The sequence below is a fragment of the Ruegeria sp. CDSA241 genome (genome assembly GCF_059611265.1).
The window spans coordinates 1-112,136 of the sequence record NZ_JBXWPF010000013.1 but is presented as its reverse complement, the minus strand read 5'-3'; the positions used below and the strand labels follow the sequence as shown (position 1 = coordinate 112,136).

Sequence of the window (112,136 nt, the reverse complement as noted above, 5' to 3'; positions counted from 1 at the left end):
TTTGCTCGGGCGCAACTCCAGATCGCTCCATCGCCGCTTCAGTCACAACGGTCGCCAGATCAATCGGCGCAGTTGAAGCCAAAGCGCCACCAAATGTGCCAATCGCGGTGCGCGCACCATCAAGAATGACGATATCTTTCATGTCTCTTCTCCTCGTGGATTTGCGGGCACTATGCATCCAGCCATTGGAACTGTCCCATAGGACGTACCGTCACAAGCGGAATTGACATGAGGCCACCAAACGCGCATGAGATTCCGTCATGACGGAAAATTCAGACGATATCCTGACGCGCCTGCCCGCCCGCCTGAAAGAGGCCCGCCGCGCCAAAGGCCTGTCGCTGGAAGCTGTGGCCAATCTCAGCGGCGTGTCCCGATCCATGGTCAGCCAGATCGAACGCGGTGAAAGCAGCCCGACGATCTCGACCCTGTGGAACCTGACCCGCGCCCTGCAGGTGGACTTCGCTGGCCTGCTGGAAGAGGCCAATAACGCCGATCAGATCGAAACCCTGCGCAGCGACGAAGTGCCCAGCATCGACAATATGGGCCAGAATTGCCGCATCCGTATCCTCTCCCCGCCCGAAGAGGCCGGTGGCCACGAGGTCTACGATATCCGCTTTGACAGTGATGGCGCGCTGAACAGCCAACCACACGCCCGCGGCGCGCATGAACAGTTGACTGTACTTGAAGGTGCGGTGCGCGTCACCTCGGGCAGTGCCATCAGCGAGCTGAACCAGGGCGACACCGCGCGATACGCGGCGGACGTTCTGCACTCAATTACTGCCAAGAAGCCAGCAAGGGTGTTCCTGATCGTCAAAAATGCCTGACACCGGCGCATTTCCGCCTTTGCGGAAATTTTTCCTTCATACTGTAATTCCCCTATTTGGGAATTTCATCCGTTATGTTAGACATGCGACTCAGTTGAACGGAGATCGCCATGTCAGATGCATTCCTGTCCCATGTCACCGACACCCTCGTGCAGATCGAAGCGGAGGGTCTGTACAAGCGTGAACGAATGATCACCTCGCCCCAGGGCGGCGAGATTACTGTGGGCGACAGGCAGGTCATCAATCTGTGCGCCAACAATTATCTGGGTCTGGCCGATCATCCGGCACTGATCGCCGCCGCCAAAGACGCGATGGAACCCAAAGGGTTCGGCATGGCCTCGGTCCGGTTTATTTGTGGCACACAGGACATTCACCGTGAGCTGGAACAGAAGCTGGCACAATTCCTGAATAAGGACGATGCGATCCTGTTTGCAGCCTGTTTTGATGCCAATGGAGGGCTGTTTGAGCCCTTGTTAGGGCCTGAAGATGCCATAATCTCGGACGGTCTGAACCATGCCTCAATCATCGACGGGGTACGGTTGTGCAAGGCCAAACGTTATCGTTATCTGAACAACGACATGAACGATCTGGAGGCCTGGCTGAAGCAGGCACGCGAGGACGGCGCGCGTCACATCATGATCGCGACAGACGGTGTGTTTTCGATGGATGGCTATCTGGCTAACTTGCCGAAAATCCGCGAACTGGCGGACAAATATGACGCCATTGTCATGGTCGATGACTGCCATGCCACCGGATTCATGGGTCCGAACGGGGCCGGTACACCGGATCATTTCGGTGTCGCTGTTGATATTCTGACGGGAACCTTGGGCAAGGCACTTGGGGGGGCAATCGGCGGTTATATCGCCGGGCCGCAGCCGGTGATCGACCTGCTGCGGCAGCGGGCGCGGCCCTATCTGTTCTCAAATTCGCTGCCGCCTTCAATCGTTGCTGCCGGGATCGAAGCCATCCGTCTGGTCGAAGAGGGCGACATGCTGCGCGCGCAACTGTTCAGCAACGCCAAATATTGGCGCGCGGGGTTGGAAAAGTTGGGTTTTGACCTTCTACCCGGCGAACACCCGATCATCCCGGTTATGCTGGGCGAAGCACAACTGGCGCAGGACGTGGCCGCAAAGCTGTTTGACGAAGGCGTTTATGTTTCGGGCTTTTTCTTCCCCGTCGTCCCGCGCGGTAAGGCACGGATCAGAACGCAGATGAATGCGGCGCTGACAAAGGATGAGCTGGACCGTGCGCTGGCTGCCTTTAGCAAGGTCGGCAAAGAGCTGGGGATCATCTGATGCGACCCAATACGATGAAAGCGCTGGAAAAATCCAAGCCCGAGGAGGGCTTGTGGATGGTGCAGGCCCCGGTGCCCGAGATCGGCCCTGATGAAGTGCTGATCCGCATCAACAAGACCGGCATCTGCGGCACCGATATCCACATCTGGAACTGGGACGACTGGGCCGCCGCAACTGTGCCCACCCCAATGATCACCGGCCATGAATTTGCCGGTGAAATCGTTGAGATCGGGCGCAACGTGACCGGGCTTGAGATCGGCCAGCGCTGCTCCGGCGAGGGGCACCTGATCACAACCGACAGCCGCCAAAGCCGTGCTGGCAAGTTCCATCTGGATCCCGGCACGCGCGGAATCGGCGTCAATGAACAGGGTGCCTTTGCGCAATACCTGAAACTACCTGCCTTCAACGTGGTGCCCCTGCCCGATGACATTCCCGACGAAATCGGAGCCATTCTCGACCCGTTGGGGAATGCTGTGCACACCGCACTCAGTTTTGATCTGCTGGGTGAGGATGTGCTGATCACCGGTGCAGGCCCCATCGGCATCATGGCCGCCGCCGTGGCCCGCCATGCAGGCGCGCGGCATGTGGTGATCACCGATATCAATCCGGACCGCTTGACGCTGGCTGCGCATGTTGTGCCAACATTGCGCCCTGTCGATGTGACCAAGGAAGATTTGCAGGACGTGATCGCCGAACTGGGCATGCAGCAGGGTTTTGACGTCGGGCTAGAGATGTCAGGTTCACAAATTGCACTGGACCAGATGGTCGAGGCACTGGTGATGGGCGGCAAGATCGCTCTGCTGGGCATCCCACCTGGAAAATCCCCCGTGGACTGGTCCCGCATCGTATTCAAGGCCATCACCATCAAAGGTGTCTATGGGCGCGAGATGTTCGAGACCTGGTATAAGATGATTGCCATGTTACAGAACGGTTTGGATGTCAGCCGAGTGATCACGACCCGTTTCAAGGTTGATGAATTTGCCAAGGGCTTTGGCGAGATGAAATCAGGTCGATCCGGCAAGGTTGTTCTGGATTGGACCTAACCCTCTGGCGTTAAACGGCTTCACCCCCTAAACAGGAGGGAACTCAGGTGTTTGGAGGCGCAGATGAGCGACAAGGACAACCGGTATCTTGAACGCGGGATCGAGGACACTCTGGTCACGGATTTCGCCGAAACCCACCGCAAGAGCTATGGCGACTTCCTGCAGCTCAAAACCCTACTGAATCTGCAAAAGACGTTTCAGGATCCCGCGCAACCAGATGAGATGCTGTTCATCATCATCCATCAGGTCAGCGAGCTGTGGCTGAAGCTGATGCATCACCAGCTGGTCGAAGTGCGCCGCTTTCTGCAAGAGGACGAATTTGGCCCGGCAATGAAGAATCTCGACCGGGTCAAAGCAATCCAGCGGCAGTTGATTTCCGCGTGGGAAACGCTTCTGACCATGACCCCCGCCGATTACATGACCTTTCGGCAAGCACTTGGCAGCTCCTCGGGATTTCAAAGCTATGGCTATCGTCAGATTGAATTCATTCTGGGCAACAAGGATGCCTCGACCCTGAAGGTTCACCAGCATGATCCCGAAGTCATGGAATTATTGGATGCCGCACTGACCAAGCCTTCGCTTTACGACGAAGTGCTGCACATGCTGGCCCGGCAAGGGTTTGACGTGCCTGATGACCTGCTGAACCGTGACTTTGCACAACCCTATTCCGGCGACCCGCGCGTGGTGAAAATCTGGGCTCAGGTGTTTCACAATACCGATCAGTATTGGGACCTCTATGCGCTGGCCGAAAAGCTGATGGACGTTGAATCCCTGTTCCAGCGCTGGCGGTTTGACCATGTCACCGCGGTCGAGCGAGTTATTGGCAACCAGCCAGGTACAGGCGGGTCTAGCGGTGTGTCGTTCCTGCGCAAAGCGCTGGACTTGCGATTCTTTCACGATCTCTACGATGTGCGCACCGAATTGATGTATAGCGGGCAGGAGTAGGCGATGCTGTATCGTGGTTTCACTCAGACAGAGCTGGAGCAGGAGTATTCTCCCAGTTCGATGGTTGGCGGCGATCTGACACCCTATCTTGAAAGCTACGCCGCGCTGAGTGCGCAGAACCGCGCCCGGATGGAATGCCGGGAAAACCTGCCCTTCGGCGAAACATCTGAACAGGTGCTCGACTTCTTTCCTGCGTCGACGGCCAACGCTCCGCTGCATGTCTTTATTCACGGAGGTTACTGGCAGGCGCTCAGTCAGCGTGAGTCCGCGATGATGGCCCCTACACTGGTGGAAAACGGGCAAGCCTTTGCAACGCTGAACTATACGCTCGCACCTGAGGCCCGACTGGATCAGATGATCAAAGAGTGCCGCGATGCCCTGCTTTGGCTGGGATCACAGGCGACGGCCCTTGGGTTCGATCCGGCGCAGATCACCTTGTCGGGGCACAGCGCCGGGGCACATCTGGCGGCCATGATGATGGCGACTTCAGCCGATGCGCTAGCCCGCGCCGGCTTGCGGGTACGAGAGGTGATTCTGATCAGCGGCGTCTATGATCTTGAACCGATCAGCCTGACGCCGGTGAATGACCCGCTGCAACTGACCCCGGTCGAAATACACGATCTCTCACCCATTCTGCACCTGCCCGCCCCCGGTCCGCGTTACCATATAACCGTCGCCGAGCGTGACACACCCGAATTCATTCGTCAAAGCCGGGACTATGCGGAATTGCTGCGTAAGGGCGGGCATTCTGTCAGTTTTGATCTGCAGAAAGGGATGCAGCATTTCGACATCATCATGCACGCAAGCACGTTCCTGCCGGCTCCTCGGTAGTCATAGGTGTTGGGCGAAAGAATATTCTGACCTTTGCGTCATGCACTGAGCAAGTCGCCATATCCCTGCATTTGTGGCGGTACCGCAAGTGTCCGGTTTGAGCCCAGAGTGACAGATGCTGCGCTAGCTAGGAATGGCAGCGGTGCGCCAATGTCGACTCTGCAAAGTTGAACGAACGGAGTACACGGAACTTTTATCGCGCTCTCATCCATTCTGGTGCAGAATTCTCCAAACCGATCGATGATCGAATTCGCAGTTGGTGAAAAAAATCACGCTTTGACTGTCATCTGAAGCATTAGTCACTGGCTCAAAAGAGCCGAAAGCTGCTTTGCTCCCTTCTGAAGTATGCCCAGAAACGACATCAGACTGTTGACGTCATGACGTTGTGTCGGCGCGTGAACCGAAAGTGTGCCTACCAATCGGCCTTGTCCATCCTGAACGGGTACTGCTAGGGCAGTCATTCCGGTCATGAATTCCTCGTCATCGGTGGAATAACTATTCTCAGAGATACGTCGGATCTCCGATCGCAATGCCTTGGGGTCGGTCAGCGAGCGTTCGGTTTGTGGTTGTAGATGTCCTGCCGAAAGAAACCCATCCAGCTTTCTTTGCCGTAGTGTGGACAGGTACATCTTGCCGCTGGCCGTGCAATGGAAGGGCACCTGTGTCCCGACCGGCAGTTGAATTCGCAGGGGCCACTTCGTTTCCACCCGGTCGAGATAGATCATGCCCTCGCGGTCTGGAATGGCGAGATTACATGTCTCGCCAACAGTTTCAGCCACACTGCGCAAGATCGCCAGTCGCGCAGTGCGCAAATGCTCGGACGACATAGTGTTGACCGATAGCAGTCGCAGCCGGTGTCCCGGGCCATATGATCTGCCATCGAGATCCCGCTGCAGAAACCCTTCGGCTTCTGCGGTTTGCAGCAGACGGTGAATTGTTGGCTTGGCCAGACCTAATGCCTCAATCAGATCCGATGGTTTTACGGAAACGCCACGCCGCGCCACCTCCTCGAGGATCAGCAGGAGGCGGAGGTTGGTCGGTATTTGAGTTTCTTTTTCTTGTGTTTCCGTCTCGGCCATCCTGCAACAGTCTAGCTATTTGGAAGCAGTATCAAGGCCAGATCGGGCACAAGCGACACTAAAATCCAAACCGAAAGAAGCGCCACCAGATAGGGTACCGTATACCGAAGCAACCGGAAATAAGGTACTCCTGTTACTCCTGAAGCCACATAGAGGTTCAGCCCATAAGGTGGTGTGATGAATCCAATGGACGCCCCCACAAGGAAGATCACCGAGAAATGGATTGGATCAATCCCAACCGAGGCCGCGATTGGCGCAAGAATTGGGGCGAGAATTATGGTTACAGGTAGGCTTTCCAAAACCATTCCAGAAAAGAAAACGATCACCATCGATGTGAACAATACCGCGTAGTACCCGCCCATCGAGGTTACGAAATCTCCAATGGTTTGCTGCGCGCCAAGCAATGACAGGATCTGTTGCATCACCACTGATATCGCGATCAGAGGCGCGAGGATGCCGGTGATCTGGGCCGAGCGGATGACGATCGAGGGGATCTCGGGGATCGTAAAGCCTTCGACCACGAACATTTCGGCGTAACTCTTCTCGGTTGGCGACATGTCGTTTCTGGCCCCCATAATCCGGTTGATCGGATAGCTGACCAAACCAGCGATCACACAGAAGCCAACTGTCACGCCCGCGGCTTCTGTCGGGGAAAACTTGCCTGTGTAGATGCCCCACAGCACCAGCCCAATGGCGAAAAATCCAAGCCAGGCGCCAAATGCCGTTTTCAGTATCCGGTTGAGCTGCAAAGGGATCAGATGGCCCCACCCGTTCATGCGGCAAATGATCCAGCACGCGAATTGCATACCAAAGACCATGAGCGCGCCCGGAAGAATGCCCGCCACGAACAACTCGGAAATAGGAAGGTTCATCAAGAAGCCATAGACGATGAAGATAATGGAAGGCGGGATAATGATCCCTACAGTACCCCCTGCCGCAGCGGTCGCCGCGCTGAACCGTTCGTCATAGCCACCTTTGACCATCTCGGGGTGCAGCATCGAACCAATTGTGGCTGTCGTCGCCGAGTTTGATCCCGAAATCGCCGCGAATAACCCGCAGGCACCAAGCGATGCCATCGCCAACCCACCACGTATCCAGCCCAGACAGGCATAGGCGAAATCGCTGAGCCTTCGGGCAATACCAGACTTGTTGATCAGGTCTCCGGTCAGGATAAAGAGCGGCATCGCGAGCAGGGCAAAGCCTTTGTTGAACACGTTCAACAGTTCGGCACCCATATTGTCCAACGTCAAGCCAAGGACGAATGAGCAGCCGATCACCCAATAGCCGATGACCAAAAACACCGGCACGCCCAGCATGAACAGAAAGGTAACCCCAAGTGAGATCAGTGTAACCAAAGTTCCGTCTGTCATCAGTCTGCTCCGATCACGGCCTGCTTGATCAGCGGCTCACCTGTTTTCCAGTTTTGCAGATCGTCGGCGAGGTTCTGAAACACACGCCCGATCATCAAAAAGAACGAAAGAGGCGCGGCCAGCAAAAACCACCACTGCATGATATTGTCCGTGCCGAGAACGATCTGAAAATTTGACGCCGATAACGCAACCAGTCGCGTGGTCGTCACGATGACGATCACCGCAAAGATGAACCACAGCACCGCATCAAGGATCAAACAGGCCAACTGCCCGCCTCGGGGCATTGCGGTGCGGAACTCATTGAAACTCAGATGCGTCCGCAGGCGAACATTGTACGTGGCCCCGAACCACGCCATCACCATAAACAACAAGGGAGGGATAGTGGTGGACCACGGTTCTTGATCGTTGAACACGAATCGGTCGATCACGCCCCAGAAAATGATCAACGCAATGGCGAGGTAAGAATATACCATCACCGACCGCTCCAGATGGCGCTCGATAAACGGCACTGTCCGATAGATCAGCATGATCACGAATCCGCCCATGGCTGAAACAACCGCGCCCAACACCCATGCGGCGTCCGATTCCAGCGCTGATTGAATCTCGAACGAATCCTGGCTGAGAAAGGCACTGAAGATCGCGCCTGTGTCTGCCCAAAACGACATGTACCCCGTCCTCCCAGTCGGTGTGTATTAGAACCGGCCCGCTTGGGGCCGGTTCGTCTTTTGTATCAGGCTTCGCCTTTCCACCAACGGCGCGGTTCTACGTTTTCCGGCAGGGTGTCTGCCGGAATCTCACGCGCGATGTCGTAGATTTCCTGATAGGTATCGATGCCACCGGCCCATTTGTTCAAACGCTCACGCCACTGCGCCCAGGGTTCGGGGTTGTAGTTCGGGGCGCACATCTCTTCGGCCAGTTTGATCTGATCATCTGGCAGGAATGCCGGACGTACTCCATTTTCGGCGAAGATAGTATCAGGCAGCTGCGGTTCCGAGAAACCCACAGTGTTCAGCAAAGCCGCTTCATTGGCACCTTGAATCAAAGCCTGCGTAAAGTAGGAAGACTCCATCACAGCATCCTGCAGCTCCCCGCCCAGACTGTCGAACACTTTGGCCGACATTGAGGTATGTTCAGTGCCGCAGAAGAATTTCAGGTTGACTGACTGCGACACCACTGGAGCCATGTTGGCATATGCGACGGCCGATGCCCACGTTTCAGCCCCGTCGATCAGACCAGTCTTCAACGCATCCAGAGTTTCTTCCCATGCAACCGGTACCGGATTCAGGTTCAACAGCTGCATCGCAATGCGTCCCAGCTGTGTACCCGTCACACGGTTCTTTGTGCCGAACAGCTCTTCCAGTTTGGTGACGGTCGGCTTGTCGGCAAAGGTCGAACCCATTTGCAGGCCGCGCAATTCACAGTGGGTAAACAGGAACTTCAGGCCGTGCCGTTTCTCAAGCGGATCACGCAGAATGCGCTGGCTCGCCGGGCTGTAGAAGAAGTGATACTGCGCTGCCCGGCTGGGGAACATGTAAGCATAGTCCAGCACGTTGAGATACGGCGCGCCTCCAGCCGAGTTCTGGGTCGAGGCCGCGTAAATATCAACAATGCCCTGCTGAGTTTTTTCAACACAGCTCAGCTGCCCGCAGATCTGGTTGTCGCCAATGAACTCGATCCGAATTTCACCGTCCGTGCGCTCTTCCAGATCGCGTGCAAACTCGATCGCGCCGGCGCGTTCGATCAGCAGATTGCGGGTGTTAAAGCCCGATGCGCCAAATTTAAGCGTGTGCTTTGGCTCTTTCGAGAAGCGCTTTTCATAGGTTGATTCGGCTGCCTGCGCCAGATTCGCCAGGCTCATCGCGCCACCGAACCCACCTGCCGCCAGCAGTGTCGAACTCATGCCATACCGCCCGGCCACACGAAAAAAATCTCGCCGGGAAATGCCACTTAGTTTCTTACCGATCTCCATTGCCTACCTCCCTGATCGCAATTAATGAGACGTTTTGTATCAAAAAAGGCTAGTATATTTCTCGCATCTTGCATAGAGTTTTTTTCAGTCGCGTCGGGAGGAGACAGTTATGGAAGTCGATTATGCGGTAGTCGGAGCAGGATCTTCAGGCTGTGTCATTGCCAACCGTTTGAGTGCTGATCCCAATACGACCGTCGCATTGCTGGAGGCTGGCGGTCGCGACACCAACCCGTGGATTCACATTCCGGTCGGTTATTTCAAAACAATGCACAACCCGTCGGTTGACTGGTGCTATCGCACTGAACCCGATCCGGGGCTTAATGGACGATCCATAGACTGGCCACGAGGCAAGGTGCTGGGCGGCTCATCCTCGCTGAACGGGCTGCTTTATGTCCGCGGCCAGAAAGAAGACTACGATCGCTGGCGGCAAATGGGCAATGAGGGATGGGGGTGGGACGATGTCTTGCCCCTGTTTAAACGTTGCGAAGATCAAGAACGCGGTGAAGATGAGTTTCACGGCATTGGCGGGCCTTTGTCTGTTTCGAACATGCGCATTCAACGCCCCATCTGCGACGCCTGGGTTGCCGCAGCACAGGTTGCAGGCTACGCGTTCAATCCCGACTACAATGGCGCCGAACAAGAAGGCGTAGGTTATTTCCAATTGACCACACGCAACGGTCGTCGCTGCAGCGCGGCTGTGGCTTATCTCAAACCCATTCGAAGTCGTCAGAATCTTAACATCATCACCAACGCATTTGTGACGCGCGTGGTTTTGGACGGGAAAAAGGCGACCGGGCTGGTTTACCGTGACAGGTCAGGGGTCGAGCAAACTCTGAAGGTTCGACGCGAGATTATCCTGTCTGGTGGCGCGATCAATTCGCCCCAGATCCTGATGTTGTCGGGGATTGGAGACCCGGACCACCTCAAAGAAAACGGAATCGAACCGCTTCACGCCCTGTCTGGCGTTGGTAAGGGCTTGCAGGATCATTTACAGGCGCGCCTGGTGTTCAAATGCAATGAACCAACACTGAATGATGAAGTCCGCAGCCTCTTCAATCAGGCGCGCATCGCTCTGAAATATGCACTGTTCCGTGCCGGGCCTATGACAATGGCGGCCAGCCTTGCCACCGGCTTTATGAAAACGCGCCCGGATGTAGAGACACCCGATATACAGTTTCATGTCCAACCCTGGTCCGCTGACAGCCCGGGCGAGGGCGTACACCCGTTCTCGGCCTTTACAATGTCGGTCTGCCAGCTGCGCCCGGAAAGCAGGGGGGAGTTGCGCCTGAACGGCCCCGATCCGTCCAAACATGTCAAGATCATACCGAACTACTTGTCCACAGAAACAGATTGCAGGACCATAGTCGATGGCGTGAATATCGCGCGGCGAATTGCCAAGAAAAACCCTTTGGCCTCGAAGATTTCGGAAGAGTTTCGACCAACAGAAGATCTGAATTGCAATGACTATGACGCTACGCTGGATTGGGCCAGGTCGAATTCGACCTCAATCTACCACCCAACCGGCACCTGTGCGATGGGAAGCTCTGAGGCATCTGTTGTCGATCCTAAACTAAGGGTTCACGGACTAGAAAATCTGCGCGTGGCCGATTGTTCGATCATGCCCGAGATCGTCAGTGGCAACACCAACGCACCGGCAATCATGATCGGGGAAAAGGCGAGCGATTTGATAATCGCGGATGCCTGACAGGCCCTCCATCTTGCCTGTGTGCGATGCAGAATGCCCAAAACACCCGCAACCGATGGATCGGTGTGCCAGTCGCGCAAGCTCAAGCTGTTCTGTTGATTATGTCTGATCGCAACTCGCACTTTGCCAACTCTTGTCTCATGACTGACCGTGATCTGGGAGGGCGACTCTTGGTCAACGATCTGTGCAGCATCCAGCTCAGATTTTGACGTCAAACCAATCTCGCGAAACATGCATAAGCGGTCGCGGACACTACTTGCTTTTCCAATAGTTCAAATCGGAACCTCCACTTTCCTATTTTTGGCGTACAAGTACTTCACTTGCAGAGAGATATACACAGCACGTGGTCGCGAGCCTGAGCCTGGCTACGGGCACTGCGTCGGTGAACCCTATTGGCCGCTAAGTCCGCATAGCCGACAGCAACCTAGATTTACTTTGCCTCTTGAACCAAGGCTACCCGGTGCGACTTGATGATTAACCTCAGAAAAACTCGCGCGAAAAGTCAAAGGCTCACGTCAGCTCTCCAAAAGAAAAACAGCGGCCCGTTGGAGCCGCTGTTTTCCGAATTTCAGTTCTGTCCGGATCAATCCAGTGTCCGGGTGACCTCTTCGCGCTCGAAGATTTCGATAACGTCGCCGGCGCGGATATCGTCGTAGTTCTCGAATGCCATACCGCATTCCTGACCCGACTGAACCTCGGCCACTTCGTCCTTGAAGCGCTTCAGCGTTTTCAGCGTGCCTTCGTGGATCACGACGTTGTCGCGCAGCAGGCGGACACCTGCGGAACGACGCGCCACGCCTTCTGTAACCAGACAGCCAGCAACCTTGCCAACGCCCGTAACCTTGAAGACTTCGCGGATCTCGGCATAACCGATGAACTTTTCGCGGATCTCGGCGCTCAACAGGCCTGATGCGGCGGCTTTCACGTCGTCGACCAGATCGTAGATCACCGAGTAGTAGCGGATTTCCACGCCCTTTTGGTTCGCGGTGTTCCGGGCTGAAGCATTGGCACGCACGTTGAAGCCCAAGATTGGGGCTCCGGACGCTTCCGCCAAGCCGACATCCGTTTCGGTGATCGCGCCGACGCCTGAATGCAGCACCCGCACGCGTACTTCGTCGTTGCCGATCTTCTCCATCGCCTGAACGATGGCTTCGGCAGAACCCTGCACGTCCGCTTTCATCAGAATTGGCAGCTCGGTGACGTTTTCGTCTTCCTTGGCCTTCTGCATCAGCTGTTCAAGGGTGGTTGCGGCACCGGCGGCGGCGCGTTTGTCCTTGGCGGCCTGTTCACGGTAGGCGGCGATTTCACGCGCCTGCGCTTCAGTCTCGGTCACGTTCAGAACGTCCCCGGCCTCGGGCGTGCCATTCAGACCCAGAACCTCAACCGGAACCGAGGGTCCTGCCTCTTTGACGCGTTCGCCCTTGTCGTTGATCAGCGCACGGACTTTACCGTATTGCTCACCCACAACAAAGATATCGCCCTGACGCAATGTACCGGTTTGAACCAGAACGGTAGCAACAGGTCCACGGCCCACATCCAGCTGCGCCTCGATCACGGCACCCTGGGCGGCGCGATTCGGGTTGGCTTTCAGCTCAAGAATTTCGGATTGCAACGCGATGGCTTCCAGCAGCTCGTCCAGACCCTGACCGGTGATGGCGGACACTTCGACGTCCTGAACCTCACCCGACATTTTCTCAACGATGACTTCGTGCTGCAGCAGATCGGTGCGCACCTTGTCCGGGTTTGCGTCCGGCTTGTCGACCTTGTTGATCGCAACGATCATCGGGACACCCGCCGCTTTGGCGTGGTTGATCGCCTCGATCGTCTGCGGCATCACCGCGTCATCCGCAGCAACAACCAGAACCACGATATCCGTGACCTGTGCCCCGCGCGAACGCATCGAGGTAAAGGCCGCGTGGCCCGGTGTATCCAGGAAAGACAGCGTTGTGCCGCCATCGGTTTTCACCTGATAAGCGCCAATATGCTGGGTAATACCCCCGGCCTCACCCGCCACAACGCGAGCGTCGCGGATCGCGTCCAGCAACGAGGTCTTACCGTGGTCAACGTGACCCATGATGGTAATGACCGGCGGACGCGACTGCAGATCGCCTTCGCTGTCTTCGATCTCTTTGATGACGTCCTCGACGTCAGAGGCCGAGACGCGCGTGACCTTGTGGCCAAATTCTTCGATGATCAGTTCCGCAGTATCAGCGTCAATGGTCTGGTTCTGCGTGACCATCATGCCCATGTTCATCAGCGATTTGACAACGTCCGCGACACGCTCGGCCATACGGTTGGCCAGCTCGGACACGACAATCGCCTCGGGCAGCTGTACGTCGCGGATAACCTTTTCCCGCTCGACCGCGCCGCCCATGGCTTTCTGACGCGCGCGCTCTTGCTTACGCTTCATGGCTGCCATCGAACGCTGACGATTACCTTCACCACCGGTCGCCTGACCCAGAGTCAGCTTGCCTGAACGGCGGTTATCGTCACGGCCCTTGGTGCGCGCGCCGCGCTGTTCACGCTCGCGATCCTGCTTGCGTGGCGTTGCTGCAGGCGCAGGCTTGCTGGCCGGGCTGCGGGCGGCTTTTGGCTCTTCTGGAGTCGGGGTCGCCGCGACACGCTTAGCGGCATCTTCAGCCTCTTTGCGCTTGCGTTCTTCCTCTTCGGCCTTGGCGCGCGCGCGTTCTTCGGCCTCGCGCTGTTCGCGCTCTTTGGCCTCTAGTTCCGCACGGCGACGGGCACGCTCTTCCTCGCGCGCTTTTTCAGCGGCCTGACGCTCGGCGGCCTCTTCGACCTCACGCGCCTTGGCAGCCTGCAGCGCCTTCATCCGGCGCGCCATTTCCACGTCGGAAATCCCGGCTGGACGACGCGACGGATCACCTGATGGCGTAGCTCCACCACCGGTTTTGGCCGCACCCGGCTTGGGGACCACCACGCGCTTGCGTTTGGTTTCCACCACGACATTCTTGGTACGTCCGTGGCTGAAACTTTGTTTCACATTTCCGGGGCGCGCCCCGCCACGAAGACCCAATGTCTTTTTGCCGTCACTATCGCTCATAAAGCTTCTTACCCTTCCGCGCGGCCCTTGCCGCCGTCATCCGTTTCGCGCAAGCCATGCAGGCGCTGCGCTTCCTCTACAACACGTTTGGCGAGTCCGCCAGAGGCCAAGGCCGCATGAATCACGGTTTGGCGCCCAAATGCCGCCCCAAGTTCGTCTGCGGTCAACCAGCCGATGTATTTCCCAAAGTGCGGCGTGCTGAGTTTCGACTTGCCGCGCCCCGATCCATCGGACGCCTGAAGCAATATCTGGGCCTCTTCCCGGTCCAGCATTGCCTTGACCTTTTCATAGCCAGCAACCGCATCACCGGACTTGCGCGCGAGGCTCAAAAGCTCGATCACGCGCCGCGCAATCTGCTTTTCAACCTCATCGGCCAGATCCTTTGACACAGTGACCTGCGCCTTGAACCCCCGCGCGAACAATTTCTTGCCAATGGCTTTGTCCAACGCGCTGCGGTCAGCCGAGACATAAACACCGCGCCCCGGCAGTTTTGCCGCGACATCAGGAAAGACCTGACCGTCTGGCCCGACCACAAAGCGGATCAGCCCATATCTAGGCTGAACCTCGCCAGTGGCAATGCACTTGCGTTCGGGTCCGTCAGACCGATCCTTATGGACGCCACCGCGACCCATGTGCGCCACCCGAAGCCTGCGATCAGGCCTCGGCTTCCTCGTCGGCCGCTACGCCGTCTTCTTCAGCCTGCTCCAGTTCGGCAGGATCAACCCAGCCCAGCATGATGCGTGCGGTCATGACCAGATCCTGCGCCTCTTCCAGCGTTATGCCAAAAGGCTCCAGAACGCCGTCATCCTTGATACGCTCACCATCAACTGTGGTCCAACCACCAGCCAGTTCCCAGTCAGCGCAGGTGGCAAAATCTTCCAACGTTTTCACGTCGTCCTTGGCCAGCGCTTCTACCATCTGGGGTGTCAGACCTTCGAATTCAATAAGGCTGTCCTCGACACCCAGCTCACGCGCTGCATCCAGCGCCGCTTTGGCCTGTGCTTCCAGGTGTTCACGCGCACGGGTCTGCAGTTCCTGCGCGGTGCCATCGTCGACGCCGTCAATGACCAACAGCTCGTCGAGCTCGACATAAGCGACTTCTTCCAGGTTGGTAAACCCTTCCGAGACCAGCAGTTGCGCAAAGAACTCGTCCAGATCCAGGCTTTCCATGAACAGGCTGGTGCGGGCTTCGAATTCTTTCTGACGGCGCGCCGATTCTTCGGCCTCGGTCATGATATCAATGTCCAGATTGGTCAGCTGGCTGGCCAGGCGCACATTCTGACCGCGACGGCCAATGGCAAGGCTCAGCTGTTCTTCGGGAACCACAACTTCGATCTTGCCCGCTTCTTCATCCAGAACAACCTTGGACACCTCGGCAGGCTGCAGCGCGTTCACCAGGAAGGTGGGCTGATCTTCATTCCATGGAATGATGTCGATCTTTTCGCCCTGCAGCTCATTCACGACGGCCTGCACACGGCTGCCGCGCATACCAACGCAGGCACCGACAGGGTCGATCGAGCCGTCATAGGAAATGACAGCGATCTTGGCGCGCGATCCGGGATCGCGAGCAACAGCTTTGACCTCGATGATGCCGTCATAGATTTCCGGCACTTCCATCTTGAACAGTTCAGCCATGAATTCAGGCGCGGTGCGCGACAGGAAGATCTGGTGGCCACGAACCTCGCGGCGAACTTCCTTGATATAGGCGCGCACACGGTCATTGGGGCGATAGCTTTCGCGGCCAATCTTGTCGTTGCGGCGCAGAACAGCCTCGGCACCGCCCAGATCGACGATGACATTGCCAAACTCTTCGCGCTTGACCGCACCGTTGATGATGGTACCTGCGCGATCCTTGAAGTCTTCGTACTGGCGATCGCGCTCGGCTTCGCGGACCTTCTGCAGAATCACCTGCTTGGCGGATTGCGCCGCGATCCGGCCCATTTCGACCGGAGGCACTTCTTCGACATAGACGCTACCGACTTCTGGCGCTTCCATGTATTGCTTGGCCTGCTCGACGGTCATCTCGGCCTGATAGTTCTCAAGCTCCTCATCTTCAACCACGGTGCGGACACGGGTAAAGGTCGCCTTGCCGGTCTTGCGGTCGATGCTGACGCGGATATCCATCTCGGCGCCGTAGCGGCTTTTGGCGGCACGGGCGAGCGATTCTTCCATCGCTTCGACAACCAGACCGGGGTCGATCATCTTTTCGCGGGCCACGGCCTCGGCGGTCTGCAGCAGCTCCAGCTGGTTGGCTGAGGTGATTGCCATCAGTTCGTCTCCTCTTCGGACCCTTCGGTCTCAATCTCGTCGAAAGCGTTTTCGTTCAGGGCACCGGCGTCCTTGCGCTGGCGCAGCATCTCTTTGATCAGATCATCGGTCAGGACCAGCTTGGCATCGCTTAGCCAGTCAAACTGCAAGCCGATGGTGATTGTCTCATCTCCCTCGGAGATATTGATCAAAACCTCATCGCCTTCGATCCCGGCCAGCTCACCTTTGAAGCGGCGACGGCCGTCGATCAGTTCGGCGGTTTCAATCTTTGCCTCATAGCCCTCGAACATCTCAAAATCCTTGAGACGTGTCAGAGGCCGGTCGATGCCGGGGCTGGACACTTCCAGCGCATAGGCGTCAAGGATCGGATCTTCGACATCCAGTGTGGCACTGACTGCGTTCGATATCTCGGCGCAATCATCCACTTCGATGCCACCATCGGGCTTGTCGGCCATGATCTGCAAGGTGGTCTGCTTGCCGCTCATCAGGCGGATACGGACCAGCTCATACCCCAGATCTTCGATCACTGGGGTGATGATCTCGGCCAGTCTCCGATCGATGGCAGCTTTGGCTATCAGTTCGTTTGTCATCAGCTACTCTACCCTGTCAGTCGGGCACAAAAAAACGGGCGCGCGGCCCGTCGAAATTCCCGGTGGAGCCCCAGACCAGAAGTCTGACACGCCGCTGTTGCAACTGCATATACGCAGGGATTCCCGAGTCTGCAACCCCCGGCAGGAACCCTGACCGGAATTTACGCCAACCACCACCGTTCAGCGATGCGTCCGTCGTCCAGCGCGCGCGCGCCGCCGATCTGCTGGGGCATACCAACATGAGCAGCGGCAGCCAGCGCAATATCCGATTCGCTGGGGTGAAGGCGCAGACCGCGCAGTCCATTCAAGCCTTCGGATGATGGCAGGGCAGCAATATCCACATAGCCATCCCGCAATGCTTCGGCCCGGACGCGGGCATCAGGAATGACGATAATCTCAAAAGCATCCGCCCAGCCGGCCTGAGTGCTCTTATAATGGTCAACAACTTTGCGGCCCAGAAAGTGGCGATCATCCTCAGCCCGTTCGACACGGTAGCATCCGGTGCCATTGGCGATCTGCAGCGGTTTGACGCTCTGACCAGCCCGCGGGATGACAAATTGACTTTCGGCCAGCAGGAAAGGCAGGCCGGGATTAGGTTTAGCCAGTTCAAGGTGCAGCCGGTTAGGGGCCAGCGCTTCGGCGCGCCCGACTTCGGCCAAAACCGCCATCACATCAGCGATATCCAATGCTACGCCGTCGTGGAACACCGCATCATCGCGCAGATCAAACGTCCAGATCCGGGCATCCGTATCGGTCTGCCATCCTGTTGCCAGCTCACCTCGCAAGGTACCGTCAGGTGCGATTTCGGTCAGCGTGTCAAACACCGCCCCCCGTGCAACCTGTTCAAGACTGTCGTCACGCGGCACCGCAAGCCGCAGGGTTCCGCCCGGCTTGGGCGTATTCGCCAGTGAGGCGCCTGTTGCGGCCAACAGCGCCGCAGCGGCACCTGATGCAAACAACGCGCGGCGGTCAATGCGGGTCATGCTACCCCCTCGGCCACGCGGTTCATAATGCGGACCAGTTCGGCACTGATGCCGGGTTCAGACAGGGCATGGCCTGCCTGACGGACCATCTTCAATTCGACATTCGGCCAACGCTCGGCCAGGTTCCAGGCAGAATGCGGTGGGCAGATCATGTCATAGCGGCCCTGAACGATATGGCCGGGAATATGAGCGATCCGATCCATCTGCTCCAGAATCTGTCCGTCCTGATCAAGGAAAGCCCGATTGATGAAATAGTGATTCTCAAGCCGGGCAAAGGCGCGCGCATACTCACCCGGGCTTTCTCCGGTGGATCCGTTCGAATGGATTGACGCCAGCGCATTTTCCCAAGCGGACCAGGCCCGTCCGTACAGAACCTCAGTCGCCCGATCCCCTGAGAACAGACGTTTGTTATAGGCCCCAATCGTGTCGGAAAGCTCAGTCTCGGAGAGCAGAGCGGTGAACTTGGACCATTGCTCGGGCCAGAACTTGCCCGCGCCACCACCATAGAACCAGTCCAGCTCGGCCTGCGTTGCCAGAAACACGCCGCGCAATATCAGCCTATTCACCCGGTCGGGATGCGCCTGCGCATAGATCAACGCCAGGGTTGCGCCCCAGCTTCCACCGAAAACGGCCCAGTCACTGATGTTCAACAGGGTGCGCAGCCGTTCGATATCGGCCACCAGATGCCAGGTTGTGTTGTCTGTGACCGACGCGTGCGGGCGCGAGCGTCCACAGCCTCTCTGATCAAACAGAATCACCCGAAAGACGTCCGGATCGAAATAGCGCCGCATTGCGGGGCTGCATCCGCCACCTGGGCCTCCGTGCAACACGACCACCGGCAGGCCATCCGGATTGCCGCATTGTTCCATATAGATAAGGTGACCATCGCCCACATCGACCATGCGCTGATCGAACGGGTCGATCGGCGGGTAAAGATATTGCACTGCGCGCTTTTGGTCCGGGTACTTGTCCATTATGGCCCTATATAGTCCTTAAACGTAAAAGAGCATACGGAGACAGGAATGCAAGCGCATCCGAACACGGTAGACCCGTCCGAGATCGCAAAATTCGAGGCGATGGCCGCCGAATGGTGGGACCCGCATGGGAAATTCAAGCCCCTGCATATGCTGAACCCCTGTCGTCTGGATTATATCACACAGCAAATCGCAGGCGAATTTGACCGTGATCTGAAGGCCCCGCGCCCGTTCGAGGGCCTGCGCCTGCTGGATATCGGATGTGGAGGAGGCTTGCTGAGTGAACCCATGGCTCGCCTTGGCGCCGAGGTCGTGGGCGCCGATGCCGCCGAGGGCAACCTGCCCGTCGCCCGCATCCATGCCGAGCAATCAGGGCTTGGGATCGACTATCGCCACACCACTGCCGAGGCGATGGCCGCCGCAGGTGAGCAGTTTGATGTGATTCTGAACATGGAGGTGGTCGAACATGTGGCCGACCCGCTCAGCTTTCTGACAGCCACGCGGGATTTGCTGAAACCAGGCGGGCTTGAGATTTGTTCGACCATCAACCGCAACCCGAAATCCTATGCGATGGCCATCTTTGGTGCCGAGGTGATCATGCGTTGGCTGCCGCGCGGCACGCATGAGTGGAACAAGTTCATCACCCCTGACGAGTTGTTCGACCTGTTGCGTCAAGCCGGGTTGGACCCGGTGGACCACAAGGGTTTCGTGTTCAACCCGATACTATGGAGCTGGTCGATCTCGGACCGGGATTTGAGCGTGAATTATGTGACGGCGAGCGTGAAGCCGGGGTGAACCTACTCCCCCTCCAACTGCAATCGCAAATCCCGCAGCACGGGCAGCGTGCTGCGGACCCGCTCCAGCCCCAGCTCTCCGACCACGCGATTGATCAGCGGCGCAATGGAGGAGATCGCCTGATCCCGAGCACTCCGCCCAGCGGGGCTGATGGCGACCATCTTGCGGCGGGCGTCGTCCCAGTCGGGGCGGATGTGGATATATCCGGCCCATTCCAGCTTGGCCAAGGTATTGGTCATGGCACCTCGGGTCACGTGAAACGTATCGGCTAGCTGTGCCGGGCTGCGTTCGTTGCCGACAAAGACAAGATGGTTCAAAACCGAGAAATGCGAAATTTCCATGCCCCTGGGCAGCACCCGGCTGAGCCGGTTACGCAATAACTGGTCTGCGGTCAGGATCTCGCTGAACAGCGTGACCGCGAGGGCATTGGTATCGTTTGTCATAGTCCAGATTCTGGATCAGGGGCCGTCAAAGGGACGGACATGTGTCAGCGAAGGCACGCGGCTTCGTGCTTCTGTAACAGAACTATCATCCAAATTGAAAAAGTGAATGCCCTGATCGGTCCCTGCGTCGATGACGACCTCTCCCCATGGGGCAACGACCATGCTGTGACCGTAGGTTTTGCGGGTCTTTCCCCTGGTTTTAGGGTGTTCACCGGTCTGCGCCGGGGCCAACACCCAGCATCCGTTTTCAATCGCCCGCGCCCGCAACAGCGACTTCCAATGGGCCTCACCCGTGACCGGTGAAAAAGCGGCTGGAACCGTCAGAATGCGCGCTCCAGCCTGCGCCAGAGATTCGTACAGTTGGGGGAAGCGGATATCATAACATATACTCAGACCCACCTTGCCGAAATCTGTCTCGGCTATGACCGCTCGTGTGCCGGGACGGTAGTTTTTGGACTCGCGAAACGTCTCGGCCTCGGACACCTGCACGTCGAACATATGGATCTTGTCATACCACGCCACGATCTGCCCCTGAGGATCAATCATGAAAGACCGATTGGCAAACCGACCATCCGCATCATGTGTTTTGATCGCCAACGAGCCGATCAATAACCAGATCCCCAGGCTCGCGGCCTGCTCGCGCAGCCCCGCTAGTGTCAGGTCATCTTCTTCGTATTGCAGGATTTCCCGCTGCCGTGTGGACGAGGTGGACACGCAATTCGTCACCTCGGGCGTCAGAACGAACCGCGCACCCTGCCCTGCCGCTTCGGACATCAGGGCGCGCACCATTTTCAGGTTTTCAGCCGGATCATCCGACGAGGTGATCTGAAGCAGGGCGCTCTTCATCAGGCCGCCAGCAAACCGTCCAGCTTGCCCTGACGTTCCAGCTCATACAGGTCGTCGCATCCACCCACATGCTGCGATCCGATAAAGATCTGGGGTACGGTGCGCTTGCCACCGGCGCGCTGGATCATTTCAGGTTTGCGTTTTGGGTTCCTCAGGACATCGACTTCCTGAAACTCGACGCCCTTCTGATTCAACAGCCGTTTTGCAGCGTGACAGAAGCCACAGAGCGGCGAGGTATATATTTCTACCGATTTCATATTCCGTACCTTTGGGTTTCGCACAATCCTGGGCGAGTTAGGTATCCTTGGCAACGCGCGCTAGGGTCAACACAAAAATATGATTTGCCCCGGATGCACGACAGACACGTGCACATGAGGTCAATGTTGCGCCTGATGTCATGACATCATCGACCAGCAGAATATCGCGCCCCTGCATCTGCCGAAGCCGCCTGGGATGCGCTGCAATCGCATTCTCCAGCGTTTCCATGCGCTGTGCGGCTGTTTTTCCATCCAAAACCGGCGTTCTTGTCCGTCGGACCAAAAGGTCCGGACAGGCCTCCAATCCGGTTTGCCGCCCCAGATGCTGCGCCAACAGGGCGGATTGGTTGTACCTGCGTTTCAGCAACCGGGACCAATGCAGCGGTACCGGCGCGATCAGCATGTTCTCGCGAAACAAATCCCGACCCGCCAGGGCCATCCAGCGCGCCGCAGGGCGTGCAAGCTCGGGCCGGTCCCCGTGTTTCAGAGCCAGAATCAGGGATCGCGCCTTGCCATCATACAAAAGCGCAGACCGCCCATCGCGCCAGGGGCGCGGCGTTTTCATACAGTCATCACATTCGATTCGGTGGCCATCGGCCTCACCCGGCAAGGGCACGCCGCAGCTTTCACATACAGCGCCACCGATAAAGGGCGTTTCACGCCAACAGGAGCCACAGAGGCCGAAATCCGACTCGGTCAAATCACCGCATCCCAGACAGCGCGGGGGATAGATCATCTGGACAGCGGTTTGAATCCGCTGCCACATGCGATAGTTGCGCCCTATGAAACTGCCTGATTCCAACGCACCCTCACTGTTCGACCGCGCAATCCTTGCACGGCGTCGGTCCCGCGCACGGGAAGATGCCTTGTTCTTGCACCGCGCCGCAGTTGACGAGGTTCAGGATCGGCTCGCCTTGGTTAATAAAAGCTTTACGGACCCGGCGATCGTGACCCCTTTTGCGCAAGTCTGGCAGGATGTGTTGCCAATGGCGCGGATCATCCCGGATAACGAGGTGCTGGACTTGACCCCCGGTGCCCATGATCTGGTGATCCATGCCATGGCTCTGCACTGGGCTAATGATCCGGTTGGGCAGTTGATCCAGTGTCACCGCGCGCTGCAACCTGATGGGCTGTTGCTGGTGATCTGTCTGGGCGGTGAAACCCTGCGGGAACTGCGCGCCGCACTTGGGCAGGCCGAGGTTGAGGTCACGGGCGGCCTCAGCCCCCGCATCGCGCCTATGGCCGAGCTGCGCGATCTGGGCGGGTTGCTGCAACGCGCCGGACTGGCCCTGCCGGTTGCTGATACCGCGCGGCTGACGGCGGAATATCGCGATCTGACCCACCTGATGCATGACCTGCGGGCAATGGGTGAAACCAACAGCCTGCAAAACCGCATGAAACACCCCACAAACCGGCAGGTCTTTGCCCGGGCGCAAGACATCTATGCCAATCATTTCAGCACTGATCAGAAACGCCTCAAGGCAACATTCGAGCTGGTCTGCCTAACTGGCTGGTCGCCCGATGAAAGCCAGCCAAAACCGCTGCGTCCGGGCTCGGCCCAGATGCGGCTTGCGGATGCTCTGGGCGCAAGCGAAGGCAAACTGTCCGATTGACGAATGCGGAATTCCGGTTATCTCAGCCCGAAGCAAAGACATCTCAGGAAGTGAAACATGTTTGACGCCACACGCCCCGATCATGCCCCGGCGGATCACCCCAAAGTCAAAACGGGCCGCGTCGGCATCCTGCTGGCCAATCTCGGCACCCCAGACGATTACAGCTATTGGCCCATGCGCCGTTATTTGAACGAGTTTCTGTCGGACCAGCGCGTGATCGACTATCCCAAGTGGAAATGGCAACCAATCCTGCAGGGGATCATCCTGACCAAACGGCCCTTCAGCTCGGGTGAGGCGTACAAGTCGATCTGGAACCACGACAAGGGCGAAAGCCCGCTGATGACGATCACCAAAGAGCAGACCGCCAAGATGCGGGACGCGATGACGGAACGCTATGGCGACAGGGTCATGGTCGAGTTCTGCATGCGCTATGGTAACCCATCGACCAAATCAAAGGTCCGGGAAATGGTCGCAGCGGGCTGCGACCGGATTCTGTTCTTTCCGCTTTACCCGCAATACGCAGGCGCCACGACGGCCACGGCCAATGATCAGTTTTTCCGCGCCCTGATGGATGAAACGTGGCAACCCGCCAGCCGTACCGTGCCCGCCTATTTTGACGAACCCGCCTATATCGACGCATTGGCGGGCTCGGTTGAAAAGGCCTATGCCGCGATGGTGGACAAACCGGACATACTGGTCTGTTCCTACCACGGCATGCCGGAACGCTACTTGCAACAAGGCGACCCCTATCACTGCCAATGCGCAAAAACGACTCGGTTGCTGAAAGAAAGGTTGGGCTGGTCTGACGACCAGCTTGTATCGACCTTCCAGTCACGATTCGGCCCGGAAGAATGGCTCAAGCCATATACGGTCGACCATGTGGCCGAGTTGGCAAAACAGGGTAAGAAGAAGATCGCCGTTATCGCACCAGCGTTTTCCTCCGATTGCATCGAAACGCTGGAAGAGATCAACGAAGAGATCAAAGAGAGTTTTGAGGACGCGGGCGGCGAAAGCTTTACCTATATCCCATGCCTGAACGATGACGAATCGCACATAGCGGCCCTGGGCAAGGTGATCGAGGATAATTTGAAGGGTTGGCTGGACTAAGCCACCCAGTCGACTAGGCACAAAAAAAAGGCGGTGGAAAGCTCCACCGCCTTTTCTTTAGATATCGCTTGTCGAATTAGCTTGCTGCAACAGCTGCGGCAACAACAACCAACAGGATCAGCGGCAGGATGATGCCGTTTGACGAACCCTGAGTTTCTTCAACAACAACAGGTGCTTCAACAACCGGCTCTTCCAGGTTGCCTGCATAAGCGGTCGAAGCAGCAGCAGTCAGTGCAGCGGCGAGAACGAGTTTCTTCATATTAACCTCCAGGATACGCACGGTTCCGTATAGTGAAACCATGCACTCAAGACTTACCTCGTGTTTTTTTCTAATCAGCTATCCAACTGGAATGCAAATGGAAGTTGCGCCACAAGCGGGTACCTGCGCGGAAATGTCGTCAAATTAGCAACACTTGCGTGCCAACCCTGGCCATTGAGAACAGTTCGGCAATATCGTTGTTGAAAAGACCGATGCACCCATTCGAAGATCGGCGCCCAATTTTGCGCGTATCATGGGTTCCGTGAATTCGGTAATATTTCCAGCTTAGATATAAAGCATGTGTTCCCAGAGGGTTATCCGGACCCGGCGGGATATAGTCTGGCCATTCCGGATTTCTTTTCTTCATCGAAGGTGTTGGCGACCAGCTTGGGCCCTCGACCTTGCGGATCACACTGGTCCGGCCGCGGCGCGTCAGCTCTTCGGTCAGGGGAACCGACGACGGGTATAGTTTGTACACCGATTGATCGTCAGACCAGTAATGCAGCGCCCGCGACACTGTATCGACAAGGATAGCGCCGTTTTTCGTGTTGGAAAAATAGGGCTGCCAGTCCAGCGCCCTGAAGCCAGAGATGTTACGGCGCACCGCGGGTTCGTCCTCGGGTGCGGGGCGCAGCGGGTCTCCGGGGGTGTATTGGGCAATCGCAGGCGAGGCGACCAGAGCCGAGACACCCGCGACGAATCCGCGTCGGGTTGTATGAGTAATGCTTTTCTTGACCATGATCGCAGGTCCTTTTCACAGAAAATCTAAAAATCCTGTGCATTTTATTGCCAGAATGCTTCAGTCGCAATTGAAACCGGCAGAATCACGCAGAACAAAGCCATTGTGCGTTTGCCCACAGCCTTCTGTCACGCTATGCCGTATGGCAACACAATAATCAGGTCGATCATGACGCGTATCATTTCATTACTGTTTGCTAGCTTTATTGCACTGGCCGCCTGTACGCCGGGTGGATCCCCAACCTATGGGGCAGATGGGCGCCCCCTGCCAACGGTGTACAAGATCCGTGGCAATCCAGAAAAGCTGCAATTCCGGATGTTGGATTCGGTTAACGCCCTCCGCCAGGCATCGGGCCTTCAGCCGGTACAACTGAATGCTCAGCTCAATGCCGCGGCCGCCACCCATTCCAAGGATATGGCGCGACAGAATCGGCCCTGGCACTTTGGCTCGGACGGATCTTCGCCGTTGGATCGGGCGACGCGCGTCGGCTATTACGGCACCTTCCTCGGCGAGGCGATCTCGGAAACCTATGAGACCGAGACCGAAACGCTGGCCGCCTGGATGCAGGAACCCGGACCGCGAAATGTCATCATGGATGCCAAAGCCACTCAGATGGGCTTTGCCTGGCACCAGGAGAACGGCGGGAAAATCTGGTGGACCCTGGAAATGGGAACCGGCGGTTAAAACGCAAAAGCCCCCGAAAACCGGGGGCTTTTTTATTGCCTTTGGGGCAGTTAAGCCGCCTGGACCGACTGCGCCTCGGTCAAAATTGCATAGAGCTTGACCGGATCAGGATTGGCGCGCAGCTTTGCGCAAACCGACGTATTGCGCAGCGTTCTGGACACCAGTGCAAGCGCCTTTAGGTGGTCCACACCTGCCTCTTCCGGGGCAAACAACGCAAAAGCGACATCAACCGGCTGGCGGTCTACCGCACCGAAATCAATCGGCTTTTCCAGCATTACGAAAACGCCAGCCACTTCGGCCAGATCACCCAGCCGCGCATGTGGCAGGGCGACTCCATGACCAACGCCTGTTGGGCCAAGGCTCTCCCGCTCGAGCAGGCCATCCACAACAACCTGCGCTTCAAGACCAAGGGCCCCCTCGGCAACATCGCCGATTTCCTGAAACAACCGCTTCTTGCTGGAAGCGGCGGACAATACACGTACCGCCTCGGGCTTCAGTATGCTCGAAAGCTCCATGATCACGCTCCATGGCCTTGCCCCTGCTTGCGCAGGGGCTTGCCTTGCTATTCTTGCCTGTTACGGATCAATCCAGCCGATGTTGCCGTCCTCACGGCGATACACGACATTCAATCCGTCCTTGTTTTCATTCCGGAACACCAGCACCGGGGCGCCGGCTAGTTCCATCTGCATTACGGCTTCACCAACACTCAACGATGGGATCTTGGTTTCCATCTCAGCCACGATCATCGGCTGCAGCGATTCAGGTTCATCAGCCGACTCTGATTCGTCAGAGGCGAGGATATAAGAGGAAGCACCAAAGAGTTCAACCGGCTCGGATCGGTCCTTGTGATGGTCCTTGAGGCGGCGCTTATACCGGCGCAACTGCGTTTCCATCTTGTCACAGCAGGCCTCGAATGCTGCGTAGATTTCGATAGCGTGGGCCTTGGCCTGCGCAGTCAGGCCGGTCGAAAGATGCACGGTGGCTTCGCAAACATACTCATGCGCAGAACGGGAAAAGACGACATTGGCGTCGGTCGGGCGCTGGGCATATTTTCCAACAACCTCCCCTAGCTCGGTCTGCACATGGGTCTGCAGTGCCTCGCCGATGTCGATCTGTTTTCCGCTAATTTGGTAACGCATGTGATCTCCTTCACAATTCACACCCATTTTGACGCTGCGTTACGCAGCGCACGTGTTTTTATCGGGTGGGGGATATCGGCATATTCCGCAGTTGCTGAGAAACGTACCCCTTAGCAAAGGTGTACCGCGATCCCGACTGGAACTGAAGAAATGCCATAACCCAATTGAGGCAAGAGACGGCGGCAGAGTCAATCAAAACAGGCGTGTATATACGTGATTTCGGCCATGCGCTGGGCGCAATTCCGCGCAAGCCTATGAAATACGGAAGTTTTCGCCCAAATAAACCCGGCGGACATTTTCGTTCTCGACGACTTCATCCGGCGTGCCCGACATCAGCACCTGACCATCATGCAGGATATAGGCCCGGTCCACGATTTCCAGTGTTTCGCGCACGTTATGGTCAGTGATCAGCACGCCGATGCCGCGCTTTTTCAGGTCCGCTACCAGATGGCGGATATCGCCGACGCTGATCGGGTCCACGCCTGCAAACGGCTCGTCCAGCAACAGATATTTCGGATCAGCCGCAAGACAACGGGCAATTTCGACACGGCGACGCTCGCCACCCGACAATGCCAATGCCGGGGCGCGGCGCAGATGTTCGATCGAAAAATCGGACAACAGCTCTTCCAGCCGCTCTTTCCTGCGATGGCTGTGCTTCACGGTGATGTCCAGAACGGCGGCAATGTTGTCTTCGACACTCATCCCGCGGAAAATCGACATTTCTTGCGGCAGATATCCGATCCCAAGCCGCGCGCGCCTATACATCGGCAGGGTCGTCACGTTTTGGCCGTCAATGGTCACAGTGCCAGCTTCGGGAAAGACAAGCCCGGCGACCGAATAGAACGTTGTGGTCTTGCCTGATCCGTTCGGACCCAACAAGGCAACCACCTCGGACCGGCCCAACGTCATCGAGACTTCGCGTATCACGGTCTTCTTACGGTATGATTTCCGCAGTTTCTCGATCCTGAGGCCGGAACCGCCTTCGGCCACAGACAAATTCGGACGCTCCATCAGTTGCTATCCGGATTCAGAATGGTTTTGACGCGGCCAGTCATCTTTGCCGTTCCGGTCGTCAGATTGGCATTCATCTGATCGCCGCTGATAACGCTGGGGCCTTGCGTCAAAAGCACATTTCCGCGCATCACGATTTCGCCCGAGTCGATTGTGTATTCGGCCCAGTCGCCTTCGGCTGCATCAGGCGGGCTGACAAGAACCACATCATTTGTCGCCTCCATCCGCTCGATTCCGGACCTGTCGGCGTTGTAGATGACCAAGACCCGCTCGGCGGTCAGGCGCATCTCACCCTGCACGATCAGGACGTTACCGATAAACTCGGCCGTGCCGTCTTCTTGATTGACGTTTAGGGATTCCGAGGTGACCTCGACCGGCTGGCTTGGATCCGCCTTGGCTGACCCGAAGGCGACCTGCGTTTCCTGTGCCGACGCCGAAAAGGCACCGACCATCAGCGCAAAACTAACAACAGCAAATCGCAAATCAATCACGGCTTATCTTTCTGTTTTTTCAGGCTCGTATACCAGCTTAACACCATCTGTAAAAAGAATATGGACCGGCCCATCCTTTTTTTCGGTTCCAAATGTCATGCGTCCCGCGGAAAAATCTCCGATGATGCCGGTGCCATCGACCTGACCCGGAGTGTCGCCGCGGATTTCATCCAGAGAGGTATTCAGAAGATCAGTTCTGACCTGAATTCCGTCTGTCGTCGTTATCAGGACGTCCCCAACAAACGTTGCGGAATTCTTGTCCGGGCGGATCATACCGGAATTTGAATCCATCGTTATGACGCCGCCATTCAACAATCCCAACCGCCCTCTAAATTCGGCAGTCGTGGGCAATGACCCTTCGCGCCCCTGGGTCGCTTGGGCCGCCTGAATTTGAACTTCCTCGCCTTTTCTGGTTGTTCCAAGATAATGGGGTTGGGTCACCACTTGGTCGGCCAGACGTTCATCTATGTCTTTTTGGGTAAACGGAACGGACACGCTGGTTTCGATGCTGCGTGACAGCAGGAAAACCGTCGACAGCAGCACAATGGCTGCCAAAGGCAGCAACACCTTCAGAAATTGCACCATCCGGGAATGTCCGTCCATCGAACGCCCCTCTACCCCAAACCAACGCGCAGGCAATCGTGGATATGTAGCACGCCCAGGGCCTGGCGATCACTGCCCTCTTCGACCACAAACAAAGAGGTGATCTTGCGGTCATTCATGATGGCCACCGCCTCTTCGGCCAACGCGCCGGGCGGGATGGTTGTTGGGTTCTGCGTCATCACCTGCTCGGCCGTTTTGCCCAGCAAGCCCTCCATATGACGCCGCAGGTCGCCATCGGTGATGATGCCCACCACCTGACCATGCGGATCGATAACCCCGGCAACGCCAAAGCCCTTGCGGCTGATCTCGATCAGCGCATCGCTCATGGGTGTTCCGACCGAAACCAGCGGCAACGCATCGCCCTTGTGCATCAGATCCTGCACCGTGCTCAGCTGTGCACCTAGTTTTCCACCGGGATGAAAGGCGCGGAAATCTTCGGGTTTGAAGTTGCGATACTTCATCAACGCTATCGCTAGCGCGTCGCCCATGGCCAAAGTCAACGTCGTGGAAATCGAAGGCACCATGCCATAGCCGCAGGCCTCGCCCAATGACGGGATCAAAAGATGCACGTCTGCCTGTTTCATCAGAGTGCTTTCCGGCTTGCTGGACAGGCCAATCAGTGGAATGCCAAAGCGGCGGGTAAAAGCCAGCAGGTTGGCAAGCTCTGGCGCTTCGCCCGAATTCGAGATGGCCAGAACCACATCGCCTTTTGAAACCATGCCCAGATCGCCATGACTGGCCTCGGCCGGGTGCACGAAATAGGCCGGTGTACCGGTGCTGGCCAGCGTGGCCGCGATCTTGTGCCCGATATGACCCGACTTGCCGATGCCGCTTATGATGATGCGGCCCGAGGCCTGCAAAATCAGCTGAACCGCTTGGGCAAAATGTTCATCCAGACCGTCGGCCAGTACCTCCAGCGCGCGGGCCTCGTCTGTCACCACCTGACGGGCGGTTCTCAGAAATGCTTCGGTATCAGTCATGAGTGCGCAAAAATATCCGTTTCTGGCCAACCGGCGAGATCGAGTTTCGCACGCATCGGCAAGAAGTCAAAACAGGCCTGCGCCATCTCGGTCCGGCTCTCTCGCGCCAGGCGCTTGTTCAACTCCTCCCGCAGGCGGTGCAGATACAGAACATCCGAGGCGGCATAGTCCAGCTGCGCCTCGCTCAACGTTTCGGCGCCCCAATCGCTCATCTGCTGCTGTTTCGAGATATCGACGCCGATCAACTCGTTGCACAGGTTTTTCAGCCCGTGCCGGTCGGTATAGGTGCGCACCAGACGGCTGGCGATCTTGGTGCAATAGACTGGCGCGGCTAACGCACCAAAGGCGTGATACATCGCGGCAATGTCGAAACGGCCAAAATGGAACAGTTTCAGCACATCCGGGTTTTCCAGCATGGCACACAAGTTCGGTGCCTCGGTCTGGCCCTTTTCGACCTGAACGATATGCGAATTGCCATCGCCGCCCGACATCTGGATCACGCAGAGGCGGTCGCGATGCGGGTTTAGACCCATGGTTTCACAGTCAATGGCCACCACCGGCCCCATATCCAACCCGTCCGGCAGGTCGTTTTTGTACAAATAGTTAGCCACCCGAGTATTCCTTTGCGCGGTATCGCCACCGAGATAGGCGCTTTATTCCCTAAACTCAACGCCATCCCTGTACGCCAGCCGGTTGCCGCTGTCGCAGTTGGTCAAGACCTAAATGAAGGTTTGGGGTGACAGAGCCTTTAGACTGCGGCAGATATCAATCAATGTTAAGCGTTCTAAGAAACCGGACCTATCGCCACCTGTTGGCCGCGCAGATCGTTGCCCTGACGGGCACTGGGCTGGCCACGGTCGCGCTGGGTCTGTTGGCCTTTGAACTGGCAGGGGATGCGGCCGGGCTGGTGTTGGGCACCGCGATGACCATCAAAATGGTGGCCTATGTCACGGTTGCGCCATTGGCGGCCGCGTTTGCCGAGCGGCTGGACCGGCGCAAGATGCTGGTGGTGCTTGACCTGATCCGTGCGGCTGTCGCGCTGTGTCTGCCTTTTGTGACCGAGGTCTGGCAGGTCTATGTCCTGATTTTCGTGCTGCAATCCGCCTCGGCCGGATTTACCCCTGCATTTCAGGCTACAATCCCCGATGTACTGACAGATGAGCGCGAATACACCCGCGCCCTGTCCCTATCGCGGATGGCATATGATCTGGAGAGCCTGCTAAGCCCCGTATTCGCCGCAGCCCTGTTATTGTTGGTCAGCTTCAACAGCCTTTTCTGGGGCACCGCCCTGGGATTTGTCGCTTCGGCGCTGCTGGTGGTGTCGGTGGCTTTGCCATCACCCAAACCAAGCAAACCGCGTGGGATATACGAACGGACAACACGTGGCATACGCATCTATTCGAACACACCCCGGCTGCGGGGCCTTCTTGCCCTGAGTTGGAGCGCGGCGGCACTCAGCTCAATGGTGATCGTCAACACTGTGGTCATCGTGCGATCAGATCTGGGGCTGTCCGAAAGCGCCGTTGCCGCTGCGCTGGCCGGTTTTGGTGGCGGCTCTATGCTTGCCGCTTTTATCCTGCCCCGGATGCTGGACCGGATCGAGGATCGAAAGGTCATGTTGGCCGGCGCCCTTCTGTGCTGCACCACCATGGCCGGGGCCGCCGCGATATTTGCGACAACCCCGCTGTCTTTGGGTCTGTTGATCGTTTTGTGGGCCCTAGCTGGCTTTGGCTATTCCACCACGCTGACTCCGTCTGGCCGCCTGCTGACCCGCTCGGCCCATCCCGAAGACCGCCCCGCCGTCTTTGCGGCCCAATTCACGCTGTCTCATTGCTGTTGGCTGGTGCTGTATCCTCTGGCAGGCGGGCTGATGACCCTGTTTGGAGCCCCAACCGCCCTGAGCTTTATGGCGGCGATGTCCTTTCTGGGTATTATCGGTGCGGTCACCCTTTGGCCGCGTTCTGATCTGCATTCGGTGATCCACGACCATCCTAACCTGCCGCGTGATCACCCGCACATGGCCGGCCCGCCACCGCATGCTCACCCCGTCATAATAGACGACCTGCACCCCCGTATCCCGCGTGAGCCTTGAGCCCTGCTGTCGTTTTGCCCTAAACCGGAAAAACCAGACCCGCACCGGAGCGCCAATGGATCAGCTTGACCGCCGCATCATCTCAGTCCTGCAACATAATGCCCGCGAGTCGACCACAAAAATCGCGGCAAAACTGGGCGTTGCCCGGACAACCGTGCATGAACGCATCAGCCGGATGGAAGAACGCGGCATCATTGCCGGCTATTCCGTGATCCTGAACAGCCCCGAAGATGCCCCCCGCGTCCAGGTTGTCGTTCTGCTCGAGGTTCAACAGAAGGAAACCACCCGTATCATCAAGCGGCTCGAGGCCTATCCCGAGGTTAAACTCTGTCTTTCGATCAACGGTGACTTTGACCTGCTGTTGACCGCTGACGCGCCAAGGATCGAGGATCTGGATATTCTCGTTGATGATCTGGCACGAATCCCCGGTGTTCTGCGCACCAATACGAGCGTTGTTTTTGGCCGGCGGATTGATCGAATCTGATTGACTGATAACCCTCTGTAAACCAAGGCAAGGCTAGCGTGGCCCGGATAGATCAGAATCCCGGACCGGCAGAATGCCAAATCGCCTATTCATTGTCATAGCATGTGTTGCGTTGCTTCTGGCAGCGCGTCAGAGCTTTGCGGGCGCGGAGGCCCGGATGTCTCAGACATGTGATCAGGCCGCCCGCCGCGCGGCCCTCGCCCAAGACATACCGCTTGATGTTTTGCGCGCCATAACGCGGGTTGAAACTGGCCGCGCGATCAAAGGCCGACTTGAGCCTTGGCCATGGGCAATCAATGTCGAAGGGCGCGGCCATTGGTTCCGATCTGAGCAGGAGGCTAAAGCTTATGTCGCGGATATTTTCCAAGCCGGAAAGCGCAGCTTTGATATCGGGTGCTTTCAAATCAACTATCGCTGGCACGGGCAGGCCTTTCAGTCGATCGATGCCATGTTCGACCCCGAGACTAACGCCAGCTACGCGGCCCGGTTTCTGAAACAGCTATATTCCGAACTTGGGTCGTGGCCGGCAGCGGCGGGGGCCTATCACTCGCGAACCCCGGCTTTGGCCAAGACCTATTCCAGCCGCTACCAGATTGTTCATGCTCAGCTTGACCCGGGCACGGCGGTGCAAACTGCCCGCATGTCGCGTGATCCCTTCACACAACCCGCCGCACCGCTGTTCCCGGTGCAAATCACCCAGTTTCCGACGGGTGCGATGGGCTCTTTGATGCCAGCCGCGGACACCCAAACAGCCTTCATCGCCTTCAACTAGGAGAATTACGTGCCCAGACTTGACGTCCGCTCCCTGTTTTCTCCGACTGTTTTGCTGGCGCTTGCGTTGATGACCGTCATCGTGATGATGATCCTGCCCATGCCGTCCTGGGTTCTGGATGTCGGACTGGCCACGTCCTTCGCCCTGGCGATCCTGATTTTCACGCTGACCCTGTTCATCGAACGGCCGCTGGATTTCTCTTCCTTCCCGACCATCCTTCTGGGGTCTTTGATGCTCCGGCTGTCGTTGAACGTCTCATCGACCAAGCTGATTATCGGTCAGGGGCATACCGGCCCCAATGCCGCCGGCGATGTGATCGAGGGATTCGCAAGCTTCGTCATGGGCGGCAGCATATTCCTGGGCCTTGTCGTGTTCGGCGTCCTGTTGATCGTGAACTTTATGGTCATCAACAAAGGCGCGGCCCGCATGGCCGAAGTTGGTGCGCGATTTGCCCTGGATGGGATGCCCGGGAAACAGCTGGCCATCGACAGTGATATGTCCGCTGGCGCCATCGACCATCAAGAGGCCAAGGAGCGGCGCGAACGGGAACAACAGGAAACCACCTTTTTCGGCTCGCTCGACGGGGCGTCGAAATTCGTCAAAGGCGACGCAGTTGCCGGGCTTTTGATCACCCTGCTGAATCTGGTCATGGGGCTTGTCATGGGCGTGATCGTGCACGGGATGCCGGTGTCATCGGCGTTCGAAACCTACGCTATCCTGACGGTGGGCGATGGTCTGGTCTCGCAAATACCGGCCGTGATCATCTCGATCGCCTCCGCTTTGCTTTTGGCACGTGGCGGCACGCAGGGCGCAACTGACACCGCCATCCTCTCGCAACTGGGGCGCCACCCGGCCGCCCTTGGCACTGTTGCCGGTCTGATGGTGCTGTTCGCCCTGGTTCCGGGCTTGCCGTTTCTGCCCTTTATTCTGGGGGCCTGCGTTTTGGGCTACGCCGCCTATGCGGTGCACCGAAAACAGCACCAGCGAGAAACTCAGGCACAAACCGCGTCGACCGAGGCAGACGAAGCGGTATCACAAGCGATTGGCGATATTCTCGACCTCGATGATGTTCACCTGGAATTCGCACCGGATCTGGTCAGCATGGTCCTGAACCAGGGCACCGGACTGGATGCACGCATTGCGAATATGCGGACCTATGTCGCCTCGACCTTTGGATTGATCCTGCCCGATATCCGTCTGACCGACCGGGCCGAGCTGCCGATGGGAACATATGTCATCAAGGTACATGGGGTGGAACAGGCCCGTGGTGCCCTGAACCCCGATCTGATTCTGGCGCTGGTTCAGGACGGGCACGATCTTTTACCCGAGGGCAGGGATGTCACCGAACCCGTCTATGGTGCGCCTGCACGTTGGATCCTGCCCAAGGATCAAGAGGCCGCAGCCATGAGCGGCGCTACGATTGTCTCGCCCCCGGAAATACTGGCCACGCATCTGCTGGAAATCATCAAACAGAACTTCTCGCGTCTGTTGACGCTGAAGGCGCTACGCAAGCTGCTGTCCGAGATGACCCGGCTCAGCGACCCGGTTCGCGCCGAGGCAAACCGGAAAATGCTGGACGAGCTGATCCCCGACAAAGTTCCAATCGACACACTTCACGCCGTCCTGCGCCTGTTGCTGGACGAACGGGTTTCGATCCGCAATCTGGCGCTTATCCTCGAAAGCATCGCCGAGGCGCGCCTGACCACCACGCAACCCGAGGGGATTTGCGAACTGGTGCGGCAGCGACTTGGGTTCCAGCTTGTGGCTGACATGAAACGCGAAGACGGGTCGATCCCGCTGATCCAGCTTGCACCGGAATGGGAAGACACATTTGCCACCTATCAGGTCGATGCACCCAATGCAGGGCTGGATGTCGCCCTGCCACCGAACCTGTTCAACAAGCTTGCAGATGGCGTGGTGAACAGTGTCTCACATTCTGCTGACCATGGCATCTTTCCCGCCGTCGTGACCTCGACCCGGCGCCGCAGGCTGCTGCGTACGATCATGCATGCGCGCGGCGTGTCCAATCCGGTCCTGTCATTTGAGGAAATCGGGCTCGAGGCGCGGCCCGCACTTGTAGGCACGGTACCCGCATGATCGCCCTCCCACCCGAACTCTTGCCGCACCTGGGCTCTGGGACCTGGCATTTCTTTGGTGTTTTCCTGCGCGTTTCGGCAATGGTATCCTTGATGCCTGCATTCGGAGAACGCAGCATCCCCACCCGTGTCAAACTTGGCACTGCCGTTGCCTTTACGTTGATCGTGGCGCCAGCAGTGCCGACAAAGGAATTCGATCCCGAATTCCTGTCCATGGTCCAGCTGATCGGAACCGAAGTTTTTGTCGGAATGGCGTTGGGGATGGCGCTGCGCATCTTTGTTCTGACCCTGCAAACGGCAGGATCCATTGCGGCACAGGCGACGTCACTCTCGCAAATTCTGGGTGGGGCCGCCGCCGATCCAGTTCCGGCCATGGGTTATCTGCTGACGCTGGCCGGGTTGGCCCTTGCTGTACTACTTGGCCTTCACATCCGTTTGGCAGAGTTCTTGATCCACAGCTACGATCTGTTTCCCACCGGAACCACACCTGCGGCGCCGGATTTGTCGCAATGGGGCGTGGAACGGGTCTCGTACAGTTTCAGCCTGGCATTCGCACTGGCGATGCCGTTTGTGATTGCCTCGCTGATCTACAACCTTGCGCTTGGTGTCATCAACCGCGCCATGCCACAGCTGATGGTGGCATTTGTCGGCGCCCCGGCCATCACATTTGCGGGGCTGTTCCTACTTTTCGCCGGCGCGCCTCTGATCCTGTCGGTCTGGTCCGATGCCCTGTTTGATTTCATGCAGAACCCGCTGAAAGATCCGAGATGAGCGGACAGGACGACGACAGCGACAAGTCATATGACCCGACGCCGCAAAAGCTTCTGAAGGCACGGGAAAAGGGTGAGGTCGCCAGGTCAAACGACCTGTCAGTTGTCGCGGCATATGTCGGGCTGCTGATCGGTTTGCTTTTCGCAGGCCAGATGGGCGTTCTGCATCTGGGCACCTTGTTTGTCGTCCTGATCGACCAATCCGATAAGATCAGCACCATGTTGACGGCTGGCCCGGCCGACGGCCTGGTGGGTGGGATGCTGGGCAAGGCCGCAATCTCAATGGCAACGATATTTGTTCTTCCCGCCACTGCGGTTTTGCTAAGCCTGATCGCCCAAAAGGCCCTGGTTTTTGCCCCCAGCAAGCCGCATCCCAAGCTGTCTCGAATTTCGATCCTCTCCAACGCCAAGAACAAATTCGGGCGCGGCGGTCTGTTCGAATTTGCCAAAAGCTTTGCGAAGCTGCTGATTTATTGCGTCTGCCTGTTGATGTTTCTGCGCGTCAACCTGCCCGAGATTTTGACTGCCAGCGCCGCGCCGCCGCAATCGTCGATCGTCTTGATGATGAACCTTTTATTCCGGTTCCTATTCATCGTTGTCACCATCGCACTGGCCATCGGAGTCGTGGACTACCTGTGGCAATATTCCGAACATATGCGCAAGAACCGGATGTCCCGCAAAGAAATTCAGGACGAGACCAAAGACGCCGAAGGCGACCCGCATGTCAAACAACAGCGCCGCCAGCGCGCGCAGGAAATTGCGGCAAATCAGATGATGGCGGATGTCCCAACTGCGGATGTAGTCATCGTGAACCCGACCCATTATGCGGTGGCTCTCAAATGGCAGCGGACGGCCGGCTCCGCACCGACATGCGTGGCGAAAGGTGTCGACCAGATTGCGGCCGCCATCCGCGCCTCTGCGGCCGAGGCCGGGGTTCCGATACACTCGGATCCCCCCACCGCACGGGCTCTCCATGCGACCGTCGAAATCGGGCATGAGATCGCCCCGGAACACTATCGCCCTGTCGCAGCCGCCATCCGCTTTGCCGAAGCCATGCGCAAACGCGCGAAGGACAGAATTTGATGCGGTTTACCGGACTTGCCGATCTGAAGCGTTTATCCGACGCGGCCTTCCAAAAAGAGCAACAGACCTTGCGCCCATATATCGAAGCCGAGGCCGAGATTTTGCAAAAACTGAGCCGATTGGACGCACAGCTTCAGCAGACCCGTCAAAACAGCGGCCAAGCTGATGGATATCAGGTCACCGGCACTGATGTTCTGTGGCGTGGATGGGAAGAGGCAACCCGACGAAAACTCAATACAGACCTTGCGCGCGTCCGAGCGCAAAAGCTAACCAAGATGCAAGCCTTGCGGAAAGCGTTCGGACGCAAACAGGCCCTAGGACAGCTGCTTGAAGAACAACAAAAGGCCCGCCGAGACATGCTTATGAAAAAGCGATCGCGGCAATAAGCGGGCCGAAACAGGCTTCAAGTATCCTGACGGTTAACACTCATGATCAGGACTTGCAGCACGTCATCACCCAAATCCTTCTTGGCGACCTGCAGCAAAGCCTTTCGGACCAAATCCAGATTATCGGATTCCGTAAAGTTGCCGTTGAAACCACCGGTATTTGCGTGATCGAAAAGAACCTGCAGAAACCCATCTCTCAACTTTGGCTCAAACTCATAAATCGTTTCAGCAACGCCGGGTTTGGTTTCCAGGCTCAGCGACATTGTGACCAACGCGGCAATCCGGTCGGACTTCACGACCGGGATCACAAACTGTTTCGTCATCTTCAGATATTCATACTTGCTGGACGTATCCTTTTTGTCCGACTTGGTCTTAGTGGCCTTCTCCTTGGCTTTCTTGGGTTCGGCGGCAGCGGATTTATCCATGTCACCATCTTTGGTTTTTCCAGAAGGAGACATGGCAATTCCCGCACCAATTCCACCGCCTAGGCCAACAAGCAGAAACAATATAGGAAGTAGCTTTTTCATTGTTATACGACCTCAGAACGGCAAAAGTGTATCGAGGACCTGCTGGCCGTAACGAGGCTGCTGCACATCCGTGATCTGGCCTCGGCCACCATAAGACACGCGCGCCGAGGCGATCTTGTCATAGGTGATTTCATTCTTCCGCGAGATGTCCTGTGGCCTCACATATCCCGTGACCAAAAGCTCTCGCAGCTCGAAATTAACGCGCAGCTCTTGCGAGCCGGATATGGCCAGCACGCCATTCGGTAAGGCGTCGATGACGGTCGCCGCAACCCGCAGGGTCAGCTTTTCCTTACGCTTGACCGAGCCCTTGCCTTTACTGACCGAGGATGAGTCGATCCCGACAGCTTCGTCCAGCGTCGCCCCATCGGGCAGCCGTTCCAATGCGCGCTGCGGCAGGCCGAACAGCTCTGGAACCTCAAGGCTTTCGGACCCGCTGCGCGAGCGGTTCGTATCGTTGGAAATCTCGGCTTTCTCGTCCAGCTCGATCACAACTGTCAGGATATCGCCCTTTTTGATCGCGCGCTGATCACCCAAAAGCGATTGCTGCCCCCCGCTCCACAGCGATGACCGATCCACATTGCGTTGCGGCTGCGTGTGCAACGGTAAACCCGGCCACAGCATGGCGACATGTTCAGCAGATTCGTCCGCGGGTGTGAAACTTGGCGGTTTTCCCAAATGATCCAGTCGACCACAGGCGGTCAGAGCCAGACATGCCATCATCAACAGTTTTAGTTTTCCGAACATCATTTTACCTCGATTTGACCGTTAGGCCGGATAAAGCCAACAACAGTTGTACGTGACGACAGATTCATGACCCGAATTCGGTCGCCGACAGCCCCGCGCCCCAGGGCACGGCCTTCGGCCTTGATCGAAAGGGGACGACGGTCAAAGACCAGAACCACCAGATCATTGCGGTCCACCAGCGCGGGCGGCCCGACATCTGCTGCGCGAACCGGGCGTCCGGGGTAAAGCGCGACGCGTGCTTCCTGACCGATCAAATCATCAGGGTTTGTAACCGCTCCGAGGACAACCTGATCTTTGATCTCAAGATCGGCGGCCGAGATCACCTCTTTGGCGCGTATGGTCCGGATCGGCACCACGATCTCAGCCAAGGCACAAAGCGGGCTGATCGTCACCAGTGCTATGAATAGGGCGCGCATCACCGCACCTGCGTTGTTGCGCCCATCATCTGATCGACGGCCGAGATGACCTTGGCGTTCATCTCATACCCTCGCTGGGCTTCGATCAGTTCGGTGACTTCGCGCACGGCATCTACCGAGCTGTCCTCGAGATATCCCTGACGCAATGTGCCCATCCCACCCTCGCCCGGAGTGCCGATAACAGGCGCGCCCGAGGCTTCGGTTTCTTTGAACAGGTTGCTGCCGATCGCCTCCAGCCCCTTGGCATTGGAAAAACTGGCCAGGGTGAATTCACCGAGCAACTGTCCTTCGGCGGTATCATCGAAATAGGCGTAGACCTCACCCGATGCATTGATCGAGATCGACCTTGCATCGTCTGGGATTGTGATCTCTGGCGCGACAGCGAAGCCATCTGAAGTGACGATCAACCCTTCTGCCGAGCGTTTCAGGCTGCCGTCACGGGTAAAGCCAGACTGACCGCTGGGCAACGTCACCTCAAGATAGCCGCGCCCTTCGATTGCGACATCCAAATCGCTGCCAGTGGCCGCCAACGCACCCTGTGCCAGCTGCACGGTGACCGCAGCCGGGCGCACCCCCAGACCCAGTTGTATACCTGTGGGCAAGACGGTGCCGTCATTGGCATTCACCGTCCCCGCGCGCGCCATTTGTTGATAGTGCAGGTCTGCAAACTCGGCGCGGCGCGCATTGTAGCCTGTGGTATTCATATTCGCCAGATTGTTCGAGATCGTCTCAACCCGCATCTGCTGCGCGGTCATGCCTGTCGCTGCGATTTTCAGTGCACGCATATCAATTCCTCCGTTATCAAATCAGCGCATCAGCACCTTAAGCGCCCCACGCACACGTTCGTCTTCGGTTTCAAGAAAACTCTGCCCCAACTCATAGGCGCGCTGGATTTCGATCATCCGGGTGACCTGTTCGATCGCGTTCACGTTCGATCCTTCGAGGAATCGGTGCACAATGACCGGCTCCTCCACGGGTTCAATCGCTGCATCTGACCGAAATTGCGTGCTGCCTTCGCGCACCAGGCTCGTGGGATCAGCAACGCGGTAGACGCCGATCTGTCCCAGAACCTGCCCTTCAATACTGAGCGTACCGTCGCTGCCGACATCAATCGACGCGGCATCCGGCGGAATGAAAACAGGAGCGCCATTGCTGTCCAGAACCCGGTACCCATCCATATTAACCAGATCACCCTCGGCACTGGGTGAAAACGCACCCGCCCGTGTCAGCCGGTTGCCGCTGGGGGTTTCGATCATGAAAAACCCGTCGCCTTCGATGGCGAAATCAAATTGCCCGCCGGTTTCGGTCAGAACGCCTTGTTGCAACGAGGTATTGCGCGCCTCTGCCCGCGCCATGGACAAGGACGGATTGCCCGGCGAGGCTTTCACGAACTCGGAAAACACCAAGCCCTGCTGGCGGTACCCCGTGGTATTGGCGTTGGCGATATTGTTCGCCACCAGCCGCATTTCATTCATCAGCCCCGATTGGCGGGACAAGGTGGTATATGAGGTATCCATCAGCGGCCTCCGGCGATCAGTGGGATGAGGGTTGAGGTGAAGAACGTCACCAGCGTCTGGGTCATGAACCCCATCGAAATCCAGAACACGATCACGATGGCGATTAGCTTTGGCACGAAGGTCAGCGTCATTTCCTGCACCGAGGTCAGCGCCTGGAACAGACCCACAACCAGACCCGAGACCAGTGCCACCGCCAGGATCGGGACGGATGTGATCACCGCAACCCACAATGCCTGGCGGACGATGTCATAATAGAGACCTTCGCTGAGCATCTATCAGACCGGCATCCGCAGGATTTCCTGATAGGCCTCGACCACTTTGTTACGCACGATCACGGCGGTTTCCACGGCCAGTTCGGTCTGCGCCAACGCCTGAACCAGCGCGTGCGGGTCGGCCTGGCCGGTCATCGCCGCGCCAGACATTTGCTCGGACTGTTTCAGTGTCGCGGCAAAGTCCTGAAAAGTTGACCGCAACCCCTGTGCCATTCCGGCAAGATCGGGATCGGGCTGGGTTGCAGGCCGCGCTACGGCATAATTCTGCGCGGCGGTCAGGGATCGGATATCCATTCTGGTGTCCTTTATTTTCTGAGAAGTTCCATAAGGCTCGACGACATTTGTCGTGTCTGGTCGAACATTTTGAGATTGGCCTCATAGCTGCGCTGCGCTTCGCGCGCGTCAGCGATTTCGATCATCAAATCAACATTGGACCCGCGGTAATGGCCGGTCTCATCGGCCAAGGCATGGCCGGGGTCATAAATGCGAGACAGGTCGCGGCGATCAAGCTTAACGCGCCCGGTCTCGACCATTTGCGCGCCATCTTTGCTGACCGCTTCGAACGGCACAGTTTTGCGCCGATATCCCGGCGTGTCCGCGTTCGAGATGTTTTCGGAAACGTGCCGCAAACGGGCAGCCTGCGCGCGCAGGGCGCTGGCCGAGGCGGAAAGGGAATGAGAAAAATCGCTCATCGCTCAGCCCTCCTCACCCGCGACCAAGGCTGGTACGCAGGATGCCAATCGAGGATTTATAGATCGCCAACGCGCGGTCATGTTGACGCTTGACCTCAACCGATTTGAGCATTTCTTCCTCAAGGGAAACGCCATTTCCGTTGGGATCGCCCGAGGGCGCGGCATCGAACTCGGCCCAGGGCTGGGCTGCTGCTGCGCCGTTCAGATGCCTGGCCCGCGTGGCGGTCATCGCAACCTCACGCCCGGAACTTTCGAAAGCTTTCTGAAAGGTCTCGATATCGCGGGGCTGATAACCCGGCGTATCCGCATTTGCCATGTTTCGCGCAATGACAGACTGCCGTTGCCCGGCATGGGTTGCCATTGCGTACGCTGTCTTAAAGACGTTCAGGTCAGAGAACATCGGGGCTTCTCCCTCGATCAATTTCAATCAAGGCTTAACCCCGATTCCTTTAGAAACCGTTTTCAGAAACCCGTTGGAGAACCCACGATGACCGATCTCGACCCGATGCTTCTGAAATGCGAATTCGACCGTCTGTCTGCCATGCGCCATATGGGCCGCGTGGCCAGTGTTGGGCGCGGCGCCATAGAAATAAAGGGGTTGGAGTACGTTGCCCGCATCGGCGACAACCTGACCCTGCGGCGGCGCAGCGGCCCGGATCTGGCAGGTGAAGTTCTGCATGTCGAATCGGATCTGATCCACATGTTACCCGCCGCTGCACCCGATGGGGTTTGCTTGGGTGATCGGGTGATTCTAAATCAGACACCGGCATTTTCCCCCGGACTGCACTGGCTGGGTCGGGTCATTGATCCCTTCGGCAAACCGCTGGACGGCAAGCCGTTGCTGTCGGGCACTCAAGAAAGAGATATCCTGCAAAATCCGCCACCTGCCGTTGTCCGCAAACCGCTGGGCGCACGGATGGAAACCGGGCTGAGCATTATGAACACCATGTTACCTGTGGTGCAGGGGCAGCGTATCGGCCTGTTCGCCGGGTCAGGGGTCGGCAAGTCGACCCTGTTGGCGACCCTGGCGCGGTCGATGCAGGCAGACGCGGTTGTGGTCGCTCTGGTCGGCGAACGGGGTCGTGAGGTCAATGAGTTCGTTGAACATGCGCTTGGGGCCGAGGGGTTGGCACGATCTGTGGTTGTGGCGGCAACCTCGGATCAGTCAGCGCTGGCCCGCAGGCGCTGTGCATGGTCGGCACTTTCAGTCGCGGAATTCCTGCGGGATCAGGGGCTGAACGTCCTGTTTCTGGCCGATTCGGTCACCCGCTTTGCCGAGGCGCACCGCGAAATCGCCGTTGCGATGGGTGAGGCCCCCTCTTTGCGCGGGTTCCCACCTTCGGTCACGCCCTTGATCGCTGGTCTTTGCGAACGAACCGGGCCGGGCACGGCTGATCAGGGTGATATCACAGCAGTTTTCAGCGTTCTGGTTGCGGGCTCGGACATGGATGAACCGATAGCGGACATTCTGCGTGGCGTTCTGGACGGGCATATCGTCCTGAGCCGCGAAATCGCCGAGCGCGGCCGTTTCCCCGCCATTGACCTCAGCCGGTCGGTTTCACGCAGCCTGCCCGCGGCTGCCTCGGATGCGGAAAACCGGATGATCTCGGAAACCCGCAAGCTGGTTGGCAGTTACGAGCAATCCGAGGTTATGATCAAAGCCGGGCTTTATGCCGAAGGGGCAGACCTGTTATTGGATCAGGCAGTCCGGATTCATGATGAGCTTGATGGTTTTTTCGGCAAGGCCGAGCCGGACGGAATCAGCAACAGTTTCAAACACCTGCAACTGATTCTGCGCCGTGCCGGGGCAGCATTACCGCAGTGAGGAATTCAAGACAGTTTTAAGTGTTAAGCCCACCTTAAGACCTGCCCGGCTACCCCTGTAACTGGGTGATAAAAAGGTGGTGGAGATGGGTGCGCAATCCAATGTGGCGCCAATCATCATCAAGAAGAAACGTGTGTCAGGTGGCGATGGTCACCATGGTGGCGCGTGGAAAGTCGCATATGCCGACTTTGTCACGGCCATGATGGCGTTCTTCATGTTGATGTGGCTGCTGAATGCAACAACGGAACAGCAACGCAAAGGGCTTGCGGATTATTTTTCGCCGACCATTCCCATAAACCCGGTTTCGGGTGGCGGCGATGGGGCCTTTGGCGGCAATAACATGTTCTCCGAGGAAACTCTGGTCATGGACGGCACCGGCGCCAGCAAACGCAGCCCGACGCCCGCGCGACAAGCACGTGGATCGGTTGGCGTCAGCTCGGACGGCGGCGGAAAAGAAACGGTCGAAGACTTTTCCTCACTGGAATCAGAGCTTATGGGGCGAACCGGCGAAAGCATGGTGTCCGACAAGGTCCTCAAACATATCGTCACCCGCGTGACGGATGAGGGTCTGGTGATCGAACTCTTTGCCACCAAGGATCAACCTCTGTTCGAATCAGGGACGAACCAACCAACCAATATGCTGCGTGCTCTGACATTGTTGGTGGCCCGATCCTCTGATCTGGTGACAAATGACATGGCGGTCGGAGGGCATGTCGGTTCCTCGCCGGTGGTTCTGGCCAAAAACCCGGCCTGGGATTTGTCTACCTCGCGCGCTCAGCAAGTTCGCCAAATGCTGCAAGACAAGGGTGTTGCGCCGCTCAGGTTGGACCGCGTAACCGGCCATGCCGACCGAAAATTGTCGGATGAAAACCCGATGGCCGCACGCAACAACAGGATCGAGATCATCTTTCTGCGCGGCACCTGAGAATAAAAGGATAGACGGCATTTTACCTGTTAGCGCGCTGTTAAGGCCCAGCGCGTTAGCTGTTGCATCAAGATTTGACGCAACAGAAGGGCGTGCCAATGACAATTTCCTCTTCGCTGAACGCTGGCGTGGCCGCATTGAAGGCCAACGCAAACCGGCTGGCGACGATCTCGGACAATATCGCGAATTCATCAACCTTCGGGTATAAACGGGTGGAAACTGATTTCCATTCTATGGTCACCTCCGGCCAGGGCGGCAGCTATTCCGCTGGGGGCGTTCGCACCACCAGCCAACGCCTGATCGACCAGCGCGGTTCACTGGTGACAACCAACAACTCCACCGACCTTGCGGTGCGTGGGCGCGGCATGATGCCGGTACGACCAAGTTCTCAGATCGCGGCCGGTTCGAATGAGATGTTGCTGACCACGACAGGGTCGTTCCGCACCAATGAAGAAGGATATCTGGTCACCGAATCAGGGCTTGTTCTGCTGGGTTGGCGTGCGAATGCGGATGGAACCATCCCTGCGGTTCCACGTGACACGCCTGCTGCGCTTGAACCCATTCAGCTCAGTGTTAATCAACTGTCGGGCGCGCCCACGACGCAGATGAATCTGCGCATGAACCTGCCCGCGACCACTACGGATGCGGGTTCCCCTGGCGACATGCAGCCCTTGTCCGTTGAATATTTCGACAATCTGGGAAAATCCGAAAGCGTTGATATCGAACTTGTCCCTACAGTGCCGGCCACCGGCAGCAGTAACGAATGGACGATGATCATGCGCGATTCAGCCTCGGGCGGCGCCATTATCGGTGAATACACCCTGACCTTCACCGATAGCCGAACTGCGGGTGGCACGCTGGCCAGCGTAACTGCGGTCACCGGCGGTGCATATGACCCAGCTACCGGCAGCGTTATGGTGAACGTGGCCGGCGGCCCGATGGAGATCAATATAGGGGAAATCGGGGATGCCGACGGAATCACGCAACTGTCCGATACATTTGCACCAGTTTCGATCACGCGCGACGGTTCGGCGGTCGGCACCATGACCAGCGTTCAGGTTGACGAAAACGGGTATGTTTATGCGTTCTACGATACCGGCGTCAGCCGACGCATGTACCAAATCCCATTGGCGGATGTTCCGAACCCAAATGGACTGACCGCGCTGGACAGCCAGACCTATGCACCATCCCGGGAAAGCGGGACGTTCTTTCTGTGGAATGCGGGGGACGGGCCAACCGGCGACCTGGTTTCTTTTGCGCGCGAAGAATCCACTACCGATGTGGCGACCGAGCTGACCTCGATGATCCAGACACAGCGGGCTTACTCTTCCAGCGCAAAGGTTATCCAAACGGTGGATGAGATGCTTCAGGAAACAACCAATATCAAACGCTGATCAGGGTTTTGATTCAGGAAAGGGACCTGCAGAATGAATATGTCCACAGCATTGAACAACGCGTTGGGCGGCCTGACCGCCGCCAGTCGCGGTGCGGCGGTTGTGTCCGAAAATATCGCAAACGCATTGACGCCCGGCTACGCGCGCAGGTCTCTGGAACTGGCAACCAACACGATTTCCGGTCACGGCGTGCGTACCGTAGGTGTCATTCGTCATCAGGATCCCGTCCTCATGTCCAACCGTCGGGCCACGGATGCCGATCTGGCCTTTCACACCGCCATTTCGGACTTTCACACAAGGTTGGAATCTTTGGTAGGGTCCGCCGATGATCCCGCATCGCTTTCGGTTCGGCTGGCTGATTTCGACAGCAGCCTGTTAACAGCGGCAAGCCTGCCGGATTCCAGTGAACGACTGGACCAGGTCGCGCGCACGGCTCAGGATCTGGCACGCGGTCTGAACGAAGCCTCTGAAGGGTTGCGTCAGATGCGATCCAACGCGGACCGGTCCATCGGCAAACAGGTCGACACCCTGAATCAGACCCTCAAGGATATTGAAGAGCTGAATGCCAAGATCCCGGCCATTAAGTATTCCGGCGCCGATATTGGTGGGCTACTGGATCAACGACAGGTCCTGATTGATCAGGTCAACGAACTGGTTCCTGTAAATGTGATTCAAAGGGACAATGATCAGGTCTCGCTTTATTCTGATGGCGGCTTGATATTGCTGGAAAACACTGCGGCCGAGTTCTCCTTTTCGACAACCGGCGACACCAAGCCCCATATGACCCTGGCAAACGGGTTGTTGTCCGGGCTTGAGATGAACGGAAACCCTGTCCGTACCAGTGGCGATTTCGCCCAAATTCGCGGCGGTGCATTGATGGCCCAATTCCAGATTCGGGATGAAATCGCGGTTGAGGCTCAGGTCGATCTGGATGCCGTTGCGCGCGATCTTATCGAAAGGTTCGAAACGCCGGCGCTGGATCCGACCGCGCTGGCCACGGATCCGGGCGTGTTTACCGATGATGGCAACCGGTTTGATCCGGCATCGGTGACGGGATTGGCCTCTCGCATCAGTCTGAATGCAATCATTGACCCGGACGCCGGAGGAGAGAGCTGGAAACTACGGGCCGGGCTGGGTGCGGCCACACCCGGCAGCGCCGGAGATGCCAGCCAACTGCGCGCCTTCAGCTCAATTCTGAACGACGAGCGCCCTGTTGCAGGCTCGGTTTTCGCGGCCGGAAACATGCGCGCCGCAGACATCTCCGAGGTGCTGTTGTCACGGATTGGGTCGGACGCACATGTGGCCGATGGGCGGCGGGTGTTTGCAAACAGCGCCAATCTGGAAATGACGGCCATTGAGGCCGAACAGGGCGTCGATACCGATCAGGAATTGCAGCGGCTAATGCAAATCGAACAAGCCTATGCGGCAAATGCCAGACTGGTTTCGGTCGTCGATGAACTTATGGATACGTTGTTGAGGCTGTGATGATGAATGTAACCTCTATGGGCGACCTCGCGCGCGGATTGACCCTGAAATCGCGGGCGACTGATATCAAAAATCAGATCGAAACCCTGTCTTATGAGATGTCTTCAGGCAAAGTGCAGGATGTCTCCGGCCATCTGGATGGGGATTATTCCTATCTTCTGGATATGGATCGAAACCTATCACGCCTGGATGCCTTTCAGGTGGCCACAGCCGAAGCTGGCCTGTTCACCGACGCTATGCAGCTTAGCCTGACAACAATCGATGACGCGGTGGGGCGCCTGACGTCGTCCTTGCTGGCATATGGGACATCCAATCAGGCGGTCACCCATAAACATGCCTCTGTTCAGGCCAGAAATGAGCTGGATACGGTCATGTCTGCTTTGAATACCCGTGCGGGTGGCCGAAGCCTGTTTTCCGGAGTGGATACGGATGTGTCGCCTCTGGCGTCTGCGGATACCCTGCTGGCCGCGTTAGAGGCTGATTTGACGGGGCTGACAACACTCACGGATATCACTCAAGCCGCAGAAGACTGGTTCAATGATCCTGCGGGGTTCGATGCGGTTATCTATCAGGGCTCAGATACAGCGCTGGCACCGATGAGCATTTCGGAGAATGAAAGTGTCTCTATTCCGATCACTGCGACCGATCCGACGCTCAAAGCCGCGTTGCGGGACATCGCCGTCGCCGCTCTGGTTTCGGACGATAATCTGGGACTGCCCAATGATCTGCGGACGTCCCTATTCACCCAGCTGGGGGTCGAGCTTGCCAATACGCAGGATGGCACAGTGAACCTGCGGGCGGATGTTGGCGCCGCCGAGGCCAGGATTGAACAAGCCGCCACGCGCAATGCGGCGGCGCGTACAAGCCTGGAATACAGCCGAAACTCTCTGATCGCCGCGGACCCGTATCAAACCGCAGTGCAACTGCAGACTGTCCAATTTCAATTGGAAAGCCTGTATTCTGTCACCGTTCGCAACGCGAACCTATCGTTGGTGAATTTCCTGAAATGAGAATACTTGCCCTTCTCCTGATCCTGCTTCCGAGCCTGTCTTTTGCCGGGGCAATCCGGCTGAAGGACCTTGTCGAATTCGACGGGGTGCGCGGCAATGACCTTGTTGGCTATGGCCTTGTGGTCGGATTGAATGGTACCGGCGACGGGCTCAGGAACTCTCCGTTCACCGAAGAGATCATGTCCAATATTCTGGAACGGCTTGGTGTGAACGTGAATGGTGAGGAATTTCGCCCCAAAAACGTGGCCGCCGTGCTTGTGACAGCCAGCCTGCCCCCCTTTTCGCGGGTTGGTGGACAGATCGACGTCACCGTTTCGGCCATCGGCGATTCCAAAAGCTTGCTGGGCGGGACGCTTATTATGACACCGCTGAATGCGGCAGATGGTCAGATCTATGCGGTGGCACAGGGGTCAGTTCTTGCAGGTGGCGCCGTTGCCGAAAGCGATGCGGCTTCGGTCACCCAAGGGGTTCCGACATCCGGTGTGATCCCATCCGGAGCTCGGGTCGAACGTGAAATCGACTTTGAGCTTTCCGATCTGACCCAAATGCGCCTGGCCCTGCGTGAACCGGATTTCACAACCGCCGGTCGGATCGAGCTGGCAATCAATTCGGAATTCAATCGGGCCGTTGCCATCATGCGCGATTCCGGGACGGTCGAACTGAATATTGCAGCGACACAGGCGATCTCGACCGCGCATGCGCTTGGGCGCATTGAAAATATCCTAGTAGAGCCAGAAACAAAGGCGCGGGTAGTAGTCGATCAGCGTTCGGGCACGATTGTCATGGGTCAGGAAGTGCGGATCTCACGCGTGGCAGTCTCGCAGGGCAACCTGACACTGACGGTCGAAGAGGCCCCTATCGCGGTTCAGCCGAACCCGTTCGCCCGAGGCGAAACCGTCGTGGTTCCGCGTACCGTAGCCGGTATCGAAGAAGAGGAAGGCACCGGTTTGGCGGAAATTCCCGAGGCCACGACCTTGTCCGAAGTCGTCGCAGGGCTAAACGCTTTGGGTGTCTCACCCCGCGACATGATCGACATCCTGAAAACGATCAAAGCGGCCGGAGCATTACACGCCGAGTTCATCGTTCGATGAAGGGCTATCCCGGCGGTAGGCGCACAGCTCCAAGACCCGCCGGGAATTCACGTCACTTTGATTTCCAACTGTCCAACCATTTGCGGAATCGGTTGCGATGCTCACCGATGGCGTCGCCGGTTGCATACAACCCATCCTCGACACTCTCGATCATCGGATCGATCCGCGCCTGGCGGAACCTGCGCCAGCGCACCCAGATTGCCCAGACAATCGCAAAGAAGACCGTCAGGAAGACAATGTTGAACCAAGGGATCAGACGCGCATCCGGACCATCGACATGTTTGATAAAGACAGCGTTGGGAAAGATCGACATGAACTCATTCCGCCAGCCATAATGCGTCACGGCAACCCAGTCCGGGTCGTTTTTGTCCGAGATCGCGTCATTGGCTTCGGTATACAAATTGGCAGTGTCGAATTTGAAATAGGGCGGCCAACCCCAGCTGGTATCTTCGTTGCGATACACAATCGGTTTGCCATTGGCACGTACGGCCTGAATGAACTGTACATCCCGGTTCGACAGACTGGCCGACTGATCATCGGGCTCGGACCAGAAGATCCGGGTCCAGTCGTTCAGGTCCTGCCGTTCTTCATAGGTGTTGACGATCCGAACCACATCCCGTTGCGGCAGAGAATACTGAAGGACTACGGCGACCGTTCCCCAGAAAATCAGAATGAATGCCCATTTCAAATAGGCCATGCTTTACCTCTCACATGTAGTTCACAATGTAGATCAGCGACCCGATCGCTACCCAAGGCACAACATAGACACCCAGGATCAATTTGCGCCGGAACGAATTGTCATAGACGTGCAGCCCCCGTGCGACAAAGGCTGCCTTGTCTCCGGTTTTGCCCTTTTCGTCCCACCAATGCTCTAGCCTGCGGCGACGCACACTGCGTGAATACAGCGACAGGGCAAAATAGGCCACGGTCTGGATGACTAGCAGGACCAGAAACAGGCGCATCGCTCCGAACATTTCAATCCTTTCCTAACGCGCCCCAGGGACCAACGCGGGCGATAACGGTCTCGTTGATCCTGTCTCGACCGCTCATATCCGGCTCATGTCCGAACAGGGCAGCGCGGGCACCCGCCTTGTCCACCTGATACTCACGCGCGAGGAAATCAGCAACATAGGCCTTCTTGGCCTCGGACCAGGATTTGTAGGTGCTATAGAACAGCTCTTTGTGGCAGATGAACATCTGGCGCGGGTCCAGTGGGGCCAATTCGGCCAGCAGCATGTTCACCAGATCACGGTTCGGCGTATCGGCGGCCCGCAGCGTATAGAAATACGCCGAATGATCCGAGGTGATCCGGGGCCACCGCCCGCCATCCGTCGCCCAACGCAATAGCTGCGCCAGCCCATGATAGGCCTCTGGCAACCGATCCGCGTGGGTGCGCGCCAGCCGACGCATATCACTGCGGTTCAGGCCAGTCAGATCGACCCCGGCATCAGCGGCCGCGTCGACGGTCAGGAAGTCCATCTTTTGCTGCAGGATCGCAGCAGCATCCACGCCGCGCGCCTTGACGATGGGTTCGACCAGGTCGTTATAGTCCAGGAACTTGGCGATCTGGTTCCGATGCGACGGGTCAAACGTGTATTTGATGTTCAGATCGTCGGGCTTTTCGCCCATGCAGATAGCCGCCGGATGATCCAGATCCGGGAACAGATAGAGCCCGCCGAAATGCGCCGTCCAGAAATTTTGCTGCTCAAACGCCGTATGGCGCAGACGGACCGGGTTGCGGGTGACGTCACCGGTTTCCTTCGAGGTTTCGATCATTTTGGCGATCAGGACATCGTCGAACCATGCATCCTCTTCGGTCTTGAAGCGTTCGACCATACCTGCCAGTTGCTCGGCCTTGCGCAGGGTGCCGCCCGCGGTGTCGGCCTCAATCTCGATCTTGCGCAGGTTGAACAGATCGCGGGGATTGCTGAGTTTGAAGACCGAGTTCACCAGTTCTCCGGCCACCGCATCGGTGGCGGTCAGGGCAAACAGTTGCGCCTCGTTCATCTCGATAAATTCGCGCAGGATATCGCGCGAGGTCGAGAATTTGACGTTCAGCAGAGGCGCACGTTTCTGTTCGGTCGTCAGCAGGATGAACTGCCGGTTGACCCCGTTGGGGTTGAGGTAGAGCTCATCCTCCAGCTCAATCCCCACCTCAGGCGAGTAGCCCGAGATATCGACATGGAAATCCGTCAACGCCGTGGTCCTGCCCGCCAGATGCTGCAACGCGCGGTTATACCGCTCGACCAGAGCCGGGCTGGAGATGTGGACGAGGTTGCCGAACATCAGGCCTTTTTCGATGAGGCGGATCATGACGTTTGCCTTCCCGCGCAACGGTAGCGATGCTCCCGGCCCGAGGGTGGGTGCGGAACGCGCCCGCCCTGGGGAGCGGGTCGGGCGCGTCGCGGCTTCGCCGCGATATCACGCTCAACCAGAACCACGATTTTCTCTAACTCAAAACTCATGCGCGCAATCCTCTTGCGAAGGCAAAAATGATCGCGAATCCAACGGGTATTGCTATCAACCAGAACTGTAGCTGAAAATAGACCATAACATCTGCGGGATTTGCGTTGCCAGCGTCCACAGCAAAGCGGTCGACAAAAACATCCGTTAAAGCATAGCTGGCAAGAATTGTTAGAGGTGCGCAAGCCGCACCGTAGGCCAACAATGGAAGAAGCCATTCCTTTCCATTCTCTTTGGTCGCACGAGCCGTGTGATAGGCTCGTAAACCTATTAGTATAGCAACCGCAGTACTCACCAGTAGCGGTAGACCTATGGCGATCAGATAGGTCACTTCCCCTCCAGATACCGCCGCTTGGCCTCTTCCATCCGGCCCATCTCACGCACCGCGTTGTCGATGGCGACCTCGTCGCTCTTGTCGGCATAGCGGAACTCGCTGTCGGCGTAGCGATTGATCTCTTGCATCACCATTTCCACCGTGATCGGCTGGCGCAGGTCCTCGATCATGGCCTTCTTGGTGACGTAGTCGCGGAACAGGAACAGGTCGGGGTTCTCCATCCATTCGTCGGGCAGTTCGAAATCCATCGCGCGGACCTTGACCGCATCGGTGATGTTCTTGATCGCGCGGCCGGTGAACCGTTCATCCGCCTGTTGGATCGCCTTCAGGTAGGTGCCCATCTTGGCAATCGTGTCCAACTGCCCGATCTGCCCTGAAACCCGGTCATAGACCTGCAAGAGAGCCTCTTCATGCGGCCGGGAGTGGCTTTCGAAACTGGCAGCGACGGCCTTCTTGATCTCTTGCGCGGCATAGGCTTCGTGCTCGCCCAGCGGGATGTCGTGGTTGCGGCCCATCAGCAGGTGCAGGATGTCGATGTAATCCTCGCGCGTTTGCGGCCCGTCCACCAGGAACCGCGCGCCCGCCCGCTGACGCAGGGCGTCGTCCACATTCTCGGGGTAGTTCGAGAACATGCCAAAGGTGCAGTTGCCGCGCACGACGGTGTTGGCGCCGGCAAAGCTCTCCATCAGCACGGCGGTGATTTCCAACTGCCCGGCTGACGACTGCCGGTCACCGCGTTTGCCCGCCAGCTGGTCGATGTCGTCAATGGTGCCGAAGCCGATGACCGAAGGGTCGATGATCGTGTTGATAAAGGCTTTGGCGTTCTGGCCGGATTTACCCTGGTAGCTGTCGATGTTGTCAGTGCTCAGGTTCTGATAGCGGAACGGATAGCCCGCGTTGTGGCAATAGTCATTGATCAGCCCGGCCATCATCTGGATCAGGGTGGTTTTGCCGGTGCCCGGCTTGCCGTCGCCCATGAAGGTAAAGATGAACCCGCCGAGTTCGGCGAACGGGTTCAGACGACGATCGAAATCATAGGCCATCACCATCTTGGCCAACTTCATCGCCTGATATTTGGCGATATGGTTGCCGACCACCTCGTTCGGTTTCTTGAACGTCATGGTGAGGGTGGTGGATTTAGCTTTGGACGCTGGCTCAAAACCCCGGATTGTCAGGTCGTCAGCCTCAATATGCCAGGCGGCGTTCTGGAACGGGGCCAGATGGCCTGCAGATTGAGCACGCAGGGCGGCCTTGTCCATCAGCTGCTCGGCATAGGCGCTGGTGGCGGCGATCAGATGGGCGTCATCGGGGGCGTGTTTGGCCAGGGTCTGGTCCAGCTCCCACAGCGCGCCGTGCAGGGCGAGCTGGCCATTGTCGGTCAGAACCTCTTCGATTTCTCCAATATCAACGGTGGTTTCACCCAGATGTGAGGACATCAAATAGGCCAGTGCATTGCCGAAACTGTGCGAGGTGATCAGCGCCTCGGCCGTCAGCAGTTCCGAGAATTCGGTCTTGCGCGCGGCGGGCAAATCCCCGGCCAAATTCGCACGTTTTAGATCGGCCAGAGGGGTTTGTTCGGCATAGGCCTCAGACACGGCCAGAGCGATGGCGACGGCGCGACGAATAGCCTGTTGCGTGGTGGCCTGCGGCGGAGAAACCAACGTATCGCCATCATCAGACGCCTCAATCCGTTCCACCAGATGCACCCCGTCGGCCCGCACAGTGCGCCGTGTCACCAGACCCGGCGTGGTAGACCGAAACCGCCGACCTGTGGAGACGCCCGGCGACCTCTCAACCGCGGCCTCAACCGCTTTGGCAATCCGCGGCGCGTGCTCGAACCCGTTCATCAAGGCGGTGGCCGCAGTGTAGTGCTTGCGAATATCGTCTTCGCGCAATTCCATCTGTTCTGACGTCAAACTCATCTCAAAATAGCCTTTACTGTCTTCAATATCTCAACACCTGCCCGGTCTTGCTGACGACGAACTTGCGCACGTCACCAAAACCCGGTGGGTTGCGCTCGGCCAGTACCTGGAACGGGCGTTGTGGCAGAATGATCGAGCGTTCGGTTTGCGTCGCCCCCGTCTCGGCCCCCTGCCCGCCGAATGGGTCCAGCGCAAAGACCTCGCGGTCTACGGTCCCGAACCAGCCTGAGCGTTCTTGAATCACATCCTCGCTTCGCAGCGCTTCAGTGGTCCAGGCCAATGCCCAATCCTGACCCGCAGGGGATTTCGCATCCTCCAGCACCTGCCGCAGCGGGCCGGATTGCTCGGTAAAGGCCGAGGAATACATTGGCCCCACATGAATGCGGCGCAGGTGTTTGGGATGCAGGTCGTCGAAATCCTGATCAAAGCCTTTGGCAATGGTCACCAGTTTCAGACCACCCAAGGATTGCGCCATCAGATGCGCCTGCACTTCGGGCCAGCGGCGTTGATCTTTGGGCAGGGCCGTGCGCCCCGAATCCTCCAACTCCATCAGGTAGATGACCGGCAGGTTTATTTGGCTGTCATAGACGGCCCAGTGGATCAGGAACCTGCGCCGTTCGCCCTCATTGCCAATCCAGTGACATTCGGGATCATTGCGGGCCCAGAACAGCTCACCCTTCAGCAATTCCTCGTAATAGAGCCTTTGGGACAGCGCGAATTGCAGCTTGGTCGGGATCTCCCGGTCGCTGATGATGGTGCGAACCATGTCGGTTTTCAGCTCATCCTCGGACGGCATATTCGCCAGATGCACCTGCGCCTGCTGCGCGTCATTGGCCATGGTCAGCAGCTCGGCCGCCACCGGAAAGCCGCTGTCGCGCTTGTCCATGGCGAGGCTGCCAAAGAACCGCCCCGTATCGCGCCCGACCAGCAGGTATTTCATGGACAGCGCACGGAAGGTGTAGAGCAGCCCCGAGAGATAGCTCGACACGATCCGCACCTCTTGTTTTGAGATCGCGCCCTCCGCCTCCATCGTCGCGGCCACGCGCAGAAGGTGGACGGTGATTACCTCGAATTTGCGAAAGTAACGACGCGAGGCGAAGGTATCGGTCAGGCCGACATGGTCTTGGGTGAGGTTAAGGTCACTCATTCACGTTTGCCTGCGATTGACGCTTCTGTTTTCTTAATAGAACGAGAGCCCACATTACGGCCACGACGCCCGCCAGCATACTGGGAGTGCCCAGCAAAAACGCCAAATGGTAGGATACACGAGCTATGAACATTCCAAAGCTGCCCTGTGCAAACAAAAGCCCGGACAAAAACGCCGCCAAAATAGGCCAAAAAATCATCGCTATACCGAACCAGAGTATTCTGAAGCCGACGACCTTGGGTCTTTGTTGAATTTGTTCAGTCAACGGTTCCGTTCCACAAACGATGAGCCGAATGAGAAAGGCTGGCGACCACAAGAACGACGGCCACCCATCCAAACGGTCCGCCTAGAACGGCGTACATCACTGAGAACACAAGCCAGAAACTGTCGAGAACGATCCACCAAAACCAGTTCTCTGGAGCCACCAGAAATGTAAAAAACTCCAGCAGTTCCAAGATCAACCCCCATACAAATTCTTATCATGCTTCTCGACAATCGACGCAAACCGGCGGGCAAAGCGTTCATCTGCCTTGGCCTTTTTCTCCAGCACGTCGCGGGCAAAGACCATGTGGTCCTCATGCGCCTCGAGCATGTCGGCCATCTTCTGGTTGGTCGCGGTGCCGATCGAGGCCATGGCGGTTTGCGCCTCTTGGTCGGTCTGCACGCCGATCTCGTTGATGCGGTGGGCCACGTCCTGCTGCTGCGCGGTTTTCAGCGATTTGGTCAGGGCGTCATACAGCACCACGCGCTGTTGCGTGTCTGTCTGCAGCTTGTTGATCAGCACCATCTGCGTCGCCGCCTGGTTCTGCAGGGAATCGACCCAGGTCTTGCCCTTTTCGATATAGCGCTCAAGCGTTTGGCTTTTGGCCAGCTTGACCTGCTCTTCCTGAACCTTGGCGTTGTATTGCTTGTTCAGCTCAGCCAGCTCGGTCTCAAGCTGGGTGCGCGCGGCGGCGTCTTGTTCGACGCTGATCTTGTTCTCCAACGTGATGATTGTCGGGTCCATGCCCTGAATTTCGGCGCGCAATGCCTCCAGCTCGGCCACGGTGGCCTCACGGTCGTCCAGCGTGCCGGTCAGGTTGTTTTCAACCTTCACGCGCTGTTCTTCCAGCACCGACAGCTGCCCTTCCAGCAGTTTCACGATCACGTCGGATTTGGCGATCAGGTCCTGCAGCTTGTCGTCAATACTGGCTGTGCGCATACGCTCCTGCCGCATCGATTCAGATTTACCCTTCGAGAAGATGCCAACAAACGTCTCCCACCCGGATTTTGAACGCATCTCGTCAAAATCCTTAGAGAATGCGCTGGTGACGTCATCCAGACCCATGATCAGCTCGGCGATATTGGCGTTCATGACTTCGGTATGGGCGTGCACATCTTCCAAAGTGGCGTTTTCGATATCGATATCCGCCTCGGCCGTACCGATCTTGGCCCGCGCAGCCTCAATCCGCGAGGTCAGCCCTTGGATCTGCGACTGGCTTTCGCGCACTTTCGTCTGTGTTTCTTCAATCAACGCTTCGAATTGCTGGTTCGACATCTCTGCTGTCCCCTGTTTTCTTTATTTACCCAATAAGATAGGGAATGTTATGTTCATTTACATCCCCTTGAGCCCTCAAATCACCGAGACTTTTACAATTTCGTATCGAAAAAGATAGGCCACGCAGGCGAGATATCTGCACTCTGCAACGATGAATTTGATCAAATCTGGATTGATCCTGCCCGCCGAGTGGACATAGACAAATGCGACGCCACCTGTTTGGGTGCGCGCAAACCCTTTTCTGCCGGAGTCCGACCCATGCTGGATACTACGACCGACCTGAAATCCATTCTGAAAAACCCCGATCTTCTGGTGACCAAGGCCTATATCGGCGGCCAGTGGGTCGATGGTGACAATGGGACGTTTTCCGTCACCAACCCTGCGCGGGGCGACGTGATCGCCGAGGTCGCTGACTTGAGCCGCGCACAGGTTGCAGGTGCCATCGCTCAGGCCGAGGCCGCGCAAAAGGAATGGGCCAAGCTGACCGGCAAGGAACGCGCGGTGATCCTGCGCCGCTGGTACGATCTGATGATGGAAAACGCCGAGGATCTGGGCAAGATCCTGACCGCCGAACAGGGCAAGCCCCTGGCCGAAGCCGTGGGTGAAATCGGCTATGGTGCCTCGTTCATCGAGTTTTTCGGCGAAGAGGCCAAGCGCGTTTATGGCGAGACTATTCCAGGTCATCAGCGCGACAAACGCATCATGGTGCTGAAGCAGCCCATCGGCGTTGCGGCCTCGATCACGCCCTGGAACTTCCCCAATGCGATGATCACGCGAAAGGCCGGACCGGCGCTTGCAGCCGGATGCGCCTTTGTCGCCCGGCCTGCCGCCGAGACACCCTTGTCGGCGCTGGTTCTGTGCGCATTGGCCCAGCAGGCAGGCATCCCCGCCGGTGTGTTCAACGTGGTGCCCTCGTCGCGCGCCAGCGAAATCGGCAAGGAGTTCTGCGAAAACCCCGGCGTGCGCAAGCTGACCTTTACCGGCTCAACCGAAGTCGGGCGCATCCTGCTGCGGCAGGCGGCGGAACAGGTGATGAAATGCTCGATGGAACTGGGCGGCAATGCGCCGTTCATCGTGTTTGACGATGCCGATCTGGATGCCGCCGTCGAAGGCGCGATGATGTGCAAGTTCCGCAATAACGGCCAGACCTGTGTCTGCGCCAACCGCATCTATGTGCAGGCCGGTGTCTATGACGCGTTTGCTGCCAAGTTGAAGGCTGCGGTCGAGGCTCTAAACGTCGGTGACGGCCTGAACGAAGGCATCACCACCGGACCGCTGATCAATGATGACGCCGTTGCCAAGGTGCAGGAACATATCAAGGATGTAACCGACAAAGGCGGCCAAATCCTGACCGGTGGCCTGCCGCACGATCTGGGCGGCACCTTCTTTGAGCCGACCATTGTCACCGGTGTGACGCAGGACATGCTGGTGGCGCAGGACGAAACCTTTGGCCCGCTGGCACCGCTGTTCAAGTTCGAGGATGAAGACGACGTGATCGCCATGGCCAATGACACGATCTTTGGTCTGGCCTCGTATTTCTATGCCAAGGATCTCAGCCGCGTTTACAAAGTGGCCGAAGCGCTGGAATACGGGATCGTTGGTGTGAACACCGGCATCATCTCAACCGAGTTGGGCCCGTTTGGCGGCGTCAAACAATCCGGCTTGGGCCGCGAAGGCAGCCATCATGGCATGGAAGACTATCTGGAGATGAAATACATCTGCCTGTCGGTCTGATCCGCCCAAACCTTCGCTGTACAGATGGCCGTAAAGGCAACGCCCCGCGTCTGGAGGAACGCGGGGCGCATGGTGCGGTAATCCAGAGAGGAACGATTACCGCGGCGTGGTGACTGACTGCCTCAGTTTACGGCTTTGGCGTCAACCACATCCTTTTCGATGGCCTTGCTGGACGAAATCTCGATCCGGCGGGGCTTCAGAGCTTCGGGAACCTCGCGCTTGAGGTCGATATTCAGCATGCCATTCTCATGGCTGGCACCGGTGACACGAACGTGGTCGGCAAGGGCAAAACGGCGCTCGAACGCGCGGGTTGCGATGCCGCGGTGCAGATAGCTGCGATCTTTGTCTTCCGCAGTTTTCTTACCGGCGACGACCAACGAATTCTCTTTCACTTCGACCGAAAGATCGGCCTCGGAAAAACCGGCAACAGCAACCGAGATACGATAGGTGTCGACATCGGTTTTTTCGATGTTGTAGGGCGGATAGCTGGGTTGAGCCACATCATTGGTCAGAACGCGATCCATCATGTCAGCGATCTGGTCAAAACCTACGGTGGCGCGGTGCAGCGGTGCAAAGTCAAATGTACGCATATGTCGTATCCTCATGTTTGAGCGATGAACGTAATGCCCTCCGATCGGACGGGCGTTCGATTGTCTCAGGCCCCGTTTGCGGCGACCCGATACATTTGACATGGGAAACGTTCTGGCCGAGTTCAACCCCCTCCGGAGCTGATGAATTTTGCACCGGTATCCGACTTGCCTGATCCCACCTGCAATCGCTTTATTGTCGCCTTTGGTTTAGGGGCATCCCGGCGCAGAGTCGCCTTCAGATCGGCCACAATTTCCTGCAATTCCATACCGAATCCCACTTTCTGCCGACCATCCGTACCAACTGCAGAGACTACTGAAAGTATTTGCCAGCGCGGACCGTTTCGCGCCAACAGGGCCGAACCCGAGGACCCAAAGGTAATGTCGCAGTTGAATGTGATCAGGCCCTGAAAGCGCTGCAGGATTTTGCAGGACCGTTCCCGCGTAATCGCATTCGATCGGCCCCGACCATACGATGCAAGACTGACCTCATCCCCCGCCACGCGCCCGTTATGCAACGCAAAGGGATCGGCCACGGAATAGGGGATCGGTTGATCCAGCCGCATCAACGCGACATCAACGCGCACGGCATCGGGCGACAGTTGAGCGAAACGTGTGTAATCCGGATGTGCCGCGATCTGCACCACCTTGCGATCTGCCAACGCAGTTCCGTCGCTTAGCCCTGCCCGAAAGGTTACCTGCCCCGGCCCATAGGGTTGACCGGTTCTTTTGTCCAAGGCGCAATGGGCCGCTGTCAGCACCAGATCCTGTGCGATCAACGTACCCGTACAAAACCCCTCGGTGCCGATATCCAGGCGGCCGACGGCCTCCCAGCCATATAGGTCATCGCGGTCGGTGAGTTTGCGTTTTGCACTTTGCGCCTGGGACATCGTTGTCATCATAGCCAGGCATAAAAACAGACTTGCCCAAAATCGGATCATGGCCGGACGAACCTGGCGCCAATATGACGGCTTGCCGAATCGCCGGTTTCCGAGCCGCTGAATCCGCGCCCGGCGGACAGTTCACTCCGCAGCAAAGGCAGCGAAACCTCGACCGCGGTACCTATGGCCACAGGCTCGCCATTGAATTCCGCCTTGGCCGCCACGACCGAGACGATCCGTGGTCTTTCGCCCTCGAACGCAAATACCGGGGCGCCGGAGGATCCAAACTCGACATCACAGGACAGGACAAGAACCTCGGAAACGCCGGTCACGACCGAGCAGACCTCCTGCAATGATGGCGCCTCGGAGCGGTCCTTCGCATAGGACACAACCCCAACTTCCTGTCCGCGAACGGGCCGATCGCCGGTATCAAATGGAATGACCGAGGTACTGCGGATTGGCTGCCATAGCTCGATCAGCGCAATATCGCTACCGATCCGGTTGGTCGGGGTTTCGTCGTCGTAAAAGTAATCGGGGTGAATCACCGCCCTGCGCGCCGCACGATAGGCTGATGCCCGACCCAGACGCCAGGCGGCAAGAAACTCGACCTTAGACAGGTCAATACGTTGGCCTGTGGCCTTATCATAAAGACAATGCGCTGCCGTCAGCACCTGGTTCTGCGCAATCAGCGTCGCGGTGCAGAATGCTTCGCCGTCAATATTCAAGCGCCCGACAGCCATCCAGGCCCGCCCGGCATCTGTGGTGTCCAGACTTTTCAGCCCGCTATCCTGCGCCAGTACGGCCATCGGCATGAGTGCCAGCGCAAAAGCCTTGATCCAGTTTTTCAAGCGGTTCTCCGGCGTTGCTTCCAGCGCATACTCATAGCTGTCGGGTACGGCGAAAATAGGGCCGGTACGTTTCCCGTTCTATCTGATGCAGCCCTGCATCAGGCAGCTAACGCAGGATCGGCACGGCCGTTCCCATCTCATGACCCTGCTGCATCGCACGCGGCAACGGCCCGCCTGTGGACCAATCCAACAGCTCGACCGTATGCAAAATAGGTATCTGCGTGGCCGAACCGATCTGCATCATGCAACCAATATTGCCTGCAGCGATAACATCAGGGTTCTTAGCCTCAAGCGTCCGAACCTTGCGTTGCTTTAACTGACCCGAGATTTCAGGCTGCATCAGGTTATAGGTCCCGGCGCTGCCACAGCACAGATGGCTGTCAGAAGGCTCTAACACGGTGAAACCCGCATTCTTCAACAGGTCTTTGGGATGGTTTTTGATCTTTTGCCCATGCTGCAAAGAACAAGCGGCATGATAGGCGACGGTCATGCCCTTGTGCTGGCCTCCGGGCAGGTCCAGTTGCACCAGCAATTCGCTGATATCCATGGCAATCGCCGAAACCCGCGCGGCATCTGCCGCCAAAGCCTCGTTTCGGAACATGTGCCCGTAATCCTTGACGGTCGTACCACAACCTGAGGTGTTGATGACGATGGCATCCAGCCCCTGGCCATCGATCTCTCTGGTCCAGGCCTGTATATTGGCCGCCGCCGCTTTATGGCTGTCAGCTACCTTGCCCATGTGATGGGTCAGCGCACCACAGCATCCCGCGCCTTTGGCCACAACGACTTCGCAGCCCAGTCGGGTCAGCAGGCGAATCGTGGCGTCGTTGATATCCGTGTTCAGCGCCTTTTGGGCGCAGCCTGTCATCAGTGCCACGCGCTTTTTCGGCGCTCCTTTAGGGGCAAAGCGTTGCGGGTCATCGTTGCGGCTGACCGGAGGGATATGTTTTGGTGCCATCTCCAGCATCGCCCGCAGCCGCGCATCCGGCATCAGAAACCGGAAGGGACGGCCCAGCTTGGCCCCGATCAGGGCCCAGCGAAACCGCATCGGATAGGGCAGAATCTGCGCCAGAACCCAACGCAGAAGGCGATCGGTCAGCGGGCGTTTGTAATTCTGCTCGATATACTCGCGCGCGTAATCGACCAGATGCATATAGTGAACGCCCGACGGACAGGTGGTCATGCAGGCCAGACAGGACAGGCAGCGGTCGATATGTTTGACGGTTTTCTCATCCGGGACACGCTCATTCTCAAGCATGTCCTTGATCAGGTAGATCCGTCCGCGCGGGCTGTCGAGCTCATCCCCCAGCACCTGATAAGTCGGGCAAGTGGCGGTACAAAAGCCGCAATGAACACAGCTGCGCAGGATCTGGTTCGAGCGTTGGATCGCCGGATCCTGCAGCTGTTTTTCGGTGAAATCTGTCTGCATTGCCCTACCCCATCAGCCCCGGGTTAAACAGCCCTCGGGGATCAAATTTCGCCCGAATACCTTTTATTAGAGCCTGTATAGCTACACTCTCAGGCTGGAACCGGCCCAGCCGCTCGACCGTTTCCGCATCGCCGCGCACAAGGGTTGCATGACCAGAAAAAGTGCCAAGTCGCGCCCGCAAATCGGTTCCCGCAGGAAGGCGCAGCCAGATCAGACCGCCGCCCCAGTCGTAGAACACCTGTTCAGCCTCGGCCCGCGCCGCGATCATCGGGGCGTCACCGGGCGTGACAGACAGACGCCACACGTCGCCAGCCTTGCCCCGGAACGCGTGAACATCGCGGGTCGCCGTCCACAGCGTTGCCGGTTCATCGACATTTGCGATCTGGCCGAACCCAGACAGTTCGGATGTCAGCCTCTCGGTTCTGTAAGCGACGGAGCCTGCAAATCCTTCGACCCTAACAAAGGCTTTTTCGCACTCCGGGTCATAAGCTGCGCCAGTGACCTCGAACGGAGATCTAAGCGCCACGGACAGCGTTTTTATCGCTGCTTCTGCATTAGATACGGTCACTGACAGCGTTGCTGTGTGTTCCGGCTTGGGCAGGACTTTCAGCGACACTTCGGTCAGCACGCCCAACGTTCCCCAGGACCCACAGATCAGCTTGACCAGATCATAGCCAGTGACATTCTTCATCACCCGCCCGCCATTTTTGATCACCTGCCCGGTGCCATCGACATATCGCACCCCCAGTAAGAAATCGCGACATGCGCCTGCCTGAATGCGGCGCGGCCCCGAGATGTTGGCGGCAACCACACCGCCGATGGTCGGCTCGCCTTGGGTGCCCAACAGGCTGCGATGGTCCATCGGCTCAAAGGCCAGTTGCTGGCCCTCGGCGTCCAATGCGGCCTCAACCTCGGCTAGCGGTGTTCCGGCCTGCGCAACCAGCGTTAAGGCGCCGGGTTCATACAGTGTGATGCCTGTCATCCCGCAGGTTTCAATCACTTGGCCGGAACCCGCAATGCCACGAGTGCCGCCGCCTGTGATACGCACGGCACCTGTAAGTCCGGCAACCATCTGGGCCAGTTCAGTTTCGGACGTGGGTTTCATCATATATCTCTTTGTTAGAGCCTATTTTTCGGCTATTTGCGGGTTGCGACGCGGTTCGGAGGCGTCCAGCGGGAACACTTTAGCCGGGTTCAGCAACCATCCTGGATCGAACACATCTTTAACCGCCATCTGCGCTTCAAGATCGGCAGGGGCATATTGATGATGCATCAGATCGCGCTTTTCGATTCCCACACCGTGCTCGCCGGTCAGGCAACCGCCCTCATCCACACAAAGTTTCAGGATTTCCGCCCCGAACGCCTCACATTTTTCGAGGTCGCCGGGTTTGTTGGCATCAAACAGGATCAAAGGGTGCATGTTCCCGTCACCGGCATGGAATACATTTCCAACCGGCAGGCCGAACTCATCGCTCAGCTCACCAATCCGGCGCAATACGGCGGGCAGCGCCGATACCGGGATGGTCCCATCCAGGCACATATAGTCGTTCATCTGCCCCATGGCGCCAAAGGCCGATTTGCGGCCCAACCAGATCCGGGCGCTTTCATCCGCCGACTGGCTCTCGCGCAGCTCGACCGGATCGTGGCGTTTTGCAATCTCGACAATCTTGGCCAGCTGGCTGTCGATCTCGGCCTCCGAGCCTTCGACCTCGACAATCAACAATGCTTCGCATTCCGGATACCCGGCATGCGCAAAGTTTTCGCAGGCCTGAATGCACAGGCGATCCATGAACTCAATCGCGACAGGCAAGATACCGGACTTGATGATGTCCGAAACGCATTGGCCTGCGATTTCATTGTCATCAAACCCCATCAGGACGGGCCGTGCGCCTTCTGGCTTGCGCAGGATGCGCAAGGTCGCTTCGGTGACAACGCCCAGTTGCCCTTCGGACCCGCAGATCACCCCCAGCAGGTCAAGACCCGGCGCGTCCAGATGAGCGCCACCGATTTCGACTACGCTGCCATCCATCATTACCAGGGTCACACCCAGCAGGTTGTTCGTGGTCACCCCGTATTTCAGGCAATGCGCCCCGCCGGAATTCATCGCGATATTGCCCGCAATCGCGCAAGCCAGTTGCGACGATGGATCGGGGGCATAAAAGAAATCCTCTTCCTCGACCGCGCCGGTGACGCTCAGGTTGGTGCGCCCAGTCTGGACCTTGATGAATCGGTTGTCATAATCAACCTCCAGCACGTCGTTCATCCGGGCCACGCCCAGTATGACGCAATCAGCTGTTGGCAGCGCGCCCCCGGCCAGCGACGTACCTGCACCGCGCGGTACCACCGGTACGCCTTCGTCATGGCAAATGCGCAAGATATCCGAGACCTGCTGCGTTGTCGAAGGCAAAACCGCCAGCATCGGCGGGCATCTATAGGCGGTCAAAGCATCGCATTCATAGGCGCGTGTCTCGGCCGGGTCATAAATGATCGCGTCGTCCGGCAGAACCCCCGACAGGCGCGCCACCACCGCATCTTTGCGACGCAGGACATCAGGGCTTGGCTTTGGCATTTCCATGGCAGGCTCCTTGGTTTGGTAAAATAATATTACCAATTTGTCAGTATGGCAAGTTCCGACTTCCGGAAGTACTGTCACGGCCATGACCTGGATTGACCGCGCCGCTCTGTTTGCCCCTTTGGATTTTGCCGCCATAACGCTGATGATGGGGGCCTGGCTGTGCCTTGGGTGGATGATCGAAAACCCGTCGCCAAAGAAGCGGTCAGTGGCCTTGATGATGGATGAGTATCGCCGCGACTGGATGCGCGAGATGGTCACACGCCAGCCAAGGATGTTTGACGCGCAGGTCGTGGCCACGATGCGGCAAGGCAGTACCTTCTTTGCCTCGACCACGATGATTGCCATCGGTGGTGGCCTGGCCCTGCTGGGCAATACCGAGCGTCTGGCCGGTGTCGCCAGTGATCTGGCCATCGGCAGCTTTCCAGCCCTGGTGTGGGAGATCAAGATACTCGCCGTCGTCCTGCTGCTGGCCAATGCCTTTCTGAAATATGTCTGGGCGCATCGTCTGTTCGGCTATTGCGCGGTACTGATGGCCGCGGTCCCGAATGAGCCCGAAAATCCCATCGCCTATCCCCGCGCCACGCAATCGGCCGAGATCTGTGTCACCGCCGCCCGCAGCTTTAACCGCGGGCTGCGCTCTACCTATTTCGCACTGGCCTTGCTTGCATGGTTTCTGGGGCCACTCGCGTTGATCGTCGGCACAGTTATCACTGCAGGCCTGCTTTACCGACGCGAATTCGCCTCGCAATCCCGCGCGATCTTGATGGCGCAGGTTGGCAACACGCAGTCGTGACCCCATGCCATCGCCGTGGCGTTGACGCCCGGCTTTTGGTTCTTACTTTTTGCCAGCAGGTTTTCATGTGGGTCGAAGCGAGCTTTTGGTCAACACGCAACGATTGTCCGATCTGAGTCCTGAGCAGCCGAGTAGCATAATCCTTGCCGACAAGATTTGACAGTTAACTCAAATCTGCCAAGATGCTTCAAATTTTTTAAAGAAAGATAGTTCCATGAAAAAAGTGTTCGTAGGCATAGCAATAACTTTGTTGACTTCGATGTCACCGGCCTTGGCTCAGGATATCGCGGCAGGGTCCAGACTTACGGTAACTTCCGACTGGCACTCAAAGAACGGAGGGCCTTACAGTCCGCAGATCGTATCTTGTAAATCCAACAGTGGTTTGTGCTTGCGAGACACTAATACTTCGCCGGCAAACAATCCGATGACAAAGACCAAGAACGGTCTGCAGGTCGTCTTCAAGGAATTCGGGGTCGTTTATTTGTTCAAGCCCAGTGGAAAGGGTACTTTTCACGACATGAACGGTAAACAAACTGGCAAGTTCAAGTGGTCTCAGTAGCTTGAGAATCGAACGCTCAATTCGTGCTCTAGACACGCTCCGATAACTGTCTGTTTCACCTTGCATAGCTTGCATTAAAAATATGCTTCCAAATATAAGCCTTGCTGCAGTGGGCAATTCCATAGACTTCGGCCGGGAGCTGATTCTATTAGAGCGAAGCTCTATACCGCCAAGAGTTTAGGATCGAAACATGCGATATGTGATTCTCTGCACCTTTCTGGCCAGCCCCACCCTAGCCGATCCACCAACGATCGAGCAGGTCAACGCCTCGTCCAGCGGTGGCAGTTGGCGTTTCGACGTGACGATCCGGCATCCGGACACCGGATGGGATCACTATGCCGATGGCTGGCGTGTGCTGGATATGGACGGGAATGAGCTGGGGATGCGTGTGTTGCATCACCCGCATGAGACGGAACAGCCCTTTACCCGCTCGCTGGGCGGGGTGGCAATTCCTGATGGTACATCTCAGGTCCAGATACAGGCCCGTTGCAGCGTGGATGGCTGGGCAGACGAAACCATTGTTGTGCCGCTGAACTGACCTCAGAATACGCCCAACGCCAGCCCTGCGGCCATCGCCTGCCCCAAGTCGCGGCATGTCTGCAGCGCGTCTAGGGGGATGCGCTTTTCGGCTAGGATTGCTTCGGGCGTTTGTGCGTGGGTGCATATGATCAGAGGGGGCTGGACCTCTTTCAGCCGCCAACCGGTTGCGATCCGGGCCGTCTGGCGCGCGGCGTTTTCGCCGTCTGACCCGGCACAGATCATCTGGGCATAGGGGCGACCTTCGATGCGACCAAGAACCGGATAATAACAGCGGTCGTAAAACTCTTTCATCACGCCCGAAATCGCCGCCAGGTTTTCGGGTGCGCAGAAGATATAGCCATCTGCGGCCAGCAGATCTTGGGGTCCAGCCCGCTCTGCGGGCTTCAAAACGGTGTCGGCCTCATCGTGCGCACCTTCGGCAGCAGCTTCGGCCATCTGCCGGGCGCCGCCGGTGCGTGAATGGTAAACGATCAATAGCTGCGCCATGTCAGACCCGGTGATAGGGACCGCCCGACAGGATGGTTGCGGCCCGATAAAGTTGCTCGGCCAGCATCACACGGACCAGCATGTGGGGCCAGACCATGGACCCGAAAGAGATGGAGAAATCCGCCTCGGCGCGCAGATCAGGGTCTATTCCGTCGGCACCGCCAATGATCAGCGCCAGATCCTGCCGCCCCACATCGCGCCAACCGCCCAGCTTTTGGGCAAAATCGGGCGAGGACATCACCCGCCCCCGTTCATCCAGCGTGCAGATTACGGTGCCTTTGGGCAGCGCCTTGCGCAGCAATGTGGCCTCGGCCCCCATCCCTGCGTTTTTCTTGTCTTCGACCTCGATCACCCGCGCAGGCCCAAGGCCCAGCACGCGGCCCGTCCGATCAAATCGGGTCAGGTAATCATCAAACAGGGACTTTTCGGGTCCGGCGCGCAATCGCCCGACCGCAACTATGCTGATCCGCATATCTCTCTCGCCTCCGGCCCGTTAATGCAGGCCGGGATAGCACCTCAGTTGGCCGAGGCGCTGCCGCCCGCAGGCTGCCACATCTTTTCCAGCTGATAGAATTCACGCACTTCGGGGCGGAAGATATGAACGACCACGTCGCCCGTATCGATCAGCACCCAGTCGCCGGCATCCTTGCCTTCGACCTTCGAGGTGAAACCGAATTCCTGCTTGATGCGATCCGTCAGCTTTTCCGCCATGGCCGAGACCTGACGGGTCGACCGACCCGAGGCAATAACCATGTGATCCGCGACGGACGACTTGCCCTGCAGGTTGATCTGCACGACGTCTTCGGCCTTGTCATCGGAAAGTGAGGAAAGGATACGTTCAAGCAGCTTGTCGCTGATTGACTGAGAGTGGGCCATCATATTGGCCCCATCTTCGGCGGGCAAACCCGCCTGAGTGTGTAGAGACAGGACATAGTCCTCCTTTGCTGCGCGCCATGATATCCCGGCGCCGGGGTACTAATAAGGTAGCAAGGAGATTGCAACATTTCAATGAACACAGACCAAAGGGTCGCAACGATTGCTTAGTCGGTGGCAAGCTGTTGCGCATCGGTGTCGTCATTCAGCACGCGCACCTCTCGCTGCGGGAACGGGATCGAGATGCCTTCAGACTTGAATGCGTCCCACAGCGCCAGATAGACATTGCCCCGTATATTGGTCAGCCCTTTGGTTGGATCGCTGATCCAGAATCGCAGCACGTAATCCACGCTGCTGTCGCCGAACCCGGTGATATGGCAGACCGCGTCATGTCCGCTGCCACTGAGCACTCGCTCGACAGATTTAACCGCATGGATGGCCGTTGCCCGCACATTATGGGGGTCATCCGTGTAACTTGTGCCAAATGTCAGATCCAGCCGCACGAACCGGTCCGAATGCGACCAGTTCACCACCTGATTGGTGATCAAATCCTCGTTCGGGATCAGGTATTCGCGCCCATCCCGCGTGACCACCGAGACATAGCGCGCGCCCAGCGCGTTGATCCAGCCGAACGTGTCGCCCAGCGAAATCACATCGCCCGGTTTGATCGACCGATCCATCAGGATGATGATGCCCGAGATCAGATTCGACACCACTTTCTGCAAACCAAAGCCGATGCCGACGCCAATGGCCCCCGACAACAGCGCAATACCCGTCAAGTCAAAGCCCAGCGTCCGAATGGCGGCCATGAAGACGGCGCCATAGATGACGACCTGTAATCCCTTGGCCAACAAGACCTGCATTGACGGCGAGATATCGTCATTGCGTTTGAGGCCACGTTCAGCAGCACCGGTGCCAAGACGGGCCAGCGTCAACAACACGCCAATCAGCAAAAGCGCCTTGAGGATACCCAACGCCGAGAGGTGCAAATCCCCGATCGAGATCGCCACCCCATCCAGAAACCCGGCGACGTCATCGGTCAAGTTCAGCGCAATCAGCGTCGCATAGGCCCACATTGCCCATTTGAAAATTCGCCGCAGCGTCCGGTTTCGGACCAGACGGGCCACAAGCGCAATCGCCAGCCAGGCGGTCGCCAAAGTTGCTACCACCCCGATGATATAGCTGCGCGATGGCCAGGTGATCTGCTGCATCACCAGATAAAGCAACCAGGACAGCGTGACGAAATAGACAAGCGTTAGACGTTGCATCAGCTGGATCAGCGTACGCAACCGCCATTTGGGCCAACCAGAGCGGGCACGGGCCCAGGCCTCCCATCGGCCCTGCGTAAACAGCTTCAACACATAGGCCAGCGCCCAGAGACCCAGGATGATGACCAGCTGATGTTGGCGCCAGCCCGGTGTAATGACCAGATCGACCAGTCTATCGAATTGCAGGGAAAAGGCCTCGATCATGGTCTGATACAGATCAGACAGCGAACTGGGTATCAGGTCTGGGTTCATGCACGTCTCCTGCTTGTCAGCTTGGACAGCGTTGACGCATGATGCAAGCCCGCCGCAGGATTGCGCCTTGATTGACGGACTGACGCGATATATCTGATGCGCATGAGACTCAATCTGACCCCAGCACCTACGTTGCAAGACCGCACGCGACTGCGTGAACGGTTCTTTGGGGCCGCCCGCACGGTTCTGGCCCGCCTATAAGCGGCGTCCAGCCACTCGCCAGCTAAATCTCAATACATACGGGAGAGGACCGATGTCCCCCAAAACACTCTATGACAAGATCTGGGATGCCCATGTCGCGCACGAAGCCGATGATGGCACCTGCCTGCTGTATATCGACCGCCATCTGGTCCACGAAGTGACCAGCCCGCAGGCATTCGAAGGCCTGCGCATGGCGGGTCGCAAGGTGCGCGCGCCGGAAAAGACCATCGCGGTACCGGATCACAACGTGCCCACCACGCCGGATCGCGTGAACGGCATTGAAAACCCCGAGTCGCGCATTCAGGTCGAAGCACTCGACAAGAACGCCAAGGATTTCGGCATTCACTATTACCCGGTGAATGACGTTCGCCAGGGCATCGTGCACATCGTTGGCCCCGAACAGGGCTGGACCCTGCCCGGCATGACCGTTGTCTGCGGCGACAGCCACACAGCGACTCATGGAGCGTTCGGTGCGCTGGCCCATGGCATCGGCACGTCCGAGGTTGAACACGTTCTGGCCACGCAGACCCTGATCCAGAAGAAATCCAAAAACATGAAGGTGGAAATCACCGGCAAATTGCAGCCGGGTGTGACCGCCAAGGATATCACTCTGGCTGTGATTGGTGAGACCGGAACCGCTGGTGGCACCGGCTATGTCATCGAATATTGCGGCGAAGCGATCCGCAATCTGTCGATGGAAGGCCGCATGACCGTCTGCAACATGGCCATCGAAGGCGGCGCCCGCGCTGGCCTGATCGCCCCGGATGAGACCACGTTCGAATATGTCAAAGGCCGCCCACACGCGCCGAAAGGGGCCCAGTGGGAAGCAGCGATGGACTGGTGGAAAACGCTGTTCACCGATGAAGACGCGCATTTCGACAAGGTTATCACCCTGCGCGGCGAAGACATCGCGCCGGTCGTCACCTGGGGCACCAGCCCCGAGGACGTGCTGCCGATCACTGCATCCGTGCCTCACCCCGAGGATTTCGAAGGTGGCAAAGTCGATGCGGCCCGCCGGTCCATCGAATATATGGGTCTGGAAGCCGGTCAGAAGCTCAGCGACGTCGAAATCGACACCGTCTTTATCGGGTCCTGCACCAACGGCCGCATCGAGGACCTGCGCGCCGCTGCCGAGATTCTGAAGGGCAAAAAGATCAAGGACGGGATGCGGGCGATGGTTGTGCCTGGTTCAGGCCTTGTCCGCGCGCAGGCCGAGGAAGAAGGTCTGGCCGAGATCTTCAAAGAGGCCGGGTTCGAATGGCGTTTGGCGGGATGTTCCATGTGCCTGGCGATGAACCCCGACCAGTTGCAACCGGGCGAGCGCTGCGCCGCGACCTCGAACCGCAACTTCGAAGGCCGTCAGGGCCGCGGCGGGCGCACCCACCTGCTGAGCCCCGCAATGGCTGCCGCGGCGGCAATCACAGGACGGCTGACAGACGTCCGCGAGTTGATGTAAGCTGCCCTCGTAACTGGATATTTGAGGGATTTAAGACATGAGTGACTGGATCAAATGGCTCCTGATGGGGCTTCTGTCCATAGTGTTCGGCCTTTTTGTGCTGGGCGCGCCTGCAGTGGCGTCGATTGCCGTAACGGTGGTGACCGGCGTACTGCTGCTGATTTCAGGGGCATTGCAGGTGGTCGGTGGGTTCACCGTCGAGGGCACCGGCAACAAAATCCTGTCGCTTATTATGGGTGCGGTGATGCTGTTTCTGGGCTGGTCCTTCCTGGATCACCCGCTGCAGGGCACCGTGACGCTGGCGACGGTCTGCCTGATCCTGTTCATGGCAGGCGGTATCGCGCGGGTCATTTTGTCGTTCCAGATGAAAGGTACGCAGTATTTCTGGGCGACACTGATCTCGGGCGTGATGTCGATTGTTCTGGCGATGCTCATCTGGCGGTTCGCAGCAACCGATCCTGTCGTGCTGTTGCAACTTCTCGGCATCCTGCTGGGGATCGAGATGGTGTTCAACGGTCTGGGCCTGGTGTTCATGGCGCTCTTCATCAAAGACGCACCCAAAGGCGAAACAACTGAAGCGAAACAAGCTTAAACGCGGGGCATGGGCGCGGCCCTCCCCCGCAGGAGTGTAGACATGGAAAAGTTTGACAAAGTCCACGGGGTGGCCGCCCCGATGCCATTGATCAATATCGACACCGATATGATCATTCCGAAAGTGCACCTGAAAACGATCAAACGATCCGGCCTTGGCGTCGTACTGTTTGACGAGATGCGCTATCATGATCACGGCGGTGAGAATGAAGAGTTCATTCTGAACAAACCCGCTTATCGGCAAACCGAGATTCTGGTGGCCGGCGACAATTTCGGCTGCGGCTCATCGCGCGAACACGCGCCCTGGGCGATCAAGGATTTCGGCATCAAGGTTGTGATCTCGACCAGCTTTGCCGACATCTTCTTCAACAACTGCTTCAAGAACGGCATCCTGCCCATCGTGGTCGAGGAAGAACATCATGCGGTTCTGATGGAAGACGCGCATAGAGGCGAAAACGCCCGCATGACCGTGCATCTGGAAGATCAGCAGATCACCACATCCGATGGTGTCGTGATCGAATTCGAGGTGGATTCTCATCGTAAGCACTGCCTGCTGAACGGTCTGGACGATATTGGCCTGACGATGGAAAAAGACCATCACATCGAGAAGTTCGAGGATCATGCGGGCCAGGCACGCCCCTGGGTGTGATTCTGGGAACGAATCTGTTGATACTCAACTTTATGGGGACGCCACGGCGTCCCCATTCGCCTTCTTGGGGTTCTGAACGGCGAAACCACTACATATAGGTCTCGACTTGAAACACACGTCGGATTTGCGTCAAAAATGATGCAATCCCGCACCAGTTGCGCCATCATTTTGCCCAAAATTGAGTGTTTTCTGCCACCTGGCTTGAGCGAAATGTCGCTTATCGCCAATGTCGGCGGGTACAGGCACCCACCAAGGCAAAACATTGGTGAGAGATGACATCTGCTGCAACGGTAACGTGGCAGGCACAAGTTGGAATGAAGTCGGCAAAGAATCGGCTAATCCAGTTTGAAAGGGTTCGGATAGTGATTGCGCGCACAACAGGGGCGGCAATTCGGGGAATATTGGTTGCACTTTTGGTGCTGACACCCGCGTTGTACTTGCCCGTATCATCAACGAATGGGACCGAGATTGTCGTCTTTCTCGCCATTCTCGCGTTTTTCCTGACCTTCGCCGAATATAATTCGGCCTTCCCAAGCTTTATTGAATTTCGCGACGCACCACCGGTGAACCGCCTGCGCTTTGTTGGGCTGGTTTCGATGGTCGCTTTCCTGACGCTGATCTGCAAAAACGCCTATTCGCCGACAGAATTAACCTCAGGTTTTTATGTGATCGGGTTGGGCGTCGCCAATGTGGTCGATTTCCCCTATTCACCCGTGCGTCTGATCGTGTTGATGCTGCCTGTCAACGCAAGCGCGCCGCTGATCGAACTTGTTCGTATCGCTGCCAGTGTGGCCTATGTCGCAGCTATGGTCACAATCGCCAGTTTCTACTACGCGGTGAAAATGCGTGGTTGGCCCACCGGAAACGGAGCCTTCAACGTCTGGACCAATCTGCCGCTGTTCGATCCGACCAAGGGTGGCGATGTCGTTACCCGTCTGCAGCGTGATGGACGGTTGAACATCTCGATCGGCGTCCTGCTGCCGTTTGTAATCCCGGCTCTGATCAAGATCCTGACCGATTATGTGAGCCCGATCTCGCTGAACAGCCCCCAGACGCTGATCTGGACGTTGAGCGCTTGGGCCTTTCTGCCTGCTAGCATGATCATGCGAGGAATGGCGACACTGCGCATTGCAAACCTGATTGTCGAAAAACGCCGCGCCTATTCTACGACTGAATCAACACAGACCGCATGATTCGCATTTTTCTGCTGCTTTTGCTGCCTTTCGCGGCACAGGCAGAGACGATACGCATAGCCACCTTCAACACCGAACTCAGCCGTAAAGGACCGGGCATTCTGCTGCGCGATATCCGGCGCGGGGATGCACAGGTTCGCGCTGTGATGCGGGTGTTGTTGGAAACCCAACCCGATATCGTTGCCTTGCAGGGCATCGACTGGGATCTCAATGGCGAAACGCTGACCGCATTCGGTGAGGCGCTGCGCAACGAGGGACTGGACTATCCCTATCACTTTACCGCCAAGCCTAATTCAGGAATGGAAACCAGCCTGGATCTGGACGGGGACGGGCAGGCCAATGGACCAAGAGATTCCCAAGGCTATGGCGAGTTCACCGGTCAGGGCGGGCTGGCCATTCTGTCCCGGTTTCCCATAGGCCATGACGACATGCAGGATTTCTCAGGAGTACTGTGGCGCGACCTGCCGGGGGCTGATCTGCCGACGGTCGATGGCACGCCATTTCCCTCTGAAGCCGCCCAGCGCATTCAGCGACTGTCCTCGGTGGCACATTGGATCGTACCAATCGAGTCCCCGATCGGCCACCTGAACCTGATGACATTTCACGCGACCCCGCCCGTTTTCGACGGACCCGAGGACCGGAACGGGTTGCGCAATCGTGACGAAATTCGCTTGTGGAACGCTGTGCTGGACGGTGCTCTAGGCCCTGCCCCACTCGGGCCTTTCGTGATTGCTGGGGATGCAAATCTGGATCCCACGCGCGGGGAAGGCCGGAAAGAGGCTATCCAGGGCTTGCTGGCAGACCCGCGGTTGCAGGATGCAAAGCCTGCCACCCCCTCGGGGGCATTGGCCACGGTTAAGTGGAAAGCCGTCGGAGAAATGCGGGTAGATTACGTTCTGCCCTCGGCAGATCTACGCGTTGTGGATGCGGGCATCTTTTGGCCCGACACGGGCGCAGACCTGCGCGCAATCGCCGAACAGGCCAGCCGGCACCGGCTTGTCTGGGTGGACCTGGGACATCGCTAACGCTGGTCAGGCCCGGGCAGTTCTGACCAAAGTCGCTTTCTGCTTGGCTGTTTTCGGGATCGCAGAAGCCATCGCCGCGTCCAAGTCGGTCGTCTGAAATCCAGGAATAAGGTCGTCAAAGAATGCGCCGTCCAAACTATGCGGCAGATCCCATAGATAGCGCATCTCAACCAGATGTGGCGCCAACTTCCAGAAAGGCCGCAGTGCCTGAATCGGCCACCATTTCATGGGGCTGACGGCTATTTCGGCACCGGTCACCCGCGACAAGGATTGCGCAATATCCCGGCCGGTCAGGGTAAACCCGGCATAAGGAACCTCGCAGAACCGGGGAAGGTCCTGGCGGATATCAGCCAACGCAACGGCCGCTCGGGTGAGGTCGGGCAGATAGGCCCAGGCGTGTGGGATATCCGGGCGACCGGGATAAACCATCTTGCCGCGTGCCAAAGGCTTGATCATGACCTGATCGAACCAGTTCCCCGAGGCGCAAGTGTCGATGAAATCACCTGCCCTGAGAAGAATCGTTCTTACCGAGGATTTTCGATAGGCTTCTTCCATCTCAACCCGGATCCTGCCCAGGGTATTTTGCGCCGCATGCGGTGTTGCACCCGACCATGGCCCCGGCGTTTGCGCGCCAAAAACATAGACATTGCCGGGAAGGATCACAGTTGCACCGTGATCCGCTGCCGCATTGATCACGTCACGATGCAGTTCGGGGACTTGTCGCGCCCAGTCCGGATAGGCCGGATTCCAGGCATTGACTACAACATCCACCCCTTCGACAGATCGCTTCAGGTCCTGCGTCTTGCGATCAAAGCAGTGTACGGTCCAGCCCGCCTCGCGAAAAGCTATTGCGGCATTGCGTCCAAACCGACCCGTCGCACCCAGAATAAGGACTGTTCCCGTCATATAAGCCTCCTCTTGTCCATCTAATATGAGCCATTCAGTTCAATTCAGGAATTGCCGCCAAACGCAGAACGTGTATTCATTTTTGAATGGACAAATCTATCACCCACTCTGACTGGTCTCTGATCCAGAGCTTTCTGGCCGTAGCGGAAACCGGATCTTTGTCTGCCGCTGCCCGGCAGTTGAACCGCAGCCAGCCCACGCTGGGTCGCCAGATCCACGCACTTGAGGATGAGCTTGGCGTCTCGCTGTTTGACAGGCATGCGCGGGGCTTGAAGCTAAGTGAAGTCGGAGCGCAGCTTTTCCCGATGGCGCAACAGATGCACGTAGCCATGAACGCGTTCAGCCTAACGGCCGCAGGCCAGTCTCAGGAATTGGAAGGGTCGGTGCGCATCACCGCGTCGGTCTTTGCCTCTCATCACCTGCTGCCGCCGATTCTGGCCCAAATACGGGCAGCAGAACCCGCGATACAACTGGAACTGGTCGCCACCGATGCCACCGAGAACCTGCTCTACCGCGAGGCCGATATCGCAGTGCGGATGTTTCGGCCGGAACAGATGGACATCATCACGAAACATCTGGGGGAAATCAGACTGTGCTTTTGCGCAAGCCGGTCCTATCTGGATCGTGCCGGCCGCCCCAATTCTCCCGACGATCTGTTGAGTCATGACCTTGTCGGGTTTGATGCGAACGAGCAGATCATTATCGGCATGCGCGAAATGGGCTGGCCCGTGAACCGGGACAACTTTGCCACACGCTGCGACTTTCAGACTGCCTATTGGGAACTGGTCCGCGCGGGCTGCGGTATTGGTTTTAGCGCCGTGAGAGTTGCCGAGGCCGACCCAGAGGTAGAGGTTTTGGACATAAACGTCGAAATCCCTGCGCTGCCGGTTTGGCTTGCCGCACCGCAGGCGATGCGGCAAACGACACGAATCCGACGAGTCTGGGATATGTTGGCCGAAGGGATAAAGGCCGATCTCTGACCGATTCACACTATCCGTGACGTAGCAAGGGCACGGAAACCCGATTTCCCGTCCAGAACCTGCGTTTAGGCCGGTTCGTCTCATTGACCCGATGCGGCGCAGGCGCTAGGGCCTTTGCTGTCAAACGCAAGGAGATCCTTCATGTCCAACCCCTCGCTCCTCATCCTGCCCGGAGACGGAATTGGCCCCGAAGTCATGGCCGAAGTGCGCCGCATCATCGACTGGTTCGGTGCCAAGCGCGGCCTGGAATTCGACGTGAGCGAGGATCTGGTCGGCGGTGCCGCCTATGACGCCCATGGCAAGCCGCTGTCGGACGAAACCATGGCCAAGGCGCAGGAGGCGGACGCAGTTCTGCTGGGTGCTGTTGGTGGACCCAAATACGACGATCTGGATTTCAGCCTCAAGCCCGAGCGCGGCTTGCTGCGGCTGCGCAAAGAGATGGACCTGTATTCGAACCTGCGCCCGGCACAATGCTTTGACGCGCTGGCGGATTTCTCGTCGCTGAAGAAAGACATCGTTGCCGGTCTGGATATCATGATCGTGCGCGAGCTGACCTCGGGCGTCTATTTCGGTGAGCCGCGCGGCATCTTCGAGGAAGGCAATGAACGCGTCGGCATCAACACCCAGCGCTATACCGAATCCGAGATCGAACGCGCCGCACGCTCGGCTTTTGAGCTGGCGATGCGCCGGAACAAGAAACTGTGCTCGATGGAAAAGGCCAATGTCATGGAATCCGGCATTCTATGGCGCGAAGTCGTAAACCGGGTCGCTCAGGACTATCCCGAGGTCGAGCTGAGCCACATGTATGCCGACAATGGCGCGATGCAGCTGGTGCGTGCGCCCAAGCAGTTTGATGTGATCGTCACTGACAACCTGTTTGGTGACATCCTGTCGGACTGTGCCGCGATGCTGACCGGTTCACTGGGCATGCTGCCGTCCGCCTCCTTGGGCTCACCAATGGCCAATGGCCGCCCCAAGGCGATGTACGAGCCGGTCCACGGTTCCGCCCCCGATATCGCCGGTCAGGGCAAAGCCAACCCGATCGCCTGTATCCTGAGCTTTGCCATGGCCCTGCGCTACAGCTTCGATCAGGGGGCCGAGGCTGACCGACTGGAAGCTGCGATCGAAAAAGTCCTGGCTGATGGCGTCCGCACCGGCGACCTGCTGGCGGATGAAGGCGTCACGCCGGTTTCCACCACGGAAATGGGCGACGCGATTCTGGCGGCGCTGGACGACAGCCTCTGATCAGAGGTCACACCCGAAAATAGAGGCGGCGCCAGATGCGCCGCCCAACTATAGCCGATGGCGTGGATCACTGGCACGTAGTCTGCTCGGGCTCTTGCCACGGACGACGTTAGTCTGCATTGAGCCCCGAGCAGCCGTTACAAAGCTGGCTTTGAGCAAAGGACTTCATCTGGAACTCAGTCCAGCGTGTTCTTGTAGACTTTGCCGTCTTTCATGATCAGATCGAAATTCTCATGCGGGTCTGCGATCAGGTCGATATCTTGCAGCGGATTGCCGTCCACAAGGATTAAGTCGGCATAAGCGCCCTTTGCGATTACACCCAAATCGCCTTGTTGATAGGGGTGGCGCGGGCCTGAGAGTTTGAGCAGTTCAGCATTGGTTGAAGTCGCCATTTTCAGCACCTCGTATGGCGTGTACCAGCGCTGCAACTTGGCAAGGAACGCGCCTTGACGTTCGGCCAGTTTGGGATCGAACAGGATGTCGGTGCCGAAAGCGACTTTCACGCCAACTTCTTTCGCCGTTTTGTAGGTGAAATCTGTACCGTTGGTGACGTCGATCCATTTCTGCTGGCTAACAGGGTCGTCGAAAGAAAAGCCATCCTCGTCATCCAGAAGAGGCTGCACTGACAACCACACGTCGTTGTCGCGCATCAGTTCCATCGTTTCGCGGCTCATCAAGAAGCCATGCTCGATGGACTTAACGCCAGCGGCAACGGCTATCTCCACTGCCTCGTCCGTGAAGACATGAGATGCAACATAGGTGTTGTAGGTGTCAGCCACCTCTACGAATGCCTCGATTTCGGCCTTGGTGTATTGGCGTACATCCAGAGGGTCATAGGTAGATGACACCCCGCCACCGGTGGAAATCTTAAGCTGGCTTGCGCCCATGCGCATGATTTCACGCGCGCGTTTGACCACTTCCGGAACACCATCAGCCTGCGCCATCAAACCAACGCTGTACCAGTACCATTGCGAATCCGCGCCGTTCGTCGGAACCGCTTGGTAGGGGCGATAGTCAAAGTGGCCGCCGGTTTGTGTCACGGGTGGGCCGGACGGCAGAATACGGGGGCCTTCGATCTCGCCTGCGTCAATCATCCGTTTTATGGCAAATGAATTGCCGCCAACGTCGCGCACCGTAGTGAAGCCGCGCATTAACGTGCCTTCGGACCCGATGGCACCCCGCACCGCGACCTCAAGAATATCGCCGGTCACAACCACACTCTGCGGATTGCAACAGTAAAGCGTGTGCCAGTGTACGTCGATCAGACCCGGCATCAACGTGCGCCCGCCGCCATCGATGACGATACCATTGGCGACTGAAAGGGGTTCTAAGGAAACTTCTGTGATCAGATTGTCGGTTACAACGACATTGGCATTTGCAATCATTTCCTCATTCACACCATCAAACACGTTGACGTTTGTGAACAGTATCGGTCCCCCATCCTGGGAGAGCGCTTGCGAACTGGTTATTGCAAGAGCAATCGACGAAACTGCGGCAAGTTTGGGAAAATGCATTCGAAATTCCTCAGAAAATTCTGTCGGATAAACCATCCCAGCGGAAGCAAGATTTTTCAAGCATTACCTCGCTTTTCTCCAAGGTCGGCTTTGTCCGCATATCGGAAGTTGCAATGTTGGCAGCGGCAGAGCAGTTCAGAGATGGAATTCACGTTGATACGGATGCGAATCGGGCATTCTGCACCATATGCTGTCATTGGCTGACCCTGCGCGCCGACTTTTCCTTGCCTACATCAGTTGCCAAAGATGTTGTTCAGCAGGTTGTTGATCGCATTTTCGAACCCATTGCCCTGATTGCGGCGCTGACGCCTGGGTTGCTCTTGCCGGACGGGCGGATCGGGGGCCAACATCGGCAGCGGAGAGGGCGTCATCCCCTCGGTCACGCGCACCATCGTCTCTTTCCAAATCTCGGCTGGCAACCCGCCGCCAGTCACGCCGGACAGGGGGGTGTTGTCGTCATACCCCATCCAGACCCCGGCGACGTAATCGGCCGTGAACCCGATGAACCAGGCATCCCGCGCCGCCTGCGTGGTGCCAGTCTTACCTGCCACCTGCCAGCCGGGCAGTTTCGCGCGTCCGCCCGTGCCTTCGGACACGACACGTTCCATCATCCAGGTCAGTTGCTTGGCAGCCTTATCGTTGATCACCCGCTCACCGATGCCGGTGCTCGTCGCCATCAGAGGAGCGTCGTCTCCCAGCAGCTTCAGCTCGGTCAACCCATAGGGCTCAACTGCAGAACCGCCGTTCAGGATACCGGCATAGGCCCCCGTCATCTCGATCAACGTGCTTTCCGATGCGCCCAGCGCCAGCGCGGGTCCCTCGGCCAGATTGCTTTCAATGCCAAACTCACTGGCGACGGTACGGACATTTTCCAAACCGGCAACCTCGGCCACTTTCACGGCCGGGATGTTCAACGAGTTCTTGAGGGCATCAGCAAGCGTGACGCGCCCATAATGCTTGTTGGTGTAGTTCTTGGGGCACCATTGCCCCGAACCGGCGATATTGATGCAATAGGGCTCGTCCACCACCGTATCCAGAGGCGAATAGCCCAGTTCCAGCGCGGTAGCATAGACGAAGGGTTTGAAGGACGACCCTGTTTGCCTCAGCGCCTGTGTGGCCCGGTTGAAGGCGCCCGATACGCGGGTCTTGCGCCCGCCGACCATGGCGCGCACGGCCCCATCTGCGGACATCACCACAATCGCGGCCTGCGCCTTGGACCCTTCGCGGACCTTTTCCTTGAAGATATATTGCAATGCCTCTTCTGCGGATTTCTGCAGGCGCTGGTCCAGCGTCGTCCGGATCACCACGTCATCGGTGGTGTCCGAGCCGAAAAAGCTGGGCAGTTCCGTGATGACCCAATCGGCAAAATACCCACCGGCGCGTGCAGCCGCAGCCGCAGACAATTGCGCCGGGTTGCTGCGCGCCCCGCTGGCCTGGGCAGTGGTCAGATAGCCCTGCGCCTCCATCAGCCCAATCACCAACTGCGCCCTATCCTGCGAGCGTTGCAGGTTATTTGTCGGCGCATACCGCGTCGGGGCAACCAGCAGACCTGCCAGCATCGCCGCCTGCGAGGGGCTGACCTCGGCGGCAGAAATCCCGAAATAGCGCTGGCTTGCCGCCTCAAAGCCCCGCGCACCGGACCCGAGGAAGGCACGGTTCAGATAGATGGTCAGGATTTCATCCTTGGAGTATTTGACCTCCATCGCGATCGCATAGACAGCCTCTTTGCCCTTGCGCCAAAGGGATCCCTGACGGCAATCAGCCTCATAGGCGGCCTCAGACTCCCATTCGCTGGGCACATAAGGCACGCCCAGACACAACAGCTTGGCCGTCTGCTGGGTGATCGTCGACCCGCCATGGCCAGACAAAGGCCCGCGCCCTTCGCGCAGGTTGATACGCACAGCGCTAGCGACACCCCGCGGACTGACGCCGAAATGGCGGTAGAATCGCTTGTCCTCGGTGGCGACCACTGCATTCTTCAGATACGGAGAAACCGTGTCCGCGGTGATTACCCCGCCGAACTGATCCCCACGCCAGGCAAAGACTTTGCCATCCCGATCCAACAACGTGACCGACCCGCGCGCGCGCCCGTCTAGCAAAGCATCGACATCAGGCAAAGAGGTATAGACAACCCCGACAGCCAGCGCCAGCAACAGGGCAGCCACAGCGCCCACGCGCCAGCTTACCCCCCAGATCAGGCGCCAGACCCAGCGAAACAACCGGCGAAAAAAGCCACCACCACCGCCGGATTTCCGGCGTGTCTTTCTCCGTGTGCTTTTGCGGGTTGTCGTTTTGCGCGCCGCAGCCTTTTTGCCTGCGGGCTTCGCAGTGCCTTTGGTCGCCGTGGGTTTTCGCCCCTTCGACGCGTATCTTTTGTCCGCCACAAGCGGTGCCTTGCGGCGCCTGGACTCAGTCATGCTCAAACTCTGCCCGGTTATCGTTTTGAGGCACCATACCCTGCTATACCGATGAAGTAGAGGTCTGAATTTCCGGAATGCACCCTCTCTAACGCGCCTATATTTTAGTCGATATGCAGAATCTGTGCAAAAATTGTGCACTCACTCACCAATTCCTCCCGAATTTGACCACTGAACCGTTCCTTACACAGCTTTGGCACGCTCTTTTTCTGCAGGTGCAAACACGCCGGACAGACCGGGGAAGCAGAGGGGAACAGCGTGAAACTGATTATTGCAACAATCAAACCGTTCAAGCTCGAGGAGGTGCGCGAGGCACTGACCGACGCGGGCATACGCGGCATGATGGTAACCGAGATCAAGGGCTTCGGCTCGCAATCGGGGCACACGGAAATCTATCGCGGTGCCGAATACGCGGTGAACTTTGTACCCAAGATCAAGCTTGAGATCGTGGTGCCCGCCACGATGGCCGACCAGATCGTAGAAACCATCACCAAATCCGCCAAGACCGGCAAGATCGGCGACGGCAAGATTTTCGTCCTCGACGTTGAGCAGGCCCTGCGCGTGCGGACCGGGGAAACGAACGAAGAGGCGCTTTAAGCGCCCCCACTCAACACTATTCGAGGACTGACAATGAACCTGATGAAATCTCTCATCCCTGCCGCCGCGATAGTCGCGCTGCCGCAGATTGGCCTAGCGCAGGAGGCCGCCACCGGCGAAGCCGCGCTGCACACACAATACATCTTCACCACGCTGCTGTTTCTGATGGCAGGGTTCCTGGTGTTCTTCATGGCCGCCGGCTTTGCCATGCTCGAAGGCGGGCTGGTGCGGTCGAAAAACGTGGCCATGCAGATGATCAAGAACGTGGCGCTGTTTTCCTTTGCCGCGATCATGTACTGGCTGATCGGCTTCAACCTGATGTACCCCGGCGACGGCTGGACCATCGCGGGGTGGGTTGGACCGTTCTTCAAAACCACGGTCCTGGATCCGGTGGGCGTGGGTGCTGACGCCGCGGCATTGGATTATGCTTCGGTTGGTTCGGACTTCTTCTTCCAGCTGGTGTTTGTGGCCGCAACTGCGTCGATCGTATCGGGTGCTGTAGCTGAACGTATCAAGCTGTGGCCCTTCCTGGTTTTCGTGATTGTTCTGACCGGCGTCATGTACCCGATCTCTGGCTCGTGGCAGTGGGGCGGTGGCTGGTTGTCCGAGGCTGGTTTCTCAGATTTTGCTGGCTCGACCATCGTGCATTCGGTTGGCGGCTGGGCGGCTCTGGCAGGTGCCCTGATCCTGGGTCCGCGGATTGGCAAGTACAAAGACGGCAAGGTTCATCCGATGCCCGGTTCGAACCTGGCGCTGGCCACTTTGGGGACATTCATCCTGTGGCTGGGATGGTTCGGCTTCAACGGCGGCTCGCAGCTGGCGATGGGAACCGTGGGTGACGTATCCGACGTGTCGCGCATCTTTGCTAACACCAACATGGCCGCAGCGGCAGGCGCAGTGGCAGCCCTGATCCTGACACAGCTGCTGTACAAAAAACCTGACCTGACCATGGTGCTGAACGGCGCGCTGGCCGGCCTGGTGTCGATCACTGCGGAACCGCTGGCCCCGACGCTGTTCGGCGCACTGTGGATCGGTGCCGTAGGCGGTATCATCGTGGTCTTTGCGGTCCCGATGCTGGACAAGTTCAAGATCGATGACGTGGTCGGTGCCATCCCGGTTCACCTGTTCGCCGGGATCTGGGGCACCATCGCCGTGATCTTTTACGGCGAAGCCAGCCTGGGTACGCAGCTGCTGGGTATCCTCGCCTACGGTCTGTTCACCTTTGTCGGCGCTTTGATCCTGTGGTCGATCCTGAAGGCCACCGTCGGCATTCGAGTCAGCGAAGAGGATGAGATCAACGGCCTGGACATGGCGGAACTGGGCATGGAAGCGTACCCAGAGTTCTCCAAGGGCTGATATCCAACCCAATCCAACAAAAAACCCGGGCGGTGTCGCCCGGGTTTCTTTTTTTTCCGCAGATTTAAACTCCGACGTCGATAATCGCTTTGGCCAGAATCGGAACCGTGTTGGCATTCAGCCCGGCAATGTTCAGACGGCTGTCGCCGACCATGTAGATGCCGTGATCAGCGCGCAGTTGTTCCACCAGTTCCGGTGCCGCGCCCAAGCGCGAGAACATGCCGCGATGCTGGGCGACAAAGCCGAACCGGTCGGAGCCGCTGTGGCGTTGCAGCTCATCGGCCAGTTGCTGGCGCAGCCCCAGCATGGACAAGCGGATCTCTTCCAGCTCGGCCTCCCAGTCGGCCCGCAGGACGGGGTCGGTCAGGATCGTGGTGACCACGCGCGCGCCGTGGTCGGGCGGGAATGAATAGTTCTGGCGGTTCAGAAAGGCCAGCATGCTCTGGTTCAACGCGGTCTGTCCCGCATCCGCGCTGATTGCCATCAATAGGCCCGTGCGTTCACGGTAGACGCCGAAATTCTTGGAACACGACGCCGCGATCAGGCATTCCTTGACTGAAGACGCAACAAGGCGGGTCGCCTGCGCATCCTCTTCCAGACCGTCGCCAAAACCCTGATAGGCAATGTCGATCATCGCCACGAGGCCAAGCTCGTTGATGATGTTCACCACTTCCTGCCACTGCACCAGGTTCAGGTTGGCCCCGGTCGGGTTGTGGCAGCAGCCGTGCAACAACACCACATCGCCCGACTTGGCGGTTTTCAGATCGGCAATCATGCCGTCGAAATCGACGCCACGAGTCTCGCCATCGAAATAGCGGTATGGAACCGCTTCGATCCCCAGGTAATTCAGGATCGACAGATGGTTTGGCCAGGTCGGGTTCGAGACGAACACGCGGGCCGAGGGGTTGGCCATGCGGATCATCTCAAATGCCTGACGGCAAGCACCGGTTCCGCCGGGCGTAGCCACAGCGGCAATGTTGCCACGCGGCACCGATGTGCGCAGGATCAGGTCAATCATCGCATCTGCATAGGCCGGATCACCAGCCAGACCGGTATAGGCCTTGCTTTCCTGCTCTTCCAGAATGCGCTTTTCGGCCGCTTTCACCGCACGCATCACCGGGGTCACCCCTTCGGCATTCTTGTAGACGCCAACACCCAAATCGATCTTCTGATCGCGCGGGTCTTCGCGGTACATCTGCATCAGCGCTAGAATCTTGTCGGCAGGTTGCGGCTTGAGATGTTCAAACATCAGGTCTCTCCGGTTGCGACGGGCAGGGTCGGGAAGGCACCCCATTCAGCCCAGGAGCCGTCATAAAGCGAGTGGTCTTTCTTGCCCATGCGCTCGAGCGCAAGGCTGAGAATCGCGGCAGTCACACCCGACCCGCATGAGGTAATCGCCGGTTTCGACAGGTCGACGCCAGCGGCCTCGAAAATGGCGCGGCATTCCTCGGGCGATTTCATCGTGTGATTCTTGTTCAGCAAGGTGCCGAAGGGGACGTTTCGTGATCCGGGGATACGACCAGACCGCAGCCCTTCGCGCGGCTCGGGATCGGTACCTGCGAAGCGGCCGGCTGCGCGTGCGTCAATGATCTCGTGATCCCCCAGCTTGGCGGCGGCAGATACCTGCGTGACATCACGCACAAGATGGTTCTGAACCCGCACGGTCATGTGGCGGTCGCGGATAACAGGCGGCAGGTCTTCAACCTCTCGCCCCTCGGCCAGCCATTTCGGCAAGCCACCGTCCAGCACGGCAATGTTGTCCTGCCCCATCAGGCGGAACATCCACCAGACCCGCGCAGCCGAGGACAGCCCCGAGCCGTCATAGACCACCACCTGATGGCCATCCCCCACGCCCATCGCCCGCAGGCGCGACATGAATTTCTCGACCGGAGGCACCATATGCGGCAGGTCCGACCGAAGATCGGCAATATCATCAATGTCAAAGAATCTCGCGCCGGGGATATGGGTCGCGTCATATTCCGCTTTGGCGTCGCGTCCGTGTTGCGGCAGATACCATGATCCGTCCAGGACCCGCAGGTCCGGATCCTTGAGATGGGCCGCAAGCCATTCGGTTGAAACGAGGGTTTTGGGATCGTCCTGCATCAATGCCTCCCCTATGCGCGCTTGGTTTGTCCCTATACGCGCGCGCATGTCTGTTCAAGGCTGGATGGCGGCCTGTACCGCTAACGGGCCCGCCTGAGGCGGAAAAACTGAGCGATCCCGATCAGACTGATCAAAATCCAGAAGGATTCGATCAGCATCGAGGCCAAATTGAAGTTCTCAAACAGCGAATAGACGATCAGAATTGACCCCAACAGGTTTACCACTGGAAAGGCCAGGTCGTCGGAATTCATCATCCGCATCTGCGTGGCGAAATACGCAGCGACCACGATCATCGCCCCGATTGAGCCGATTCCATCCGCGATGGTCAAAGTGTCAAGAAACGCAGTCATGATCAGCCCTTGCCGTTTTCAGGAAACTCGCTGTGTTGCCCATAATGGTGCATGTTCAAAAACGCTGCCCCCTGCGCGCCCGCACGATAGCCATGCGGCAGATCGGCGGCAAAACGCAGACCCTGTCCAGCGTTTAGCGGCACCCAGGCCTCACCACGCAGAATTTCAAGCGTACCGGAAAGGACAAAGACCTCTTCGGTCACGCCCGCCGCATGCGCGGGCGACTCGTGGCATTGGTTTGGGGTCAGACTGACGTGAAAGGTTTCGGCCCCTAGCGCGGAATCAAACGGAAAGACGATCTTGACCTCGATGCTGCCCGGAAAAGTCACGGTCTGAAAAACAGAGGGGTCCCCATTCGCGGTTTCAATCAGCGCGCTCAGCGGCAGTTGGAACCCCTTGGCGATCTTCCACAAAGTGGCGATGGTTGGGCTGGATTCGCCACGCTCGATCTGCCCCAGCATGGCTTTGCTGACGCCTGTCATCTCGGCGACTTTGGACAGGCTCAGCCCGGATGCCGCCCGCATGTCCCGTAATTTCAGCGTGATCTCGTCCGGTGCCATGATGCCGTCTTTCGAATCCTCTTGTGCGTTATAGCGCACATGTGGTACGTGCGCTATAACGCACAAACCCCAAGACATGCAACCCGAGGCAAAAGGGAAACAGCATCATGCCATTGTACCGATCCAGAACCTCAACCCATGGCCGCAACATGGCCGGTGCCCGCGGCCTGTGGCGCGCGACTGGCATGGGCGACGACGATTTCGGCAAGCCGATCATCGCCATCGTCAACTCGTTCACCCAGTTCGTGCCGGGCCACGTGCACCTGAAGGATCTGGGCCAGATGGTCGCCCGCGAGGTCGAAGCCGCAGGCGGTGTCGCCAAAGAATTCAACACCATCGCGGTGGATGACGGTATCGCCATGGGACATGACGGGATGCTGTATTCGCTGCCCTCACGTGAGGTAATCGCGGATTCAGTTGAATATATGGTCAACGCCCATTGCGCCGATGCGATGGTGTGTATCTCGAACTGCGACAAGATCACGCCCGGCATGCTGATGGCCGCGATGCGCCTGAACATCCCCGCCATTTTCGTCTCGGGTGGGCCAATGGAGGCGGGCAAGATCGACATCGCTGATCTGGACGCCAAAAAGATCGACCTCGTGGACGCTATGGTGGCCGCCGCTGACGACAAGTTCACCGATGAACAGGTTCAGCATATCGAGGAAAACGCCTGCCCGACTTGCGGGTCGTGCTCGGGCATGTTCACCGCCAACTCGATGAACTGTCTGGCCGAGGCGCTGGGTCTGGCGCTGCCGGGCAACGGCTCGACTCTGGCCACACATGCGGACCGCAAAGAGCTGTTCCTTGAAGCCGGTCGCCGGATCGTCGAGATCACCAAACGGCACTATGATCTGGACGAGAAAGGCTTCCTCCCGCGCGAAATCGCCACGTTCGAGGCGTTCGAAAACGCCATGAGCCTGGATATCGCCATGGGCGGATCGACCAACACGGTGCTGCATCTGCTGGCCATCGCGCATGAGGGCGAGGTGGATTTCACAATGACCGACATGGACCGTCTCAGCCGTCAGGTGCCCTGTCTGTGCAAAGTCGCACCCAATACCGAAAATGTGCATATGGAAGACGTCCACCGCGCCGGTGGCATCTTCTCAATTCTCGGGGAACTCAGCCGCGCCGGGTTGCTGCACGAGGATTGCAGCACGGTCCATTCCGGCACGATGGGTGAGGCGATTGCCAATTGGGACATCAAGGTGGCCAACAACCCCAAGGCGCAAGACTTGTTCAAGGCCGCGCCGGGCGGTGTGCGCACCACGCAGGCCTTCAGCCAGTCAAACCGGTACAAAGAGCTGGACACGGACCGCGAAAGCGGTGTGATCCGGTCGAAAGAACATGCGTTCAGCCAGGATGGCGGTCTGGCGGTTCTGTTCGGCAATATTGCCCGCGACGGCTGTATCGTGAAAACAGCCGGTGTCGATCCGGCCAGCCTGACCTTCACCGGGTCGGCCTATGTCTGCGAAAGCCAGGATCAGGCGGTGAACGACATTCTGACCAGCAAGGTCAAAGAGGGCGACGTGGTGGTCATCCGCTATGAAGGCCCGCGCGGCGGGCCGGGCATGCAGGAGATGCTGTACCCGACGTCTTACCTGAAATCCAAAGGTCTGGGTAAAGCCTGTGCTTTGCTGACGGATGGACGGTTCTCGGGTGGAACCTCCGGCCTGTCGATCGGCCACGTCTCACCCGAAGCAGCCGAAGGCGGTGTGATCGGGTTGGTGCGTCAGGGTGACCAGATCGAAATCGACATCCCGAACCGCTCGATCCATCTGGCAGTCTCAGATGAAGTGCTTGCCGAACGACGCCAGGAGCAGGATGCAAAAGGCTGGATACCGGCAGCGCCCCGCAAGCGCAAAGTCTCAACCGCGCTCAAAGCCTATGCCAAACTGACAACAAGCGCGGCAAAAGGGGCCGTGCGGGAGGTCTAAGACATAAGGGCCGGACACCAAATCAACTGATCCGGCCCAATCAATTCCCAAAGCGCTCCCGCGCCTTCTAGCGCTATCGGCTTCGGTCTTGGGCCTGGCGCGGCGCATAGCGCGGCGCCAGGCCCAACCAGAGGAGATGTTTCGCAAGATACATTGCCGATGGGCGGGAGAAGGTGATTTCCAGCTCAATCCCCAAGCTTGGCGTGGACTTCATCCAGATCAATCTCGGCGATCGGCATCTTGTTGGCCGGATCTTCAAAATCGTATTTGAATAGATCGAAATCCTGTTTGTAGATCTCGTAGACAAGATGCATCGACAGGTCGTCGAAATAGTCCTCGACAGGATGCTTTCGTTTGGGTCCGTGGCCTTCGGATTCGTTGAACCGCGGGATTTCGGACAGGGCCACCTTGTGTGGCGTGTCCAGGTTGCTCAGAACACCTTGCATCCCATCGTTGAACTTCTCGGTCCAGAAGATGCGATCATATCGTCCGCCATTTGCAATAAAGGTCGACACATGGCCAGACATGGCGGACCAGTGGATATCCGGGTCCATGGGCCTGCGCCACCTGATCGTGTCACGAGCAAATAACAGGAATCTGCGGAAACTGGCGACCTGGTCGAAATCACCCTGACCGTCCTCTCCGCCAACCTCGATGCCGTAATTGTAGATCAGCGTCGGCACCAGATTGCCGCGATACCGTTTGCCGTTGCGCTGAATTCCACAGATCTTGTCAAAGAACGAACTGAGAATTCGCGTGTACGGGTTCCGCACGCAGGTGAAAGAAAAGGAGTTATGATTTCGGACATTTGTCGAAATCGGCTCCTGGCTGGGACCGAACGCCCACTTATGCATCCCGTCCTTGGCATCGTGGATATCGCCGTCAAAAAAACGGCCATGATCCGAAAAATACATGATTTGCCCGATGGTTGAGCATGCACATTTCGGGACAACACGGTAAACCATGCTCTCGCTCTCGGTCATCCATGTACCGGGAAAACCCATTTGCTGCGCCTCCTCAACAGGTCGTAACTCACTATTCGCGCCTGCTTTTGTATCTACAGAACCAAAAATAATCTGTTTATTCAATCGCTCATCCTCAGTATCACAGAGGGAACCGGGCAGAAACGGATAACAAAGAACTGAAATGGCAAAAATTGCCTACATTTTGTTGTGCCACAAGGACCCTGACGCAATCATTGCGCAGGCCGAGCAGCTAACCGCTGCTGGCGATTGCATGGCCATACATTTTGACGCCCGCGCAAGTCGCGAGGCCTATGCACGCATTCAGGGCGCTCTTCAGGCCAATTCGAATGTCACTTTTGCAACCAAACGCATCAAATGCGGTTGGGGCGAGTGGTCTTTGGTACAGGCCACATTGAACGCAGTGCAAGCCGCCCTCAAGGCCTTTCCCCGCGCGACGCATTTCTACATGCTGTCAGGGGATTGCATGGCGATCAAAACAGCGGAATACGCGCATCAGTTCCTGAACGACAACGACAGGGATTTTGTCGAAAGCCACGACTTTTTTGCCAGTAACTGGATCAAGACCGGCATGAAAGAAGACCGGCTGATCTATCGCCATTTCTTCAATGAGCGCACCCAGAGCAGACGATTCTATACATCCTATGACGTACAGAAAAAACTTGGTCTGACCCGCGAGGTTCCGGCTGACATCCAGGTCATGATCGGCAGTCAGTGGTGGTGTCTGCGCCGTCATACTGTTGAAATGATCTTTGAATTCCTGGCCCAGCGCCCGGACGTAATCCGCTTTTTCTCGACCACCTGGATACCGGATGAGACTTTCTTTCAAACGCTTGTCCGCCACCTTGTTCCCCGTGAAGAGATCGACAACCGAACGCTCACATTCCTGATGTTCTCGGACTACGGAATGCCCGTGACATTTTATAACGACCATTACGACATGCTGTTAGGGCAGGATTTTCTGTTCGCCCGCAAAATCAGCCCCGAGGCACATGAGCTGAAGGACCGGTTAGGCCAGCTCTATTCTGCGGATGGGGTGGATTTTCACATCTCGGATGAAGGTCGCAATCTCCATAGTTTCTTAACCGCAAGAGGGCGCGTCGGACGCCGCCACAAGCAAAGGTTCTGGGAGGCCGGAAATACGCTGGGACCGGACCGCGATGTTTTCCTGATCGTGTGCAAGAAATGGCATGTGGCCAAGCGTCTGGTCGATCAGATTAAGTCCGAAACCGATATCCCTTGTGTCGAGTATCTGTTCAACGAACAGGATACGGCTCTGCCCGATCTTGGCGGCATCGAAACGACCTTGCTCAAACGGTCCCGCCACCGGCGTGCTCTTGTGCGGATGCTGTTTGAAAGTTTCGAAACCAACCGGCTGGTTCTGTGCATCGATCCCTCAGATATCGAAATCATTCAGGACTTCTGTGCAGATCAGGTCAAAACCCATGTGCTTGAAGTCGAGTGTGAATATTCCGACGATTACCTGATCGGCCACGCCCGCCGTGTGGGGTTGGCCGGTCAGGACAGCCCGACCGAAACCGTGGCACGGCTTGTCCCAACCTTGCACAACGCGATGGAATACGAATCCGAATTGATCCGGGGCACCGCGTTGGATCGACATGCACGCCTGCGGGAAACCAGCGACCGGACAGAAAACGAAGACGCCATTGTCCGGTTTCTGAATGTTTCACAGGAACAGGCGCAGGCCATCATGCGATTGGATTATCTGTTTGCAGATTGATGAGCCGGCGGCACCATCAGGTACCGCCGACAGCACGATCAGATGTCGAACTTGACGCCTTGCGCCAGCGGCAGCTCGGCTGAGTAGTTCACGGTGTTGGTCTGACGGCGCATATAGGCCTTCCACGCATCCGAGCCGCTTTCACGCCCGCCACCGGTTTCCTTCTCGCCACCAAATGCGCCACCGATCTCGGCCCCCGATGGCCCGATATTGACATTGGCAATGCCACAATCCGATCCCGCTGCGGTCAGGAATTGCTCGGCCTCGCGCATGTTCAGAGTGAATACGCAAGACGACAGACCTTGCGGTACGTCATTTTGCAATTCGATGGCTTCGTCGAACGCGTCGTACCCCATGACATAGAGGATCGGTGCAAAGGTTTCGGTCTTTACGGTTGCTGTCTGGCCAGGCATCTCGACAATCGCGGGCTGCATATAGACACCGGCGGGGACGTTTTCGGTCACGCGGTCGCCACCAAAGACTGCGCCGCCTTCGGCCTTTGCAGCGTCCAGCGCAGCGGTCATGGCCGCGCCCGAGGCTTCGTCCACCAGCGGACCGATCAAAGTGCCTTCGATCAGCGGATTGCCGATGGGCAGACCGGCATAGGCTTTTTTCAACCGGCTTACCAGTTCTTCGCGGATCGAGTTGTGAACGATCAGACGGCGCAGCGTGGTGCAGCGTTGACCGGCTGTGCCGACCGCAGAAAAGACGATCGCGCGTACAGCCATTTCCAGATCGGCCGAAGGGCCCACGATCATGGCGTTATTGCCACCAAGCTCGAGAATGCATTTCCCGAACCGCTGCGCCACGATGGGGGCTACGGCACGGCCCATCCGTGTGGACCCGGTCGCCGAAATGACCGGCACGTCCTCGCTGGCCACCAGCGCCTCGCCCAGCGCGGCACCTCCGATCAGGGTCTGCAGCAGGTGGTCGGGCGCATCACCAAATCGGGCCAGTGCACGTTCAAAGATCTTCTGGCAGGCCATCGCGGTCAAAGGCGTCTTTTCAGACGGCTTCCAGATCACCGGATCACCGCAGACCAGCGCCAGCGCGGCATTCCACGACCAGACCGCCACCGGAAAGTTGAAGGCCGAGATCACGCCCACCGGTCCTGCCGGGTGCCACGTTTCCATCATCCGGTGGCCCGGGCGCTCAGATGCGATGGTCAAACCATAAAGCTGGCGCGACAGGCCGACGGCGAAATCGCAGATGTCGATCATCTCCTGCACTTCACCCAGACCTTCCGAGGTGATCTTACCAGCTTCCCAGCTGACCAGCGCACCCAAATCGTCTTTGGCGGCGCGCAATTCCTCGCCCAGCAGGCGGATCAGCTCGCCCCGGCGTGGGGCCGGAACCGTGCGCCACGCCTTGAATGCCGTCTTGGCATTGGCAAACACCGTGCCCATCCCTGACGCAGGCGTTTCATGTACCTCGGCCAGAATGCCGCCATCAATGGGCGAGCGTACAGCCAGCGTGCCGCCCATCAGCTCAGCGGCTGTCAGGTCCAGATTTGCAAGGGTTGTTTGGGCTGTCATAGCGATGTCTTTCATATCTCAGGCCGCCTTGTTCTGTTTGGTTATGTCCCCGGTGCGGTAAAGCTGACCGAATTCGGTGTTCAGGAAATCAGATAGGTTCACCTGCTCTTGCAGCACGAACCCTTTGCCGGGCAAAGCACCCGTTCGCATCAGATCAACCACACCCAGAACACCGGCAGCAGTGGTGACCTGAATGGCGCTCCAGACCTGACCATTGAGGGTACGGGCATAAGATTTGTTGATCAGGGATTTCTCGCGCAGAGCCCCATCGATCATGCCTTTTGCGGTGCAATAAACCAGAACCACATCCTGATCGGTCCGCGGCAGCGCGGTCTCGAAGATTTCCTTCATCAGGTCGCGACGACGTTCCAATCCAAGATCATTCAGCAGCAAACGCAGAATGTCACGGTGTCCCGGGTAGCGGATCGATCGGTACGACACGTCCCGCGCCTTTCCGTCCAGGGTTTCTGGCAACGTGCCCAACCCGCCCGAGGTATTGAAGCATTCATATTCCACCCCGTCATGACCCAAACGCTCGTAATCCTCGAGCGGAGCGGTCTTGACCCGTTCGCCATTCACGATGGCATCGCACGGATTGCAATATTCGTTGATCAGCCCATCGGTGGACCAGGTCAGATTGTACTTCAATGCGTTGGTGGGATAGAGCGGCAACGCCCCGACCCGCATATGCAGGCTGTCCAGCGTATCGAACTCCGCAGCCAAGGCCGCGCCGGCGATGCCGACAAAACCCGGTGCCAACCCGCATTGCGGCATAAAGGCCGTTTCGCTGTCGGCGGCCAACTCGCGCACCGCGTTGGTGGCGGCAACATCTTCGGTCAGGTCAAAATAATGCGCGCCGGCCGATTTGGCGGCTTTGGCAATCCGTGGGGTCAGGAAAAACGGAGCCGCCGAGATAACCGCATCGAAACCGTTCAGACCCTCAGCCAGCTGCGTTTCATCGCTGACATCAATCTGGCGGGTCGAAACTCCCTGCCGATTCAGCACGGACAACGCCGCCAGATCGCGGTCGGCAACTGTGACCGAATAGTTGGATGAAGTTTGCAGCAAAGTCGCGATCATTTGACCGATCTTGCCTGCTCCGATGACACAGATATTCCAGCTCAAAACGCGCCTCCTCTTTCGTTTCAGAAAGTATGAAGGCACAGTTGTTCAATCTGCAGAGGCAATCTTGACGAAAACGTCAAAACTATCGCCATATTGACGGACCTTCCGTCATACCGCCAATACTGGAATCGTCACTGCCTCAGGATTCGGCGTCCAACCCCTCGGTCGACAGGTCATCAAGCCTGGGCATCAGGCGCAACAATTCGCGGGCATAATCCGTCTGGGGGTTGGCGAACAAGTTATTGGTTTCCTGCAACTCGACAATTTGGCCCTGTTTCATCACTGCCACTCGGTCGCACATCTGACGTACCACCGGCAGGTCATGACTGATGAACAGCAGGGTCAGGCCCAGATGTTCCTGCAGGTCCTTCAAGATGTTCAGAATCTGCGCCTGAATGGACACGTCCAGCGCGCTGGTTGGCTCGTCACAAATCAGGAATCGCGGTTGCGTGGCCAGCGCACGTGCAATCGAGATGCGTTGCCGCTGTCCGCCCGAGAATTCATGCGGGTATTTCTGCCCGGCCTCATGGCCGAGTCCCACCTGATCCAACAACTCATCGACGCGGCGTTTGATATCTGCACCTTCCATCAACCTGTGATGGCGGATCGGCTCGGCCACGATCTCATCCACCCGCATACGGGGATTGAGCGAGGAATACGGGTCCTGAAAGATCATCTGGATGTTCTTGCGATAGGCATCCAGCGCGGTCCGATTGGTCAGATCGCTGACCACCTGCCCGTCGAATGTAATCGTGCCGCCATCCACAGGGTACAACCCTGCAATCATCCGTGCGACAGTCGACTTGCCCGAGCCGGATTCACCCACAACGCCAAACACCTCGCCTGCGCGGATGTCGAAACTTACTTCGTCAACGGCGGTGAAATAGGTGCGGTCCCAGGGCAACAGGCCTTTGCGCTGCAGGAACTTCTTGGTCAGGTTGCGGATCTCGAACACCGGTTTGCTGGTGTCATTATCCACCTTGGGCCAGTGGCGGGCCATGTCTTCGATGGCAAAGCGTGTCTCGCGTCCACCATAGCTGATCTGGGGAAAGCGATGCAGTTTCAGGGTCGGGCGCGGCACGGCAGCGATCAGCGATTTGGTGTATTCATGGGTGGGCTGCCCCATCACCTGCACGGTCGGGCCGGTTTCGACAACCTTGCCCGCATACATCACCGTCACCTTGTCCGTCGTGTCCGCGATCACACCCATGTCGTGGGTGATCAGGATGACGCCCACCTGACGTTCCCGCGCCAGTTCTTTGATCAGGTCCAGAATCTGCGCCTGAACCGAGACGTCCAGCGCCGTGGTCGGCTCATCCGCGATGATCACATCCGGTTCGGTACACAAGGCAAGCGCGATGACCACACGCTGCCGCATCCCGCCCGAGAACTGGTGCGGATACTGGTCCAGCCGCGTGTCCGGATCAGGAATGCCAACCCGGTCAATCAGGTCGCGCGCGCGTTGGTTCGCCTCGGCATCCGTTCCACCCAGATGGGCCTGAATGGTCTCGGTCAGTTGTTCGCGCACGGTGAATAACGGGTTCAGCGAGGTCAGCGGGTCCTGAAAGATCATCGAGATCTTTTTGCCGCGCAGCCCCCGCATCGCCTCGGCATCCAGACCACTGATCTGGTCACCGCTCAGCTGGATCGTGCCGCTGGCAATACGGCCGGGGCGATCCAACAATCCCATGATGGCCGCGCCAATGGTGGATTTACCGGCCCCGGATTCGCCAACCAAGCCGTGGATTTCTCCGGGTTCAACCGACAGGTCCACATGGTCCACGGCTGTGAACAATTTGCGGCGGGTGGGGAATTCGACCGTCAGGTCATTGATCGTCAGAAGGCTCATGAAATCACCGCAGCTTGGGGTTCAGTGCATCGCGCAGCCAGTCGCCCAGCAGGTTCACAGACAGGGCCAGCGCCAACAGGGTGCAGGCCGGGAAGAACAAAATCCACCACTCACCCGAGAACAGGAAGCCCTGCCCGATACGGATCAGCGTGCCCAATGACGGCTGGGTTGGTGGTGCCCCTACGCCGAGGAAGCTCAGCGTTGCTTCGGCAATGATCGCCAGCGCCAGTGAGATCGTGGCGATGACCAGAACCGGGCTGAGTACATTGGGCAGGATGTGGCGGAACATGATCGGGAAAGAACCGCGCCCGATCAGGCGGGCGGCCTGCACGTATTCCTTGTTCTTTTCCACCAACGCCGCACCGCGGACGACCCGGGCAAACTGCACCCAGTCGGACAGGGCAATGGCGATGATCAGAACATAGATTGCCATCTCGTCACGATATTCGGGTGGGGTCACGCCTTTGGCGATGCCAAAGATCAGCATGGCGACCAGAATGGCAGGAAAGGTCAGCTGCACATCTGCGACCCGCATGATCAGCGTCTCGACCCAGCCGCCGAAATAGGCCGCGACCAGCCCCAGAACAACTCCGATGATCAACGCCAGCAGCACCGCCGCTGCGCCGACAAACAGGGATATGCGCATCCCATAGAGGATGGTCGAGAACACATCGCGCCCCTGATCGTCGGTGCCCAGCAGGAACGTGTCCTGCGTAAAGGCATTCGGCGTGCCCGGCGGTGTAAATCCGTTCATCAGGTTCAGCGTTGCCGGATCAAACGGGTTATGCGGCGCAATCAGCGGGGCCAGTATTGCCGCCAGCACCAGCAGGACCACAACAAATGAGGCAACCATCGCCACGGGCGAATGACGGAAGGACCATGCGAAATCGCTGTCCCAAAATTGGGCCAGCCGCGATTTGGGCACTTGTCTCGAAGTTTCAGAAGTATCGGTCATGTGGCCCTCGCGTCGACACGCAGGCGCGGGTCAATGGCATAGTACAAAAGATCGACGATCAGATTGATCGACACGAACATGACCGAGATCAGCATCAGATAGGCGGCCATAACAGGGATATCGACAAACTGGATCGCATTTATGAACAGCAGGCCCACACCGGGCCACTGAAACACCGTCTCGGTGATGATGGCAAAGGCGATGATCGAGCCCAGCTGCAACCCGGTGATTGTGATCACCGGCACCAGCGTATTTTTCAGCGCGTGGCGAAAATTGATCACCCGGTCCGACAGCCCACGCGCACGTGCAAAACGGACATAGTCGGCACGCAGGACCTCAAGCATTTCCGACCGCACCAGCCGCATGATCAGCGTCATCTGATACAGGCCCAGCGTGATCGCCGGCAGGATCAGCGCCTTGAGCCCCGAGGTTGTCAGGAACCCCGTGGACCAGCCGCCAATCATAACGGTCTCGCCCCTCCCAAAGCTGGGTAAAAGATCCAATTCAACCGAGAATATATAGATCAGCAATATCCCGATTAGGAAGGTTGGCAGGGAAACCCCGATCAACGACACGGTCATGATGATATTCGCCGCCACCCCCTGTCGTCGAATCGCTGTGAAAACGCCCAGCGCGATGCCAAGGGTGATGGCCAGAAAGCCCGACACAAAGGCCAGTTCCAATGTCGCGGGGGCGCGTTCGGCTATGATGGTCGAAACCGGTCGGCCTTGCCGGTAGGACACGCCAAAATTGCCCTGCACCGCGCCTTGCAGGAACTTGAAATATTGCACCGGAAACGGCTGATCCAGACCAAGATCGGACCGCAGCCGGTCGATATCGGCCTGCGTACGTTCCTGCCCTAGCATGTTGTCGATCGGATCACCGACAAAGCGGAACATCGAAAAGGCAACCAGACCCACGATCAGCAGCACGATCACGGATTGGAACATCCTTTGGACAATATAAGCGAACATTCGTTTTCCTCGTTGATCGGACTGTCTATGCAAGCCCGGGCGGGGTGGTCAAGATACCGCTAACGCAAGCTAGCGTTTTCTGGCCCCGCCCCGGTTTCAGTTAACCGTTACCCAGCGCAGCAGAAAGAAGTTGTCCGGGCGCTGCGTCAGTTCGACATTGCTGCGTGTGCCCCAGACCAGAGGTTGCACATACATCGGCACATAGACCTGTTCGTCCTGAATGATCTGCGTGACCTCATCCAGCATCGCCTGCCGTTTGCCCGCATCCAACTCAGACTGGATCTTCGGCAGCAGCTCATCCACCCGCGCGTTCGAAAATCCGCCGAAATTCCAGCTGCCCAGCTTTTTCTCTTCGTTTGGGGTAGCCACAAGGAAGCGCACGGGGTGTTCGGCATCAAATGTACCGGGGCTCCAGCCCAGCAGGTACATATCGTATTTGCCTTCCCTGAGTTCCGGCCAGTAGTTACGGACCGGCATGGCATCCAGTTCCGCAGTGATCCCGATCTGGGCCAGCATGCTGACAACCGCCTGGCAAACGGCCTCATCATTCAGATAGCGGTCATTGGGGCATTTCAGCCCGAACGAAAACCCATCTGCATATCCGGCCTCGGTCAGCAGGGCCCTTGCGGCATCGACATCAAAGGCGGGACGGTCTGCATTCGCCTCGGAATAACCACTCATCGCCGGGCTGACCAGTTGCGAGGCCACTTCGGCATTCCCCCGCATGATAGTCGCAAGAATGGCATCCACATTGACCGCCTGTGCCACTGCCTTGCGGACGCGCGGGTCACGGAACGGGTTCGGTTTGCCCGCATCGTCGGTGTATTTAAGCACCTCAGCCTGATGATCGAACCCCAACATGATGACCCGTGCCTCGATCCCCTGAATGACGTCGACATCCCCGTTTTCCTTCAGGCGCGCCACATCCTGAATCGGCACCGGGTTGATCATGTCCACATCGCCTGACAACAAGGCTGCAACCGCTGTCGCCGGGTTTTGGATCGGAGTGAACTCAGCACTTGTGATGTTGTGGTCGGCCTGATCCCACCAGCCGTCAAAGGGCTCAAGAACCGTGCGCAGGCCGGGCTCTCGTGCCGCAAGTTTGAAAGCGCCTGTGCCGTTGGCGTTCAGGGTGGCGTAATTCCCGACCTCTTTGTCGGGCACCGCTGCGTCATTGGCCTCGGCCCAGCCCTGATCCATGATCATCCAGTTGGCGATTGAGGATGGGAATAACGGGTTCGGCGCAGTCGTCATGAAATCGACCGTATAGTCGTCGACCAAGATCACCTCGCTGATGGGCGCGAACCAGCTGCGGGTATCCGCTGCCTCGCCCGAGGCGCGCTGATAGCTGAACAGAACGTCCTGCGCATCAAAGCTGCTACCGTCATGGAAGGTCACGCCCTCACGCAGGTTAAAGCGCCAACCTTCGCCGTCGCCTATCGTCTCCCAGCTGACGGCCAGCGCGGGTTGAACGCTCATGTCCTTGTCGCGGCGCACAAGGCCTTCGTAGACATTGTTCAGAAACCCCAGAACCGGGGCCGAGTTGACCGCGTGCGGGTCCATCGTCTGCGGGTCCGTGGTCGAGGCCCATTTGAATTCGGCAGCCTGAACGCTGGTGGTGGCCAGCAAGGCCAAAGCAATGGCACTGTTCCTGAGGGTCATGGCGAAATCTCCCTTTTTTGCCCCGCGATGCGGTGTTGCGCTTAACAATAGCGCAAAAGGCAGGGCGCGAAACCGCGCCCTGCCAAATCACTGATCTGAATGGCTTAGTTCAGAGTGAAATATTTGACCTTGGGCTGATCTTCGGCATCCACTTCGATGCCCACACCATCGGCCATACCCCAGTTCAGAACCTGGTGATGAATGGGGATGTAAAGCGCTTCGTCCTGCACAACCCGCCAGATGTCGGCGATGTCGGCATTCCGAGCGTCAAGATCGGTATTCGAGGCAAGCGACTTGATCTTCCCGTCCAGCGCATCGTCCTGATAACCGGTGCCGTTCCACGTGCCGATGTCATCTTCGCGTCCATGAACAAGGAAGTTGAAGATGTATTCCGAGTCATATGTCGGCACACCCCAACCCAGCATGTAGAAATCTGTCTTGCCATCGGTGATCAGCGGGAAATGCTGCGCCTTGGGCTTGGCGTCCAGATTCACGGTCACGCCGATCTGGCCCAGCATCCCAACAGCCGCCTGACAGATAGCTTCATCGTTGATGTACCGATCATTCGGGCAGTCCAGCCGAAGCGAGAAGCCATCGCCATAACCTGCCTCTGCCATCAGTTCCTTGGCCTTGGCCAGATCGGTGGAGGATTCGCCGTCCATGTCAGAGGTCCAGCCATTCACGAAGGGCGGTGCGATCATGCCTGCAGGCTGCGACTGGCCGCGCATCACGACCTGCTTGATCGCATCACGGTTAATCGCCATCGACATCGCTTGACGCACGCGCACATCGGCCAGAGGGTTCTTGCCGTCCACGTTATCCGCCTCGATGTCATCGGCACCCTGGTTCATACCAAAGAAGATCACCCGATTCTGCGGGGCTTGCTTGACCATCAGACCGTCGACACCATTGACGCGTTCAATGTCCTGCACCGGCATATCCTGGAGGAAGTTCACCTCACCCGACAGCATCGCCGCAACGCGGGTCGCAGCGTTCTGGATCGGGGTATAGATGATCTCGGTCACTTCCATCGGGAACTGGTCGATGCCCCAATAGTTGTCGTTGCGCACCATTACCGTCTTGATGTCAGGTTCGCGGCTTTGAAGAACATAGGGGCCCGTACCGTTGGCATTGGTGGTGGCATAAGTGATTTCGCCGCCTTCGAAATCCTGAACATTAACGGTGTCATTCGACTCGGCCCAGCCCTTGTCCAGAATGAACAGGTTGGTCAGGTTCGACGGCAGGATCGGGTTCGGACCATCTGTGACAATCTCGACGGTGAAATCGTCAACTGCGCGCACTTCGACGATCGAACCGATCAGCTCTTTCATGTCGGAATTAGGTTGCTTGGCTCGGGTAAAGCTGAACACCACATCTTCGGCGTTGAAGTCCGCACCGTCATGGAATTTCACGCCCTCGCGCAGCTTGAAGACCCAAACATTCGGGTCATCGGCCTTGGGGCCCCACTCGGTCGCCAGCGCGGGCTCGAATGCACCGGTCACGTCGCGGATGATCAGAGGCTCGTAAATCTGGTGTCGCACGGTGTGCGTCGGACCTTCATTCTGCGAATGCGGATCCAGCGTCAGAGCATCACCGGCCCGCGCCCAGCGCAGCGTTTCCGCCGAAGCGCCCGCCGCCATCAGCGCCGTCGCACTTGCAGCGATCATCAGGTTTCTTAGAATCATTTGTAACTCCCCTTTTTGTTAACATCGCCCTTTGGACGACAGACCATTTTTACGGCCTTGGTGGTCCTGATCATCCAGATCATCGTTACAGTTGCAACACCTGATTGAGCATAAAAACGGCAGTTTGGCGGATGCCCCGACGCAAATCTGCCGTGCGCGCATGAACTTACGTAGCGGAAAGCTTACGCCAAGCTGTGGCCGCTGACTGTCTTACAAGTACGGATTTCCGCAGTTTTCAAAACATGCCTTCCGGTTGAACATTCCGGGAATGAAGTCAAGTTTCGAGCCACTTGCGGTCAAAAAACTGGTCCTTGGACCTTGCCCGAATCTGCTGAACATGGCGCATCGCCATGCTGCAGGTACCCGTCGGCCTGATCCGGGGCAACTAGGACACCTTTGCGCTGGTACAGCAGGCCTTGGACTTGCACATTCTTCGACCCGATGCCCAAATGGACACCTTGGCAGGGGTCAGGCACATACCCCGATTGAGGCCCGCAGAAATTTCAAACTGCGCTTAAAATCATTCTTGATCAGATGTCCCAGTTAACTTCGGGAGAAATCGAAAGATGAAAACATTTACCAGAAGGGCGGCCTTGTTTGCCGGCGGAGGGTTGGCAGGATGGGTTGCGTCACGGTGGCTGGGACCGGACCTTCCTGTCTATGAAGGCACAAGAAGGACATTTGCGGAAACCGGCGACAAAGTGATGAATGACGCCAGCGGACTGTCACCGACACCGATCCACAAACATCTGGTGCTCAGCGATGACCCCGGAGACACGCTGATCGCCGCCATCCGGCAAGAGCTTTCGGAGGCCAGATCAGAAGGACGCCCGGTCAACATTGGGGCCGCGCGGCATTCCATGGGTGGGCAAGCCATTCCCCGCAACGGCACAGCGATTACCTTTGACAATGGATCGGTTCAGATCGACGGTTCAGCCGGGACCTATCTGACCCATGCCGGAGCCCGCTGGTCACAGGTCATCGCAGCGCTTGATCCCGCAGGCTGGTCCCCCAAAGTCATGCAGTCAAATAATGATTTCGGTGTCGCCGCCACTTATTCGGTCAATGCACATGGCTGGCCGGTTCCCTTTGGCCCGATGGGGGCGACGGTCCGGTCGTTGCGCATGATCCTGCCCTCGGGTGAGTTGTTGACCTGTTCGCCCACCGAGAACACCGAGCTGTTCAATCTGGCGATGGGCGGGTACGGGTTGATCGGCGTGATCGTGGACCTTGAGGTCGAGATGGTTCCAAATTCACGTCTGACGCCGGGTTTCGACATTCTGGAAGCAGGAGCGTTTGCCTCGGCCTTTCGTGCGGCGATTGACGACCCGGCGGTCACAATGGCCTATGGCCGCCTGAATGTTGAACGCGATACGTTTTTCGAGAAAGCGCTATTGGTGACATATCGCGAAGGCTCGGACCAGTCGGACCTGCCACCAGCGTCCGGGTCGGGGTGGATGTCGCATGCGGCCAGCCGTCTGTACCGGGCTCAACTGGGCAGCGAGCCCTTCAAATCCTTCCGTTGGTGGAATGAAACACGGCTGGGCCCAGCGCTGGGTTCGGGTGAGGCGACGCGGAACACTTTGATCAACGAACCGGTTGTGACTCTGGACGACCGCGATCCGGACCGGACCGACATCCTGCACGAGTATTTCGTGGGGTTCGATGCGTTCGACGATTTCTTATCAGTGTGCCGCGCGGTAATTCCGGCCTCGTATCAAGAGTTTCTGAATGTAACGCTGCGCTATGTCGCACAGGACGATCAGGCCGTTCTGTCTTATGCAAGCCAGCCCCGGATCGCCGCTGTCATGTCGTTCAGCCAGGAGCTGACCGAACGCGGCGAAGCCGACATGGCGCGGATGACCCGGGCGCTGATCGACGGGATCGTGGCGATTGGCGGAACCTATTACCTGCCGTACAGGCCACATGCGACACTGGATCAACTGACTGCAGCCTACCCCAATGCGGAAGGGTTTGCGCAGGCAAAACGAGAGCTTGATCCGCAACTGGTTCTGCGGAACAACCTTTGGGACAGCTATCTGGGGCGTCTATGAGCAACCTTCAAAAACTCTGTCTGGTTTACTTTGTCGCGCTGATGATTGCGGCATCGCTAAACTATGTTCCTGGCCTGACGGATCAGGATGGTCTGGCCTTTGGCATTTTCGCACTGGATATCTATGACGATGCGCTGCACGTGGCCTCGGCCCTTTGGGCGCTGATCGCCGGGCTGTTGTCACACCGCGCGGCTCGCAGCTTTCTGATCCTGTTCGGGCTGGCTTATCTGGGGGACGGCGTGTTCGGGTTTTTCACCGGTTATGGCTATCTTGATCTGGGTATCTTTACAAACCCATCGGCCGGGCCGGAATTGTCCCTGCCCCGCCTGTTTGCCAACCTGCCGCATCTGGCGCTTGGCGGCGTTGCCGCCTGGGCCGGGCTGCGGGACCGGAGACACACTGCATGAGGTTCCTGCTGCGGTGGACCAAACGGCTGATTCTGGTGTTGATCCTTGCCGGGATCGCGCTGGCTGCTCCGATCCTCTATGTGGAAACAAGCTGCCGTGGTACGGGTCAGCCCCCGGCTCATACCGCCCTGATCGACCCGGCACATCACCGGGCCGAAACCCGCACGCTGATGACTTATCCCGAGTGGCACATTGTCCACGCCTATGAGGATTACGCCGAGGTTCTGCGCACCGGCGATCCCCATGATTACGGGTTCTGGAGCAGTATCACCGGGTTTTGGGGGTCGCTCTGCGATCTGAATCGGACCGCCTCCGCTCTCGGTCAGGTTGATGGGGCCACCAAACAGATGGTCTATGTGATCGGTGCCAGCTTTTCCGCCGAGCTGGCGCTGAAGGCTGCCTATGAGGAAACCCTCGGTCGGCTGGCCTCTGCCTTGCGGGGCCCACAGCGGGCACCTCTGGATGATTTGTCGGCACAGCAGGCCGCCGCATATGCCGCGTTCCTACAACAGGTTCCGTGGTATAAATGGCCCTTCGCCGACGACGCCCAGAGCCTGGTCGAACAAAACAGCGGCAGCCTGCGCGACAGCGAGAGGGCGATTGCGCTGGGTCTGGAATACGGTGCCAAACAGGCCTATGCGGGCGTGATCGAACAGGCGGTTGCGCAGGTCGGCGCTGATGAGCTGACGCTGCGGATGATCATCACCGGTGCCAGTGCAGACAGCCTGTCTGCCTATCCCGGCGTGAAGGTTATCTCTGAAGGCCCGAACGGGTTTGAGGTCGAAACGCCACGCTACCGCACCCTGACCAACCTAATGGCGGAAATGGCCAGCGCGGGGGTCGAGATTGTCGAGATCGCCGGCAATGACGACATTCTGTTCACCGCCCTGTCGGATCAACCAACTGCGCCGGATGCAATCTTCAGCGCCCAACGACAAGGGTTCGGGGACTATCGTCATCTGATACTGGTCAAGGTTCCGGACCTCTCGCAGCGTCTGCGCCAGATCCAGGGGGACGGCCTGACGCTTGAGCATATCCATGACTATTAGATCACTCCTGACAGCCATCCCCCTTATGGTGCTTGGATGGCTGTCGGTTCTGGTGGTCGTCGCATTGATAACGGACGAGGCCCCTGCCTATGTCGTGGTCTTTCCCTCAGAGGGGTTGATGCGAAATCTAGCGGATGATGTGGCGGTCATCGACTCTTCGCAAGTCAGTGTCACGGTCACATCGGATAGCAGCGGGTTCGCCCAATCGCTTTACCGGCGAGGGGCACGGCTGGTCCTGCCTGCGGGCCTGCCCGGTTGCCTTCCACTGCCTGCCCAACAGTGATCAATTCTGTCAAACATTCGGGGCCAATACACGAATGACCTATGGCCCCGATTAGAACCTGAAGAACCGCAATTCAAAGCACGCGCCACATGGGGCGGGCAGGTTTTCGATTTCACCGCGATGCGCAGACAGGATGTTACGGACAATAGCCAGACCCATACCCGTCCCGCCGCTTTCCCGGCGGGTGGTAAAGAATGGATCGAACACGCGGTCGACGTTACCGGGCGAAATCCCCACCCCATTGTCGGACACGGTCAGAATAACCGCATTTCCAGCTTCTTCGGAACGCAGATCCACCGCGCTGGCCCCATGATCTTTGGCGTTTTGCAGAATATGGCCCAGAACGATCCGCAACCCCTCGGCCGAAATCGGGAATGCGATATCATCCGCCCCGGACAGGTTTAGCTCAAGCGGAGGCGCCCCAGGCAACGCATCGCGCAGGGTGCTTGCCCCGACATATCGGGCCTCGCGCGCGCGGGCGGCATCCCGAAGTGCTGCAAGCTGGGTTTCGATCTGCTGACGCGCGCCGTCGATCTGCGCGATTAGGGCTTTGGAGTCATCGCTGCCATCTGGGGTGTCCTGTAGCATCTCAACCGCCGCGCGGATTGCGGTTACCGGCGATTTTAACTCATGCGTGACGTGATCGGTATAAGACCGGATGGTCGCCTCACGGTCACGCAGCGCCTCGGCCATGGTGACGACCTGAGTTGCGGTCTGGTGAAGCTCTTTGGTGCCGAAATGCTGGATTGAGGCCGCCTGGGTACCCGCCTCTTGCGCCCCGGCATAGGCCTGCAGGGCTTTGATCGGGCGAAGCAGTAGGCGCACCAGCAACCAACCCAGCCCCGACGTAGCCAGAAAGATCACCCCGCCCAGAACCAAAGCAGAGTTCCGAAATCCGAATTCTGGCCCCAGATAACGCAGAGCCACCAGACCCGCGAATGACAGACCCAATGTCCCGACCAGCGCACCGCCCAGCACAAATGCCAATGAAGGCCGCCAGTGCCGGGTCACCCCAGCCTCCGCATCCGGATGCCCTGTCCATGCACGGTTTCCACCGCGTCGGGCAAACCAACCTCTGCCAGTTTGTTCCGCAGGTTCCGCAGGTGGCTGTCCAAGGTCCTGTCCGAGACCTGGCTGCGCGCGCCCCAAATCTCGGCAATCAGGGCCGTGCGGGGAACAAGACGGCCCGGTGTTTCCATCAACATCACCATGATCTGAAACTCAGTCCCGGTCAGGGCAATTTCCGTGTCGTGGCAAGCACAGAGTCTTGCGGTCCGGTCCAAGGTCAAGGGGCCGTGCCGCAGATTTCCCGGCGCCGCCACAATGCGATTGGTGCGCCTTAGGATCACCTTGACCCGCGTCACCAGTTCGCGCGGGCTAAAAGGCTTGGTCACGTAGTCATCGGCCCCAAGTTCCAGCCCCAGAATTCGGTCGACCTCATCATCGCGGGCGGTCAGGAACAGGATCGGGACGTCCGAACGGGTTCGAATTTTCTGACATACGGCAAAGCCATCCAGTTCGGGCAGGCCAACATCCAGAACGATCAGGTCCGGTTCGTCGCGAAACGTGCTGATTACGGCTTCCTGACCGTTGGCGGCGGTCGAAACGCTGTAGCCAGCGCGTTCCAGCCCCAGACGCACAACTTCACGCAACCGCGGATCATCATCGACAACTAAGATATTCATATACCCGGACCGATACTGCTCAGATCGGCACCATAGCGGGACAGGCGCCACTTTCGAAAGCCCCATTCCTGCCAGCTGTTGATCGGGTCGGCTTCAAAATAGCACAGCGAATTCGGATACCCGTAGCTGTTATGCATCCCGGTCATGGGCCCCAACGAACACAGATAGGCATAGTCCGGTTCGGGCAGTTTCAGGTTTCGGGTCGCGATCACATGGGCAAAATTCACAAAACTGGCGCAATAGAGGACCAGTATGCTCAGAATGCCGGTTCGCGCGATCAACCAACTATTGGATTTCCTGAACGCTATTTGCCACCCAACCAGCGCCAGACCTGCCGCAACAAGACCCATCCAGATCTGCGCATAGATACGCAGGTAGGTCAGGCCATAGGTGCCGACATATAAATCCAGACGCATCAACGCCGCACCGCACAGAGCCACATTTTGTGCCAGCCACAACACCATCAGCGGTTTCAGCACCCGATTTTCATCCAGAAACGGCCGCGCTGCCAGGGCGAATGCACCGGCCAGCAGCGCCGTTACCAGCAACGGATATGCGCCGCGATGGGCATAGGATGCATAGCTCATCCCCTCGGGCAATGAGGCCCCGCCCAGCAGAATCGAAAGGTCCAGCACTGTCTGAACACCAATCAGTGCATTGAACACCCAGAGCGCCCGCAGGACCGAACCACCGTTGAGGCCGGGGATCGTCTGAGGGCCTGCGAATTGTCGCGGGTTCAGTCCGCGAAGCGGGTGATTGTCAACAAACGGCCAGATGATCAGCGCAATCCCTCCCCAGAACATGGCGCGCTGCAGCAGTTGACCGAAAGCGATATCCGGGGTGACAAGGGATTGGAATACCGGGTTCGCCTCGGCCAGCAGGGTAACAAAAACCATCGTCCCGCCAATCGGCAGACTCCAGTTGCGCAGGAACTGCCGAACCCGCTTCCAGCCGCCTCCGGCATCGCTGACAATCGTGGTTTTCAGGCCGGGTATCGCGCGGACCGGGCCAAGCCAGTTCTTTGGAAGATCAGTCAGAAACCCGAGCGCCAGCAAAAGCAGTTCCAGAACCTGGCCTTTCGGGTGCCTGACCCAGACAATCGCAACGACGAGCCCGGACAAAAGAAACGCGACCGATAATGGTTGAACGAAATCCACGACCGGCAAAACACTCAGCACCAAAACCGTTGCGGGCATAAGCACCCCTTTGCCAGACCGATCCGCGGGCAGGCCGCACAAAAAGACCGCCACAGCAAAGACCGCTAGAGACACACCCGCCTGATGCCCCCAGAACAGGTAATCCGCCAGCGCGACCAGCAAGATAAACCCGATCACGCGCCATGCGCGACCATCGGTGGCAAACCCCGGGGTTGAACCCGGCGGGCCCTTGGTGCCTGAAATCACCGTCTCTTCCGACAGCCACCAAGCGTCCAGCGCCACAGAATTCGGAACTCCAGATATTATAAGTTGCTGCGCCATTTCTTCCCTCTTGTGTTTTAAGGGACTGGTTTGACCCAAAGGTCGGGAAGCTCGGGTGCAGAAGATCTGCAGAAACTGTGCAGATCGGTGAAATGAGTGTCGGATTTGCAAAGCCTCGCGCGTCCTAGCAGGATGAAACCAACATCGCGGAGGTAAAAATGATCTATGCAATCTCGATCTATGGTCAGGCGGGTGTGTTCGAAGCGTTGCCACAGGACCGTCAGGACGATGTCATGGCTGGACATACGGTGCTACAGAATGCCCTCAGGCAGCGCGGGGATTTCCTGTCCGTCAAACTGATGCCCCCGACTACGGCTGTCACAGTCGAACCCGCGGCTGCCGAGACTCTGCAACCTATGATCGTCGACGGCCCGTTCGCTGAGACGAAAGAAAGTTTTCTGGGCTTATATCTGGCCGAGTTCAACGATCTGGATGAGGCGCTTGAACATGCGCGAATGATCTCGTCACCTGTTGCCCGGCTTGAGGTCCGCCCCGCCGCCTGGGCAGGCGGGTCGATGACCTTGGATTGACCGCGTGTCGGATTGGCTAGAGGCCACGTTCTTGCAGCAACGCCCGCAGGCCATCGCGGCCCTGACGCGGTATTTCCGGGACATCGACCTTGCCGAAGATGCATTTGCCGAAGCCTGTCTAAAGGCCTTGACCGTATGGCGCAAACAAGGCGCGCCGCGCGATCCGCTAGCTTGGCTTTTGACCACCGCCCGTAATGCCGGGCTGGATGGTTTGCGCAAATCCCAACGCCGCAGCGCAATCCTGACCCGCCACAGGGAAGAATTTCATTCCATGGCTGATGACGCACCAGATCCGGACGAGCTGCGCGACGATGTTCTGCGCCTGCTGTTCATCTGTTGTCACCCGGACCTAAGCCGGCAAGACCAGATTGCGCTGGCCCTAAAAATTGTTGCCGGGTTGCGTGTGGAAGAAATCGCCCGTGGTTTCCTTGTCAGTACAAAGGCAATGGAACAGCGAATTACCCGCGCCAAGAAAAGGATCGCAGGAAGTTCTGTCGCTTTTGAAACACCCACGCCACAGGAGCGGGCTGCGCGTTTGGGCGAAGTGTCTTTGATGATCTACCTGATGTTCAACGAAGGCTGGTCAACCTCGGGTGGCCCGGTGCAAATCCGGCTCAAACTATGCGATGAGGCGATACGTCTGGCCCGGCTGCTGGTTGCCTTGTTCCCGACGATGGCCGAGCAGATTTCACTGCTGGCCCTGTTGCTTCTGCAACATGCCCGTCGTGAAGCACGGCTAGACGATCAAGGTGATCTTGTAGCCCTGGAAGATCAGGACAGGGCCCTTTGGGACAAGGCCAACATCGCCGAAGCGACAGCCCTGATGCAAAAGGCCGAACGGCTGAACCAAGTTGGTGTTTACGGTATTCAGGCCGCAATCGCCGCCGTTCATGCGCATGCCCAATCGACAAAAGATACCGACTGGTCTCTGATCGAGGCGCATTATGCCGCGCTCTATCGCCTCCAGCCCTCACCTGTCATCCGCCTGAACCAGATCGCCGCCGGGTCCAGGGTTCATGGCCCACGCCGCACGCTTGTTGCGTTGGATACCGTGGCGAATGATCTGGCGTCTTATCGCTGGTTCCATGCCTTGCGCGCGGCAATGTTGCGAGAGATCGGCGATCTTCCCGCCGCGATCCAGTCCCTTAACCGCGTATTGAACCTTGGTCCGACGGGACCGGAACGTGTGGCGGTCCTGAAAGAAATCGCCGCCTGTGAAAAAGATTTGAACCAGTTGTAGGAAAGGCCGATCCTCACGCGTCCTTTGTTCAGTCCCGCATGCAGCGGGCAATCAAAGGGAGATAGAGATGAGCATTCTGGACATGACCACCGTTGGAAACTCGGGCTGGATCGGGCATTCCGGGCCAGACCAGACCAAGGCCAAGCAATTCTACAAAAATGTGCTGGGCTGGAACATTAACGAGATGCCGATGCAGGACGGGTCAAGCTATGCCGCCGCGGTGGTTGGTGAAACGCCAATCGGAGGGTTCTCGCCCATGCCCGAGACGGATGGCAACTGGACGATCTATTTTACGGTTGCTGATGTCGATAACAGCCTAGCAGCCGCAGTTGCACAGGGAGCCTCAGTCTTGCAACCCGCCATAGATATGCCCGGGGTCGGCCGGATGGCCACTCTGAACGACCCACAAGGCGCTCGGTTTGCGTTGATTACTTATGAAAGCATGGCGTCTTAATCTTGGGCAGACAGGAGAATTCCCATGGAACACACACCGCAAATCGCTCTGCTTGTGACAGCAATCTTTGTGCTTATGAGTATTCCGATGGGAATTCTTGTAGGCATCAGACGATCCCAGACCGGAATTTTACTGCTGCACGGGGATGACGACGAACTGCTGCGGCGGATTCGGGCACATGGGAACTTTACTGAATATGTTCCTCTGGCGCTGCTGGCTTTGGCGGGGGCGGAAATTGCCGGTGCCTCAGACTGGCTGGTCGGCGGATGCGGTCTTGTGCTGTTGGTGGCCCGCGCCGTACACTATGTCAGCCTGCGTTCCACCCCCGACGGCAAAGGTCGGGTGATCGGTGCCGCACTGACAACATTGGTGATGCTCGTCTTGTCCCTGTCAATTCTTTGGCAGTTGGCGGGATCAGTCTGATGCCAAATGATGAACACCTGAATCAACGTATGCGCCTCGCCCTCGAGGCGCATATTGGAATTTCCGAAATGCGGATGATGGGTGGCACCTGCTTTTTTCTGAACGGCAATATGTTGTGCGGCGCGCGCCGCGACAAAGACGGGTTTGGACGGTTCATGTTCCGTGTCGGCAAGGCCAAAGAGACCGAGGCGCTTTCTAATCCGTTTGCAAACCCGATTGTCCACGGAAAGCGAAAACTCGGTGGGTTTGTCGTTGTAGACGAGGTCGACTGCGATCCGGCTGCGCTGGGTGACTGGCTGAGCCTGTGCTTGGCGCACGCCGCCAGCCTGCCGCCGAAAAGTTGAATATCAGGAGAAGATGATGGATCAGTTCCGCTGCTTTTCGCCCGAGGCCCTTCAGTTTCTTTCTGAACTGCGAGCCAATAACCGACGCGAGTGGTTTCACGCCAACAAACAGATCTATGAGGCCGCGATCAAACAGCCCGCAGAACAATTTGCGGCCCAGATGTCACAGGCGCTAGCCGAGATGACGCACATGCCCCATTCAGTCAAGATCTATCGTATTCATCGAGACGTGCGGTTCTCAAACGACAAGACACCCTATAATCCTCATCTGCGCATGTCTTTCATACCCGGCGATTGCGGAGATCAGCCCCCGCTTTGGCATTTCGGGCTGTCCCCGGATTGCCTGTCCCTTGGGTGCGGCGTCTTCCAATATGAAAAAGCAGCCCTAGAGAAGTACCGGACCGGCATAGCAGGACCAGCGGGCGATGACCTCATGGCAATTATCAATGATCTTACGGCCAGGAATGTCAGGATCAGCGAACCCGAGTTGAAGCGTGGACCGTCAGGCTATTCGAGTGATCACCCTCATCTGGACCTTCTGCGCCGCAAGGGGCTTACCGTTTGGACAGATCTTACCGCCCAACCCACCGTAACCCAGGCAGGTCTTAGGGAAGAATGTCTAAATCAATTTCAGCTCTTCCACCCGGTGTTTCAGACCTTGCAATCCCTTGGCACCTAGCAGACCTAACACAGGATCATGTTATCCCTTGCCTTTTTCAACACCAGGGGCCTCACGAAGTGAGATCGTGCAGCAAAGAGTCCGGTGGGCTGTTTGTAGGTCTGACGGGCGGTTTAGCAAATATCGCTGGTTGCGGGAGTAGGGTTTGAACCTTTGGCCTTCAGGTTATGAGCCTGACGAGGTGAAGACGTTAAGCAATTGATCC

Annotated in this window: 119 protein-coding genes (1 of these 119 running past the window's edge); 49 read left to right on the top strand and 70 right to left on the bottom strand. The window is 57.8% G+C overall.

Going from position 1 to position 112,136, the window contains the following annotated elements; genetic code table 11:
• Positions 1-142 carry the start of an acetyl-CoA C-acyltransferase family protein gene (locus AC2FJV_RS13330; protein ID WP_496713921.1) on the bottom strand. The gene continues 1,034 nt to the left of window position 1, outside the view, so the window shows 142 of its 1,176 coding nt (coding positions 1-142); its start codon is at positions 140-142; the stop codon falls past the left edge of the window.
• A 118-nt stretch (positions 143-260) separates the two neighbouring features.
• Between AC2FJV_RS13330 and AC2FJV_RS13325 the strand changes: the two genes are divergently transcribed.
• The 5 genes from AC2FJV_RS13325 to AC2FJV_RS13305 all read left to right on the top strand — a co-directional run bounded on the left by AC2FJV_RS13325 (position 261) and on the right by AC2FJV_RS13305 (position 4,938).
• Positions 261-824 (top strand): helix-turn-helix domain-containing protein, encoded by a 564-nt coding sequence (locus AC2FJV_RS13325; protein WP_496713920.1) that lies wholly within the window; start codon positions 261-263, stop codon positions 822-824.
• Positions 825-934: 110 nt separating this feature from the next.
• Positions 935-2,119 (top strand): glycine C-acetyltransferase, encoded by a 1,185-nt coding sequence (locus AC2FJV_RS13320; protein WP_281973591.1) that lies wholly within the window; start codon positions 935-937, stop codon positions 2,117-2,119.
• A 14-nt stretch (positions 2,120-2,133) separates the two neighbouring features.
• Complete coding sequence (tdh, locus tag AC2FJV_RS13315) at positions 2,134-3,162, top strand: L-threonine 3-dehydrogenase (RefSeq protein WP_496713925.1); 1,029 nt, start codon at positions 2,134-2,136, stop codon at positions 3,160-3,162.
• Positions 3,163-3,225: 63 nt separating this feature from the next.
• Positions 3,226-4,107 carry a tryptophan 2,3-dioxygenase gene (locus AC2FJV_RS13310; protein WP_142638241.1) on the top strand — a complete coding sequence of 294 codons (882 nt, stop codon included), beginning with the start codon at positions 3,226-3,228 and terminating at the stop codon, positions 4,105-4,107.
• A 3-nt stretch (positions 4,108-4,110) separates the two neighbouring features.
• Positions 4,111-4,938, top strand: a complete 828-nt coding sequence (locus AC2FJV_RS13305) for an alpha/beta hydrolase (RefSeq protein ID WP_496689851.1) — start codon at positions 4,111-4,113, stop codon at positions 4,936-4,938.
• A gap of 299 nt (positions 4,939-5,237) precedes the next feature.
• Here AC2FJV_RS13305 and AC2FJV_RS13300 read toward each other — a convergent pair whose 3' ends face one another.
• The 4 genes from AC2FJV_RS13300 to AC2FJV_RS13285 all read right to left on the bottom strand — a co-directional run bounded on the left by AC2FJV_RS13300 (position 5,238) and on the right by AC2FJV_RS13285 (position 9,356).
• Positions 5,238-6,017, bottom strand: a complete 780-nt coding sequence (locus AC2FJV_RS13300; protein ID WP_142638245.1) for an IclR family transcriptional regulator — start codon at positions 6,015-6,017, stop codon at positions 5,238-5,240.
• Positions 6,018-6,028: 11 nt separating this feature from the next.
• Entirely contained in the window at positions 6,029-7,387 is a 1,359-nt protein-coding gene (locus AC2FJV_RS13295) for a TRAP transporter large permease (protein WP_496713919.1), read from the bottom strand.
• Positions 7,387-8,052 carry a TRAP transporter small permease gene (locus AC2FJV_RS13290; protein ID WP_142638249.1) on the bottom strand — a complete coding sequence of 222 codons (666 nt, stop codon included), beginning with the start codon at positions 8,050-8,052 and terminating at the stop codon, positions 7,387-7,389. Before AC2FJV_RS13290 ends, AC2FJV_RS13295 begins: the two co-directional genes overlap by 1 nt.
• Positions 8,053-8,117: 65 nt before the next feature.
• Positions 8,118-9,356, bottom strand: coding sequence for a TRAP transporter substrate-binding protein (locus AC2FJV_RS13285; RefSeq protein WP_142638251.1), 1,239 nt, complete (start codon positions 9,354-9,356; stop codon positions 8,118-8,120).
• A 109-nt stretch (positions 9,357-9,465) separates the two neighbouring features.
• Between AC2FJV_RS13285 and AC2FJV_RS13280 the strand changes: the two genes are divergently transcribed.
• A complete protein-coding gene (locus AC2FJV_RS13280) occupies positions 9,466-11,061 on the top strand; it encodes a GMC family oxidoreductase (RefSeq protein WP_271950774.1) in 1,596 nt (531 codons plus the stop codon).
• Between the two features lie 583 nt (positions 11,062-11,644).
• On the opposite strand, the gene infB is transcribed toward AC2FJV_RS13280, so the two are convergent.
• From infB to pip, 6 genes are all read right to left on the bottom strand, one after another.
• Complete coding sequence (gene infB / locus AC2FJV_RS13275; protein ID WP_496713918.1) at positions 11,645-14,122, bottom strand: translation initiation factor IF-2; 2,478 nt, start codon at positions 14,120-14,122, stop codon at positions 11,645-11,647.
• Positions 14,123-14,130: 8 nt separating this feature from the next.
• Positions 14,131-14,754 (bottom strand): RNA-binding protein, encoded by a 624-nt coding sequence (locus AC2FJV_RS13270; RefSeq protein WP_142638257.1) that lies wholly within the window; start codon positions 14,752-14,754, stop codon positions 14,131-14,133.
• A 22-nt stretch (positions 14,755-14,776) separates the two neighbouring features.
• The gene (gene nusA / locus AC2FJV_RS13265; RefSeq protein ID WP_271950779.1) at positions 14,777-16,390 is read right to left on the bottom strand and encodes a transcription termination factor NusA; all 1,614 of its coding nucleotides are present in this window, start codon (positions 16,388-16,390) and stop codon (positions 14,777-14,779) included.
• A complete protein-coding gene (gene rimP / locus AC2FJV_RS13260) occupies positions 16,390-16,980 on the bottom strand; it encodes a ribosome maturation factor RimP (protein WP_142638261.1) in 591 nt (196 codons plus the stop codon). The genes nusA and rimP overlap by 1 nt, the downstream gene beginning before the upstream one ends.
• Positions 16,981-17,141: 161 nt before the next feature.
• Entirely contained in the window at positions 17,142-17,963 is an 822-nt protein-coding gene (locus AC2FJV_RS13255; protein WP_496694100.1) for an ABC transporter substrate-binding protein, read from the bottom strand.
• Entirely contained in the window at positions 17,960-18,937 is a 978-nt protein-coding gene (pip, locus tag AC2FJV_RS13250; protein WP_142638265.1) for a prolyl aminopeptidase, read from the bottom strand. Before pip ends, AC2FJV_RS13255 begins: the two co-directional genes overlap by 4 nt.
• A gap of 48 nt (positions 18,938-18,985) precedes the next feature.
• Between pip and ubiG the strand changes: the two genes are divergently transcribed.
• The gene (gene ubiG, locus AC2FJV_RS13245) at positions 18,986-19,732 is read left to right on the top strand and encodes a bifunctional 2-polyprenyl-6-hydroxyphenol methylase/3-demethylubiquinol 3-O-methyltransferase UbiG (RefSeq protein WP_496713917.1); all 747 of its coding nucleotides are present in this window, start codon (positions 18,986-18,988) and stop codon (positions 19,730-19,732) included.
• A 2-nt stretch (positions 19,733-19,734) separates the two neighbouring features.
• Here ubiG and AC2FJV_RS13240 read toward each other — a convergent pair whose 3' ends face one another.
• The 4 genes from AC2FJV_RS13240 to AC2FJV_RS13225 are packed head-to-tail and all read right to left on the bottom strand — an operon-like array spanning position 19,735 to position 22,044.
• Positions 19,735-20,175: a MarR family winged helix-turn-helix transcriptional regulator gene (locus AC2FJV_RS13240; protein WP_142638269.1), complete on the bottom strand. Its 441-nt coding sequence runs from the start codon at positions 20,173-20,175 to the stop codon at positions 19,735-19,737.
• A 15-nt stretch (positions 20,176-20,190) separates the two neighbouring features.
• Positions 20,191-21,021 (bottom strand): carbon-nitrogen hydrolase family protein, encoded by an 831-nt coding sequence (locus AC2FJV_RS13235; protein WP_496694099.1) that lies wholly within the window; start codon positions 21,019-21,021, stop codon positions 20,191-20,193.
• The gene (gene grxC, locus AC2FJV_RS13230; RefSeq protein ID WP_142638273.1) at positions 21,021-21,278 is read right to left on the bottom strand and encodes a glutaredoxin 3; all 258 of its coding nucleotides are present in this window, start codon (positions 21,276-21,278) and stop codon (positions 21,021-21,023) included. Before grxC ends, AC2FJV_RS13235 begins: the two co-directional genes overlap by 1 nt.
• A gap of 37 nt (positions 21,279-21,315) precedes the next feature.
• Positions 21,316-22,044, bottom strand: coding sequence for a ComF family protein (locus AC2FJV_RS13225; RefSeq protein ID WP_142638275.1), 729 nt, complete (start codon positions 22,042-22,044; stop codon positions 21,316-21,318).
• Between the two features lie 16 nt (positions 22,045-22,060).
• On the opposite strand from AC2FJV_RS13225, the gene AC2FJV_RS13220 reads away from it, so the two are divergent.
• Together AC2FJV_RS13220 and hemH are read left to right on the top strand one after the other, a co-directional pair.
• Entirely contained in the window at positions 22,061-22,891 is an 831-nt protein-coding gene (locus tag AC2FJV_RS13220) for a methyltransferase domain-containing protein (protein ID WP_281995590.1), read from the top strand.
• 57 nt (positions 22,892-22,948) lie between these two features.
• Positions 22,949-23,998: a ferrochelatase gene (gene hemH / locus AC2FJV_RS13215; RefSeq protein WP_281995589.1), complete on the top strand. Its 1,050-nt coding sequence runs from the start codon at positions 22,949-22,951 to the stop codon at positions 23,996-23,998.
• 76 nt (positions 23,999-24,074) lie between these two features.
• On the opposite strand, the gene AC2FJV_RS13210 is transcribed toward hemH, so the two are convergent.
• Together AC2FJV_RS13210 and AC2FJV_RS13205 are read right to left on the bottom strand one after the other, a co-directional pair.
• Positions 24,075-24,257: a hypothetical protein gene (locus AC2FJV_RS13210; protein WP_142638281.1), complete on the bottom strand. Its 183-nt coding sequence runs from the start codon at positions 24,255-24,257 to the stop codon at positions 24,075-24,077.
• Positions 24,258-24,396: 139 nt separating this feature from the next.
• On the bottom strand, positions 24,397-24,996 hold the full coding sequence (locus AC2FJV_RS13205; RefSeq protein WP_142638283.1) for a L,D-transpeptidase: 600 nt from the start codon (positions 24,994-24,996) through the stop codon (positions 24,397-24,399).
• A 168-nt stretch (positions 24,997-25,164) separates the two neighbouring features.
• On the opposite strand from AC2FJV_RS13205, the gene dalA reads away from it, so the two are divergent.
• Complete coding sequence (gene dalA, locus AC2FJV_RS13200) at positions 25,165-25,680, top strand: divisome-associated lipoprotein DalA (protein WP_142638285.1); 516 nt, start codon at positions 25,165-25,167, stop codon at positions 25,678-25,680.
• Positions 25,681-25,730: 50 nt separating this feature from the next.
• Here the strand turns inward: dalA and AC2FJV_RS13195 are convergent, their stop codons facing one another.
• From AC2FJV_RS13195 to AC2FJV_RS13165, 7 genes are all read right to left on the bottom strand, one after another.
• Positions 25,731-26,195 carry a PTS sugar transporter subunit IIA gene (locus tag AC2FJV_RS13195; RefSeq protein WP_281973576.1) on the bottom strand — a complete coding sequence of 155 codons (465 nt, stop codon included), beginning with the start codon at positions 26,193-26,195 and terminating at the stop codon, positions 25,731-25,733.
• A gap of 60 nt (positions 26,196-26,255) precedes the next feature.
• Positions 26,256-26,819 carry a ribosome hibernation-promoting factor, HPF/YfiA family gene (gene hpf / locus AC2FJV_RS13190; RefSeq protein ID WP_142638289.1) on the bottom strand — a complete coding sequence of 188 codons (564 nt, stop codon included), beginning with the start codon at positions 26,817-26,819 and terminating at the stop codon, positions 26,256-26,258.
• A gap of 252 nt (positions 26,820-27,071) precedes the next feature.
• Positions 27,072-27,830, bottom strand: a complete 759-nt coding sequence (gene lptB / locus AC2FJV_RS13185) for an LPS export ABC transporter ATP-binding protein (RefSeq protein ID WP_142638291.1) — start codon at positions 27,828-27,830, stop codon at positions 27,072-27,074.
• On the bottom strand, positions 27,830-28,282 hold the full coding sequence (locus AC2FJV_RS13180; RefSeq protein ID WP_142638458.1) for an LptA/OstA family protein: 453 nt from the start codon (positions 28,280-28,282) through the stop codon (positions 27,830-27,832). Before AC2FJV_RS13180 ends, lptB begins: the two co-directional genes overlap by 1 nt.
• 42 nt (positions 28,283-28,324) lie before the next feature.
• Positions 28,325-28,924, bottom strand: a complete 600-nt coding sequence (locus tag AC2FJV_RS13175; protein ID WP_142638293.1) for an LPS export ABC transporter periplasmic protein LptC — start codon at positions 28,922-28,924, stop codon at positions 28,325-28,327.
• Between the two features lie 11 nt (positions 28,925-28,935).
• A complete protein-coding gene (locus tag AC2FJV_RS13170) occupies positions 28,936-29,904 on the bottom strand; it encodes a KpsF/GutQ family sugar-phosphate isomerase (protein ID WP_496713916.1) in 969 nt (322 codons plus the stop codon).
• Positions 29,901-30,515: a ribonuclease D gene (locus AC2FJV_RS13165; RefSeq protein WP_271950800.1), complete on the bottom strand. Its 615-nt coding sequence runs from the start codon at positions 30,513-30,515 to the stop codon at positions 29,901-29,903. Before AC2FJV_RS13165 ends, AC2FJV_RS13170 begins: the two co-directional genes overlap by 4 nt.
• A gap of 161 nt (positions 30,516-30,676) precedes the next feature.
• On the opposite strand from AC2FJV_RS13165, the gene AC2FJV_RS13160 reads away from it, so the two are divergent.
• From AC2FJV_RS13160 to AC2FJV_RS13130, 7 genes are all read left to right on the top strand, one after another.
• Positions 30,677-31,996: an MFS transporter gene (locus AC2FJV_RS13160; protein ID WP_496713915.1), complete on the top strand. Its 1,320-nt coding sequence runs from the start codon at positions 30,677-30,679 to the stop codon at positions 31,994-31,996.
• 55 nt (positions 31,997-32,051) lie between these two features.
• Positions 32,052-32,480, top strand: coding sequence for an Lrp/AsnC family transcriptional regulator (locus AC2FJV_RS13155; RefSeq protein WP_142638301.1), 429 nt, complete (start codon positions 32,052-32,054; stop codon positions 32,478-32,480).
• Positions 32,481-32,553: 73 nt separating this feature from the next.
• The gene (locus tag AC2FJV_RS13150; RefSeq protein WP_496689858.1) at positions 32,554-33,252 is read left to right on the top strand and encodes a lytic transglycosylase domain-containing protein; all 699 of its coding nucleotides are present in this window, start codon (positions 32,554-32,556) and stop codon (positions 33,250-33,252) included.
• A gap of 69 nt (positions 33,253-33,321) precedes the next feature.
• A complete protein-coding gene (flhA, locus tag AC2FJV_RS13145; protein ID WP_496689896.1) occupies positions 33,322-35,349 on the top strand; it encodes a flagellar biosynthesis protein FlhA in 2,028 nt (675 codons plus the stop codon).
• Positions 35,346-36,119, top strand: a complete 774-nt coding sequence (locus AC2FJV_RS13140) for a flagellar biosynthetic protein FliR (protein WP_496713914.1) — start codon at positions 35,346-35,348, stop codon at positions 36,117-36,119. Before flhA ends, AC2FJV_RS13140 begins: the two co-directional genes overlap by 4 nt.
• A complete protein-coding gene (gene flhB / locus AC2FJV_RS13135) occupies positions 36,116-37,201 on the top strand; it encodes a flagellar type III secretion system protein FlhB (RefSeq protein ID WP_496713913.1) in 1,086 nt (361 codons plus the stop codon). The genes AC2FJV_RS13140 and flhB overlap by 4 nt, the downstream gene beginning before the upstream one ends.
• Entirely contained in the window at positions 37,201-37,587 is a 387-nt protein-coding gene (locus tag AC2FJV_RS13130) for a hypothetical protein (RefSeq protein WP_142638311.1), read from the top strand. Before flhB ends, AC2FJV_RS13130 begins: the two co-directional genes overlap by 1 nt.
• Before the next feature lie 17 nt (positions 37,588-37,604).
• Here the strand turns inward: AC2FJV_RS13130 and AC2FJV_RS13125 are convergent, their stop codons facing one another.
• From AC2FJV_RS13125 to AC2FJV_RS13085, 9 genes are read right to left on the bottom strand one after another with little or no spacing between them, the layout of a single operon-like run.
• On the bottom strand, positions 37,605-38,114 hold the full coding sequence (locus AC2FJV_RS13125; RefSeq protein ID WP_271950818.1) for a flagellar basal body-associated protein FliL: 510 nt from the start codon (positions 38,112-38,114) through the stop codon (positions 37,605-37,607).
• Positions 38,115-38,126: 12 nt separating this feature from the next.
• Positions 38,127-38,858, bottom strand: a complete 732-nt coding sequence (gene flgH / locus AC2FJV_RS13120) for a flagellar basal body L-ring protein FlgH (RefSeq protein ID WP_425596250.1) — start codon at positions 38,856-38,858, stop codon at positions 38,127-38,129.
• Positions 38,858-39,274, bottom strand: a complete 417-nt coding sequence (gene flgA, locus AC2FJV_RS13115) for a flagellar basal body P-ring formation chaperone FlgA (protein WP_281995580.1) — start codon at positions 39,272-39,274, stop codon at positions 38,858-38,860. The genes flgH and flgA overlap by 1 nt, the downstream gene beginning before the upstream one ends.
• The gene (flgG, locus tag AC2FJV_RS13110; protein WP_142638319.1) at positions 39,274-40,059 is read right to left on the bottom strand and encodes a flagellar basal-body rod protein FlgG; all 786 of its coding nucleotides are present in this window, start codon (positions 40,057-40,059) and stop codon (positions 39,274-39,276) included. Before flgG ends, flgA begins: the two co-directional genes overlap by 1 nt.
• A gap of 21 nt (positions 40,060-40,080) precedes the next feature.
• Positions 40,081-40,791, bottom strand: coding sequence for a flagellar hook-basal body complex protein (locus AC2FJV_RS13105; protein WP_496694093.1), 711 nt, complete (start codon positions 40,789-40,791; stop codon positions 40,081-40,083).
• Positions 40,791-41,063: a flagellar biosynthetic protein FliQ gene (locus AC2FJV_RS13100; RefSeq protein ID WP_142638323.1), complete on the bottom strand. Its 273-nt coding sequence runs from the start codon at positions 41,061-41,063 to the stop codon at positions 40,791-40,793. Before AC2FJV_RS13100 ends, AC2FJV_RS13105 begins: the two co-directional genes overlap by 1 nt.
• Before the next feature lie 3 nt (positions 41,064-41,066).
• A complete protein-coding gene (gene fliE, locus AC2FJV_RS13095; protein ID WP_496713912.1) occupies positions 41,067-41,357 on the bottom strand; it encodes a flagellar hook-basal body complex protein FliE in 291 nt (96 codons plus the stop codon).
• 11 nt (positions 41,358-41,368) lie between these two features.
• Positions 41,369-41,755: a flagellar basal body rod protein FlgC gene (gene flgC / locus AC2FJV_RS13090; protein WP_281973567.1), complete on the bottom strand. Its 387-nt coding sequence runs from the start codon at positions 41,753-41,755 to the stop codon at positions 41,369-41,371.
• Between the two features lie 13 nt (positions 41,756-41,768).
• Positions 41,769-42,155 carry a FlgB family protein gene (locus AC2FJV_RS13085; RefSeq protein ID WP_496694130.1) on the bottom strand — a complete coding sequence of 129 codons (387 nt, stop codon included), beginning with the start codon at positions 42,153-42,155 and terminating at the stop codon, positions 41,769-41,771.
• A gap of 87 nt (positions 42,156-42,242) precedes the next feature.
• Between AC2FJV_RS13085 and AC2FJV_RS13080 the strand changes: the two genes are divergently transcribed.
• The 6 genes from AC2FJV_RS13080 (at position 42,243) to AC2FJV_RS13055 (ending at position 49,485) form a co-directional block, all read left to right on the top strand.
• Positions 42,243-43,580, top strand: a complete 1,338-nt coding sequence (locus tag AC2FJV_RS13080) for a FliI/YscN family ATPase (protein ID WP_496713911.1) — start codon at positions 42,243-42,245, stop codon at positions 43,578-43,580.
• Between the two features lie 85 nt (positions 43,581-43,665).
• Positions 43,666-44,505 carry a flagellar motor protein MotB gene (locus AC2FJV_RS13075; protein ID WP_496689865.1) on the top strand — a complete coding sequence of 280 codons (840 nt, stop codon included), beginning with the start codon at positions 43,666-43,668 and terminating at the stop codon, positions 44,503-44,505.
• Positions 44,506-44,603: 98 nt separating this feature from the next.
• Positions 44,604-45,899, top strand: coding sequence for a flagellar hook protein FlgE (locus AC2FJV_RS13070; protein ID WP_496713910.1), 1,296 nt, complete (start codon positions 44,604-44,606; stop codon positions 45,897-45,899).
• 33 nt (positions 45,900-45,932) lie between these two features.
• Positions 45,933-47,384: a flagellar hook-associated protein FlgK gene (gene flgK / locus AC2FJV_RS13065; protein WP_496713909.1), complete on the top strand. Its 1,452-nt coding sequence runs from the start codon at positions 45,933-45,935 to the stop codon at positions 47,382-47,384.
• Positions 47,384-48,394 carry a flagellin gene (locus tag AC2FJV_RS13060; protein ID WP_496713908.1) on the top strand — a complete coding sequence of 337 codons (1,011 nt, stop codon included), beginning with the start codon at positions 47,384-47,386 and terminating at the stop codon, positions 48,392-48,394. Before flgK ends, AC2FJV_RS13060 begins: the two co-directional genes overlap by 1 nt.
• On the top strand, positions 48,391-49,485 hold the full coding sequence (locus AC2FJV_RS13055) for a flagellar basal body P-ring protein FlgI (RefSeq protein WP_496713907.1): 1,095 nt from the start codon (positions 48,391-48,393) through the stop codon (positions 49,483-49,485). The genes AC2FJV_RS13060 and AC2FJV_RS13055 overlap by 4 nt, the downstream gene beginning before the upstream one ends.
• A gap of 52 nt (positions 49,486-49,537) precedes the next feature.
• On the opposite strand, the gene AC2FJV_RS13050 is transcribed toward AC2FJV_RS13055, so the two are convergent.
• From AC2FJV_RS13050 to AC2FJV_RS13010, 9 genes are all read right to left on the bottom strand, one after another.
• Positions 49,538-50,182 carry a DUF1523 family protein gene (locus tag AC2FJV_RS13050; RefSeq protein ID WP_142638340.1) on the bottom strand — a complete coding sequence of 215 codons (645 nt, stop codon included), beginning with the start codon at positions 50,180-50,182 and terminating at the stop codon, positions 49,538-49,540.
• Between the two features lie 10 nt (positions 50,183-50,192).
• The gene (locus AC2FJV_RS13045; RefSeq protein ID WP_271950857.1) at positions 50,193-50,459 is read right to left on the bottom strand and encodes a hypothetical protein; all 267 of its coding nucleotides are present in this window, start codon (positions 50,457-50,459) and stop codon (positions 50,193-50,195) included.
• A gap of 1 nt (position 50,460) precedes the next feature.
• Complete coding sequence (locus tag AC2FJV_RS13040; protein ID WP_496713906.1) at positions 50,461-51,798, bottom strand: DUF6638 family protein; 1,338 nt, start codon at positions 51,796-51,798, stop codon at positions 50,461-50,463.
• A gap of 148 nt (positions 51,799-51,946) precedes the next feature.
• Positions 51,947-52,279 (bottom strand): hypothetical protein, encoded by a 333-nt coding sequence (locus AC2FJV_RS13035; RefSeq protein ID WP_281995570.1) that lies wholly within the window; start codon positions 52,277-52,279, stop codon positions 51,947-51,949.
• Positions 52,276-54,204 (bottom strand): AAA family ATPase, encoded by a 1,929-nt coding sequence (locus AC2FJV_RS13030; RefSeq protein ID WP_496713905.1) that lies wholly within the window; start codon positions 54,202-54,204, stop codon positions 52,276-52,278. The genes AC2FJV_RS13035 and AC2FJV_RS13030 overlap by 4 nt, the downstream gene beginning before the upstream one ends.
• Positions 54,205-54,226: 22 nt before the next feature.
• The gene (locus AC2FJV_RS13025) at positions 54,227-55,351 is read right to left on the bottom strand and encodes a hypothetical protein (RefSeq protein ID WP_496708197.1); all 1,125 of its coding nucleotides are present in this window, start codon (positions 55,349-55,351) and stop codon (positions 54,227-54,229) included.
• On the bottom strand, positions 55,344-55,616 hold the full coding sequence (locus AC2FJV_RS13020) for a hypothetical protein (protein ID WP_282022195.1): 273 nt from the start codon (positions 55,614-55,616) through the stop codon (positions 55,344-55,346). The genes AC2FJV_RS13025 and AC2FJV_RS13020 overlap by 8 nt, the downstream gene beginning before the upstream one ends.
• Positions 55,609-55,806, bottom strand: coding sequence for a hypothetical protein (locus tag AC2FJV_RS13015; protein ID WP_496713904.1), 198 nt, complete (start codon positions 55,804-55,806; stop codon positions 55,609-55,611). Before AC2FJV_RS13015 ends, AC2FJV_RS13020 begins: the two co-directional genes overlap by 8 nt.
• 2 nt (positions 55,807-55,808) lie before the next feature.
• Positions 55,809-56,888, bottom strand: a complete 1,080-nt coding sequence (locus tag AC2FJV_RS13010; protein ID WP_271950875.1) for a coiled-coil domain-containing protein — start codon at positions 56,886-56,888, stop codon at positions 55,809-55,811.
• A 258-nt stretch (positions 56,889-57,146) separates the two neighbouring features.
• Between AC2FJV_RS13010 and AC2FJV_RS13005 the strand changes: the two genes are divergently transcribed.
• Positions 57,147-58,622, top strand: coding sequence for an NAD-dependent succinate-semialdehyde dehydrogenase (locus tag AC2FJV_RS13005; protein WP_496713903.1), 1,476 nt, complete (start codon positions 57,147-57,149; stop codon positions 58,620-58,622).
• 122 nt (positions 58,623-58,744) lie between these two features.
• On the opposite strand, the gene AC2FJV_RS13000 is transcribed toward AC2FJV_RS13005, so the two are convergent.
• From AC2FJV_RS13000 to AC2FJV_RS12975, 6 genes are all read right to left on the bottom strand, one after another.
• Entirely contained in the window at positions 58,745-59,212 is a 468-nt protein-coding gene (locus tag AC2FJV_RS13000; RefSeq protein WP_496713902.1) for an Hsp20 family protein, read from the bottom strand.
• A 122-nt stretch (positions 59,213-59,334) separates the two neighbouring features.
• A complete protein-coding gene (locus tag AC2FJV_RS12995; protein ID WP_496713901.1) occupies positions 59,335-60,108 on the bottom strand; it encodes a trypsin-like serine peptidase in 774 nt (257 codons plus the stop codon).
• A 38-nt stretch (positions 60,109-60,146) separates the two neighbouring features.
• Positions 60,147-60,938 carry a trypsin-like serine peptidase gene (locus tag AC2FJV_RS12990; protein WP_496713900.1) on the bottom strand — a complete coding sequence of 264 codons (792 nt, stop codon included), beginning with the start codon at positions 60,936-60,938 and terminating at the stop codon, positions 60,147-60,149.
• A gap of 106 nt (positions 60,939-61,044) precedes the next feature.
• Entirely contained in the window at positions 61,045-62,367 is a 1,323-nt protein-coding gene (gene glcF, locus AC2FJV_RS12985) for a glycolate oxidase subunit GlcF (RefSeq protein WP_496713899.1), read from the bottom strand.
• Between the two features lie 4 nt (positions 62,368-62,371).
• Positions 62,372-63,472 carry an FAD-binding protein gene (locus AC2FJV_RS12980; protein WP_496713898.1) on the bottom strand — a complete coding sequence of 367 codons (1,101 nt, stop codon included), beginning with the start codon at positions 63,470-63,472 and terminating at the stop codon, positions 62,372-62,374.
• 21 nt (positions 63,473-63,493) lie between these two features.
• Positions 63,494-64,942 carry an FAD-linked oxidase C-terminal domain-containing protein gene (locus tag AC2FJV_RS12975; RefSeq protein WP_281995564.1) on the bottom strand — a complete coding sequence of 483 codons (1,449 nt, stop codon included), beginning with the start codon at positions 64,940-64,942 and terminating at the stop codon, positions 63,494-63,496.
• Positions 64,943-65,024: 82 nt separating this feature from the next.
• Here AC2FJV_RS12975 and AC2FJV_RS12970 point away from each other — a divergent pair, with 82 nt between their 5' ends.
• From AC2FJV_RS12970 to AC2FJV_RS12960, 3 genes are all read left to right on the top strand, one after another.
• A complete protein-coding gene (locus AC2FJV_RS12970; protein ID WP_142638369.1) occupies positions 65,025-65,735 on the top strand; it encodes a DUF599 domain-containing protein in 711 nt (236 codons plus the stop codon).
• A gap of 424 nt (positions 65,736-66,159) precedes the next feature.
• Positions 66,160-66,294, top strand: coding sequence for a hypothetical protein (locus AC2FJV_RS12965; RefSeq protein ID WP_271950893.1), 135 nt, complete (start codon positions 66,160-66,162; stop codon positions 66,292-66,294).
• Positions 66,295-66,484: 190 nt separating this feature from the next.
• Positions 66,485-66,832: a hypothetical protein gene (locus tag AC2FJV_RS12960; RefSeq protein ID WP_142638371.1), complete on the top strand. Its 348-nt coding sequence runs from the start codon at positions 66,485-66,487 to the stop codon at positions 66,830-66,832.
• A gap of 2 nt (positions 66,833-66,834) precedes the next feature.
• Here the strand turns inward: AC2FJV_RS12960 and AC2FJV_RS12955 are convergent, their stop codons facing one another.
• From AC2FJV_RS12955 to AC2FJV_RS12940, 4 genes are all read right to left on the bottom strand, one after another.
• Positions 66,835-67,320, bottom strand: coding sequence for a flavodoxin family protein (locus tag AC2FJV_RS12955; protein ID WP_496713897.1), 486 nt, complete (start codon positions 67,318-67,320; stop codon positions 66,835-66,837).
• Between the two features lies 1 nt (position 67,321).
• A complete protein-coding gene (gene rlmH, locus AC2FJV_RS12950; protein ID WP_496713896.1) occupies positions 67,322-67,792 on the bottom strand; it encodes a 23S rRNA (pseudouridine(1915)-N(3))-methyltransferase RlmH in 471 nt (156 codons plus the stop codon).
• 44 nt (positions 67,793-67,836) lie between these two features.
• The gene (gene rsfS / locus AC2FJV_RS12945) at positions 67,837-68,199 is read right to left on the bottom strand and encodes a ribosome silencing factor (protein WP_142638376.1); all 363 of its coding nucleotides are present in this window, start codon (positions 68,197-68,199) and stop codon (positions 67,837-67,839) included.
• A gap of 161 nt (positions 68,200-68,360) precedes the next feature.
• On the bottom strand, positions 68,361-69,713 hold the full coding sequence (locus AC2FJV_RS12940; RefSeq protein WP_496713895.1) for a mechanosensitive ion channel family protein: 1,353 nt from the start codon (positions 69,711-69,713) through the stop codon (positions 68,361-68,363).
• A gap of 102 nt (positions 69,714-69,815) precedes the next feature.
• Between AC2FJV_RS12940 and AC2FJV_RS12935 the strand changes: the two genes are divergently transcribed.
• From AC2FJV_RS12935 to AC2FJV_RS12910, 6 genes are all read left to right on the top strand, one after another.
• Positions 69,816-69,914: an isopropylmalate isomerase gene (locus AC2FJV_RS12935; RefSeq protein ID WP_271950909.1), complete on the top strand. Its 99-nt coding sequence runs from the start codon at positions 69,816-69,818 to the stop codon at positions 69,912-69,914.
• 52 nt (positions 69,915-69,966) lie between these two features.
• Positions 69,967-71,370, top strand: a complete 1,404-nt coding sequence (gene leuC, locus AC2FJV_RS12930; protein WP_496713894.1) for a 3-isopropylmalate dehydratase large subunit — start codon at positions 69,967-69,969, stop codon at positions 71,368-71,370.
• Between the two features lie 37 nt (positions 71,371-71,407).
• Positions 71,408-71,962 (top strand): HdeD family acid-resistance protein, encoded by a 555-nt coding sequence (locus tag AC2FJV_RS12925; RefSeq protein WP_271950915.1) that lies wholly within the window; start codon positions 71,408-71,410, stop codon positions 71,960-71,962.
• Between the two features lie 42 nt (positions 71,963-72,004).
• The gene (gene leuD, locus AC2FJV_RS12920; RefSeq protein ID WP_142638386.1) at positions 72,005-72,610 is read left to right on the top strand and encodes a 3-isopropylmalate dehydratase small subunit; all 606 of its coding nucleotides are present in this window, start codon (positions 72,005-72,007) and stop codon (positions 72,608-72,610) included.
• 362 nt (positions 72,611-72,972) lie between these two features.
• Positions 72,973-73,803: a hypothetical protein gene (locus AC2FJV_RS12915; protein WP_142638388.1), complete on the top strand. Its 831-nt coding sequence runs from the start codon at positions 72,973-72,975 to the stop codon at positions 73,801-73,803.
• Entirely contained in the window at positions 73,800-74,828 is a 1,029-nt protein-coding gene (locus AC2FJV_RS12910) for an endonuclease/exonuclease/phosphatase family protein (RefSeq protein ID WP_496713893.1), read from the top strand. Before AC2FJV_RS12915 ends, AC2FJV_RS12910 begins: the two co-directional genes overlap by 4 nt.
• Positions 74,829-74,834: 6 nt before the next feature.
• Here AC2FJV_RS12910 and AC2FJV_RS12905 read toward each other — a convergent pair whose 3' ends face one another.
• A complete protein-coding gene (locus tag AC2FJV_RS12905) occupies positions 74,835-75,734 on the bottom strand; it encodes a sugar nucleotide-binding protein (protein ID WP_496713892.1) in 900 nt (299 codons plus the stop codon).
• A gap of 86 nt (positions 75,735-75,820) precedes the next feature.
• On the opposite strand from AC2FJV_RS12905, the gene AC2FJV_RS12900 reads away from it, so the two are divergent.
• Together AC2FJV_RS12900 and leuB are read left to right on the top strand one after the other, a co-directional pair.
• Positions 75,821-76,714 carry a LysR family transcriptional regulator gene (locus tag AC2FJV_RS12900; protein WP_496689880.1) on the top strand — a complete coding sequence of 298 codons (894 nt, stop codon included), beginning with the start codon at positions 75,821-75,823 and terminating at the stop codon, positions 76,712-76,714.
• 141 nt (positions 76,715-76,855) lie between these two features.
• Positions 76,856-77,959 carry a 3-isopropylmalate dehydrogenase gene (gene leuB, locus AC2FJV_RS12895; protein WP_142638396.1) on the top strand — a complete coding sequence of 368 codons (1,104 nt, stop codon included), beginning with the start codon at positions 76,856-76,858 and terminating at the stop codon, positions 77,957-77,959.
• 176 nt (positions 77,960-78,135) lie between these two features.
• Here leuB and AC2FJV_RS12890 read toward each other — a convergent pair whose 3' ends face one another.
• Together AC2FJV_RS12890 and AC2FJV_RS12885 are read right to left on the bottom strand one after the other, a co-directional pair.
• The gene (locus AC2FJV_RS12890; RefSeq protein ID WP_496713891.1) at positions 78,136-79,473 is read right to left on the bottom strand and encodes a metal-dependent hydrolase family protein; all 1,338 of its coding nucleotides are present in this window, start codon (positions 79,471-79,473) and stop codon (positions 78,136-78,138) included.
• A gap of 233 nt (positions 79,474-79,706) precedes the next feature.
• Positions 79,707-81,890 (bottom strand): transglycosylase domain-containing protein, encoded by a 2,184-nt coding sequence (locus AC2FJV_RS12885; protein ID WP_496713890.1) that lies wholly within the window; start codon positions 81,888-81,890, stop codon positions 79,707-79,709.
• A gap of 258 nt (positions 81,891-82,148) precedes the next feature.
• Here AC2FJV_RS12885 and AC2FJV_RS12880 point away from each other — a divergent pair, with 258 nt between their 5' ends.
• Together AC2FJV_RS12880 and AC2FJV_RS12875 are read left to right on the top strand one after the other, a co-directional pair.
• The gene (locus tag AC2FJV_RS12880; RefSeq protein ID WP_142638403.1) at positions 82,149-82,487 is read left to right on the top strand and encodes a P-II family nitrogen regulator; all 339 of its coding nucleotides are present in this window, start codon (positions 82,149-82,151) and stop codon (positions 82,485-82,487) included.
• A gap of 33 nt (positions 82,488-82,520) precedes the next feature.
• Complete coding sequence (locus tag AC2FJV_RS12875) at positions 82,521-83,843, top strand: ammonium transporter (protein WP_281973849.1); 1,323 nt, start codon at positions 82,521-82,523, stop codon at positions 83,841-83,843.
• A gap of 64 nt (positions 83,844-83,907) precedes the next feature.
• Here the strand turns inward: AC2FJV_RS12875 and AC2FJV_RS12870 are convergent, their stop codons facing one another.
• The 4 genes from AC2FJV_RS12870 to AC2FJV_RS12855 form a co-directional block, all read right to left on the bottom strand.
• On the bottom strand, positions 83,908-85,092 hold the full coding sequence (locus AC2FJV_RS12870) for an amino acid aminotransferase (protein WP_496713889.1): 1,185 nt from the start codon (positions 85,090-85,092) through the stop codon (positions 83,908-83,910).
• Entirely contained in the window at positions 85,092-85,946 is an 855-nt protein-coding gene (sseA, locus tag AC2FJV_RS12865; RefSeq protein WP_142638408.1) for a 3-mercaptopyruvate sulfurtransferase, read from the bottom strand. The genes AC2FJV_RS12870 and sseA overlap by 1 nt, the downstream gene beginning before the upstream one ends.
• 80 nt (positions 85,947-86,026) lie before the next feature.
• Positions 86,027-86,296 (bottom strand): CBU_0592 family membrane protein, encoded by a 270-nt coding sequence (locus AC2FJV_RS12860; RefSeq protein ID WP_142638410.1) that lies wholly within the window; start codon positions 86,294-86,296, stop codon positions 86,027-86,029.
• Positions 86,297-86,298: 2 nt separating this feature from the next.
• Positions 86,299-86,856, bottom strand: a complete 558-nt coding sequence (locus AC2FJV_RS12855; protein ID WP_142638464.1) for a helix-turn-helix domain-containing protein — start codon at positions 86,854-86,856, stop codon at positions 86,299-86,301.
• 107 nt (positions 86,857-86,963) lie between these two features.
• On the opposite strand from AC2FJV_RS12855, the gene ilvD reads away from it, so the two are divergent.
• Positions 86,964-88,796: a dihydroxy-acid dehydratase gene (ilvD, locus tag AC2FJV_RS12850; RefSeq protein ID WP_496713888.1), complete on the top strand. Its 1,833-nt coding sequence runs from the start codon at positions 86,964-86,966 to the stop codon at positions 88,794-88,796.
• Between the two features lie 185 nt (positions 88,797-88,981).
• On the opposite strand, the gene AC2FJV_RS12845 is transcribed toward ilvD, so the two are convergent.
• Positions 88,982-89,800 carry a sulfotransferase family protein gene (locus AC2FJV_RS12845; RefSeq protein ID WP_142638414.1) on the bottom strand — a complete coding sequence of 273 codons (819 nt, stop codon included), beginning with the start codon at positions 89,798-89,800 and terminating at the stop codon, positions 88,982-88,984.
• Positions 89,801-89,942: 142 nt separating this feature from the next.
• On the opposite strand from AC2FJV_RS12845, the gene AC2FJV_RS12840 reads away from it, so the two are divergent.
• Positions 89,943-91,520, top strand: coding sequence for a DUF5928 domain-containing protein (locus tag AC2FJV_RS12840; RefSeq protein WP_496679507.1), 1,578 nt, complete (start codon positions 89,943-89,945; stop codon positions 91,518-91,520).
• Positions 91,521-91,558: 38 nt separating this feature from the next.
• On the opposite strand, the gene amaB is transcribed toward AC2FJV_RS12840, so the two are convergent.
• The 7 genes from amaB to AC2FJV_RS12805 form a co-directional block, all read right to left on the bottom strand.
• The gene (amaB, locus tag AC2FJV_RS12835; RefSeq protein WP_496703792.1) at positions 91,559-93,055 is read right to left on the bottom strand and encodes an L-piperidine-6-carboxylate dehydrogenase; all 1,497 of its coding nucleotides are present in this window, start codon (positions 93,053-93,055) and stop codon (positions 91,559-91,561) included.
• 18 nt (positions 93,056-93,073) lie between these two features.
• Positions 93,074-94,180: a saccharopine dehydrogenase family protein gene (locus AC2FJV_RS12830; protein WP_496713887.1), complete on the bottom strand. Its 1,107-nt coding sequence runs from the start codon at positions 94,178-94,180 to the stop codon at positions 93,074-93,076.
• 139 nt (positions 94,181-94,319) lie between these two features.
• The gene (locus AC2FJV_RS12825; RefSeq protein ID WP_496694071.1) at positions 94,320-96,029 is read right to left on the bottom strand and encodes an ABC transporter ATP-binding protein; all 1,710 of its coding nucleotides are present in this window, start codon (positions 96,027-96,029) and stop codon (positions 94,320-94,322) included.
• Between the two features lie 4 nt (positions 96,030-96,033).
• The gene (locus AC2FJV_RS12820; RefSeq protein ID WP_271950952.1) at positions 96,034-96,984 is read right to left on the bottom strand and encodes an ABC transporter permease; all 951 of its coding nucleotides are present in this window, start codon (positions 96,982-96,984) and stop codon (positions 96,034-96,036) included.
• Positions 96,981-97,958, bottom strand: a complete 978-nt coding sequence (locus AC2FJV_RS12815) for an ABC transporter permease (RefSeq protein WP_142638424.1) — start codon at positions 97,956-97,958, stop codon at positions 96,981-96,983. Before AC2FJV_RS12815 ends, AC2FJV_RS12820 begins: the two co-directional genes overlap by 4 nt.
• Before the next feature lie 96 nt (positions 97,959-98,054).
• Entirely contained in the window at positions 98,055-99,620 is a 1,566-nt protein-coding gene (locus AC2FJV_RS12810) for an ABC transporter substrate-binding protein (protein WP_496713886.1), read from the bottom strand.
• A gap of 104 nt (positions 99,621-99,724) precedes the next feature.
• Positions 99,725-101,305: an ABC transporter substrate-binding protein gene (locus AC2FJV_RS12805; RefSeq protein ID WP_185956712.1), complete on the bottom strand. Its 1,581-nt coding sequence runs from the start codon at positions 101,303-101,305 to the stop codon at positions 99,725-99,727.
• Positions 101,306-101,871: 566 nt separating this feature from the next.
• On the opposite strand from AC2FJV_RS12805, the gene AC2FJV_RS12800 reads away from it, so the two are divergent.
• From AC2FJV_RS12800 to AC2FJV_RS12785, 4 genes are read left to right on the top strand one after another with little or no spacing between them, the layout of a single operon-like run.
• A complete protein-coding gene (locus AC2FJV_RS12800) occupies positions 101,872-103,359 on the top strand; it encodes an FAD-binding oxidoreductase (protein WP_496713885.1) in 1,488 nt (495 codons plus the stop codon).
• On the top strand, positions 103,356-103,766 hold the full coding sequence (locus tag AC2FJV_RS12795; protein WP_282022209.1) for a DUF4383 domain-containing protein: 411 nt from the start codon (positions 103,356-103,358) through the stop codon (positions 103,764-103,766). The genes AC2FJV_RS12800 and AC2FJV_RS12795 overlap by 4 nt, the downstream gene beginning before the upstream one ends.
• Entirely contained in the window at positions 103,763-104,815 is a 1,053-nt protein-coding gene (locus tag AC2FJV_RS12790) for a hypothetical protein (RefSeq protein WP_496713884.1), read from the top strand. The genes AC2FJV_RS12795 and AC2FJV_RS12790 overlap by 4 nt, the downstream gene beginning before the upstream one ends.
• Positions 104,805-105,098, top strand: coding sequence for a hypothetical protein (locus AC2FJV_RS12785; protein WP_496713883.1), 294 nt, complete (start codon positions 104,805-104,807; stop codon positions 105,096-105,098). Before AC2FJV_RS12790 ends, AC2FJV_RS12785 begins: the two co-directional genes overlap by 11 nt.
• A gap of 51 nt (positions 105,099-105,149) precedes the next feature.
• On the opposite strand, the gene AC2FJV_RS12780 is transcribed toward AC2FJV_RS12785, so the two are convergent.
• Genes AC2FJV_RS12780 through AC2FJV_RS12770 form a run of 3 tightly spaced genes read right to left on the bottom strand, consistent with a single transcriptional unit; the run spans position 105,150 to position 108,261 of the window.
• The gene (locus AC2FJV_RS12780) at positions 105,150-106,109 is read right to left on the bottom strand and encodes a sensor histidine kinase (RefSeq protein WP_496713882.1); all 960 of its coding nucleotides are present in this window, start codon (positions 106,107-106,109) and stop codon (positions 105,150-105,152) included.
• Positions 106,106-106,783, bottom strand: coding sequence for a response regulator transcription factor (locus AC2FJV_RS12775; RefSeq protein ID WP_142638437.1), 678 nt, complete (start codon positions 106,781-106,783; stop codon positions 106,106-106,108). The genes AC2FJV_RS12780 and AC2FJV_RS12775 overlap by 4 nt, the downstream gene beginning before the upstream one ends.
• Positions 106,780-108,261, bottom strand: a complete 1,482-nt coding sequence (locus tag AC2FJV_RS12770; protein ID WP_496713881.1) for a DUF4153 domain-containing protein — start codon at positions 108,259-108,261, stop codon at positions 106,780-106,782. The genes AC2FJV_RS12775 and AC2FJV_RS12770 overlap by 4 nt, the downstream gene beginning before the upstream one ends.
• Positions 108,262-108,419: 158 nt before the next feature.
• Between AC2FJV_RS12770 and AC2FJV_RS12765 the strand changes: the two genes are divergently transcribed.
• The 6 genes from AC2FJV_RS12765 to AC2FJV_RS12740 all read left to right on the top strand — a co-directional run bounded on the left by AC2FJV_RS12765 (position 108,420) and on the right by AC2FJV_RS12740 (position 111,931).
• Entirely contained in the window at positions 108,420-108,791 is a 372-nt protein-coding gene (locus AC2FJV_RS12765) for a YciI family protein (RefSeq protein ID WP_142638441.1), read from the top strand.
• Between the two features lie 4 nt (positions 108,792-108,795).
• Entirely contained in the window at positions 108,796-110,031 is a 1,236-nt protein-coding gene (locus AC2FJV_RS12760; RefSeq protein WP_496713880.1) for an RNA polymerase sigma factor, read from the top strand.
• Between the two features lie 67 nt (positions 110,032-110,098).
• A complete protein-coding gene (locus tag AC2FJV_RS12755; RefSeq protein ID WP_142638446.1) occupies positions 110,099-110,485 on the top strand; it encodes a VOC family protein in 387 nt (128 codons plus the stop codon).
• A 24-nt stretch (positions 110,486-110,509) separates the two neighbouring features.
• The gene (locus AC2FJV_RS12750; protein ID WP_496689890.1) at positions 110,510-110,908 is read left to right on the top strand and encodes an MAPEG family protein; all 399 of its coding nucleotides are present in this window, start codon (positions 110,510-110,512) and stop codon (positions 110,906-110,908) included.
• Positions 110,908-111,252, top strand: a complete 345-nt coding sequence (locus AC2FJV_RS12745) for a TfoX/Sxy family protein (RefSeq protein ID WP_271950983.1) — start codon at positions 110,908-110,910, stop codon at positions 111,250-111,252. Before AC2FJV_RS12750 ends, AC2FJV_RS12745 begins: the two co-directional genes overlap by 1 nt.
• A gap of 16 nt (positions 111,253-111,268) precedes the next feature.
• A complete protein-coding gene (locus AC2FJV_RS12740; RefSeq protein ID WP_496713879.1) occupies positions 111,269-111,931 on the top strand; it encodes a DUF2461 domain-containing protein in 663 nt (220 codons plus the stop codon).
• Positions 111,932-112,136: the final 205 nt, after the last annotated feature.

Bases quoted from the DNA above. Each gene is read 5' to 3' on its own strand.
- lptB (WP_142638291.1), bottom strand. From the start codon at position 27,830: ATGGAGCGTCCGAATTTGTCTGTGGCCGAAGGCGGTTCCGGCCTCAGG.
- grxC (WP_142638273.1), bottom strand. From the start codon at position 21,278: ATGAAATCGGTAGAAATATATACCTCGCCGCTCTGTGGCTTCTGTCAC.
- AC2FJV_RS12820 (WP_271950952.1), bottom strand. From the start codon at position 96,984: ATGACCGATACTTCTGAAACTTCGAGACAAGTGCCCAAATCGCGGCTG.
- AC2FJV_RS13040 (WP_496713906.1), bottom strand. From the start codon at position 51,798: ATGATCCGCCTCATCGAAAAAGGCCTGATGTTCGGCAACCTCGTCCAC.
- AC2FJV_RS13005 (WP_496713903.1), top strand. From the start codon at position 57,147: ATGCTGGATACTACGACCGACCTGAAATCCATTCTGAAAAACCCCGAT.
- AC2FJV_RS13320 (WP_281973591.1), top strand. From the start codon at position 935: ATGTCAGATGCATTCCTGTCCCATGTCACCGACACCCTCGTGCAGATC.
- AC2FJV_RS13010 (WP_271950875.1), bottom strand. From the start codon at position 56,888: ATGTCGAACCAGCAATTCGAAGCGTTGATTGAAGAAACACAGACGAAA.
- AC2FJV_RS13170 (WP_496713916.1), bottom strand. From the start codon at position 29,904: ATGACTGATACCGAAGCATTTCTGAGAACCGCCCGTCAGGTGGTGACA.
- AC2FJV_RS13030 (WP_496713905.1), bottom strand. From the start codon at position 54,204: ATGAGTTTGACGTCAGAACAGATGGAATTGCGCGAAGACGATATTCGC.
- AC2FJV_RS13060 (WP_496713908.1), top strand. From the start codon at position 47,384: ATGATGAATGTAACCTCTATGGGCGACCTCGCGCGCGGATTGACCCTG.
- hemH (WP_281995589.1), top strand. From the start codon at position 22,949: ATGTTTGACGCCACACGCCCCGATCATGCCCCGGCGGATCACCCCAAA.
- AC2FJV_RS12810 (WP_496713886.1), bottom strand. From the start codon at position 99,620: ATGACCCTCAGGAACAGTGCCATTGCTTTGGCCTTGCTGGCCACCACC.
- AC2FJV_RS13130 (WP_142638311.1), top strand. From the start codon at position 37,201: ATGCGGTTTACCGGACTTGCCGATCTGAAGCGTTTATCCGACGCGGCC.
- AC2FJV_RS12755 (WP_142638446.1), top strand. From the start codon at position 110,099: ATGAGCATTCTGGACATGACCACCGTTGGAAACTCGGGCTGGATCGGG.
- amaB (WP_496703792.1), bottom strand. From the start codon at position 93,055: ATGACAGCCCAAACAACCCTTGCAAATCTGGACCTGACAGCCGCTGAG.
- AC2FJV_RS12825 (WP_496694071.1), bottom strand. From the start codon at position 96,029: ATGAGCCTTCTGACGATCAATGACCTGACGGTCGAATTCCCCACCCGC.
- AC2FJV_RS12800 (WP_496713885.1), top strand. From the start codon at position 101,872: ATGAAAACATTTACCAGAAGGGCGGCCTTGTTTGCCGGCGGAGGGTTG.
- AC2FJV_RS12770 (WP_496713881.1), bottom strand. From the start codon at position 108,261: ATGGCGCAGCAACTTATAATATCTGGAGTTCCGAATTCTGTGGCGCTG.
- AC2FJV_RS12960 (WP_142638371.1), top strand. From the start codon at position 66,485: ATGCGATATGTGATTCTCTGCACCTTTCTGGCCAGCCCCACCCTAGCC.
- AC2FJV_RS12875 (WP_281973849.1), top strand. From the start codon at position 82,521: ATGAACCTGATGAAATCTCTCATCCCTGCCGCCGCGATAGTCGCGCTG.
- AC2FJV_RS13295 (WP_496713919.1), bottom strand. From the start codon at position 7,387: ATGACAGACGGAACTTTGGTTACACTGATCTCACTTGGGGTTACCTTT.
- AC2FJV_RS13210 (WP_142638281.1), bottom strand. From the start codon at position 24,257: ATGAAGAAACTCGTTCTCGCCGCTGCACTGACTGCTGCTGCTTCGACC.
- AC2FJV_RS12860 (WP_142638410.1), bottom strand. From the start codon at position 86,296: ATGACTGCGTTTCTTGACACTTTGACCATCGCGGATGGAATCGGCTCA.
- AC2FJV_RS12805 (WP_185956712.1), bottom strand. From the start codon at position 101,305: ATGATTCTAAGAAACCTGATGATCGCTGCAAGTGCGACGGCGCTGATG.
- flgH (WP_425596250.1), bottom strand. From the start codon at position 38,858: ATGTTCGGAAAACTAAAACTGTTGATGATGGCATGTCTGGCTCTGACC.
- AC2FJV_RS13300 (WP_142638245.1), bottom strand. From the start codon at position 6,017: ATGGCCGAGACGGAAACACAAGAAAAAGAAACTCAAATACCGACCAAC.
- AC2FJV_RS12745 (WP_271950983.1), top strand. From the start codon at position 110,908: ATGCCAAATGATGAACACCTGAATCAACGTATGCGCCTCGCCCTCGAG.
- AC2FJV_RS13105 (WP_496694093.1), bottom strand. From the start codon at position 40,791: ATGGATACCTCATATACCACCTTGTCCCGCCAATCGGGGCTGATGAAT.
- leuD (WP_142638386.1), top strand. From the start codon at position 72,005: ATGGAAAAGTTTGACAAAGTCCACGGGGTGGCCGCCCCGATGCCATTG.
- rsfS (WP_142638376.1), bottom strand. From the start codon at position 68,199: ATGATGGCCCACTCTCAGTCAATCAGCGACAAGCTGCTTGAACGTATC.
- AC2FJV_RS13070 (WP_496713910.1), top strand. From the start codon at position 44,604: ATGACAATTTCCTCTTCGCTGAACGCTGGCGTGGCCGCATTGAAGGCC.
- AC2FJV_RS12995 (WP_496713901.1), bottom strand. From the start codon at position 60,108: ATGACAACGATGTCCCAGGCGCAAAGTGCAAAACGCAAACTCACCGAC.
- AC2FJV_RS12910 (WP_496713893.1), top strand. From the start codon at position 73,800: ATGATTCGCATTTTTCTGCTGCTTTTGCTGCCTTTCGCGGCACAGGCA.
- flgG (WP_142638319.1), bottom strand. From the start codon at position 40,059: ATGCGTGCACTGAAAATCGCAGCGACAGGCATGACCGCGCAGCAGATG.
- glcF (WP_496713899.1), bottom strand. From the start codon at position 62,367: ATGCAGACAGATTTCACCGAAAAACAGCTGCAGGATCCGGCGATCCAA.
- nusA (WP_271950779.1), bottom strand. From the start codon at position 16,390: ATGGCAATCACCTCAGCCAACCAGCTGGAGCTGCTGCAGACCGCCGAG.
- AC2FJV_RS13175 (WP_142638293.1), bottom strand. From the start codon at position 28,924: ATGGACGGACATTCCCGGATGGTGCAATTTCTGAAGGTGTTGCTGCCT.
- AC2FJV_RS13290 (WP_142638249.1), bottom strand. From the start codon at position 8,052: ATGTCGTTTTGGGCAGACACAGGCGCGATCTTCAGTGCCTTTCTCAGC.
- AC2FJV_RS12785 (WP_496713883.1), top strand. From the start codon at position 104,805: ATGACTATTAGATCACTCCTGACAGCCATCCCCCTTATGGTGCTTGGA.
- hpf (WP_142638289.1), bottom strand. From the start codon at position 26,819: ATGCGTTACCAAATTAGCGGAAAACAGATCGACATCGGCGAGGCACTG.
- AC2FJV_RS12775 (WP_142638437.1), bottom strand. From the start codon at position 106,783: ATGAATATCTTAGTTGTCGATGATGATCCGCGGTTGCGTGAAGTTGTG.
- AC2FJV_RS13270 (WP_142638257.1), bottom strand. From the start codon at position 14,754: ATGGGTCGCGGTGGCGTCCATAAGGATCGGTCTGACGGACCCGAACGC.
- AC2FJV_RS12840 (WP_496679507.1), top strand. From the start codon at position 89,943: ATGGCAAAAATTGCCTACATTTTGTTGTGCCACAAGGACCCTGACGCA.
- AC2FJV_RS12870 (WP_496713889.1), bottom strand. From the start codon at position 85,092: ATGTTTGAACATCTCAAGCCGCAACCTGCCGACAAGATTCTAGCGCTG.
- AC2FJV_RS12970 (WP_142638369.1), top strand. From the start codon at position 65,025: ATGACCTGGATTGACCGCGCCGCTCTGTTTGCCCCTTTGGATTTTGCC.
- AC2FJV_RS13180 (WP_142638458.1), bottom strand. From the start codon at position 28,282: ATGGTCGGTGCCTTTTCGGCGTCGGCACAGGAAACGCAGGTCGCCTTC.
- AC2FJV_RS13055 (WP_496713907.1), top strand. From the start codon at position 48,391: ATGAGAATACTTGCCCTTCTCCTGATCCTGCTTCCGAGCCTGTCTTTT.
- AC2FJV_RS13050 (WP_142638340.1), bottom strand. From the start codon at position 50,182: ATGGCCTATTTGAAATGGGCATTCATTCTGATTTTCTGGGGAACGGTC.
- AC2FJV_RS12925 (WP_271950915.1), top strand. From the start codon at position 71,408: ATGAGTGACTGGATCAAATGGCTCCTGATGGGGCTTCTGTCCATAGTG.
- dalA (WP_142638285.1), top strand. From the start codon at position 25,165: ATGACGCGTATCATTTCATTACTGTTTGCTAGCTTTATTGCACTGGCC.
- AC2FJV_RS12935 (WP_271950909.1), top strand. From the start codon at position 69,816: ATGAGACTCAATCTGACCCCAGCACCTACGTTGCAAGACCGCACGCGA.
- AC2FJV_RS13235 (WP_496694099.1), bottom strand. From the start codon at position 21,021: ATGAAGAGCGCCCTGCTTCAGATCACCTCGTCGGATGATCCGGCTGAA.
- tdh (WP_496713925.1), top strand. From the start codon at position 2,134: ATGAAAGCGCTGGAAAAATCCAAGCCCGAGGAGGGCTTGTGGATGGTG.
- AC2FJV_RS13100 (WP_142638323.1), bottom strand. From the start codon at position 41,063: ATGCTCAGCGAAGGTCTCTATTATGACATCGTCCGCCAGGCATTGTGG.
- AC2FJV_RS12790 (WP_496713884.1), top strand. From the start codon at position 103,763: ATGAGGTTCCTGCTGCGGTGGACCAAACGGCTGATTCTGGTGTTGATC.
- AC2FJV_RS13240 (WP_142638269.1), bottom strand. From the start codon at position 20,175: ATGACAAACGATACCAATGCCCTCGCGGTCACGCTGTTCAGCGAGATC.
- AC2FJV_RS13025 (WP_496708197.1), bottom strand. From the start codon at position 55,351: ATGAGTGACCTTAACCTCACCCAAGACCATGTCGGCCTGACCGATACC.
- AC2FJV_RS12885 (WP_496713890.1), bottom strand. From the start codon at position 81,890: ATGACTGAGTCCAGGCGCCGCAAGGCACCGCTTGTGGCGGACAAAAGA.
- AC2FJV_RS13255 (WP_496694100.1), bottom strand. From the start codon at position 17,963: ATGACCCGCATTGACCGCCGCGCGTTGTTTGCATCAGGTGCCGCTGCG.
- fliE (WP_496713912.1), bottom strand. From the start codon at position 41,357: ATGGATATCCGATCCCTGACCGCCGCGCAGAATTATGCCGTAGCGCGG.
- AC2FJV_RS12965 (WP_271950893.1), top strand. From the start codon at position 66,160: ATGACAAAGACCAAGAACGGTCTGCAGGTCGTCTTCAAGGAATTCGGG.
- AC2FJV_RS13325 (WP_496713920.1), top strand. From the start codon at position 261: ATGACGGAAAATTCAGACGATATCCTGACGCGCCTGCCCGCCCGCCTG.
- AC2FJV_RS13075 (WP_496689865.1), top strand. From the start codon at position 43,666: ATGGGTGCGCAATCCAATGTGGCGCCAATCATCATCAAGAAGAAACGT.
- ubiG (WP_496713917.1), top strand. From the start codon at position 18,986: ATGCAAGCGCATCCGAACACGGTAGACCCGTCCGAGATCGCAAAATTC.
- AC2FJV_RS12975 (WP_281995564.1), bottom strand. From the start codon at position 64,942: ATGGAAATGCCAAAGCCAAGCCCTGATGTCCTGCGTCGCAAAGATGCG.
- flgA (WP_281995580.1), bottom strand. From the start codon at position 39,274: ATGCGCGCCCTATTCATAGCACTGGTGACGATCAGCCCGCTTTGTGCC.
- AC2FJV_RS13305 (WP_496689851.1), top strand. From the start codon at position 4,111: ATGCTGTATCGTGGTTTCACTCAGACAGAGCTGGAGCAGGAGTATTCT.
- AC2FJV_RS13155 (WP_142638301.1), top strand. From the start codon at position 32,052: ATGGATCAGCTTGACCGCCGCATCATCTCAGTCCTGCAACATAATGCC.
- flhB (WP_496713913.1), top strand. From the start codon at position 36,116: ATGAGCGGACAGGACGACGACAGCGACAAGTCATATGACCCGACGCCG.
- AC2FJV_RS13205 (WP_142638283.1), bottom strand. From the start codon at position 24,996: ATGGTCAAGAAAAGCATTACTCATACAACCCGACGCGGATTCGTCGCG.
- AC2FJV_RS13225 (WP_142638275.1), bottom strand. From the start codon at position 22,044: ATGTGGCAGCGGATTCAAACCGCTGTCCAGATGATCTATCCCCCGCGC.
- AC2FJV_RS13285 (WP_142638251.1), bottom strand. From the start codon at position 9,356: ATGGAGATCGGTAAGAAACTAAGTGGCATTTCCCGGCGAGATTTTTTT.
- leuC (WP_496713894.1), top strand. From the start codon at position 69,967: ATGTCCCCCAAAACACTCTATGACAAGATCTGGGATGCCCATGTCGCG.
- AC2FJV_RS13000 (WP_496713902.1), bottom strand. From the start codon at position 59,212: ATGCGTACATTTGACTTTGCACCGCTGCACCGCGCCACCGTAGGTTTT.
- AC2FJV_RS12855 (WP_142638464.1), bottom strand. From the start codon at position 86,856: ATGGCACCGGACGAGATCACGCTGAAATTACGGGACATGCGGGCGGCA.
- AC2FJV_RS12980 (WP_496713898.1), bottom strand. From the start codon at position 63,472: ATGAAACCCACGTCCGAAACTGAACTGGCCCAGATGGTTGCCGGACTT.
- AC2FJV_RS13160 (WP_496713915.1), top strand. From the start codon at position 30,677: ATGTTAAGCGTTCTAAGAAACCGGACCTATCGCCACCTGTTGGCCGCG.
- flgK (WP_496713909.1), top strand. From the start codon at position 45,933: ATGAATATGTCCACAGCATTGAACAACGCGTTGGGCGGCCTGACCGCC.
- rimP (WP_142638261.1), bottom strand. From the start codon at position 16,980: ATGACAAACGAACTGATAGCCAAAGCTGCCATCGATCGGAGACTGGCC.
- AC2FJV_RS13085 (WP_496694130.1), bottom strand. From the start codon at position 42,155: ATGTTCTCTGACCTGAACGTCTTTAAGACAGCGTACGCAATGGCAACC.
- infB (WP_496713918.1), bottom strand. From the start codon at position 14,122: ATGAGCGATAGTGACGGCAAAAAGACATTGGGTCTTCGTGGCGGGGCG.
- AC2FJV_RS12940 (WP_496713895.1), bottom strand. From the start codon at position 69,713: ATGAACCCAGACCTGATACCCAGTTCGCTGTCTGATCTGTATCAGACC.
- ilvD (WP_496713888.1), top strand. From the start codon at position 86,964: ATGCCATTGTACCGATCCAGAACCTCAACCCATGGCCGCAACATGGCC.
- AC2FJV_RS13310 (WP_142638241.1), top strand. From the start codon at position 3,226: ATGAGCGACAAGGACAACCGGTATCTTGAACGCGGGATCGAGGACACT.
- AC2FJV_RS12815 (WP_142638424.1), bottom strand. From the start codon at position 97,958: ATGTTCGCTTATATTGTCCAAAGGATGTTCCAATCCGTGATCGTGCTG.
- AC2FJV_RS13045 (WP_271950857.1), bottom strand. From the start codon at position 50,459: ATGTTCGGAGCGATGCGCCTGTTTCTGGTCCTGCTAGTCATCCAGACC.
- AC2FJV_RS12905 (WP_496713892.1), bottom strand. From the start codon at position 75,734: ATGACGGGAACAGTCCTTATTCTGGGTGCGACGGGTCGGTTTGGACGC.
- AC2FJV_RS13150 (WP_496689858.1), top strand. From the start codon at position 32,554: ATGCCAAATCGCCTATTCATTGTCATAGCATGTGTTGCGTTGCTTCTG.
- AC2FJV_RS12900 (WP_496689880.1), top strand. From the start codon at position 75,821: ATGGACAAATCTATCACCCACTCTGACTGGTCTCTGATCCAGAGCTTT.
- flgC (WP_281973567.1), bottom strand. From the start codon at position 41,755: ATGAGCGATTTTTCTCATTCCCTTTCCGCCTCGGCCAGCGCCCTGCGC.
- AC2FJV_RS12890 (WP_496713891.1), bottom strand. From the start codon at position 79,473: ATGCATTTTCCCAAACTTGCCGCAGTTTCGTCGATTGCTCTTGCAATA.
- AC2FJV_RS13080 (WP_496713911.1), top strand. From the start codon at position 42,243: ATGACCGATCTCGACCCGATGCTTCTGAAATGCGAATTCGACCGTCTG.
- AC2FJV_RS12955 (WP_496713897.1), bottom strand. From the start codon at position 67,320: ATGGCGCAGCTATTGATCGTTTACCATTCACGCACCGGCGGCGCCCGG.
- pip (WP_142638265.1), bottom strand. From the start codon at position 18,937: ATGGACAAGTACCCGGACCAAAAGCGCGCAGTGCAATATCTTTACCCG.
- flhA (WP_496689896.1), top strand. From the start codon at position 33,322: ATGACCGTCATCGTGATGATGATCCTGCCCATGCCGTCCTGGGTTCTG.
- AC2FJV_RS13195 (WP_281973576.1), bottom strand. From the start codon at position 26,195: ATGGAGCTTTCGAGCATACTGAAGCCCGAGGCGGTACGTGTATTGTCC.
- AC2FJV_RS13125 (WP_271950818.1), bottom strand. From the start codon at position 38,114: ATGAAAAAGCTACTTCCTATATTGTTTCTGCTTGTTGGCCTAGGCGGT.
- AC2FJV_RS12750 (WP_496689890.1), top strand. From the start codon at position 110,510: ATGGAACACACACCGCAAATCGCTCTGCTTGTGACAGCAATCTTTGTG.
- AC2FJV_RS13220 (WP_281995590.1), top strand. From the start codon at position 22,061: ATGAAACTGCCTGATTCCAACGCACCCTCACTGTTCGACCGCGCAATC.
- leuB (WP_142638396.1), top strand. From the start codon at position 76,856: ATGTCCAACCCCTCGCTCCTCATCCTGCCCGGAGACGGAATTGGCCCC.
- AC2FJV_RS12845 (WP_142638414.1), bottom strand. From the start codon at position 89,800: ATGGGTTTTCCCGGTACATGGATGACCGAGAGCGAGAGCATGGTTTAC.
- AC2FJV_RS12765 (WP_142638441.1), top strand. From the start codon at position 108,420: ATGATCTATGCAATCTCGATCTATGGTCAGGCGGGTGTGTTCGAAGCG.
- AC2FJV_RS12795 (WP_282022209.1), top strand. From the start codon at position 103,356: ATGAGCAACCTTCAAAAACTCTGTCTGGTTTACTTTGTCGCGCTGATG.
- sseA (WP_142638408.1), bottom strand. From the start codon at position 85,946: ATGCAGGACGATCCCAAAACCCTCGTTTCAACCGAATGGCTTGCGGCC.
- AC2FJV_RS13140 (WP_496713914.1), top strand. From the start codon at position 35,346: ATGATCGCCCTCCCACCCGAACTCTTGCCGCACCTGGGCTCTGGGACC.
- AC2FJV_RS13280 (WP_271950774.1), top strand. From the start codon at position 9,466: ATGGAAGTCGATTATGCGGTAGTCGGAGCAGGATCTTCAGGCTGTGTC.
- rlmH (WP_496713896.1), bottom strand. From the start codon at position 67,792: ATGCGGATCAGCATAGTTGCGGTCGGGCGATTGCGCGCCGGACCCGAA.
- AC2FJV_RS12740 (WP_496713879.1), top strand. From the start codon at position 111,269: ATGGATCAGTTCCGCTGCTTTTCGCCCGAGGCCCTTCAGTTTCTTTCT.